General features: G+C 68.1%; 102 protein-coding genes and 1 tRNA gene (1 of these 103 running past the window's edge). 36 read left to right on the top strand and 67 right to left on the bottom strand.

Annotation, left to right across the window (positions count from 1 at the left end; all coding sequences use genetic code 11):
• The 5 genes from tolQ to yghU form a co-directional block, all read right to left on the bottom strand.
• Nucleotides 1–365, bottom strand: partial view of a protein TolQ gene (tolQ, locus tag GGR89_RS15255; protein ID WP_125972243.1) — the 5' portion only. 322 nt of this gene lie to the left of the window's left edge; 365 of the gene's 687 nt are visible here — the first part of the coding sequence; the start codon lies at nt 363–365; its stop codon lies beyond the left edge, outside the window.
• Between the two features lie 6 nt (nt 366–371).
• On the bottom strand, nt 372–824 hold the full coding sequence (locus tag GGR89_RS15250; protein WP_125972241.1) for a YbgC/FadM family acyl-CoA thioesterase: 453 nt from the start codon (nt 822–824) through the stop codon (nt 372–374).
• 129 nt (nt 825–953) lie between these two features.
• Nucleotides 954–1718, bottom strand: coding sequence for an exonuclease domain-containing protein (locus GGR89_RS15245; RefSeq protein WP_125972239.1), 765 nt, complete (start codon nt 1716–1718; stop codon nt 954–956).
• 194 nt (nt 1719–1912) lie between these two features.
• The gene (gene topA / locus GGR89_RS15240) at nt 1913–4489 is read right to left on the bottom strand and encodes a type I DNA topoisomerase (protein WP_125972236.1); all 2577 of its coding nucleotides are present in this window, start codon (nt 4487–4489) and stop codon (nt 1913–1915) included.
• 121 nt (nt 4490–4610) lie between these two features.
• Nucleotides 4611–5510, bottom strand: coding sequence for a glutathione-dependent disulfide-bond oxidoreductase (gene yghU, locus GGR89_RS15235; RefSeq protein WP_125972234.1), 900 nt, complete (start codon nt 5508–5510; stop codon nt 4611–4613).
• Between the two features lie 130 nt (nt 5511–5640).
• Between yghU and GGR89_RS15230 the strand changes: the two genes are divergently transcribed.
• Nucleotides 5641–7014: a hypothetical protein gene (locus GGR89_RS15230; protein ID WP_125972232.1), complete on the top strand. Its 1374-nt coding sequence runs from the start codon at nt 5641–5643 to the stop codon at nt 7012–7014.
• A 4-nt stretch (nt 7015–7018) separates the two neighbouring features.
• Here the strand turns inward: GGR89_RS15230 and dprA are convergent, their stop codons facing one another.
• Nucleotides 7019–8098: a DNA-processing protein DprA gene (gene dprA, locus GGR89_RS15225; RefSeq protein WP_125972230.1), complete on the bottom strand. Its 1080-nt coding sequence runs from the start codon at nt 8096–8098 to the stop codon at nt 7019–7021.
• Nucleotides 8091–8675 (bottom strand): glycerol-3-phosphate 1-O-acyltransferase PlsY, encoded by a 585-nt coding sequence (plsY, locus tag GGR89_RS15220; protein WP_125972228.1) that lies wholly within the window; start codon nt 8673–8675, stop codon nt 8091–8093. Before plsY ends, dprA begins: the two co-directional genes overlap by 8 nt.
• A gap of 140 nt (nt 8676–8815) precedes the next feature.
• Between plsY and murI the strand changes: the two genes are divergently transcribed.
• Nucleotides 8816–9613, top strand: a complete 798-nt coding sequence (murI, locus tag GGR89_RS15215; protein WP_125972226.1) for a glutamate racemase — start codon at nt 8816–8818, stop codon at nt 9611–9613.
• A 3-nt stretch (nt 9614–9616) separates the two neighbouring features.
• On the opposite strand, the gene GGR89_RS15210 is transcribed toward murI, so the two are convergent.
• Nucleotides 9617–9787, bottom strand: coding sequence for a hypothetical protein (locus GGR89_RS15210; RefSeq protein WP_164521706.1), 171 nt, complete (start codon nt 9785–9787; stop codon nt 9617–9619).
• A gap of 295 nt (nt 9788–10082) precedes the next feature.
• On the opposite strand from GGR89_RS15210, the gene hemA reads away from it, so the two are divergent.
• Entirely contained in the window at nt 10083–11327 is a 1245-nt protein-coding gene (gene hemA / locus GGR89_RS15205; protein WP_125972224.1) for a 5-aminolevulinate synthase, read from the top strand.
• Between the two features lie 6 nt (nt 11328–11333).
• Here hemA and GGR89_RS15200 read toward each other — a convergent pair whose 3' ends face one another.
• From GGR89_RS15200 to GGR89_RS15190, 3 genes are read right to left on the bottom strand one after another with little or no spacing between them, the layout of a single operon-like run.
• Nucleotides 11334–11897 (bottom strand): Uma2 family endonuclease, encoded by a 564-nt coding sequence (locus GGR89_RS15200; protein ID WP_125972222.1) that lies wholly within the window; start codon nt 11895–11897, stop codon nt 11334–11336.
• Nucleotides 11898–11936: 39 nt separating this feature from the next.
• Entirely contained in the window at nt 11937–12602 is a 666-nt protein-coding gene (locus GGR89_RS15195; RefSeq protein WP_125972220.1) for a class I SAM-dependent methyltransferase, read from the bottom strand.
• On the bottom strand, nt 12599–13843 hold the full coding sequence (locus tag GGR89_RS15190; RefSeq protein ID WP_167713001.1) for a BtaA family protein: 1245 nt from the start codon (nt 13841–13843) through the stop codon (nt 12599–12601). The genes GGR89_RS15195 and GGR89_RS15190 overlap by 4 nt, the downstream gene beginning before the upstream one ends.
• Before the next feature lie 227 nt (nt 13844–14070).
• Between GGR89_RS15190 and msrB the strand changes: the two genes are divergently transcribed.
• Entirely contained in the window at nt 14071–14562 is a 492-nt protein-coding gene (msrB, locus tag GGR89_RS15185) for a peptide-methionine (R)-S-oxide reductase MsrB (RefSeq protein WP_125972216.1), read from the top strand.
• Here msrB and GGR89_RS15180 read toward each other — a convergent pair whose 3' ends face one another.
• Nucleotides 14563–15045: a CHAP domain-containing protein gene (locus GGR89_RS15180; protein WP_241213227.1), complete on the bottom strand. Its 483-nt coding sequence runs from the start codon at nt 15043–15045 to the stop codon at nt 14563–14565.
• 467 nt (nt 15046–15512) lie between these two features.
• On the opposite strand from GGR89_RS15180, the gene GGR89_RS15175 reads away from it, so the two are divergent.
• A complete protein-coding gene (locus GGR89_RS15175; protein WP_125972211.1) occupies nt 15513–16064 on the top strand; it encodes a hypothetical protein in 552 nt (183 codons plus the stop codon).
• A 4-nt stretch (nt 16065–16068) separates the two neighbouring features.
• Here the strand turns inward: GGR89_RS15175 and GGR89_RS15170 are convergent, their stop codons facing one another.
• The 10 genes from GGR89_RS15170 to GGR89_RS15125 all read right to left on the bottom strand — a co-directional run bounded on the left by GGR89_RS15170 (nt 16069) and on the right by GGR89_RS15125 (nt 27347).
• Nucleotides 16069–16800: an extensin-like domain-containing protein gene (locus tag GGR89_RS15170; RefSeq protein WP_125972209.1), complete on the bottom strand. Its 732-nt coding sequence runs from the start codon at nt 16798–16800 to the stop codon at nt 16069–16071.
• On the bottom strand, nt 16797–17531 hold the full coding sequence (locus GGR89_RS15165; protein ID WP_125972208.1) for an NUDIX hydrolase: 735 nt from the start codon (nt 17529–17531) through the stop codon (nt 16797–16799). Before GGR89_RS15165 ends, GGR89_RS15170 begins: the two co-directional genes overlap by 4 nt.
• Nucleotides 17532–17561: 30 nt before the next feature.
• The gene (locus tag GGR89_RS15160; RefSeq protein ID WP_125972206.1) at nt 17562–18620 is read right to left on the bottom strand and encodes an SMP-30/gluconolactonase/LRE family protein; all 1059 of its coding nucleotides are present in this window, start codon (nt 18618–18620) and stop codon (nt 17562–17564) included.
• An 11-nt stretch (nt 18621–18631) separates the two neighbouring features.
• On the bottom strand, nt 18632–19975 hold the full coding sequence (locus GGR89_RS15155) for a GntT/GntP/DsdX family permease (RefSeq protein ID WP_125972204.1): 1344 nt from the start codon (nt 19973–19975) through the stop codon (nt 18632–18634).
• On the bottom strand, nt 19975–22209 hold the full coding sequence (locus GGR89_RS15150; RefSeq protein WP_125972202.1) for a glycoside hydrolase family 3 N-terminal domain-containing protein: 2235 nt from the start codon (nt 22207–22209) through the stop codon (nt 19975–19977). Before GGR89_RS15150 ends, GGR89_RS15155 begins: the two co-directional genes overlap by 1 nt.
• 11 nt (nt 22210–22220) lie before the next feature.
• Entirely contained in the window at nt 22221–23315 is a 1095-nt protein-coding gene (locus GGR89_RS15145) for a Gfo/Idh/MocA family protein (protein ID WP_125972200.1), read from the bottom strand.
• Nucleotides 23316–23424: 109 nt separating this feature from the next.
• Nucleotides 23425–24759 (bottom strand): ATP-binding protein, encoded by a 1335-nt coding sequence (locus tag GGR89_RS15140; protein ID WP_125972198.1) that lies wholly within the window; start codon nt 24757–24759, stop codon nt 23425–23427.
• Nucleotides 24756–25481: a response regulator gene (locus GGR89_RS15135; RefSeq protein ID WP_125972196.1), complete on the bottom strand. Its 726-nt coding sequence runs from the start codon at nt 25479–25481 to the stop codon at nt 24756–24758. Before GGR89_RS15135 ends, GGR89_RS15140 begins: the two co-directional genes overlap by 4 nt.
• A 68-nt stretch (nt 25482–25549) precedes the next feature.
• On the bottom strand, nt 25550–26851 hold the full coding sequence (locus GGR89_RS15130) for a M28 family metallopeptidase (RefSeq protein WP_125972194.1): 1302 nt from the start codon (nt 26849–26851) through the stop codon (nt 25550–25552).
• A 40-nt stretch (nt 26852–26891) separates the two neighbouring features.
• A complete protein-coding gene (locus GGR89_RS15125) occupies nt 26892–27347 on the bottom strand; it encodes a universal stress protein (protein WP_125972192.1) in 456 nt (151 codons plus the stop codon).
• Between the two features lie 130 nt (nt 27348–27477).
• Between GGR89_RS15125 and GGR89_RS15120 the strand changes: the two genes are divergently transcribed.
• From GGR89_RS15120 to lpdA, 4 genes are all read left to right on the top strand, one after another.
• Entirely contained in the window at nt 27478–28773 is a 1296-nt protein-coding gene (locus tag GGR89_RS15120) for a pyruvate dehydrogenase complex dihydrolipoamide acetyltransferase (RefSeq protein WP_126000976.1), read from the top strand.
• A gap of 13 nt (nt 28774–28786) precedes the next feature.
• Nucleotides 28787–29014, top strand: coding sequence for a hypothetical protein (locus tag GGR89_RS15115; protein WP_121073802.1), 228 nt, complete (start codon nt 28787–28789; stop codon nt 29012–29014).
• Nucleotides 29007–29402 carry an acyl-CoA thioesterase gene (locus GGR89_RS15110; RefSeq protein WP_125976356.1) on the top strand — a complete coding sequence of 132 codons (396 nt, stop codon included), beginning with the start codon at nt 29007–29009 and terminating at the stop codon, nt 29400–29402. Before GGR89_RS15115 ends, GGR89_RS15110 begins: the two co-directional genes overlap by 8 nt.
• 102 nt (nt 29403–29504) lie before the next feature.
• Nucleotides 29505–30902 (top strand): dihydrolipoyl dehydrogenase, encoded by a 1398-nt coding sequence (gene lpdA / locus GGR89_RS15105; protein WP_125976354.1) that lies wholly within the window; start codon nt 29505–29507, stop codon nt 30900–30902.
• A 165-nt stretch (nt 30903–31067) separates the two neighbouring features.
• Here lpdA and GGR89_RS15100 read toward each other — a convergent pair whose 3' ends face one another.
• Nucleotides 31068–31889, bottom strand: a complete 822-nt coding sequence (locus tag GGR89_RS15100) for a lectin OAA family protein (RefSeq protein ID WP_125976352.1) — start codon at nt 31887–31889, stop codon at nt 31068–31070.
• A gap of 437 nt (nt 31890–32326) precedes the next feature.
• Here GGR89_RS15100 and GGR89_RS15095 point away from each other — a divergent pair, with 437 nt between their 5' ends.
• Nucleotides 32327–33748 (top strand): hypothetical protein, encoded by a 1422-nt coding sequence (locus GGR89_RS15095; protein WP_241213228.1) that lies wholly within the window; start codon nt 32327–32329, stop codon nt 33746–33748.
• A gap of 67 nt (nt 33749–33815) precedes the next feature.
• Nucleotides 33816–35393: an alpha-N-arabinofuranosidase gene (locus tag GGR89_RS15090; protein ID WP_125976350.1), complete on the top strand. Its 1578-nt coding sequence runs from the start codon at nt 33816–33818 to the stop codon at nt 35391–35393.
• 174 nt (nt 35394–35567) lie between these two features.
• Here GGR89_RS15090 and araD1 read toward each other — a convergent pair whose 3' ends face one another.
• Nucleotides 35568–36563, bottom strand: coding sequence for an AraD1 family protein (gene araD1, locus GGR89_RS15085; protein WP_125976348.1), 996 nt, complete (start codon nt 36561–36563; stop codon nt 35568–35570).
• Between the two features lie 123 nt (nt 36564–36686).
• On the opposite strand from araD1, the gene GGR89_RS15080 reads away from it, so the two are divergent.
• The gene (locus GGR89_RS15080; RefSeq protein ID WP_125976346.1) at nt 36687–37445 is read left to right on the top strand and encodes a FadR/GntR family transcriptional regulator; all 759 of its coding nucleotides are present in this window, start codon (nt 36687–36689) and stop codon (nt 37443–37445) included.
• A gap of 243 nt (nt 37446–37688) precedes the next feature.
• On the opposite strand, the gene GGR89_RS15075 is transcribed toward GGR89_RS15080, so the two are convergent.
• A complete protein-coding gene (locus GGR89_RS15075) occupies nt 37689–38987 on the bottom strand; it encodes a sugar MFS transporter (protein WP_125976344.1) in 1299 nt (432 codons plus the stop codon).
• A 145-nt stretch (nt 38988–39132) separates the two neighbouring features.
• On the opposite strand from GGR89_RS15075, the gene GGR89_RS15070 reads away from it, so the two are divergent.
• The 5 genes from GGR89_RS15070 to GGR89_RS15050 all read left to right on the top strand — a co-directional run bounded on the left by GGR89_RS15070 (nt 39133) and on the right by GGR89_RS15050 (nt 45597).
• Nucleotides 39133–40266, top strand: a complete 1134-nt coding sequence (locus tag GGR89_RS15070) for an aldose epimerase family protein (RefSeq protein ID WP_125976342.1) — start codon at nt 39133–39135, stop codon at nt 40264–40266.
• A 27-nt stretch (nt 40267–40293) separates the two neighbouring features.
• Nucleotides 40294–42087, top strand: a complete 1794-nt coding sequence (locus GGR89_RS15065; protein ID WP_125976340.1) for an IlvD/Edd family dehydratase — start codon at nt 40294–40296, stop codon at nt 42085–42087.
• Between the two features lie 165 nt (nt 42088–42252).
• On the top strand, nt 42253–42825 hold the full coding sequence (locus tag GGR89_RS15060) for a GNAT family N-acetyltransferase (RefSeq protein ID WP_125976337.1): 573 nt from the start codon (nt 42253–42255) through the stop codon (nt 42823–42825).
• Nucleotides 42826–43098: 273 nt separating this feature from the next.
• Nucleotides 43099–44601, top strand: coding sequence for an OprO/OprP family phosphate-selective porin (locus tag GGR89_RS15055; RefSeq protein WP_125976335.1), 1503 nt, complete (start codon nt 43099–43101; stop codon nt 44599–44601).
• Between the two features lie 138 nt (nt 44602–44739).
• Nucleotides 44740–45597: a PhzF family phenazine biosynthesis protein gene (locus tag GGR89_RS15050; protein ID WP_125976333.1), complete on the top strand. Its 858-nt coding sequence runs from the start codon at nt 44740–44742 to the stop codon at nt 45595–45597.
• On the opposite strand, the gene GGR89_RS15045 is transcribed toward GGR89_RS15050, so the two are convergent.
• The 5 genes from GGR89_RS15045 to cpdR form a co-directional block, all read right to left on the bottom strand.
• Complete coding sequence (locus tag GGR89_RS15045) at nt 45581–46801, bottom strand: dicarboxylate/amino acid:cation symporter (protein WP_125976331.1); 1221 nt, start codon at nt 46799–46801, stop codon at nt 45581–45583. The two genes, GGR89_RS15050 and GGR89_RS15045, sit on opposite strands and share 17 nt — an antisense overlap.
• A gap of 77 nt (nt 46802–46878) precedes the next feature.
• Nucleotides 46879–47793: a hypothetical protein gene (locus tag GGR89_RS15040; protein WP_125976329.1), complete on the bottom strand. Its 915-nt coding sequence runs from the start codon at nt 47791–47793 to the stop codon at nt 46879–46881.
• Entirely contained in the window at nt 47790–48947 is a 1158-nt protein-coding gene (locus GGR89_RS15035) for a glycosyltransferase (protein ID WP_209092276.1), read from the bottom strand. The genes GGR89_RS15040 and GGR89_RS15035 overlap by 4 nt, the downstream gene beginning before the upstream one ends.
• 365 nt (nt 48948–49312) lie before the next feature.
• Nucleotides 49313–49387: transfer RNA gene (locus GGR89_RS15030), tRNA-Val, on the bottom strand.
• A gap of 56 nt (nt 49388–49443) precedes the next feature.
• The gene (gene cpdR / locus GGR89_RS15025) at nt 49444–49818 is read right to left on the bottom strand and encodes a cell cycle two-component system response regulator CpdR (RefSeq protein WP_066726103.1); all 375 of its coding nucleotides are present in this window, start codon (nt 49816–49818) and stop codon (nt 49444–49446) included.
• 114 nt (nt 49819–49932) lie between these two features.
• Between cpdR and GGR89_RS15020 the strand changes: the two genes are divergently transcribed.
• On the top strand, nt 49933–50778 hold the full coding sequence (locus GGR89_RS15020) for an N-formylglutamate amidohydrolase (protein ID WP_125976328.1): 846 nt from the start codon (nt 49933–49935) through the stop codon (nt 50776–50778).
• Between the two features lie 407 nt (nt 50779–51185).
• Here GGR89_RS15020 and GGR89_RS15015 read toward each other — a convergent pair whose 3' ends face one another.
• Both GGR89_RS15015 and GGR89_RS15010 read right to left on the bottom strand, forming a co-directional pair.
• Complete coding sequence (locus GGR89_RS15015; RefSeq protein ID WP_125976326.1) at nt 51186–51959, bottom strand: SapC family protein; 774 nt, start codon at nt 51957–51959, stop codon at nt 51186–51188.
• 53 nt (nt 51960–52012) lie between these two features.
• The gene (locus GGR89_RS15010; RefSeq protein WP_125976374.1) at nt 52013–53461 is read right to left on the bottom strand and encodes an FAD-binding oxidoreductase; all 1449 of its coding nucleotides are present in this window, start codon (nt 53459–53461) and stop codon (nt 52013–52015) included.
• Nucleotides 53462–53515: 54 nt separating this feature from the next.
• On the opposite strand from GGR89_RS15010, the gene GGR89_RS15005 reads away from it, so the two are divergent.
• Both GGR89_RS15005 and GGR89_RS15000 read left to right on the top strand, forming a co-directional pair.
• On the top strand, nt 53516–53989 hold the full coding sequence (locus tag GGR89_RS15005; RefSeq protein WP_245201699.1) for a hypothetical protein: 474 nt from the start codon (nt 53516–53518) through the stop codon (nt 53987–53989).
• 82 nt (nt 53990–54071) lie between these two features.
• Nucleotides 54072–55526 carry a DEAD/DEAH box helicase gene (locus tag GGR89_RS15000; protein WP_167712999.1) on the top strand — a complete coding sequence of 485 codons (1455 nt, stop codon included), beginning with the start codon at nt 54072–54074 and terminating at the stop codon, nt 55524–55526.
• A gap of 329 nt (nt 55527–55855) precedes the next feature.
• Here the strand turns inward: GGR89_RS15000 and GGR89_RS14995 are convergent, their stop codons facing one another.
• The 8 genes from GGR89_RS14995 to GGR89_RS14960 form a co-directional block, all read right to left on the bottom strand.
• Nucleotides 55856–56206 carry a GFA family protein gene (locus GGR89_RS14995; protein ID WP_125976322.1) on the bottom strand — a complete coding sequence of 117 codons (351 nt, stop codon included), beginning with the start codon at nt 56204–56206 and terminating at the stop codon, nt 55856–55858.
• A 141-nt stretch (nt 56207–56347) separates the two neighbouring features.
• On the bottom strand, nt 56348–56980 hold the full coding sequence (locus GGR89_RS14990; RefSeq protein WP_125976321.1) for a glutathione S-transferase family protein: 633 nt from the start codon (nt 56978–56980) through the stop codon (nt 56348–56350).
• 89 nt (nt 56981–57069) lie between these two features.
• The gene (locus GGR89_RS14985) at nt 57070–57933 is read right to left on the bottom strand and encodes a dienelactone hydrolase family protein (RefSeq protein WP_125976319.1); all 864 of its coding nucleotides are present in this window, start codon (nt 57931–57933) and stop codon (nt 57070–57072) included.
• A gap of 256 nt (nt 57934–58189) precedes the next feature.
• Nucleotides 58190–58840, bottom strand: a complete 651-nt coding sequence (locus tag GGR89_RS14980) for a DUF1013 domain-containing protein (protein ID WP_125976370.1) — start codon at nt 58838–58840, stop codon at nt 58190–58192.
• A gap of 119 nt (nt 58841–58959) precedes the next feature.
• The gene (locus tag GGR89_RS14975; RefSeq protein WP_125976317.1) at nt 58960–59982 is read right to left on the bottom strand and encodes a glycosyltransferase family 4 protein; all 1023 of its coding nucleotides are present in this window, start codon (nt 59980–59982) and stop codon (nt 58960–58962) included.
• Between the two features lie 23 nt (nt 59983–60005).
• Complete coding sequence (locus tag GGR89_RS14970) at nt 60006–60884, bottom strand: UDP-2,3-diacylglucosamine diphosphatase (protein WP_125976315.1); 879 nt, start codon at nt 60882–60884, stop codon at nt 60006–60008.
• Nucleotides 60885–61016: 132 nt separating this feature from the next.
• Nucleotides 61017–62708 (bottom strand): flotillin family protein, encoded by a 1692-nt coding sequence (locus GGR89_RS14965; RefSeq protein WP_125976313.1) that lies wholly within the window; start codon nt 62706–62708, stop codon nt 61017–61019.
• Nucleotides 62709–62713: 5 nt separating this feature from the next.
• Nucleotides 62714–63340: an OB-fold-containig protein gene (locus tag GGR89_RS14960; RefSeq protein WP_125976311.1), complete on the bottom strand. Its 627-nt coding sequence runs from the start codon at nt 63338–63340 to the stop codon at nt 62714–62716.
• Between the two features lie 218 nt (nt 63341–63558).
• Here GGR89_RS14960 and GGR89_RS14955 point away from each other — a divergent pair, with 218 nt between their 5' ends.
• A complete protein-coding gene (locus tag GGR89_RS14955; protein WP_125976309.1) occupies nt 63559–63981 on the top strand; it encodes a hypothetical protein in 423 nt (140 codons plus the stop codon).
• Here GGR89_RS14955 and GGR89_RS14950 read toward each other — a convergent pair whose 3' ends face one another.
• Nucleotides 63982–64992, bottom strand: coding sequence for an NAD(P)H-quinone oxidoreductase (locus GGR89_RS14950; protein ID WP_206431080.1), 1011 nt, complete (start codon nt 64990–64992; stop codon nt 63982–63984).
• A 79-nt stretch (nt 64993–65071) separates the two neighbouring features.
• Between GGR89_RS14950 and GGR89_RS14945 the strand changes: the two genes are divergently transcribed.
• From GGR89_RS14945 to GGR89_RS22810, 3 genes are all read left to right on the top strand, one after another.
• Nucleotides 65072–65269 (top strand): DUF1192 domain-containing protein, encoded by a 198-nt coding sequence (locus tag GGR89_RS14945; RefSeq protein WP_125976307.1) that lies wholly within the window; start codon nt 65072–65074, stop codon nt 65267–65269.
• Nucleotides 65270–65407: 138 nt separating this feature from the next.
• Nucleotides 65408–67729 carry an ATP-dependent Clp protease ATP-binding subunit ClpA gene (gene clpA / locus GGR89_RS14940; protein ID WP_125976304.1) on the top strand — a complete coding sequence of 774 codons (2322 nt, stop codon included), beginning with the start codon at nt 65408–65410 and terminating at the stop codon, nt 67727–67729.
• 334 nt (nt 67730–68063) lie between these two features.
• Nucleotides 68064–68333 carry a hypothetical protein gene (locus tag GGR89_RS22810; RefSeq protein WP_342449848.1) on the top strand — a complete coding sequence of 90 codons (270 nt, stop codon included), beginning with the start codon at nt 68064–68066 and terminating at the stop codon, nt 68331–68333.
• Nucleotides 68334–68352: 19 nt separating this feature from the next.
• Here the strand turns inward: GGR89_RS22810 and galE are convergent, their stop codons facing one another.
• Complete coding sequence (gene galE, locus GGR89_RS14930; protein WP_125976302.1) at nt 68353–69351, bottom strand: UDP-glucose 4-epimerase GalE; 999 nt, start codon at nt 69349–69351, stop codon at nt 68353–68355.
• A gap of 68 nt (nt 69352–69419) precedes the next feature.
• Here galE and msrA point away from each other — a divergent pair, with 68 nt between their 5' ends.
• Nucleotides 69420–69965: a peptide-methionine (S)-S-oxide reductase MsrA gene (gene msrA / locus GGR89_RS14925; protein ID WP_125976300.1), complete on the top strand. Its 546-nt coding sequence runs from the start codon at nt 69420–69422 to the stop codon at nt 69963–69965.
• 496 nt (nt 69966–70461) lie between these two features.
• On the opposite strand, the gene GGR89_RS14920 is transcribed toward msrA, so the two are convergent.
• A complete protein-coding gene (locus GGR89_RS14920) occupies nt 70462–71394 on the bottom strand; it encodes an L-threonylcarbamoyladenylate synthase (protein WP_125976298.1) in 933 nt (310 codons plus the stop codon).
• Between the two features lie 48 nt (nt 71395–71442).
• Here GGR89_RS14920 and GGR89_RS14915 point away from each other — a divergent pair, with 48 nt between their 5' ends.
• On the top strand, nt 71443–73137 hold the full coding sequence (locus tag GGR89_RS14915; protein WP_125976296.1) for an acyl-CoA dehydrogenase family protein: 1695 nt from the start codon (nt 71443–71445) through the stop codon (nt 73135–73137).
• Nucleotides 73138–73204: 67 nt separating this feature from the next.
• Here GGR89_RS14915 and GGR89_RS14910 read toward each other — a convergent pair whose 3' ends face one another.
• Genes GGR89_RS14910 through GGR89_RS14875 form a run of 8 tightly spaced genes read right to left on the bottom strand, consistent with a single transcriptional unit; the run spans nt 73205 to nt 79717 of the window.
• The gene (locus tag GGR89_RS14910) at nt 73205–73687 is read right to left on the bottom strand and encodes a lyase (protein ID WP_126000987.1); all 483 of its coding nucleotides are present in this window, start codon (nt 73685–73687) and stop codon (nt 73205–73207) included.
• A 54-nt stretch (nt 73688–73741) separates the two neighbouring features.
• Nucleotides 73742–74965 (bottom strand): threonine synthase, encoded by a 1224-nt coding sequence (locus GGR89_RS14905; RefSeq protein ID WP_125976292.1) that lies wholly within the window; start codon nt 74963–74965, stop codon nt 73742–73744.
• 43 nt (nt 74966–75008) lie between these two features.
• Nucleotides 75009–76034, bottom strand: coding sequence for an alcohol dehydrogenase AdhP (gene adhP / locus GGR89_RS14900; protein WP_125976290.1), 1026 nt, complete (start codon nt 76032–76034; stop codon nt 75009–75011).
• A gap of 18 nt (nt 76035–76052) precedes the next feature.
• Nucleotides 76053–77573, bottom strand: a complete 1521-nt coding sequence (locus GGR89_RS14895) for an aldehyde dehydrogenase family protein (protein ID WP_125976288.1) — start codon at nt 77571–77573, stop codon at nt 76053–76055.
• A gap of 58 nt (nt 77574–77631) precedes the next feature.
• The gene (locus tag GGR89_RS14890; protein ID WP_125976286.1) at nt 77632–77892 is read right to left on the bottom strand and encodes a hypothetical protein; all 261 of its coding nucleotides are present in this window, start codon (nt 77890–77892) and stop codon (nt 77632–77634) included.
• Nucleotides 77889–78731 carry a signal peptidase I gene (lepB, locus tag GGR89_RS14885; RefSeq protein WP_125976366.1) on the bottom strand — a complete coding sequence of 281 codons (843 nt, stop codon included), beginning with the start codon at nt 78729–78731 and terminating at the stop codon, nt 77889–77891. Before lepB ends, GGR89_RS14890 begins: the two co-directional genes overlap by 4 nt.
• A 4-nt stretch (nt 78732–78735) precedes the next feature.
• Nucleotides 78736–79098, bottom strand: a complete 363-nt coding sequence (locus GGR89_RS14880; protein ID WP_125976284.1) for a GntR family transcriptional regulator — start codon at nt 79096–79098, stop codon at nt 78736–78738.
• A gap of 37 nt (nt 79099–79135) precedes the next feature.
• Nucleotides 79136–79717, bottom strand: a complete 582-nt coding sequence (locus tag GGR89_RS14875; RefSeq protein ID WP_125976364.1) for a nitroreductase family protein — start codon at nt 79715–79717, stop codon at nt 79136–79138.
• Nucleotides 79718–79847: 130 nt separating this feature from the next.
• On the opposite strand from GGR89_RS14875, the gene GGR89_RS14870 reads away from it, so the two are divergent.
• The gene (locus GGR89_RS14870; RefSeq protein ID WP_125976283.1) at nt 79848–81641 is read left to right on the top strand and encodes a peptide MFS transporter; all 1794 of its coding nucleotides are present in this window, start codon (nt 79848–79850) and stop codon (nt 81639–81641) included.
• A gap of 98 nt (nt 81642–81739) precedes the next feature.
• Here the strand turns inward: GGR89_RS14870 and GGR89_RS22705 are convergent, their stop codons facing one another.
• From GGR89_RS22705 to acs, 3 genes are all read right to left on the bottom strand, one after another.
• Nucleotides 81740–81874, bottom strand: coding sequence for a hypothetical protein (locus tag GGR89_RS22705; RefSeq protein ID WP_277600108.1), 135 nt, complete (start codon nt 81872–81874; stop codon nt 81740–81742).
• Between the two features lie 188 nt (nt 81875–82062).
• A complete protein-coding gene (locus tag GGR89_RS14865; protein ID WP_206431082.1) occupies nt 82063–84093 on the bottom strand; it encodes a M13 family metallopeptidase in 2031 nt (676 codons plus the stop codon).
• Between the two features lie 138 nt (nt 84094–84231).
• The gene (acs, locus tag GGR89_RS14860; protein ID WP_125976281.1) at nt 84232–86169 is read right to left on the bottom strand and encodes an acetate--CoA ligase; all 1938 of its coding nucleotides are present in this window, start codon (nt 86167–86169) and stop codon (nt 84232–84234) included.
• A gap of 135 nt (nt 86170–86304) precedes the next feature.
• Between acs and GGR89_RS14855 the strand changes: the two genes are divergently transcribed.
• The 4 genes from GGR89_RS14855 to GGR89_RS14840 are packed head-to-tail and all read left to right on the top strand — an operon-like array spanning nt 86305 to nt 91014.
• Entirely contained in the window at nt 86305–87786 is a 1482-nt protein-coding gene (locus GGR89_RS14855; protein WP_125976279.1) for an efflux transporter outer membrane subunit, read from the top strand.
• Nucleotides 87776–89104 (top strand): efflux RND transporter periplasmic adaptor subunit, encoded by a 1329-nt coding sequence (locus tag GGR89_RS14850; RefSeq protein WP_125976277.1) that lies wholly within the window; start codon nt 87776–87778, stop codon nt 89102–89104. The genes GGR89_RS14855 and GGR89_RS14850 overlap by 11 nt, the downstream gene beginning before the upstream one ends.
• A 1-nt stretch (nt 89105) precedes the next feature.
• The gene (locus tag GGR89_RS14845; protein WP_125976275.1) at nt 89106–89810 is read left to right on the top strand and encodes an ABC transporter ATP-binding protein; all 705 of its coding nucleotides are present in this window, start codon (nt 89106–89108) and stop codon (nt 89808–89810) included.
• 4 nt (nt 89811–89814) lie between these two features.
• On the top strand, nt 89815–91014 hold the full coding sequence (locus GGR89_RS14840) for an ABC transporter permease (protein ID WP_125976273.1): 1200 nt from the start codon (nt 89815–89817) through the stop codon (nt 91012–91014).
• On the opposite strand, the gene GGR89_RS14835 is transcribed toward GGR89_RS14840, so the two are convergent.
• Together GGR89_RS14835 and GGR89_RS14830 are read right to left on the bottom strand one after the other, a co-directional pair.
• On the bottom strand, nt 90983–91597 hold the full coding sequence (locus GGR89_RS14835; RefSeq protein WP_125976271.1) for a nucleotidyltransferase family protein: 615 nt from the start codon (nt 91595–91597) through the stop codon (nt 90983–90985). The two genes, GGR89_RS14840 and GGR89_RS14835, sit on opposite strands and share 32 nt — an antisense overlap.
• Complete coding sequence (locus tag GGR89_RS14830) at nt 91584–92495, bottom strand: XdhC family protein (protein ID WP_125976269.1); 912 nt, start codon at nt 92493–92495, stop codon at nt 91584–91586. Before GGR89_RS14830 ends, GGR89_RS14835 begins: the two co-directional genes overlap by 14 nt.
• A 123-nt stretch (nt 92496–92618) precedes the next feature.
• Between GGR89_RS14830 and GGR89_RS14825 the strand changes: the two genes are divergently transcribed.
• Nucleotides 92619–93620 carry a glycerophosphodiester phosphodiesterase gene (locus tag GGR89_RS14825; RefSeq protein ID WP_241213232.1) on the top strand — a complete coding sequence of 334 codons (1002 nt, stop codon included), beginning with the start codon at nt 92619–92621 and terminating at the stop codon, nt 93618–93620.
• A gap of 10 nt (nt 93621–93630) precedes the next feature.
• Complete coding sequence (locus GGR89_RS14820) at nt 93631–93855, top strand: hypothetical protein (protein ID WP_125976267.1); 225 nt, start codon at nt 93631–93633, stop codon at nt 93853–93855.
• Between the two features lie 6 nt (nt 93856–93861).
• Here GGR89_RS14820 and GGR89_RS14815 read toward each other — a convergent pair whose 3' ends face one another.
• Nucleotides 93862–94848 carry an SGNH/GDSL hydrolase family protein gene (locus tag GGR89_RS14815; protein ID WP_125976265.1) on the bottom strand — a complete coding sequence of 329 codons (987 nt, stop codon included), beginning with the start codon at nt 94846–94848 and terminating at the stop codon, nt 93862–93864.
• Between the two features lie 31 nt (nt 94849–94879).
• Nucleotides 94880–95776 carry an iron-containing redox enzyme family protein gene (locus GGR89_RS14810; protein ID WP_167712995.1) on the bottom strand — a complete coding sequence of 299 codons (897 nt, stop codon included), beginning with the start codon at nt 95774–95776 and terminating at the stop codon, nt 94880–94882.
• A 247-nt stretch (nt 95777–96023) separates the two neighbouring features.
• Here GGR89_RS14810 and scpC point away from each other — a divergent pair, with 247 nt between their 5' ends.
• The 3 genes from scpC to GGR89_RS14795 all read left to right on the top strand — a co-directional run bounded on the left by scpC (nt 96024) and on the right by GGR89_RS14795 (nt 101260).
• Entirely contained in the window at nt 96024–97532 is a 1509-nt protein-coding gene (gene scpC / locus GGR89_RS14805; protein ID WP_125976261.1) for a succinyl-CoA:acetate CoA-transferase ScpC, read from the top strand.
• Between the two features lie 141 nt (nt 97533–97673).
• On the top strand, nt 97674–98897 hold the full coding sequence (locus GGR89_RS14800) for a GGDEF domain-containing protein (RefSeq protein ID WP_167712993.1): 1224 nt from the start codon (nt 97674–97676) through the stop codon (nt 98895–98897).
• A gap of 47 nt (nt 98898–98944) precedes the next feature.
• Entirely contained in the window at nt 98945–101260 is a 2316-nt protein-coding gene (locus GGR89_RS14795; RefSeq protein ID WP_125976256.1) for a GH92 family glycosyl hydrolase, read from the top strand.
• A gap of 203 nt (nt 101261–101463) precedes the next feature.
• On the opposite strand, the gene cobA is transcribed toward GGR89_RS14795, so the two are convergent.
• The 9 genes from cobA to GGR89_RS14750 form a co-directional block, all read right to left on the bottom strand.
• Complete coding sequence (gene cobA, locus GGR89_RS14790) at nt 101464–102273, bottom strand: uroporphyrinogen-III C-methyltransferase (RefSeq protein ID WP_125976254.1); 810 nt, start codon at nt 102271–102273, stop codon at nt 101464–101466.
• Nucleotides 102266–104851 (bottom strand): nitrate reductase, encoded by a 2586-nt coding sequence (locus GGR89_RS14785; RefSeq protein WP_125976252.1) that lies wholly within the window; start codon nt 104849–104851, stop codon nt 102266–102268. Before GGR89_RS14785 ends, cobA begins: the two co-directional genes overlap by 8 nt.
• Nucleotides 104848–105174: a nitrite reductase small subunit NirD gene (nirD, locus tag GGR89_RS14780; protein ID WP_125976250.1), complete on the bottom strand. Its 327-nt coding sequence runs from the start codon at nt 105172–105174 to the stop codon at nt 104848–104850. The genes GGR89_RS14785 and nirD overlap by 4 nt, the downstream gene beginning before the upstream one ends.
• A gap of 5 nt (nt 105175–105179) precedes the next feature.
• Entirely contained in the window at nt 105180–107681 is a 2502-nt protein-coding gene (gene nirB / locus GGR89_RS14775; RefSeq protein WP_125976248.1) for a nitrite reductase large subunit NirB, read from the bottom strand.
• A gap of 192 nt (nt 107682–107873) precedes the next feature.
• The gene (locus GGR89_RS14770) at nt 107874–109079 is read right to left on the bottom strand and encodes an alginate export family protein (RefSeq protein ID WP_125976246.1); all 1206 of its coding nucleotides are present in this window, start codon (nt 109077–109079) and stop codon (nt 107874–107876) included.
• Between the two features lie 56 nt (nt 109080–109135).
• Nucleotides 109136–110383 carry a nitrate/nitrite transporter gene (locus GGR89_RS14765; RefSeq protein WP_125976245.1) on the bottom strand — a complete coding sequence of 416 codons (1248 nt, stop codon included), beginning with the start codon at nt 110381–110383 and terminating at the stop codon, nt 109136–109138.
• A gap of 259 nt (nt 110384–110642) precedes the next feature.
• A complete protein-coding gene (locus GGR89_RS14760) occupies nt 110643–111854 on the bottom strand; it encodes a CmpA/NrtA family ABC transporter substrate-binding protein (protein ID WP_125976243.1) in 1212 nt (403 codons plus the stop codon).
• On the bottom strand, nt 111851–112435 hold the full coding sequence (locus GGR89_RS14755) for an ANTAR domain-containing response regulator (RefSeq protein WP_125976241.1): 585 nt from the start codon (nt 112433–112435) through the stop codon (nt 111851–111853). The genes GGR89_RS14760 and GGR89_RS14755 overlap by 4 nt, the downstream gene beginning before the upstream one ends.
• A 562-nt stretch (nt 112436–112997) precedes the next feature.
• Nucleotides 112998–113543: a hypothetical protein gene (locus GGR89_RS14750; protein WP_125976239.1), complete on the bottom strand. Its 546-nt coding sequence runs from the start codon at nt 113541–113543 to the stop codon at nt 112998–113000.
• Nucleotides 113544–113609: the final 66 nt, after the last annotated feature.

Below are 113609 nucleotides of genomic sequence, written 5' to 3'. Positions count from 1 at the left end.
TCCATCGCGACCGTCGCGCCCATCGCGGTGGCGAGGCGCTCGCGCGTGCCTTCGCGGTCGATCGTCTTGCCCGCGGTCGAGCGGCGCCATTCGCTCACCCCCGCGGCGAACACGCGCGCGATCGGCTGGTCGCGGCCGGCGGCGCGGCGGTGGAATTCGTCGAAGTCATCGGCCTCGCGATACTCGGTCTCGAAGCGCTGCATCTCCTTGCGCAGCCCGCTGACCTTCAGCGCGAAGCCGATAATGATCGTCCAGGTCCACAGGCTGGCGAGCAGCAGGCCGATCATGACCAGCTTCACGACGATGTCGGCTTCCAGGAACAGATGGATCGGCGACAGGACGGCACCGGTTGAGACGGACGGCATGGACGCTTAACTCTCCTTCCACACGAGCGGTTCGAACGCAGCCAGCCACTCGGCCGGCTGTCGCCGCGGGCGACCGCCGGGGGCGACGAACGCCACCTCCACGGTTGCCTCGGCGACTATGGTTTCGTCCCGCATGACTCGTTGCTGAATAGTGACGACGGCGGCACGCAGGCGGGTCAATCTGCTGACAACCACCAGCGTGTCGCCGAGTTTCGCCGGGGCGCGATAGCGAATGTCGAGCCCGGCGACCGCATAGGCGCCGCCACCCGCTTCGAACACCGCGCGCTGGTCGATGCCCGCGCGATCGAGCATGTCCGATCGGGCACGTTCCATGTAGCGCAGGTAATTGGCATGATAGACGACACCGGTAAGATCGGTGTCCTCGAAATAGACGCGCAGCGCGAAGCGGTGCTCACGGCCGTCGAGCCGGCCGGCAGGGGCTTGGTCGCTGCTGGTCATCGCCTGGCCTCCTAGCGGAGGGGATGCCCCAGCGGAACCCCAAAGGGCCTAACCTTTCGCAGGTGGAAGGACTTTGCACATCCTCCCGACTCGCGGCCCTTGCAGATCCTCCCCGGCACGGGGAGGATCTTAGAACAGCAACCGCTGCGTCGAGCTCCCCCGCCCCACCGGCGCGCCGCCACGCCTGCGCGCCAGCTCGGTCTCGGCGGTGAAGCGCACATCCTCGTCGCGATCGGTGAGGAAGCCTTCCAGCGAATCCTCGGAGATCTCGCTCCATTCCTTGCCGCGATCGGGGCCGTAGCGGACCCGCGGCAGCAGGCCCGGCTGGCTCGACCATTCGATCAGCTGCGCGACGCTCGCTTCGTTGAGCATGTCGCGCAGGTGGAACGCGGTCACATAGGCGTCCGGGAAAGCGCGGTGTGCCGGCAGCCCGCGTTCATGCTCCATCCCTTCGGGCCGGCGCCAGTAGCGCAGCATCTGGTTGGAGAAGCCCGGGCTGTCCGGCCACAGCCGCAGCGCGCATTTCCAGGTGCAGATCCAGTCGGCGCCGCGGGTGAGCGCAGGGGTGCAGAACTGCTCCTCGAAGCTCGCGCGGTGCGCGGCGAGCGCGACGCGGCGCGGCCAGGGATCGAGAATCGGCCGCGCGACGTCGTGCCAATAGGGCGCGTCGGCGACGTCCTCGTCGCGGATATGGTGGATCGCCATGGTCAGCGGCGGGATGCCCCGACCCGGATTGACGAGGCGATTGCCGCCCTCGCCCTGCAGTTCCCAGCGGCCGTCGGGCCCGAGTGCCACGTCCTGCCAGCCGATCTCGCACACGGCGTGCACGGGCGGCTTGTCGCCGGTGGTCTCTAGGTCGATGACGCGGATGATCGAGGGAGGTGGCGGAGCCATGGCCGCGATGTGGGGGTTTTCGGGGCGAATTGCCAGCCGAAAGCGCGGTGTCCTTCAGCGGAGACGTTACGCTCCCCAGCTCCGTCATCCCGGCGGAAGCCGGGATCCATTGCCTTCAACGTCCCAGCTCCCGCCTAGACGTCGTGGCGAATGGATCCCGACTTTCGTCGGGATGACGGCTAACAGGCCGCCCCTTACTCCGCCGCCTTCTTCTTCGCCGGCGCCTTCTTCGTGGCCGGCTTCTTCGCCGCAGCCTTGGCCGCCGGCTTCTTCGCCGCCGCCTTCTTGGCCGGGGCCTTCTTCTTCGCCTTGCCCTTCGCCGGCCCCTGCGCCGCCTTGGCGTCGATCAGCTGGGCGGCTTCTTCCAGGGTCAGCGCGTCCTTGTCGATCGTCTTGGGCAGCGTGGCGTTGGTCTCGCCGTCGGTGAGATAGGGGCCGTAGCGGCCTTCCATCAGCTTGATCTCGGCATCGGTGCGCGGATGCTTGCCGAACACCTTGAGCGGCTCGCGCGCCGCCCCCCGCGCAGGCCTGCCACCGCCCGCCGCCGCCTCGGCCAGCTTGACCACCGCCGCGTTCATGCCGGTCTCGAACACCTCGGCGGTCGACTGGAGCCGGGCGTACTTCCCGTCATGCGCCAGATAGGGCCCATAGCGGCCGATCGAGGCGGTGATCGGATTGCCCGTCTCCGGATGGTTGCCGATGGTGCGCGGCAGCTTGAGCAGCTTGAGCGCCCATTCGAGATCGAGATCGACGTCCTTCGGGATCGACGCGCGCGCCGCATCCTTGCCCTCGCCGAGCTGGATATAGGGCCCGAACCGACCCGACTTGCGCTCGACATTGAGCCCGGTCTCCGGGTCCTGGCCCAGCACTTCCGGCCCGGTGTCCTCAGATCCCTCGCCGCCCGGCTGGCCGAAGCGACGGGTATATTTGCACTCGGGATAGTTGGAGCACGCCACGAACGCGCCGAACCGGCCGCCGCGCAGCGCCAGCTTGCCGACGCCGCAATTCGGGCACAGCCGCGGATCGCTGCCGTCCGCCTTGGCGGGGAACAGATAGGGCTCGAGGAACTGGTCGAGCGCCGCGGTGATGTCAGAGGGCTTCTGCTCCATCACCTCGGTGGTGCGCGGCTTGAAGTCGCGCCAGAAGGCCTCCAGCACCGCCTGCCAGGCGGCGCGGCCGCCCGAGACGTCGTCCAGCTCTTCCTCCAGATCGGCGGTGAAGTCGAACGAGACGTACTTCTCGAAGAAGCGCTCGAGGAACGCGGTCAGCAGGCGGCCGCTCTCCTCGGCGAAGAAGCGGTTCTTCTCCACCCGCACATAGGCGCGGTCCTTGAGCACCTGGATGATCGAGGCATAGGTGGAAGGCCGGCCGATGCCGAGCTCCTCCAGCCGCTTGACCAGCGAGGCTTCGGAGAAGCGCGGCGGCGGCTGGGTGAAGTGCTGCTCGGCGTTGACCGCCTTCTTGGCGGGCGACGCGCCTTCGGACATGCGCGGCAGGCGGCGGCTGTCCTCGTCGCCCTCGTCGTCCTTGCCCTCTTCGTAGAGCGCGAGATAGCCGGGGAAGAGCACCACCTGGCCGGTGGCGCGCAGCCCGTGCTGGCCGGTGCCGTCCGCCAGGTCGACCGTCGTGCGCTCCATCCTCGCGGAAGCCATCTGGCTGGCGAGCGCGCGCTTCCAGATCAGGTCGTACAGGCGGGCATGGTCGCCCGAGCCCGCGCGATCCTTGCTGAAGTCGGTCGGGCGGATCGCCTCATGCGCTTCCTGGGCGTTCTTCGCCTTGGTCTGGTACTGGCGCGGCTTGTCCGGCACGTAGCTGCCGTCATAGCGATCGACCACCGCCTTGCGCGCCGCCTGGATCGCCGAGGGGTCCATCTGGACGCCGTCGGTACGCATATAGGTGATCGCGCCGTCCTCGTAGAGCGCCTGCGCGATCCGCATCGTGTGGCTGGCCGAGAAGCCGAGCTTGCGCGCGGCTTCCTGCTGCAGCGTGGACGTCGTGAACGGCGGCGGCGGATTGCGCATCGCCGGCTTGGTCTCGACCGCGACGACGGTGAAACGGCCTTCCTCGACCGCCTTCTTGGCGGCCTCGGCGCTGCCCTGGTCGCCGATCGAGAGCCGGTCGAGCTTCTCGCCCTTCCACTTGACGAGACGGGCCTGGAACGGGGTGCCGTCCGATTCCATCTCGGCGATGACCGACCAATATTCCTGCGCGACGAAGCTTTCGATCTCGCGCTCGCGCCCGACGATCAGCCGCAGCGCGACCGACTGGACGCGGCCCGCCGACTTGGCGCCCGGCAGCTTGCGCCACAGCACCGGCGAAAGCGTGAAGCCGACGAGATAATCGAGCGCGCGGCGGGCGCGATAGGCGTCGATCAGATCGGTATCCAGCTCGCGGGGGCGCTGCATCGCCTCGAGGATCGCCGGCTTGGTGATCGCGTTGAAGGTGACGCGCTCGACCTCCTTGGGGAGCGCCTTCTTGTTGCGCAGCACTTCCTGCACGTGCCAGCTGATCGCCTCGCCTTCGCGATCGGGGTCGGTCGCGAGGATCAGGCGGTCCGCCTTCTTCGCCTCGTCGGCGATCGCCTTCAGCTGCTTCGACTTGTCGGCATAGGTCTCCCACTCCATCGCGAACGAGTCGTCGGGGTTCACCGACCCGTCGCGCGCCGGCAGATCGCGGACATGGCCGTAGCTGGCGAGGACCCGATAGTCCTTGCCGAGATACTTCTCGATGGTTTTCGCCTTGGCGGGCGACTCGACGATGACAAGCTGCATGAAGTGGTTAGACCGATCCCTACGTGTACGCGTGTAAGGTGGGGGGCGACGCTGCGGCGCGTCAAGCCGCTCGTTTGCGGCGCGCTTGCCCCTCCCGCGACCGGGAGGGGCAAGCGCGCAGTCACGCGGAGGCCCGCATCCGCTCCAGCACCACGTCGATGTCCGTGGCGTCGTGGCGTTCGGGAACGCGCTGGTCCTCGGGCCCCACGCCGCGATTGACCAGCCGCCCGCGCTGCACTGGCTCGCGCGCGGCGATCTCGGCGGCCCAGCGCAGCAGGTTCGGATATTCGCGGGCGTTGAGGAACATGTCGGCGCCCGCATAGGTCTCGCCGCGCACCACCGCGCCGTACCAGGGGAAGATCGCCATGTCGGCGATCGTGTAGGTGTCACCCACCATGTAGCGGTTGCTCGCCAGATGCGTGTCGAGCACGTGGAGCTGGCGCTTGGCCTCCATCGCGTAGCGATCGATGGCGTACTGGATCTTGATCGGCGCATAGGCGAAGAAATGGCCGAAGCCGCCGCCGAGGAACGGCGCCGAGCCCATCTGCCACATCAGCCAGCTCAGCGTCTGCGCGCGCTTGGCGGTGTCCGTCGGCAGAAACGCGCCGAACTTCTCGGCGAGGTGGATCATCATCGCGCCGCTCTCGAAGATCGGCAGCGCCGGGCTGATCGAATGGTCGACCATCGCCGGGATCTTCGAGTTCGGGTTGATCGCGACGAAGCCGCTGCCGAACTGGTCGCCTTCGCCGATATTGATCAGCCATGCGTCATAGTCGGCACCCGCGTGACCGGCAGCGAGCAGCTCCTCGAGCAGGATCGTCACCTTCTGGCCGTTGGGCGTGCCGAGCGAGTAGAGCTGGATCGGGTGCTTGCCGACGGGCAGGTCCTTGTCGTGGGTCGCGCCCGACGTCGGCCGGTTGATGTTGGCGAACTTGCCGCCATTGCCCGGCGCCCATTCCCACACCTGGGGCGGGACATAGCCGGCGGGAAGGTTGTTCGCGGGATCGGGGGCGTCGGCCATGCTGGTGTCTCCTCGGAGGATCTTGCCAGCGGCATGTAGGGCGCGGACCGCGACTTGCCAGTGGCCTCGGCGGGATCGATCCAACTTCCGACGCTTGCGGCCACCCGCATCCGCGGGCAAAGGCGCCGCGATGACGGCAGCCCCTCGCCTCCTCCGCATCGCCGGGCTCGCGCTGGTCGCGATCCTCGGCACCTATGCGATCGCGCTGATCCCGCGCGAGGTGCATCCGTTGGAACTGACGTTCAACTCGATGCTCGACCATCTGCTGCGCGGCCGGTTCGACGTCTATCCGGGGACGGTGGGCCGCGAGGGGTTCACCCTCCACGGCCAGGTCATGGCCTATTGGGGGCCGCTGCCTGCGCTGCTGCGGCTGCCGATGATGGTGTTTCCCGGCTGGCACATGCTCGATTTCACCATCGGCTCGTGCCTCGTCGCGCTGGCCGGCATGATCGCGACCAAGCTGTGGACGCTGCGGCTGATCCGGCGCGAACTGCCCGGCCTGCCCGCCTGGCTCGGCCGCGCGATGGCGGTGGTGCTGGTGCTCGCGGGCGCGCAGACCTGCTTCCTGCGGTTCAGCCTCTACCAGGAGGTGTGCCTGTGGGCGGCGCTGTGGGGCGCGCTGTTCGTCGCGGCGGCAATCCATGCCCAGCTGCGCGGGCTGGGTCGCGGGGCGCTGCTGGTGATGGCGCTCGTCGCCGGACTCGCGATGCTGACCCGCGTATCGCTCGGCATCGGGCTGGTCGCGGCGTTCGGCGGCGTGCTGCTGGTCGAGGCGGTGCGGCGCCGCGCGGATCTGCGCGGCTGGCTTGCCGCTGCCGGGCTGCCGGTGCTGCTGCTGGCGCTGTTCGGGCTGGTTACCGCCGGGGTGAATATCGGGCGCTGGGGCAATCCCTTCACCTTCGCCGACTACCACCATTACAACTACAACGCCTGGTATCCGGACCGGATGGTGCGGATGGCCGAACAGGGGCTGTTCAACCTCCAGCGGGTGCCGTTCGGACTGGTCTATTATTTCGCGCCGATCTGGGTGCTGCGCGGCGCCGACGGGCAGCTGTTGCTGGAGGCCACCCGCAGCAAATGGATCGACGCCGCCGAGCTGCCGCCGAGCAGCTTCCTGCTGACCGATCCGCTGCTGCTGGTGCTGGGGGCGCTCGCGATCCTCGGCTGGGCCCGCCATGCAAGCGCCGACCGCGCCCGGGGCATCGCGGTCGCGCTCGGCCTCGCCATCCCCGCCGGGCTGATGCTGTGCGCGGTGAGCATGAACTTCCGCTACCGGCTCGACTTCTACCCGCTGTTCGAGTTCCTCGCCTTTTCGGGGCTGATCCTGGCCGGCCGCGGCGGCGCCACGATCGGTCCGCGCTGGACGGGGGCACTGGCGACGGTCTCGGTCCTCGCCTCGCTGCTGGTCGGCGCCGCCTATCTGGTCGGGCGGCTGGGGCCCGGGCAGCTGCTGATCGGCGACGGCATCGGCGCCTACTACCTTCAGGCGTTCGGACTGCGCTGAGCGGCTAGCGCAAGGACACGCGCGCGCCGGCGTGGCGATCGAGCCGGCCTGCCAGTTCGAGCTCGAGCAGCACCGTCTGCACCACCGCGGGCGCGCAGCCCGACTGGCGGATCAGTTCGTCCACCCCCACCGGCACCGGGCCGAGCAGCCCGGTCACGCGCCGGCGATCGGCATCGCTGGCGTCTTCCGGGGGCGCCGCGCCGAAGCGGTCGCCGGGCGACCGCACCACGCGCGAGTCGATCGGACGCACCTGCTCCCAGATGTCGTCCGCCGACTGCACCAGGATCGCGCCCTCGCGGATCAGCAGATTGCACCCCTGTGCGCGCGGATCGAGCGGCGAGCCCGGCACCGCCATCACCTCGCGCCCCGCCTCGGCCGCGATTCGCGCGGTAATCAGGCTGCCCGAGCGCGGCGCTGCCTCGACCACCACCGTGCCCAGCGACAGCCCGGCGATGATGCGGTTGCGCGCGGGGAAGAAGCGCGCCAGCGGCTCGGTGCCCGGCGGCTGTTCGGTGACAAGCAGGCCCTGGCGCGCGACCCGCTCCTGCAGCTCGGCATTTTCGGGCGGGAAGACGATGTCGATGCCGCTGGCGATCACCCCCACCGTGCCGCCGGCGAGCGCGCCCTGGTGCGCGGCGGTGTCGATGCCCCGCGCCAGGCCGGAAACCACCGTGACGCCCTGCTCGACCAGCCCGATGGCGAGCTGGCGGGCGAAGCGACACGCCGCCGCCGAGGCGTTGCGCGCGCCGACCATTGCGACGGAGGGCCGCTCCAGCAGCGCCATGTTGCCGCGCAGGATCAGTGCGGGCGGCGCATTGTCCAGCTCGGCGAGCAGCGGCGGATAGGCAAGGTCGTCAAGGAACAGGTAGCGGGCACCGAGCCGCTCGACCGCGGCGATCTCGCGCCGCACCGCGCCGGCATCGGCGATCTGCGGCGCCCGCCCGCCGCCGCGCGCGGCGAGCATCGGCAGCGCATCGAGCGCCGCCTCGGCGGTGCCGAAGCGGGCGATCAGCTGGGCATAGGTGACGGGACCGACATTGGCGGAGCGCAGCAGCCTCAGCCGCGGCTCCCGCCCGTCAGCCACGCTTGCTGCCGACCCTGGGTTCGGCGCCGCTGAGCAGCCGGTCGATATTCTCGCGATGCTTCCACAGCACGATCAGCGCGAGCGCGAGCAGCATCAGCACCAGGTCGAGCCGGCCGAAAAAGGCCGCGCTCACCGGCGCGCTGACCGCTGCCGCCATGCCCGATACCGAGGAGATCCGCACCGTCGCCAGCAGGCCGAGCCACACCGCGGCATAGACGAGGCCGGAGGGCCAGTAGAGCGCGAGCACCACGCCCATCAGCGTCGCCACGCCCTTGCCGCCGCGAAACTTGAGCCAGACGGGATAGCAATGGCCGAGGAACGCCGCCGTCGCCGCCAGCACCGCCGTGCCGGGCAGGAAGGCGGCGGCGAGCAGCACCGCCACCGCGCCCTTGGCCATGTCGAGCAGCAGCGTCGCCGCCGCGAGGCCCTTGCGGCCGGTACGCAGCACGTTGGTCGCGCCGATATTGCCCGATCCGATCTGGCGCAGGTCCCCCGCCCCCGCGGCGCGCGTGAGCAGCACCCCGAATGGGATCGAACCGAGCAGATAACCGAGCAACAGGGCCCCGGCCGGGGCCATCCATGGAACTTCCGTGGGCAATGCGGCCCCCTTTCGTTCTTCCGTTTAGCCGCATCCCTTACCCGAACGCAATGATTTGCATCAGCGTGCAGGCAGGGCCCAGGTTGACGCTGGCGTCGCGCGTCGGCCATGGCGGGGGCATGGCCGATCGTCGTCCCGTGCTGTTCTTCGATTCCGGTGTCGGCGGCTTGTCGGTGCTCGGACCCACCACCGCGCTGCTGCCCCAGGCGCCTTTGGTCTATGTCGCCGATTCGGCGGGCTTTCCCTATGGCACCAAGAGCGAGGCGGAGATCGCCGCGCGCGTGCCGGCGCTGCTCGGGCGGCTGGCGGAGCGCTACGACCCGCGGCTGATCGTGATCGCCTGCAACACCGCCTCGACGATCGCGCTCCAGCATGTCCGCGCCGCGCTCGACCTGCCGATCGTCGGCACCGTGCCCGCGATCAAGCCGGCGGCGGAGACCAGCCGCACCCGCACCATCGGCGTGCTCGGCACAGCGGCGACGGTGCGCCAGCCCTATGTCGACGATCTCGCCGCGCGCTTCGCCGGGGACTGCACCGTGCTGCGCCACGGCTCGGCCGCGCTGGTCGAGCTGGCCGAGGCCAAGCTGGCGGGCGAGACGATCGCGCCGGAGGTGATCGCCAACGAACTCGACGGCCTGTTCCACCAACCGGGTGGCGACCGCATCGACGTGATCGTCAATGCCTGCACGCATTTTCCGCTGCTGGAGCCAGAGATGCGGGCCGTTGCGCCGGAAGGCGTGCAGTTCGTCGACGGGGGCCCCGGCATCGCACGCCGAGTCGCGTACCTCACCCGCGCGCAGAGCTGGCCCGCCGATCTGCCTCCCGGTCGCGCCGTGTTCACCGCGCGCGATCAGCGCGCCGATGCGCTTGCGCCGACGCTCGCCCGCTATGGGCTCAGCCGAATCGAGACGCTGTAAGGCTCAGGCAAAGTCGCCGAGCACGGCCTGCGGATCGCGCACTGCGATCTTGGCGGTGTAGCGATCCGCCATCTCCTCGTGCGCGCGTCGCGCGCTGCTGTCGTCGCACTTGCCCGCGCGCTCGCGCTCCTGCCGCGCGCGTCGTTCAAAATATTCGATGTCGTTCTTCGCCATGGGCCGCTCTCCGATGCCTAGGGAGACCGAACGTCTCTCGGCCGCGGACATGCGGTTGCCCCGAGTCGTCCGCGATACGCCTTGTTTACCACAAGCGAAGCTTCACATCCCTGATCTTGCGCAAGAGTCGATCACTGAGGGCGAAAATCTTCATTGGGCGGCAGGACGCACCTGCGCCACATCTCGCCCATGGAGCGAGCGGAGACCGGTCGGTCCTGCCCCGGGAGCAATCCCAAACCTATACGGTAGTTCACGTGCTAGAATTGCTGGAAATTAAGGCGTAGAGATCACGTCCATGCAGCGCCAAGACGCCTCCGCACCCGCGATCGATTACACGCGGGTCTTCACCCAGGCCATCGACCGCCTCCATGCCGAGGGGCGCTACCGGGTCTTCATCGACATCCTGCGCAACAAGGGGATGTTCCCCAATGCGCGCTGCTTCGCCGGGCATAACGGGCCGAAGCCGATCACGGTGTGGTGCTCGAACGACTATCTGGCGATGGGCCAGCACCCCAAGGTGATCGCGGCGATGGAAGAGGCGCTGCACGATGTCGGCGCCGGTTCGGGCGGCACCCGCAACATCGGCGGCAACACGCATTACCACATCGATCTCGAGCGCGAGCTGGCCGATCTGCACGGCAAGGAAAACGCGCTGCTGTTCACCTCGGGCTATGTCTCGAACGAGGCGACGCTGGCCACGCTCGCCAAGGTGATGCCGGGCTGCATCATCTATTCGGACGAGCTCAACCACGCCTCGATGATCGCCGGGATCCGCAATTCGGGCTGCAAGAAGCGCGTGTGGCGCCACAACGACGTCGCGCATCTCGAGGAACTGCTCGCCGCCGACGATCCCTCGGCGCCGAAGCTGATCGCGTTCGAGAGCGTCTATTCGATGGACGCCGACATCGCGCCGATCGCCGAAATCTGCGACCTGGCCGACAAGTACAATGCCCTTACCTATCTCGACGAGGTCCATGCCGTCGGCATGTACGGCCCGCGCGGCGGCGGCATCTCGGATCGCGAAGGCCTCGCCGATCGGCTGACGATCATCGAGGGCACGCTGGGCAAGGCGTTCGGCGTGATGGGCGGCTATATCGCCGCCGACCAGGTGATCATCGACGTGATCCGCAGCTATGCGCCGGGCTTCATCTTCACCACGTCGCTGTCGCCGGTGCTGGTCGCCGGCGCGCTGGCGAGCGTGCGCCACCTGAAGGCCTCCAGCATCGAGCGCGAGGGCCAGCAGGCCGCCGCCGCGATGCTCAAGCAGCTGATGCACGATGCCGGGCTGCCGGTGCTGCCGTCGACCACCCACATCGTGCCGCTGATGGTGGGCGATCCGGTCAAGGCCAAGAAGATCAGCGACGTGCTGCTCGCCGAATACGGCGTGTACGTCCAGCCGATCAACTACCCGACGGTACCGCGCGGCACCGAGCGGCTGCGCTTCACGCCCGGCCCGTCGCACGACGAGGCGATGATGCGCGAACTGGTGGATGCGCTGGTCGAGATCTGGGGCCGGCTGGAGCTGCGACTGGCGGCGTAGTCGCCGTCAGTCGAGGATAACGGGAACGTCAGACCAAGGCACCGGGACGGGATCGCCAAAGCGCACAACCTGGCGGTCGGCATAGCCGCCATCGGCCTTGGGGGACGCCATGACATGCACCACCCGCGCCGCAGCGTCGACGACCCAATAATGGGGGACGCCGGCCCTGCCATAATCCGCGACCTTCTCGCCCAGGTCACGGGCGAGCGTGGTGTCGGCGATCTCAACGACCAGCAGGATGTCTGCACCATCCGGCACCGCGTCTGCTGGCAATGTATCCGAATAAACGGCGATGTCGGCCGCCCGCGCGGTGAGATCGTCGATCCGTATCGCAAGATCGGTAGCGATCGCGAGCGGCTGCCCATTGGTCGTTGCGTGCAGCCGCAAGACAAGCGTGGCGTTCCGCTCGCCATGCCCTGGCAGTGCCGGCATCATCTTTACGAGCGCTCCCCCCACCAGCTCGGCGCGCATGTCCGCAAACGCACCCAGCTTCAGCATTCGCTCGAAATCGGCGGCCGTGAAGGCAACGCGCGGTTCCTGAAGCTCCGTCAGTCGGAAGGGGTGGTTCATGATGCAAGAGATATCATCGAACCACCCCGCAGACCAGCGTCAGGCCGGTCGCGTGAGCCCCGCGCTCCAGGTATAGCCGCGCAGCGCGGGGCGGAACGATGCCGTCAGCCCCTGCTCGGCGGCGATCGCTTCCACCACCGCGCGCAGATCGGCGCGGGGATAGACGTGGAAGGCGTTGAGCTCCTTGAAGTGGAAGCGCTTGGCGAAGCCGGGCAGACGTTCATACTGGCCGAAATCGACGATGTGCAGGCTGCCGCCCGGCGCGAGCGCCTTGGCGCCCAGCGCGATCGCTTCCTTCCAGGGCGGGATCATCGACAGCGTATAGCTCATGAACACGCGGTCGACTTGGTTAAGCCCGAACAGCGTGCTTACATCGAACGCCCCGGCATCGCCCTGCGCCAGCGTGATCTTGTCGCTGAGGCCGTGCTTCGCCACCGACTTGCGCGCGGTGTCCAGCATCGCCTCGCTGATGTCGAAGCCGTGAAAGCGCGCGTTCGGCCAGCGCTTGGCGGCGACGATCAGGTTGCGCGCCGTCCCGCAGCCGACCTCCAGCACGGTGCCGCCCGGCGGCGGCGCCAGCTCGCGGATCAGCCGGTCGCGGCCGAGCAGATAGAATTTGCGCGTGAGATCGTAGAAGTGGCGATGGAGCGCATAGGTCGCATCCATCAGCCCCTTCTGATCGGCCGCCCCGGCATGCCCGCTCATGCGTGCGGCTTCAGCATCCAGACATGGGTCGCGCCGTACACCGACGAGCGGTCGCGGCGGGTCCAGTCGTCGAGCTTGGCCTGGTCCTCATATTCCCACTGGTTCATCAGTTCGTCGGGGATATGGCCGCGGACCACGTCCGGCACGGCGGCCGTACGATAGAGCACGCGCGCGCCGGGCTTGGCGGTGCGGGTGATCTCGGTCCAGATGCGGGTCAGCTGCTCGTCGGTCATCCAGTCCTGCGCATCGAGCAGGATGTAGCGATCGAGCGACTGGGCCGGCATCGACTCGAGATAATCGGCATAGTTGGTGTGGCGGATCTCGACGCGGTCGGCGCGGTCGCGGACCAGCTCGTAATTCTTGCGCTCGAGATAGGGCGGCAGCGGCGCGCCCTCATGCTCGCCATAGCCGCGGCCGAATGCCTGCCAGGCGTAGAAATTGTCCTTCAGGTCGAAGTCGCAGGCAAGCTTGCGCAGGCGGCTGCGCAGCGCGCCGGTGATGCCCTCCTGGTCGTCGACCTTGAGCAGGTCGTACTGCGCCGGCGGGATGCCGAAGCCGAACAAGGCGGCGGGCTGGTCGACCATCCAGCGCAGCAGCTTCTTGTCGAAGAACGGCGCGAAGCGCGTCTCGAAGATGTGGCGCTGCTCCTCGATGGTCTTCGCCTGCAGGATCTCCTTGGGATCGATGCCGTAGCGATGCCCCAGCCAGTGGACGAAGCCGATGAGCCGGCCGAGCAGGCCCTGGCGATAGAAGCCGGTCTTGAAGCCGTTGATCCGGCGCACGCCGTTGGGCGCGCGGCCGTCCCAATAGGCGCGCGAGCTCTCGTCGAGCGCGCCGCGCAGGTACGTCTTGTAGGCGTCGATATTCTCGGGCCGGTTGGCCAGGCCGAAGAAGCGGTGGAACGACTCATAGTCCGGCAGCCGCAGCGCCGCCTGCTGCTTGAGCTTGTTGAGCGCGATATGCGCCGGATTGAGGTCCACTGCGGTGATCTTGGCGGGGTTCGCCGTCAGATAGGAGAAGACGTTGCAGCCGCCCGACGCGATCGTGACGATGTGGCTTTCGGGGGTGATCTGCAGCGCTTCCATGTCGATCACGGGATCTTCCCAGATCTGGGCATAGACCAGACCCCGGAAGGCGAAGGTGAAGGCGCGCTCGAGGATGCCTTCCTTGGAAAGATGCTCGTGGCGGTGCACCGCACCCCGGACCGCATCGTTCTTCGGCGACTTGGCGATAGATGGCATTCGAAACGACTCCCGGCGAACCAGCCCGTCCGGCGCCCCGCCGAACAAGCTCCCCACACCCCCTGTGACAAAAGCTTTGCAGCCTTGTGACAGCAACCCCGGGAAATCAATCCTTCACCATGCGACCTGCCGCAGTCTGGCGGCGGGAAGAAAATGCCGAAGGCGCTGCAACCTTTCGGCCGCGCGCACCGAACCTATATCGAGACCATCATCCCGAAAGGTTCGCCATGCCGATCGATCGCCGCCAGTTGCTCGCCGCCGCCGGGGCGGGCGCCATCGCCCTGCCGCTGTTCGCCTGCAGCACCGCGCCTGCCGCACCGCTCCCCGACTTTCCGTTCAAGCTGACCGACGCCGAATGGAAGAAGAGGCTGGGCCCGGCGGCCTATAACGTGCTGCGCAACGGCGGGACCGAGTATCCCTTCACCAGCCCGCTCAACAAGGAGCATCGCAAGGGCGTGTTCGGCTGCGCGGGCTGCGCGTTGCCCTTGTTCGATTCCGCCACCAAGTTCGACAGCGGCACCGGCTGGCCGAGCTTCTATCAGCCGCTGGCGAATGCGGTGGTGACGCGGAGCGATCGCAGCCTGGGCATGGCGCGCACCGAAGTGCTGTGCCGCCGCTGCGGCGGCCATCTCGGCCATGTCTTCGACGACGGGCCGAAGCCGACCGGCAAACGCTATTGCATGAACGGGGTGGCGCTGCGCTTCACCCCGCGCGCCTGATCAGTTGGAGGCGATCTGGGTCAGCGTCGGCAGGCTGAGCGCCGCGACCTGGACATTGGCCCAGTCGCTCGCCGGCGCCGCGTCCGGATAGATGAAGCCGTTCACCGGATAGGCCGAGAGGCCGAGGCTGCCGATGCGGCCATACCACACGCGCACTTCGCTCCAGTCGCCGGCGGCCGAAACGTCCACCGCGCGGACATCGTGCTCGACGGCGCCGGGGGTCGACCAGTTGGCGTGGGTGAGCAGGACTTCGCGCGGGCTGACGACCTGCGAGACCATCGCGACATGGCCCATCGGCATGCGGGCGGTACGCCGGAACGACATCACCGCGCCGACCTTGGGGGTCTCGCCGCGCTCGTAGCGGCCGGCGGCCTGGTCCCACCAGGTCCAGGCATTGCCGCGGAGCTCGACGCCCGAGGCCTGGCGCGCGAAGGTAACGCACTGCCAGAAGGTGCCCTTCGCCTGAGCCGGAACGACAGTCATCAGGGCGCACGCCGCCATCAGCGCAAAACGCGCTGCGAAACGAGTGAACATCTTTGGACCCCCCGGTCAGGAAAGGAAGTGGTTGAGGGTTGCTAGCCAAACTATAGGACGGCCGTATACCCCTGCGGCGCGCCGATCCGACGAACCGTTGGAATGCGCCGACGAGGTGCGCTGAACGGTTTCTGAACGGCGGAACCGGCCCGAAAACCCATCGTGCCGCGCGGTGCGCAACCGATTGCCCAATCTGAGATACGGGCGAGACCATAAGGGAAAATACGGCGTGAATTCAGAAGCCTAAGGAAGTTCCCTTAGCGTCATCGCTTCGTCGCAAACCAATGTTGCGTCGCAGCACATTTTAGGGTCCAATGCTCGTGGGGATACGGAGGGGGTCATTAAGCTCTGCGTTAACCAGTGCGGAGCATGATCCTCTCTACCGGGCAGAAGGAACCCGAGCGGGAGACGTTACGATGGCTGCACGAGCAAAACCGGCCGAAGGTGCGATGACGCTGGCAGAAATGAAGGAGTTCGCGGGCTTTGCCGCCGGCACCCAGCGCTATGTGCGCCGGTCGCTCGACGTGGGCCTGGAGCGCGACGACGCGCTTTCGCGCTGGTCGCGCGACGTGGTCGAAGCCGCCAGCATCCGCGCCCAGGCGCGCATCTACGAGCGCCTCAAGGACATCCGCGCAATGATGCCGAGCGACAGCGACCTGGGCGGGATCGAGCCGTTCATGGCACCGCTGGTGACGCTCTCGGCGTTCGACCTCGGCCAGGGCCGGCTGACCAGCTTCTCCTCCTATCGCTTCCTCTACGAGCGGCTGCTCGGCGCGGAAGTGCGGCCGTGGCTGCCGGCGGCCTTCTGCTCGGCCTCGGCGCTGCCGCACCTCCACCCGGACCTGCGCCGCAAGCTGCTCCAGTCGATCAGCGAAGCCGCGGCGACCGCCTCGGGCTGGTCGAACCGCCAGCCGAGCTTCTTCCCGCAATGGGTCGAGAAGATCGACACCAACGCCCTGCCGAACTGATCGGCTAGCGACACGCCCGCCACCCCATCTCGCCGCGTGCAGCCTGGTCGAGATGGAGGTGGTCGCGGTGGGCGGCATTATAGTCGGGCGACAGCACCGTCGCGAACAGCCGGCAGGCGCCGTCGCGCACCGCACGCAGGAAGGCAGGCTTGTCGCCTTCCCCCTTCCAGTCACCCAGCACGCTCACCCGCCGCCCGTCGGCGAGGACGAAGGCCGCGATGTCGACCGCATTCGCCTTGGCGTGCTCGCTCCAGTCGCCGGTGGTGCGGCCGTACATGCGGCGACACGAATAGCTGCCGAAATGCTCGATCCGCACGACGCGCGAGCCGAAATGCTTCTGCGCCTCCGGCTGGACGATGTTCCATTCCCACAGCGCCAGCCCCACCGCCACCGGACAGGCGGTGCCGAGCGACGCCGGGCTGAACGCGATCGTCCGCGCGCCACCTGACGTGAAGCGCACGCCGTTGGCATAGCCGCATTCGCCCCGCCGCGGCACCGGCGCCAGCTTCTCGTAGCGCACGCCCGCCCGGGTGAGCAGCGCCCGGCACTGGCCGTCATCGCTTCCCAGCCCCGCCAGCTTGCGCCCGGTAAAGGCGCCGATCGGCTGCGACAGGTCGAGCGGGGTCCAGGGCACGTCCTGCGGCCGGCTGCGCGTCCACATCAGCAGGAGCAGCGCCCCGCCGGCGATCAGCGCGAAGACCAGCAGCACCCAGACGGTCTGCTTGAGCGCCCTCACGCCCGCACCGCGCGGTCCATCCGCTCGGCCGTGACGGGATAGCCGAGCCCCTCCGGGATGCACAGCCAGTCGACGCCGCCCCGCGACTCGACGAAGGGGGTGATCGGCTCGATCGGAAAGCGGCGGGCATGGGCCATGGCCGAGTCGAAACCGTCGAAGAGCGCCAGCCGTTCCAGATTGCGCCGGGTGGGATAGATCACCATCGCCTCGCCGCGATCGGCGAGGTCCAGCGCGCCCCGCGCAGTGATCCAGCACAGCCGGACATTCTCGCTGCCGTCGACCTCCGGCGCGACCCCCTCGGGCGCGCGGGCGAGATAAAAGCGGGTGTCGAACACCCGGTGCGGCAGGCCGTAGGGGAGCCAGCGGGCGAAGGGCACCAGCGCGTCCAGATCCAGCGCCAGCCCGGCCTCCGTCAGCAGTTGCGCAAAGGGTTCACCGGCATGGAGCGCGGCGCGGATCGTTGCCAGCGTACCAGGGGCACAGCGGAGCCCCAGCGCCAGCCCCGCCTCCTCGATCGTCTCGCGGATCGCCGCGACTCGGGCCGCGGCATCGTCATGGCAGTCGGTCAGCAGATGATCGCCGGGATCGATCCGGCCGCCGGGAAACACCAGCGCGCCGCCCGCGAACGCCATCGCCCGCGAGCGCTCGACCATCAGCAGCTCGGGCGGCCCGCCCGCCACCTCGCGCATCACGATCACGGTGGCGGCGGGGATGGCTTCGGCTTGCGACATCGCCCCGGCTCTACGCCGGGCGGTCGCCGCTTACCAGCCGGAGGCGCGCAGGCGGAGGCGGAACACCTCGTCGCTGGAAGTGATGAACAGCGTCTTGCCGTCCTCGCCGAAGCAGCAATTCGCCGCCTTCTTGCCCGTCGAGATCAGCCCCAGCCGCCGCCCGTCCGGCGCCACGACATGGATGCCGCCGGGCCCGCTGGCATAGAGATGCCCGCTCGCCGCCACCTTCATCCCGTCGGCATGGCCCTGGAGCCCCGCCGCGGTGCCGGCGCGGTGATCGAGGAAGATCTTCCGGCCCGTCACCAGACCATCCTCGCCCAGCGAATAGGCCCAGGTGTAGGGCGCGGCATCGTCCGACACCGAGACGTAGAGCGTCCGCTGGTCGGGCGAGAGGCCGATGCCGTTGGGCCGGGTGAGCTTCGATTCGATCAGGTGCACCGTGCCGTTGGTGTCGAGCCGGTACACGCCGTTGAACGGCAGCTCCTTCAGCGGCGACTGGTCGCCCTCGGTGAAGCCATAGGGCGGATCGGTGAAGTAAATCGCGCCGTTCTTCGCCTGGACCAGGTCGTTGCAGCTGTTGAACCGCTTGCCGTCATATTTGCCGGCAAGGATCGTCTTTTCCTTGGTCTCCAGGTCCACCGCCGCGATCGCGCGGGTCCCGCTGTCCGCGATCAGCAGTTCGCCCTTGCGCCCCTGGATCATGCCGTTCGATCCTGCCTCGCGCACGCCCTTGGGGATCGGCCCGGCGAGCCCCGAGGGCACGAGGAACGGCTTGGTCTCCTTGCCGTCCCAGCGATAGGCGATGTTCGCCGGCACGTCGGAGAAGAGCAGATAGCTGCGATCGAACGCGCTCGCCCCGCCCGATGCGCCGCCGGTCACCGCGCCGTCGCGGATCCATACCGGCCCCTCGGCCCATTGGATGCCGCTGGCAATCACCTCGAGCGGCGACTCGACGTCGAGCAGGGCATCCAGCTCGGGATCGAGCCGCGTGATCGTCCCCGCCCCCGCCCCCGCCGCGCGGGCGATGCCCGGCAGCAGCGGCAGCGCGGCAAGGCCGCCCAACAGGGTGCGGCGGGTGGTGGCGAGCATCGAAATCCCCCTCAGACGAACGGCCATAGCAGCAGCGCCATGGCGAAACTGGTCAGTCCCGCGATGGTGGCACCGATGGTCCAGCTGCGAAAGGTCTGCGCTTCGGTGAGGCCAAGATACTGCTTCACCAGCCAGAAGCCGGTGTCGTTGACATGGCTCGCGATGGTCGCGCCCGATCCGATCGCGACGGTGACCAGCGCGATCCGGTCCGGCCCCAGCCCCGCCGCGCCGATCAGCGGGGCGGCCAAGCCAGCGGCGGTGACCATCGCGACCGTCGCCGAGCCCTGCGCCACCCGGACGAAGGCGGAGAGCAGGAAGGCGAAGACCGGGATCGAAACCTGCGCCGCCTGCACCGCCATGGTGATCTGCTTGCCCGCGCCCGAGTCGATCAGCACTTCCTTGTACGCCGCACCCGCGCCGATGATCAGCACCATCAGGCCTGCCGGCTCCAGCGCGCGGGTGCTGATCTTGGACAGCGTCTCGAACCCCGCGCCCGCGACGAAGCGCAGCCACGCCATCGCGCCCAGCACCGCCAGGATCAGCGCCGTGAAGGGATGGCCGAGAAAGACGAGCGTGGAGCGCGCCAGCCCCGGCGCCATCGCCTCGCTCGCCACCGTGCCGATCAGGATCAGCGCCAGCGGCAGCAGCATCGCGGCGAGCGCGGGGCCGAAGCCGACCGCATTGGTCTGCGGCGCGCCTTCGTCGAGCATCGGCGGCGCGCCGATCGCGCCATAGCCCGGCGCACCATGCGCCAGCTTGGCGAAGACGGGGCCCGCAAGGATCGCCGAGGGGATGCCGCAGATCAGGCCATAGAGCGCCATCCGCCCATAGTCGGTGTGGAGCAGCTCGGCGACCGCGACCGGCCCCGGATGCGGCGGCAGCAGCGCGTGCATCGTCATCAGGCCCGCGAGCAGCGGCAGCGCGAAATAGGTGACGCGCCGCTCGGCCCGCACCGCCAGCGTGGTGAGCAGCGGCGCGAGGATGATGAAGGCGACGTCGAAGAACAGCGGCACGCCGATGATGATACCGATCGCGGTGAGCGCCCAGGGGACGCGCTTCTGCCCGAACAGGTCGAGCAGCCGCCGCGCGATCGCCTGCACGCCGCCCGAGGCTTCGAGCATGCCGCCCAGCACTGCGCCGAGCCCGATTACCACCGCGACCGAACCGAGCGCCTCGCCCGTGCCCTTGCGGATCGCGGCGATCACCGCCTGGGGATCGTTGCCGAAGACGAGGCCGGTCGCCAGCGCCACCAGCAGCAGCGCGACGAAGGGCTGGAGCTTGAGGCGCAGCACCAAGAGGATGACGGTCGCGATGCTGCCCGCGACGATGAGCAGCGTATGCCAGGGCTCGCCCATCACGCGATCTCCACCTTGGTTGCGAGCGAGGCGGCAGGCACCTGCCCCTCCGCGCCGGCGGTGATGCGGAACCTGGCTTCGCTCTTCAGATCGACCGAGGAGGCACCGGCCATCAGCCGGATGTCGCCCGCCTCGACGATCCACTTGCCGTCGCGCCAGAAGGCGAATTGCTCGGGGCTCAGGGTGAAGCGGACGGTGCGGCTCTGGCCCGGCTTGAGCGGCACGCGCGCGAAACCGCGCAGCTCCGCCACCGGCCGCGAGACCGCGGCGACGGGATCGTTGGCGTAGAGCTGCACCACCTCGTCCACCGCCATCGTGCCGCGATTGGTGACCTGCACCGATGCCGTGATGCGGCCGCCGGGGGCGACGGTTTCGGCGCTGAGGCTCAGCGGGCCATAGGCGATCTCGCCATAGGTAAGGCCATGCCCGAAGGCGAAGAGCGGGCCGATCTCGGTGTCGTGATAGCGCGCGCTGTCCACCGCCAAGTCCGGATTGGCCGGGCGGCCGGTGGGCAGATGGGCGTAGCTCTGCGGCGACTGGCCCGTCCGGCGCGGCATGCCGATCGGCAGGCGACCGCCGGGCGCGGCCTTGCCGGTAAGGATCTCCGCGATCGCGGGGCCGCTCTCGATACCGAGCAGCCAGGTCTGCAGCACGGCAGGCACCCCGGTCAGCTCGCGCTCGAGCGCCAGCGGGCGGCCCCCCATGAGGATCGCGACGATCGGCTTGCCGGTGGCTTTCAGCGCCTCCAGCAGCGCCGCCTGACCCTCGGGGAGACCGATCTCCGCATAGCTGCGCGCCTCGCCGGTGCGGTTGAAATCCTCGCCAAGCGCCACGAGCACGATGTCGGCGCGCTTGGCCGCCTCGACCGCCGCCGCGACATCGGTGCCCGGCTGATAGTCGGCCCCCGCCAGCGCAGCCTTGAGCGTCACCGCGTCGGTCGCCTGTCCGCGTGCGCGCCACGAACCGATCGCCGAGGAGGCATCGTCCGCCAGCGCGCCGATCAGCGCGAGCCTGGCGCCCGGCTTGAGCGGCAGCACCGCGCCGTCGTTGCGCAGCAGCACCAACGAGCGCTTGGCGAGATCGCGCGCCTCGGTCCGCCGCAGCGGCGCCTTGTCGCGCGCGGGATCGCCGAAGCCATAGGGATCGTCGAACAGCCCCAGCCGCGCCTTGGCGGCGAGGATGCGGCCGACCGACTCGTCGATGAGCGGCACGAGGCTCGCATCGGCGGTCGCGGCTTCGGCGAGGTAGGTGGCGTAGCTGCCGCTCGCCATGTCCATGTCGACGCCCGCCTTGAGCGCCAGCACCGCGGCTTCGCGCGCATCGGCGGCGATGCCGTGGTTGACCAGCTCGCGGATCGCGTTCCAGTCGCTCACCACCAGCCCCTGATAGTGCCACTGGGCGCGCAGGAAGCCGCGCACCAGCTCGGCATTGGCGGTCATCGGTACGCCGTCGAGCGCGTTGAACGCGGTCATGAAACTGCCCGCGCCTGCCCGTGCGGCAGCATGGAAGGGCGGCAGATAGACTTCGTTGAGCGTTCGCGGCCCCACCTCGGCGCTGTCATAGTCGCGACCGCCCTCGGCCGCGCCATAGCCGACGAAATGCTTGGCGCAGGCCATCATCCGCCTGCCCTCGCCCAGATCGGCGCCCTGGAAGCCGGCGACCTGCGCCTCGGCGATGCGGCTGCCGAGATAGGCGTCCTCGCCCGCACCCTCGACCACCCGGCCCCAGCGGGGGTCGCGCGCGACGTCGACCATCGGGGTGAAGGTCCAGTGCAGCCCCGCCGCCCAGGCCTCTTCCGCCGCGATCCGCGCGGCCTGTTCGGCGACCTTGGGGTCCCAGCTGGCTGCCAGCGCCAGCGGCACCGGCAGGATCGTCCGATAGCCATGGATCACGTCCATCGCGAACAGCAGCGGAATCTTGAGCCGCGATTCCTCCACCGCGACGCGCTGCAGGTCGCGCAGCGGCTCGGCCCCGGCGACATGGAGGAACGAGCCCATCTCGCCCTTGCGCACCCGGTCGAGCATCGCCGCGTCGAGCTTCGAGTTGAGCGACTTCTGCCGCCCGCCGGCGATCTGGTTCATCTGCCCGACCTTCTCGGCGAGCGTCATCTGGCCGAGCAGCGCCTGGATGCGGGCGCGGTGGTCGGCGCCCAGCGGCCGGGCGGCGCGGGCCAGCGGGGTCCAGGCGGAAGCGGCGAGCATTGCGCCCGCCGCCAGAACGTTCCGACGATTCATGGGTACGTGCTTCATGCCAGCGTGATCGCCCGGTGTTCGCGCGCCGCGCGGTAGATCGCCTCGATCAACCGCATGTCGCGCAGCCCTTCCTCGCCCGAGACGATCGGCTCGCGCCCGCTCATGATGCATTCGGGCAGGTGATCGAGCTGGCGGACGAACTGGTTCTTGGCCGGCTTGGGCAGCACCACCTGCTCGCGCTTGCCCTCCAGCCGGGTCCACATCTCCTGGCCCTCATAGTTGGTGGCGGGCTCGAGCTCGACCCAGCCCTTCCGGCCGGTGACGCGATAGTGATTGTGGTTCGAGCTGTAGCTCGACACGCAATCGGCGATCAGCCCGCTGGGGAAGCGCAACTGCCAGTCGATGCGGTCCTCCACCGTCTTGAAGCGCGGATCGCTGCGATCGGTGTACTCCATCGCGCTGACCTCGACCGGCTCCTCGCCGGAAAGATAGCGCGCCGCATTGAGGCTGTAGATGCCGATGTCCATCATCGATCCGCCGCCGGACAGCGCCTTGTCGAGCCGCCACTGGTTGGGCCCCGCATAGAAGCCGTGCTCGGCGAAGATCAGCGTCGGCTTGCCGAGCGCGCCCGACTTCACCGTCTCGATCGCCTTGAGATTGTACGGCTCGAAATGGCAGCGATAGCCGATCATCAGCTTCTTGCCGGCCTTCTTGGCGGCGGCGATCATCGCCTGGCATTCGGCGACCGAGACCGCCATCGGCTTTTCGCACATCACATGCTTGCCGGCCTGGTGCGCGCGGATCGTGTATTCGGCGTGCATCGAGTTGGGCAGCACGACATAGACGATGTCAATGTCCGGATTGTCGCGGATCCGGTCGTACGTCTCGTAGCTGTATTGGTGGGTCTTGGGGATGCCGTATTCGGCGCCGTATTTCTCCAGCTTGGCAGGCGTGCCGCTCACCAGCGCCTTGAGTTCGGCGAACTCGCAGTCCTTGAGGTTGGGCATGATCTGCCTGGTGGCGTAATAGCCCAGGCCGACCACCGCATAGCCGAGCTTGCGCTTGGGCGCGGCCTGTGCCGATCCGCCGAGCGCACTGGCGAAGACCCCGGCGCCGATCCCGCCGAGCACGTCGCGTCGCGTTCCCATGATCCTCCTCCTCGTCCCCGGCGGCGTTGCGTGCCGCACGGCCGACAGCGGTATCAACAATGGAAGGGGCGGGCCAGCGTCTCGGGGTCGTAGATGGAAACGATTGAAATCAAAGCGGAAGCGTGACGGTGGCGCACAGCCCGCCGCCGCTGCGCCGGTGCAGCGTGATGTCGCCGCCATGCGCCCGCGCGGTCGCCCGGGCGCTGGCGAGGCCCAGCCCCATGCCGCCGGTATCGCGGTTGCGCGAACGCTCGCCGCGGAAGAAGGGGTCGAACACGCGCTCCATGTCCTCGTCGGCGATGCCCGGCCCACGATCGCGCACCGCGATCACCGCCTCGTGGTCGCGCGCCGACAGCAGCAGTTCCGCACCGCCGGCATATTTGACCGCGTTGCCGACGAGATTGGCGAGCATCGCCTTGAGCGCCACCGGGTCCGCCTCGATCACGACGGGATCGCCCAGTTCCAGGCTGACATCCGCGCCGCGGTCCGCCGCGTCGTCGACCACCGTTTCGGCCAGCGAGCGCAGGTCGAGCGGGCGGCGCACGCCGATGCGGCTGCTGTCGCGGACATAGGCCATCACGGCGGAGATCATCGCCTGCATCTCGCGGATGTCGCCCTCGCACGCGGCGCGGATCGCCGGATCGGCATCCTCGACGCGCAGTCCCAGCCGCATCAACGGGGTGCGCAGATCATGCGCCACCGCCGCGATCATCGTCGCGCGATCGTCGACATAACGATTCAGCCGCGCCTGCATGTCGTTGAACGCGCGGGCGGCCTCGGCGATCTCGGCGGGGCCATCGAGCTCGATCGGGGGCGCGCGCGGGTCGCGGCCCAGCCGCTCGGCGGCACGGGCAAAGGCGCCGATCGGCCGGGCGAAGCGCTGCGCCATCGCCCAGGCGAAGATCGCGGCAGCCAGTGCCGACAAGACCAGCCAGGCGATGACGAAGAGCCGCCAGGGCTCCAGCCCCTCGCCGGGCGTCACCGTCCGCCAGCTGCCATCGGGCAGCTTGAGCGAGGCTTCGAACCTCCCTGCCACGATCACGTCCTGCGCAGCGGCGGCGCTGGCCGGGGCCGGCGCGGGCGGCACGCCGGCGCGGTTATAGACCTGCGGACGTTGCAGAAAGCCGACGGGGAAGCGCAGGATCACCCGATCGCGGGGCACGCCGAGCGCAGTCGCCAGCGCGACTTCGGTCCGCTCGGCCCGGGGATTCCAGGGCTGGGGCTCCACCGCGGGTGCCCGCAGCACTTCGAATCCCTCCGGCACCGCCATGGGGTTGCGCATGGCCTGGGCGATCTGGCCGACCGTATGGAGCTTCGGATTGGGCGTCTGGATCGCGAACAGCAACCCGAAATTGAGCAGCTGGACCACCGCGACGCACGCCAGCATCCGCACGAAGATGCGCAGGAACAGCGGCGAGCGGGATGCCGCCGTTCCCTTGCTCATGCGCGCGTCACGCGGGGGACGAACAGATAGCCTTCGTTGCGCACCGTGCGGATGATCTCGTCGGCACCCGAGCGGAGCTTGCGCCGCAGCCGGCTGACCTGCACGTCGATCGCGCGGTCATAGGCGTCCGAATCGGGACCGCGTGCGGCGGCGAGCAGCGCCTCGCGGGTCAGCACACGGCGCGGACGCTCGATGAACACGCGCAGCACCGCGAACTCGCCGTCGGTGAGGCCGACCAGCACGCCGTCCGGATCGAACAGCTCGTGGCTGCCCAGGTCGATCCGCCAGCCCTCGAAGGTGTAGACGTCGCCCGCCGGCGGCGTCGCGGCGGTGGTGCCGCGCTTGCGCAGCGCCGCACGCACGGTGGCAAGGATCTCGCGCGGGCTGCACGGCTTGGGCAGATAATGGCCCGCGCCGACCTCGAGTCCGAGGATCCGGTCCTGCTCCTCGCCCAGCGCGCTCAGCAGGATCACGTCGGGGCCGTCGGCGGTAGCGATGCGGCGGCAAGCGGAAAGCCCGTCCTCGCCCGGCATCATCACGTCGAGGATCACCACGTCGACCGGCATCTTCTCGAGGATCACGTCCATGTCGCGTGCGCTCGACGCCGTCTCGACGCGGTAGCCGCGCGCGCCGAGGCTGTTGGCGAGGAGCAGGCGGATGTCGCGGTCGTCGTCGACCACCAGCAGCGTGGCGGGATCGTCGGAAGCGGGATGGGTTGCCATGCTCAAACTCGACTCTTCAACAAATGGACCCCCGCTGGCGGCCCCTATGAACCCTTGTGATCGAAGGTTCAACGTTCGCGCACCGGCCGCGCGCCGAAGCTGACTAGGCTCTCCGCCCCGTCGGCGGCAACGGCCGCGACGCCAACGAAGCTGTCGTCGACGATGATGCCCCCGAGCACGGTCTCGGTCTTGTCCCCGGCAACATCGACATGGTTGGTCCACGCGTCACTGTCTGCGGCCCGCCAATAGACGCGGTACTTGGCCGCCCCGGCGACCGCCGGCCATTTTACCGTGGTATCGGTGGCGAGCGCGCCGCTGAGGATCACCGGCTCGGGCGCGGCGGGGGCGCTGGCGAGGCGGCGCAGCGTCGCGACGTTGAGCGCGGTGACCTTGGCGAGATAGGGGAAGTCCATCCGGTCGACGGTGTCGCCATAGACCTTCCCGCCATCGGTACGCAGATCCTGGTGCTGCGCATCGTAATTCTCAACGCCGACCGAGAAGCGCACCGCCGGATAGCCGAGCGTCAGGAAGGGCGAATGGTCGCCGCCGCGCCCGAAACGGTCCGGACGGCGCACCATCAGTACCTTGAGGCCCTGGGGATCCGCCGCCGCGACCCCGCGGATCGCCTTGGCGAGTGCGCGGCTGGGGCCGTCATCCTCGCCGCCATCGGCACGGCGCGCCTTGCCCTCCGCCACGCTTTCGGAGTCGCGCGCACCTTCGGAAAACACGCGGACCCGGTCCGCCACGCGGCGCCCGTCTTGGCCGATCGTGTTGCCGACAATGTCGTTGTTGAGCACCGCCGAGACGGTCCAGCCGCGTTCCTTGGCCGTCTCCGCCAGCAACTGCCCGCCATAGAGCCCCTGTTCCTCGCCCGACAGCGCGGCATAGACGATGGTTGCCTTGAACTTCTGCTTCGAGAGCAGCCGCGCCGATTCGAGCACCAGCGCGACGCCCGAGGCATCGTCATTGGCGCCGGGGGCATCGGCGGTGGCGTTCATCACGTCGGTGACGCGACTGTCGATATGGCCCATCACGATCACGACACGGCCCGGCTCGCTGCCGCGCTGGATGCCGAGGACGTCGACGATCCGGACCCCGTTCGGCGCCCGGGGGCCCTTGAACTCCCGCGCGATCTCGCTGGTCTCGATGCAACCGCCGCAGGCCGCACCGATCTTCGTGAGTTCAGCGCCGAACCAGCGCCGGGCTGCGCCGATCCCGCGCATGGGATGGTCCGGATCGGAAAGCGTGTGGCGCGTGCCGAAGCTGACCAGTTTCTCGACGGCGGCCTTCAGCCGCTGCGGATCGGGGCGGTCCTGCGCGGCGGCAGGCGTGGCGAGCAGGGCGAGCGACAAAAGAGCGAGGATGCGCATGGGCTTATGCTGACGTGCCCGGCCGCGCCGGTCAATCGACTCAGCTCAGTCGGTCGATCGCATCCATGTCGAGCGAGCCCGGGATGATCATCACCGGCACGGTGAGCTTGCCCGAATCCGCGCCGGTAAAGTGCGCGACCAGCTTGCCCGGCGGCCCGCTCGGCGCCGCGCCCAGCACCAAAGCGGCGATGTCGCCATTGGCCGCCAGCATCTCGCGCACCACCTTCGGCCCGTCGCCCTCGCGCACCGTGATCGAGGGCGTCAGGCCGGATTCGGCGAACAGCGTGCCCGCCGCCCGCATCACCAGCGCCTCGGCGCGTTCGCGGGCTTCCTCCTCGATCGTCGCCATCACACCGCCCCATTGAACGAACTCGGCGGGCGGGATCAGCGCCAGGATTTCGACGGTTCCGCCGGTCTTGCTGGCACGCCTGGCGGCGAAGCGCAGCGCGATTTCGGCCTCGGGCGAATCGTCGATCACCACAAGATAGGTGCGCATGGGGGCCTTCCTCGAAGTCTCCCGTTCAGTGGACCGGCACGGGCCGCAGCGCAAGAGCGGGGCTTGACCCTAGGGACTGCGGCGGCAAAGGAGGGGCCAGCCACCCCCAGGACCAACGACGGGAACCTTCATGGGAATCGAAATCAAGATGCCGGCACTTTCTCCCACCATGGAGGAGGGCACGCTTGCCAAGTGGCTCGTCAAGGAAGGCGACACGGTGAAATCCGGCGACCTGCTTGCCGAGATCGAAACCGACAAGGCGACGATGGAATTCGAAGCGGTCGACGAAGGCGTGATCGGGAAGATCCTGGTCGCCGAAGGGACCGATAACGTAAAGGTGGGTACCGTGATCGCGGTGATCGCCGGCGAGGGCGAGGACGTGTCGTCCGCCAGCGCCGCCCCCGCGCCGAGCCCGACCCCGGCGCCTGCCGCGAGCGCGCCTGCGCCCACCCCGACTCCGGCCCCCGCCCCGGCGGCGCAGCCCGCCGCCGCTTCGGGTTCGCGCGTCAAGGCGAGCCCGCTCGCGCGCCGCATCGCCGCCGACAAGGGCGTCGATCTCGCCGGCGTGACCGGATCGGGCCCGAACGGCCGCATCGTCAAGGCCGACGTCGAGGGCGCCAAGCCCGGCGCCGCCCCGGCTGCCGCCCCCACCACTGCCGCTCCGACCGCCAGCGCAGCGCCGGCTGCCGCGCCCGCCGCACCCGCCGAGACCAAGGCCGTCTGGTTCGACGACTCGATCCCGCACGAGGAAGAGAAGCTCTCGAACATCCGCAAGACGATCGCGCGTCGCCTCACCGAGTCGAAGCAGACCGTCCCGCACATCTACCTCACGGTCGACATCCGCCTCGATGCACTGCTCAAGCTGCGCGGTGAGCTCAACAAGGCGCTCGAAGCGCGCGGCGTGAAATTGTCGGTCAACGATCTGCTGATCAAGGCGCTCGGTGTCGCGCTGGCGCGTACGCCCAAGTGCAACGTCACCTTCACCGGCGACAAGCTGATCAAGTACAGCCGCGCCGACGTCTCGGTCGCGGTCTCGACCCCGACCGGGCTGATCACCCCGATCGTCAAGGACGCGGCGAACAAGAGCGTCTCGGCGATCGCGACCGAGATGAAGGACCTCGCCGCCCGCGCCCGCGAGGGCAAGCTGCAGCCGCACGAATATCAGGGCGGCACCGCCAGCCTGTCCAACATGGGCATGTACGGCATCAAGCAGTTCGAGGCGGTGATCAACCCGCCGCAGGGCATGATCATGGCGATCGGCGCGGGCGAGAAGCGCCCGTACATCATCGACGACGCGCTCGGCGTGGCGACGGTGATGAGCGCCACCGGCAGCTTCGACCACCGCGCTATCGACGGGGCCGACGGGGCCGAGATGATGAAGATCTTCAAGGAACTCGTCGAAGCCCCGATGGGCATGATCGCCTGATCGGAGCCGGGCGGTGCGCGTTCTCATCGAGGTGCTTCACATCGTCGCGGGCCTGATCGCGGCGTGGATCATCGCGTCGCTCGCCGCCTGGTCCTACCGCCGCGCCACCCACGACATCTGGCTGGTCGCCTATGTCGCGATGGTGGCGGTGGTGGCGATGGGCATCGGTCCGCTGCGGCGGGCCTATGCCGAAGATCGTGCCAGACTGAACGGACACAAGGAGGCCGCTCGCGATGATTGATCAACAGGGCGGCCCGCCCGACCGCCAGCCGGCGATCCGGGTCACGACGATGCCGGCCGACACCAACCCCTATGGCGACATCTTCGGCGGCTGGCTGATGAGCCAGATGGACATGGCGGCGGGGCTGTTCGCCTCGCGCTATTCGCGCGGCCGGGCGGTCACGGTGGCGGTGGAGGGGATGAAGTTCCACTCCCCCGTCGCGGTCGGCGACGAGGTCTCGGTCTATGCCGAGCTGGTCAAGGTCGGCCGCACCTCGATGACCATCGAGGTCCAGGCCTGGCGCCGCGGCCGGCATGTCGAGGAAAGCTGCCTCGTCACCCAGGCGCATTTCGTGTTCGTCGCGATCGACGCCGAGAAGCGCCCGCGGCCGGTGGAACAGATCGCGTAACCTACCCGCGGACGCCGGGCGGCCCATGCAATCCGCCGGCCCCGCATTATGTACTCCCCAGCCCTCCCCTGCCGATGGGAAGGGAGCAGAAGGAAGCAAGTCTTGGCTGAATCCTACGACGTCATCGTTCTCGGCTCGGGCCCCGGCGGCTATGTCGCGGCGATCCGGGCGGCCCAGCTGGGCCTGAAGACCGCCATCGTCGAGCGCGAGCTGCTCGGCGGCATCTGCCTCAACTGGGGCTGCATCCCCACCAAGGCACTGCTGCGCTCGGCGGAGATCTTCCATTACATGCAGCACGCCAAGGACTACGGCCTGATCGCCAACCAGATCAGCGCCGATCTGGACGCGGTGGTGAAGCGCTCGCGCGGCGTCGCCAAGCAGCTGAATCAGGGCGTCACGCACCTGATGAAGAAGAACAAGATTGCCGTCCACATGGGCACCGGCGTGCTCACCGCGAAGGGCAAGCTGACCGTCACCGCGGCGGACGGCAAGAAGACCGACCTGGAGGCGAAGAACATCATCGTCGCGACCGGCGCCCGCGCCCGCGACCTGCCCTTCGCCAAGGCCGACGGCAAGCGCATCTGGACCTATCGCCACGCGATGACCCCGTCCGAGATGCCAACCAAGCTGCTGGTCATCGGCTCGGGCGCGATCGGCGTGGAGTTCGCCAGCTTCTACAACGACATGGGCTCGCAGGTGACGATCGTCGAGATGCTCGACCGGATCGTGCCGGTGGAAGACAAGGATATCTCCGCGCATCTGGAGAAGGCGTTCAAGAAGCAGGGGATGACCATCCTCACCCAGACCGGCGTCGAGAAGCTCGACGTGACGGCGAGCGGCGTGAAGGCGTCGATCAAGGGCAAGGACGGCAAGGTCACCGTCGAGGAATTCAGCCACGTCATCGTCGCGATCGGCATCGTGCCGAACACCGAGAATATCGGCCTCGAGACGCTGGGCGTGAAGACCGAGCGCGGCCATATCGTCACCGACGCAGCCTGCCGCACCAATGTCGACGGTCTCTGGGCGATCGGCGACGTCACCGCGCCGCCGTGGCTCGCACACAAGGCCAGCCATGAGGGCGTGATCGCGGTGGAAGCGATCAACGGCGGCCATCCGCACGCGATGGACGTCCGCAACATCCCGGGCTGCACCTATTGCCACCCGCAGATCGCCAGCGTCGGCCTCACCGAGGCCAAGGCCAAGGAAGCGGGCTACCAGGTCAAGGTCGGCAATTTCCCGTTCATCGGCAACGGCAAGGCGATCGCGCTCGGCGAGCCGGAAGGCTTCGTGAAGACCGTGTTCGACGCCAAGACCGGCGAGCTGCTCGGCGCCCACATGATCGGCGCGGAAGTGACCGAGATGATCCAGGGCTACACGATCGGCAAGACCGGCGAGCTGACCGAGGCCGAGCTGATGGAAACGGTGTTCCCGCACCCGACGATCAGCGAGGCAATGCACGAGTCGGTGCTCGGCGCCTACGGCCGCGCATTGCACATCTGACCTGGCGGCGGCGCCCCTTGCGCCGCCCGCCTTCCAAAAAACAAGCCCCGGCCCGGGCACTCACCGGGCCGGAGCCGTTCCAGGCCGCGCCGTCGCGCCGCCCTGCTGGCCTCGATGCGGGGGATCACACCGAGACAAGCCCGACTTGAAAGCCGGGCGCGGCCCTCAGGCCTCGGCGAGCGCCTGCTGCGACGCGCGCTCCAACTCCAGCCCGATCGGGCCCTCGCCCTGATAGGTCATGGTGCCGTCGATCTCGACGCCGTTGCCCTTGGCGTTGATCGCCACCACGCCCTGGTTGGTGCGGCAGCCCAGCACCCAGGTGCCGCCCGGATGCCAGGGCTGGTCGTTGCCGCCCCATTGGTTCACCACGCTATAGGTGTTGGCCATGATCAGCGTGCCGCGGAAGCCGATCGGGCCCTCGCCCTTGTAGGTAATCGTGCCTGCCAGCGTCTTGCCGGCATCGCCGCTCGACAGGTCGAGCGCGACGACCGGCTGGTCCGGCCGGCAACCGAGCACCCATTGGCCGCCCGGATGCAGCGGCGCCTGGTCGCCACCCCACTGGTTCTGCGCATCATAGGCGACGCCGTCGGACACGGCCGCCTTGACGCCGATATCGCCCTCGCCCTGGTAGCGCATCGTGCCGCTGAGCGTCTGCCCCTGGTCGTTCGAGTGGAGATCGAAGGCGACCGCGTTCTGGCCGTTGCGCGCACCGAGCAGGAACAGGCCGGCATCGTGCCAGGGTGCATTGGGCCCGCCCCACTGGTTCTCGACGCGATAGCTGTTGGTCGTCACCAGCGTCGCGCGGACACCGATCGGGCCCTCGCCCTGATAGGTCATCGTGCCGGTGAAGCTTTGCCCGCCGTCGCCCGACTGGATCTTCAGCGCGATCGGGCGCTGATCGGTGCGGTTGCCGATGTTGAAGATGCCGCCTTCATGCCAGGGCGCGCCGCTGCCGCCCCATTGATTCTGGATCGCATAGACCGTCATTGTTCCTCTCCTGCCAGATTATACATTTCCCCAGCGCTTGCCGCGCATTGACGGGACGAAATGCAAACGAATGCAAACAGACTGGCGAATATCGCCAAACCTGCTCCTAACGGTTGTTATATCGTTGTTATGCCACCTCGCGGAACCGACGACTCGCTTCCGCATATTCATTGTACGCTACTTGCATTACTTCGCAACAAGCACGTTGCGCACTTCGCATCACAGGGAAACATCTATCGGTATACTCTGGGCAATGTACTTGCTCGACCGACGAACTGCCCTCGTTGCGCGAGCGGGTGCGCTGGCGTCGCACGGCGTTCGCTCCTAGAGTCGCGCCGCACTCCGCCCTTGCCCGCCAGGAAAACCGCTCGATGACCATGTACCGCTCGCGTTCCCAGGCCTTTGGCGGATCGCCGCGTGGCCGGGGCGGGCGAGCGTTGCAGCGCAGGCCGGTCGGCACCCGGCGCAAGGCATTGTCGGCGGTGATCGTCGCGGTGCTGCTGGCGGGCGTGACCCTCGCCTTCTTCTGGCCCGGCGTCGCCAGCTATGACAGCGTGGTGCAATATCAGCAGGTGCTGCGCGGCCAGTATGACGACTGGCACCCGCCGGCGATGGCGCGGCTCTGGGCGATCTTCCACGGGCTGGGCTGGCGCGGGCAGGCGCCGTTGTTCGTGGTGCAGGTCCTGCTCTACTGGAGCGGCCTGGCGCTGTTCGCCGGGGCGCTCGCCCGGCGCAGGCAATCGATCGCGGCGCTGGTCGTGCTGCTGCTGGGCATCTGGCCGCCGGTGCTCGGCTGGCAGATCGCGGTGCTCAAGGACGGGCAGATGGCGGGCGCGATCCTCGCCGCGGTGGGGCTGGCGAGCTGGTGGCGGCTCGACGACCGGCGGCTGCCGCTCTGGGCGGCAGCGCTGGTGCTGGTGCTGCTCGGCTATGCCACGCTGGTGCGCTTCAACGCCGCCTTCGCCACCGTGCCGCTCGCCTTCGGGCTGCTCGGCGGCTGGCGCTGGGATCGGCCGCGCTTCCAGCTGGTGCTGGTCATCGCCGCGACCGGCGCCGTGATCGCCGTGCTGGCGCCGATCAACCAGCGCCTGCTCCAAGCCGCGCCTAGCGGCGTCGAGCGCTCGCTGCCGCTGTTCGATCTCGCCGGCATCGCCCACCATGCCGGCCCGCAGGCGGTACCCCAGGTGCCCGCAAAGCTGTGGCGCCGCGCCGAGGCCAAGGGCTGCCTCACCCCGATCCTGTGGGATCCGCTCGGCGACGACAAGGCGTGCGGCTATATCGTCGACACCCTCCAGCGCGCCGCGCCCGGCGCCAGGCTGCGCAACGTCTGGATCGAGACCATCGCCACCCATCCGATCGCCTATGCCCGGCACCGGATCGCGCATTGGAACAGCGAAATGCGGCTGTGGATGCCCGCCACCATGCCCGGCACCGGGCCGCTCGCGCGCTCCGAGCCCAACACGCTCGGCCTCGGCTCGCCCGACAAACGAGTCAACGGGTTCCAGAAGCTGGGCTATACGCTGGCGAGCAGCGCGGCGGGGGCGCCGATCCTGTGGTTCGCAGCGGCGTTCGGCGTGCTGTTCTGCAGCTGGCCGGCACGCGACGGCGCGGGCGGCGTCGCGGTGACGCTGGCGCTCTCCGCGATCCTCACCGAGCTGGCGTTCGGCGTGGTCGGCGTCGCCTCGGACTATCGCTACCATGTCTGGGGCATGCTCGCCGCCGGGCTGGCGCTGCTCGCCGCCAGCGGCACCCGGCCGTCGCCGAATCGCGTGCTGGTCGCGGTGCTCGGCGTCGCGGCGGTCGCAGCGGTGGTGATTATCGCCCGCTGGGTCCTGCCGCCGGCGCTGCCACCGCTCTGAACGCTGCCTCTTTAGTCGGAGTAGAATTCGTGGCATGGCACACCTGAGAAAAGATCAGGGAGGATCCATGCTTCGAAAGACACTGCTTGGCAGCGCGGCACTGCTGCTCGCGCCCGCCCCCGTCCTTGCACAGGACGTGACCGTCACCGTCGACGCCGCCGCCAAGCCGGGGCCGGTGATCGACCGCCATATCTTCGGCCAGTTCGCCGAGCATCTCGGCAGCGGCATCTATGGCGGCATCTGGGTGGGGAAGGAGTCGCCGATCCCCAACACCCGCGGCATCCGCAAGGACGTCGTCGCGGCACTCCGCGCGATCAAGGTGCCGGTGGTGCGCTGGCCGGGCGGCTGCTTCGCCGACGAATATCACTGGCGCGACGGCATCGGCCCGCAGGCGCAGCGCCGCAGCAGCGTCAACACCAACTGGGGCGGATCGGGCGAGCCCAACAGCTTCGGCACCGACGAGTTCATGGACTTTGCCGACCAGGTGGGCGCCGAGGCCTATGTCTCGGTCAATGTCGGCTCGGGCACGATCCAGGAAGCCGCCGACTGGCTTGCGTACATGACCGCCGCCCCCTCCACCACCGCCGGCAAGGAACGCGCGGCCAACGGCCATGTCGCGCCGTACAAGGTCAAGTGGCTCGGCCTGGGCAACGAAAGCTGGGGCTGCGGCGGATCGATGCGGCCGGACGCCTATATCGACCTGATGAAGCGCTTCGCCCGCTTCACCCACAATCTCGATCCGGTGCAGGGCGAGAAGGGCGCCGAGCCGATGCAGCGCATCGCGGTGGGCCCCAACGACAGCGACACGACCTATACCGAAGCGGTGATGGCGGCGTGGAAGGGCCATGACTGGGCGTGGAACATCGAAGGCCTGTCCATGCACGCCTATACCACCGGCGGCTGGCCGCCCTCCTATCCGAGCGTCGGCTTCGACGAGACCGGCTATGCCAAGCTGGTCAAGGCCGCGCTGGCGATGGACGGGATGATCGCCAAGCATGCGGCGATCATGGACAAGTACGACCCCGACAAGAAGGTGCCGCTGATCGTCGACGAATGGGGCGTGTGGCTGGCGCCGCTGCCGGGCACCAACCCGGGCTTCCTCTACCAGCAGAACTCGCTCCGCGACGCGATCATCGCCGCGCTGCACCTCAACATCTTCGCGCGCCATGCCGACCGGGTGCGGATGACCAACATCGCGCAGATGATCAACGTGCTCCAGGCGATGATCCTCACCGACAAGGAGAAGATGGTCCTCACGCCCACCTATCACGTGTTCCGCATGTACGTGCCGTTTCAGGATGCGCAGGCGGTGCCGGTGGCGTTCGATGCGGGGACCTACACCCAGGGCGGCGTGACGATGCCGCGCGTCGACGCGATCGCGGCGCGGGGCAAGGACGGCAAGCTGTGGCTGGCGGTGACCAACCTCGATGCCGGCAAGCCGGCGCGGGTGGCGGTGACGTTCGCCGGGATCACGGCGAAGCGCGCGTCCGGCGAGGTGCTGACCGCGGCGAAGGTGGATGCGGTCAACAGCTTCGAGGCGCCGAATGCGGTGGTGCCGAAGCCGATCCGCGGCAGCGTTGCCAAGGGTGCGGTGACGCTGGAGCTTCCGGCCAAGTCGGTCGCGGTGGTGGCGATAGAGGGCTGAAGATCCTCCCCGGCACGGGGAGGGGGACCACGCCGCGACAGCGGCGTCGTGGAGGGGCCGCCGCGCGAGCGGCGGTTGCCCTTCATCACTTGGACAGGACAACCGCGCCTGCGGCGCGGCCCCTCCACCATGCTGCGCATGGTCCCCCTCCCCGTGCCGGGGAGGATTTTCAGGTCAAAGTAGCTTCACCGCCGCGATCCCAGCGTCTTCCACCTGCGCCAGCGGATTCCGCAGCGGCAGGGTGAACGGCGCCGCCGCGATCTCGAACGTGTCGCCCACTTCCGTCTTCACCCCGTCGCTGAACGACAGCGTCGCGGTGCCGAAGAAATGGACATGGACGTCGCCCGGCTGGCGGAACAGGCCGTATTTGAAATGGTGATGCTCGAGATTGGCGAGGCTGTGCGACATGTTCCTCTCGCCCGAGAGGAACGGCTTTTCCCACAGCGTGGCGCCGTCGCGCACGATCCGGCTGGTGCCGCGGACGTCGCTCGGCGCCTCGCCGACGAGCAGCTCGGGCCCGAGTGCCGCCTGGCGCAGCTTGGAATGCGCGAGCCAGAGGTAATTGTGCCGCTCGGTCACATGGTCGCTGAACTCGTTGGCAAGGCACAGGCCGAGGCGGAACGGCGTGCCGTCAGGGCCGATCAGATAGATACCGGCCAGCTCGGGCTCCTCGCCGCCGTCCTGCGCGAAGCCGGGCATTGCCAGCGTCTCGCCCGGACCGACGAGATGATGGCCATTGCCCTTGTAGAACCATTCCGGCTGCTGGCCGATCGCGCCCGCGCCCGGCTTGCCGCCCTCGACGCCTTCCAGGAACATCCGCATCGAATCGGTCTTGTGCTCGGCCGCCGCGGCATCGCGGTGCATCTTGTCGCGCCCCTCGGCCGAGCCGAGATGGGTGAGGCCGGTGCCGGTCAGCACCAGATGCGCGGCATCGGGATGGTCGATCGGCGCGAGCAGATGGCCCGCCGCCAGCGCCGCCGCCGGATCGGCGTCCCCGTCGCTGCCCGCCGCCGCCACCGCCTCGGCCAGCGACTGGCCCGCTTGAATCGCGTGCAGCGCCAGGCTGCGGACATCGGCGAAGCCGCGGACGAAGCGCGCGCCGCTGTCGTCGGCGGCGATCACCCGCCGCTGCCCGTCCGCCCCTCGATACTGCATCAGCCGCAACGCCATCAACCCACTCCTTGTCTCGGTTTAGTCCGACTTATTCGCGTCTGTCCCGCTTGGCAATCGCGCATCGTTTGCGGGACGGCACGGCTTCGCGCTACATGGGAAAATATGCAGGAGAGCGAGCGGATGGCATTGGACGATCAGGCGGACGGCGTGGACGAGGCAGGCGTGCAGCCGATTACCCGCACGCCCAAGGGCTCGGGCCGCCGCCTGCGCGGGGCGATCGCGCATTATCTCGGCACCCAGATCGTTTCCGGCGCGATCGCGCCCGGCGAGAAGCTGACCGGCGAGGTGGCCAATGCCGAGGCGCTCGACGTGTCGCGCAGCGCCTATCGCGAGGCAGTGCAGGTGCTCACCGCCAAGGGGCTGGTCGAGAGCCGCCCCAAGGCCGGCACCCGCGTGCTGCCGCGCAGCCGCTGGAACATGCTCGATCCGCAGGTGCTCGCCTGGGCCTTTTCGGGCGAGCCCGACACCGATTTCGTCCGCGACCTGTTCGAGCTGCGCGCCGTGGTCGAGCCCGCCGCCGCCCGCCTTGCGGCCGAACGCCGCGACCGCGACGACGTGAAGGCGATGCGCGACGCGCTCACCCAGATGCGCCGGCACACGCTCGCCACTGATGCCGGCCGGGCGGCGGACCGCGACTTCCACGATGCGCTGCTGGAAGCCACGCACAACAACGCACTGGTCGCGCTGAGCGCCAGCATCGGCGCGGCGGTGAGCTGGACGACCAAGTACAAGCAGCGCGCCCGCGCTTTGCCGCGCGATCCGGTGCCCGATCACATCAAGGTATTCGATGCGATCGCGGCCGGCGATCCGGATGCGGCGGCGGCAGCGATGCGCACGCTGGTCGACCTGGCGCTGGAAGACACCCGCCTCTCGATGTGAGGGCAAAGCGTCGGCTTCCGTCGAGCCGCGCGTCCTGCCGCGACGAAAGCTGCTTTCCTACACATCTTGTTTATGATTTGTTCCACTTCGGTCGATCGCGAATCGTCACGGAGGATCGGGTTTGTGTCGCCTTCCCGGAACTTTCGGAACTTTCGGGCATCGATCTCGCCCTCGATGCGGGGGGCTGCCGCGTGGATCAGCGCCGCCTCCCCCGAGCCGAGCCCGGAGGAGGCGGGCACCGGATCAGTCCTCGATCGCGTTGGTCGGCTTGGAGCCCCACAGCGCATAGAACAGGATGTACAGCTCGCAGATCGCGGTCAGCAGGAACGAGTGCTGCAGGCCGTACTGGTCGGCCAGCCAGCCCTGCACCGCCACCAGCGCGCCGCCGGCGATCGCCATGATCAGCAGGCCCGAGCCCTCTTCGGTCAGCGGGCCGAGGCCCTTGATGCCGAGGGTGAAGATCGTCGGGAACATGATCGAGTGGAACAGGCCCACCAGGATCAGCGACCACATCGCCACTTCGCCCTGGGTGAACACGGTGACCATCATCACGATGAACGCGGCGATCGAGAAGGCGGCGAGCACGATCCCCGCATCCACCTTCTGCATGATCGCCGAACCGACGAAGCGGCCGACCATCATCCCGCCCCAGAGCAGGGTGAGGTAGCGGCCCGCCTGCTCGGTCGTCATGTTGCCGATCTCGGGACGGCTGACGAAATTCACGAACAGGTTGCCGACGCCGATCTCGGCGATCAGGTAGATGAAGATCGCGCCGATGCCGAACACCAGGTTGCGGTGGTTCCACAAGGAATGGTGCTTGCGCTCCTCCTTGGCGACGCGGCTCGTCGCAGAGCCCATCGCCGGCAGCGGGAAGCGCGCGATCACGATCGCCAGCACCAGCAGCACGACGGCGACCAGCACGTACGGCAGGATCACCGCATGCGCGTCGGCCAGGCGCTCGGCCTGGGTGAGCGTCGCGCCCGCCTCCGCCGTGCCGCCCTTCGAGCGGCCGAGGATCAGATAGGCACCGAACAGCGGCGCGAGCATCGTGCCGGCCGAGTTCATCGCCTGCACGAGGTTGAGCCGCGACGAGGCGGTCTCCGACGGGCCGATCACCGCGACATAGGGGTTGGCCGCGACCTGCAGCAGCGTGATGCCGCTGGCGATCACGAACAGCATGAACAGCGTCACGCCGTAGGAGGGCAGGCTCGCCGCCAGCGTCATGCCCAGCGCGCCCGCCGCCATGATCAGCAGCCCGACGACCAGCGACTTCTGGTAGCCGATCCGCTCGATCAGCTTGGCCGAGGGAATCGAGGCGAAGAAATAGGCGATGAACCAGACGCTCTCGATCAGCGCCGCCTGGAAATAGCTGAGCTCGAACACGCTGCGCAGATGCGGCAGCAGCGTGCCGTTGATCACGGTGATGAAGCCCCACATGAAGAACAGCGTGGCCAGCAGGGCCAATGCGCGTCCATATTGCGTTGGGGGAGAGGCTTGCCCGGCCCCCGCCGGAGCAGCCTTTGACGTTGGCATGACCGCCATGCTGGTATGATCCTCTCGTTTTTTGCCACGGGCAGGCGCGGCGGGGTTGCTCTTCGCTTTCTAGTCGGAGTATTCAACCCGATGTCCAGCGTCAACGGCCGCGTCGCCGCTTGCAGCAGCGATAACCGATAGGGAGAGGCATTGCATGAATTATCTTATCAAGGGCGCGCTGCTCGCCACCGCGATGATTCCGCTGTCCGCACAGGCCGGCGAAGCCACGCGTGCCGCCTTCGGCACCACCGCCGACGGCCAGAAGGTAGAGGCCATCACCCTCACCAACGGCCATGGCATGCGCGCCACGATTATCAGCTACGGCGCGATCCTCCAGTCGCTCTCGGCGCCCGACCGCAACGGCAAGTCCGAGGACGTGACGCTCGGCTATACCGACATGCAGGGCTATCTGGTCGCCCCGAACTATTTCGGCGCCACCGTCGGCCGCTACGCCAACCGCATCAAGGGCGGCACCTTCAGCATCGACGGCCAGACCTATACGCTTGCCAAGAACAACGGCCCGAACGCGCTCCACGGCGGCCCGAAGGGCTTCGACAAGCGGCTATGGACCGTCGAGAAGGTGACCAGCGGCGAGAATGCCAGCGTCACCCTGCGCTACGTCTCCGCCGATGGCGAGGAAGGCTATCCGGGCCAGCTCACCGTCACCGCCACCTATGCGCTGAACGAGAAGAACGAGCTGTCGGTCGAATATACCGCAACCACGACCAAGCCGACGATCGTCAACATCACCAACCACAGCTTCTTCAACCTGGCCGGCGAAGCCTCGCAGCGCTCGATCTACGACCATGTCGTGACGATCCCCGCCGAGACCACGACGCCGGTCGACAAGACGCTGATCCCCACCGGCCAGCTCCGCCCGGTCGAGGGCACCCCGTTCGACTTCCGCAAGCCGACCCCGATTGGCACCCGCATCCGCGACGGTCGCGACCCGCAGATCGTGTTCGGCCAGGGCTATGACGAGAATTTCGTGATCGCCAAGACCGTGTCGGCCCAGCCGGTGCTCCATGCCCGCGTCGAGGATCCGTCGAGCGGCCGGGTGATGGAGATCCTCTCCAACCAGCCGGGCGTGCAATTCTATACCGGCAACTTCCTCGACGGCACCGCGATCGGCAAGTCCAACCACGCCTATCGCCAGGGCGACGCCCTCGCGCTCGAACCCCAGGTTTTCCCGGACACGCCCAACCAGCCGGCGCTCGGCTCGGCGCGGCTCAATCCGGGGCAGACGTACCGCAACCTGATCGTCTATCGCTTCTCGACGACCAACTGACCTTACCCCTCCCGCAAGGCTTTTCCGATGACCGACTCTGCCCCCAAGCTGCGCAGCCGCGCCTGGTTCGATAACCCTGACAACGTTGATATGACGGCGCTCTATCTCGAGCGCTATCTCAACTATGGGCTGAGCCTGGAGGAACTGCGCTCGGGCAAGCCGATCATCGGGATCGCCCAAACCGGCTCGGACCTGAGCCCGTGCAACCGCCACCACCTGGTGCTGGCCGAGCGCATCCGCGAAGGCATTCGCGAGGCCGGCGGCATCGCGATCGAGTTCCCGGTCCATCCGATCCAGGAAACCGGCAAGCGCCCCACCGCGGGACTCGATCGCAACCTCGCCTATCTCGGCCTGGTCGAGCTGCTCTACGGCTATCCGATCGACGGCGTGGTGCTGACCACCGGCTGCGACAAGACCACCCCGGCCTGCCTGATGGCGGCGGCCACCGTCAACATCCCGGCGATCGCGCTATCGGTCGGGCCGATGCTCAACGGCTGGCACCGCGGCGAGCGCACTGGCTCCGGCACGATCGTGTGGAAGGCACGCGAGCTGCTCGCCGCCGGCGAGATCGATGACGAAGGCTTTATCCGTCTGGTCAGCTCCTCGGCGCCGTCGACTGGCTATTGCAACACCATGGGCACCGCGACGACGATGAACAGCCTCGCCGAGGCGCTGGGCATGATGCTGCCGGGTTCGGCGGCGATCCCCGCGCCGTACCGTGACCGCCAGGAAGTCGCCTATCGCACCGGCAAGCGCATCGTCGACATGGTGGCGGAAGACCTCAAGCCCTCCGACATCCTGACGCGCGAGGCATTCCTCAACGCGATCGTCGTCAACTCGGCGATCGGCGGCTCGACCAACGCCCCGATCCACTTGGCCGCGATTGCACGCCATGTCGGCGCCGAGCTCGCGCTCGACGATTGGCAGACCCACGGCCACAAGGTGCCGCTGCTGGTCAACCTGCAGCCTGCGGGCGAGTATCTCGGCGAGGATTATTACCGCGCCGGCGGTGTGCCCGCGGTGGTCGCCCAGCTGATGAAGCAGGGCCTGATCCACGAGAATGCGATCACCGCCAACGGCAAGACCATCGGCGAGAATTGCCGCCATGCGACGATCGAGGACGAGAAGGTCATCCGCCGCTTCGAGGAGCCGCTGGTCGAGGAAGCCGGCTTTATCGTGCTGCGCGGCAACCTGTTCGACGCGGCGATCATGAAGACCAGCGTGATCGGCCCCGAATTCCGCGACCGCTACCTTTCCAACCCGAACGACCCGGAGGCGTTCGAAGGCCCGGTCGTGGTGTTCGACGGCCCCGAGGATTACCACCACCGCATCGACGACCCCGCCGTCGGCATCACCACCGACACGCTGCTGGTGATGCGCGGCGCCGGCCCGATCGGCTATCCGGGCGCGGCCGAGGTCGTGAACATGCGCGCGCCGGCCTATCTGATCCGCGAGGGCGTGCATGCGCTGCCGTGCATCGGCGACGGCCGCCAGTCGGGCACCTCGGCCTCGCCCTCGATCCTCAACGCCTCGCCCGAGGCGGCGGCGATGGGCGGCCTGGCGCTGCTCAAGACCGGCGACCGGGTGCGCATCGACCTCAAGCGCGGCACCGCCGACGTGCTGATCCCGGCCGACGAGCTCGCCGAGCGCCGCCGCGTGCTGGCCGAGGCGGGCGGCTATGCCTATCCGGCCTCGCAGACGCCGTGGCAGGCGATCCAGCGCGCCGTGGTCGGCCAGATGAACACCGGCGCGATCCTGGAGGGCGCCGAGCAGTTCCAGCGCATCGCCCAGACGCACGGCATCCCGCGCGACAACCACTAAGAATGGCAACACCCCTCCCCGTGCCGGGAGGGCAATCGCATATGGCCAAGGACTCCCGTCATCCCGGCGGAAGCCGGGATAACGATGGTTTTCGATGCGCCGATATCCTTCGGGTTCAAATGCGATAGCCCTGCGGAACGGGGAGGAATGCGCCGGAACTCGCCGATGCCCGACTTCCCCGACCGCCTCGCCCAGCCAGACGACCTGGAGGCGCTGCGGGCGGTGATGGCCCGCGCGATCGCGCAGCTCCAACACGACTTCCTCACCCCCGAGCAGGTCGCCGCCAGCCACCAGGTGATGGGCCTCGACACCCAGCTGATCGCCGACCAGACCTATTTCCTTGTCGAGGACGGCGCGGGCACGATCGCCGGTTGCGGCGGCTGGTCGTTCCGCGCGACGCTCTATGGCGGCGACGCGAGCATCGTCGCCCGCGCGCCGCAAAGGCTCGATCCCGCCCACGACGCCGCCAAGATCCGGGCGATGTACACCAATCCCGATTTCACCCGCCGTGGCATCGGTCGCCGCATACTCGGCCTATGCGAGGAGGCCGCCCGCGCCGCCGGTTTCACGCGCGCCGAAATGATGGCGACCATGGCCGGCGTGCCGCTCTACGAAGCCTGCGGCTATGCCCGGGTGGAGCCGATCCTGTCCGCCGCGATCGACGGCGTGTGCGTGCCGCTGGTGCGAATGGAAAAGCCCCTGAGACGATCACATCGAGGCTCTCGGGAAAACACCTAGGCCAGGCGCAACATCTGAGTAATCAAATTGGATATAGCGCACTTGCAGATCATCAGGAACGACGAACAAGTGCAAACACAATAACAGAAAATACGTTCATTTTCACGCACCGATAACCGAAACACGGTCGGCTTATTCGCCTCACACGCCACTATTGCATTTCTACGTAAACCCGAATCTTTCATTTCATTGCCAGATCATCGCGATAGTCCCGTCCTATACTGGTACTCAGTTGCCCTTGGCGACACAGGACCAACAAACGGGGTTGTCACGATGAAGACGAAGTTCCTGGCGGGCGCGGCGCTTTCGGCGCTGCTCTTCGCCACGCCGGCGCTCGCCCAGAACACGCCGGGAGATCAGGCCGAGCTGATAAACCTGCTCAAGGCGCAGGCCGAAGAGATCGCCGCGCTGCGCGCCCGTCTCGACAAGATCGAAAGCGCCCGGCCCGTTACGCCCGCCGCCAGCGCCTCCGCTGCCGCGCCGACGCAGCAGCAGGCAGCGCCGAAACGGCGCGTCAGCGTCGCCAATGACGAGACGGTCGCCGATTCCTTCGCGCCGCAGCTCGCGGCTGCCGATCTCGCCGATCAGACCGTCGCCCAGGCGCGTGCGCTGGAGAACGTCTCGAACGTCAACACCGAATGGCGCGGGGGCCTGCCGATCTTCCGCTCCGCCGACGGCAAGTTCCTGTTCAAGATGCGCGGCCGTATCATCAACCATGCCAGCTCGACCTTCGGCTCGAACTACGACACCCGCAACATCACGACCACCGGCGCGCGCGCGCTGCGTATCGGTATCGAAGGCGCGGTCGGCCCGCACTTCTTCTACCAGTTCGAAAACGACTTCGCCGACAACACCTCGGACGTCGGCACGATGTTCGTCGGCTGGCGCAACGACATCGGCAAGGTTTCCTACGACGTCCGCTTCGGCAACATGTTCAACGATCGCGGGTTCGAAGGTTCGGGCGGGTCGGATGCGCCGCCCTTCCTGGAACGCAACGTCGTCGGCACCTCGATCATTCCGCAGCGCGGTTTCTATGGCATCGCGCTGATGTCGCGCCTGTTCTGGAATACCGGCCACGCCTCGATCACGCTCAGCGGCGACAGCGTCGATGCCACCCAGGCCACCAATGACAGCCGCACCGTGATGGCCCGCGCGCACTGGAATCCCTACAAGACCGGTCGCTCGCTCGTCCATGTCGGCCTGTGGGGCTTCGACGAGGCGCTGTCGTCGCGCGGACCCGGCACGCTGACCCGCAACACCGTGATCGGCGGCCGCTTCAACGGCAATCTGCGCGTGCAGACCGGCACGCTGGTCGGCGGCACCGGCACCACCGGCTATGGCGCCGAACTGGGCGGCTATGCCGGCCCGTTCTGGGTGATGGGCGAGGCCGGCAAGCGCGTCGCGCATCTCAACGCCGGCCGCCCGGACTTCGAGAGCAAGGCCTGGAGCCTGTCGACCGGCTTCTTCGTCACCGGCGACCTGCCGCCGTACAACCCGCGCCTCGGCACCTTCGCCCAGCCGCGCGTGCTGCGGCCGGTGTTCGACGGCGGCCCGGGCGCGATCGAGATCCTCGCCCGGTACGAGAATCTCGAATATTCGGGCATCCCGAACGCCACCAAGGGCGAGGCCGCGACGATCGGCACCAACTGGTATCTGGACAGCATCATCCGCGTTCAGCTGAACCTGATCCACTGGAAGACCAACAACCGCACCGGCTCATTCACCGGCAAGGACAGCGGCGAGACGATCAGCGCCGGCTTCGGCATCACCTTCTGATCCGATCGAACCAGGCTGCACGGCCGTCGCTCCCAGGGGAGCGGCGGCCGCAAGGCCGTTCGGCATCCGCTTGCCATGCGCGCGACAATCGGCAATCTCCCGCCGCGTGCCGCACGCGCGGCGGGGGAGATGCAGCAGATGACGACGCCCTTTTCGCTGGTCGACGTGTTCCATGACGGCCCGTTCACCGGCAATCCGCTGGCGGTGGTGCAGGGCGGCGGCGATCTCGACACCGAGACGATGCAGGCGATCACCCGCTGGTTCAACCTGAGCGAGACGGTGTTCCTGCTGCCCCCGAGCGTGCCGGGCGCCGACTATCACGCCCGCATCTTCACCCTCGATCGCGAACTGCCCTTTGCCGGCCATCCGACGCTGGGCGCCTGCCACGCCTGGCTGGCGGCGGGCGGCGCGGCGGCGGCAGCGGACCGGATCGTCCAGCAATGCGGCGCCGGGCTGATCCCGATCCGCCCCGAGGGCGACCGCCTCGCCTTCGCGGCGCCGCCGCTGCTGCGGAGCGGGCCCGTGGATGCGGAGACCCGCGCAACGCTCGCGGCGGCGCTGCGGATCGCTCCGGAAGCGATCGTCGATGCTGCCTGGGCGGACAACGGGCCCGGCTGGGTTGCGGTACTGCTCGACTCGGCGGAAGCCGTCCTCGCCGTAGAGCCGGTGCGGCACTCCGACGACCGGATCGAGATCGGCCTGATCGGCGCGCACCCGGCGGGGAGACCCGTGGATTGGGAAATCCGCACCATCTTCAGCGGCGCGTTCGGCACGGTGATCGAGGATCCGGTGACCGGCAGCTTCAACGCCTCGGCGGCGCAGTGGTTGTACGACAGCGGCCGCGTGACCGGCAGCTATGTCGCCGCACAAGGCACAAGGCTGGATCGGCGCGGGCGCATCTTCGTCGATTACGATGCAGACGGCGAGGCCTGGATCGGCGGTCGCAGCATGACGATCGCCGCAGGCACCCTGCCCGGTCTCAGCTCCCTCGCCTGACCAGCCGCGCGACCAGGGTCGTCGCGGTCACCTGGCCGGTGACGCTGGCGGTGGTGATGAACATGTCCGGGATCGCCGATACCGCGATGTAGAGCGGGATCATCGCCAGCGGCGCGCCGAGGATCTGCATGCCCGGCGCGTCGCAGGCATAGAGGATCGCCGCCCCCGGCAGCCCCGGCGTGGCGATGCCCGCGATCACCGCCGACAGCCCCGCCAGCACCCATTGCACCGGCGAGGCGTGTACGCCCGCCGCATGCGCCGCCAGGAATACCTCGATCACGGTGACCCCCGTCGTCGCCAATCGGAACGTGGAGATGGCAAGCGGCAGCGTGGTGCCCGCCACTTCCCGCGGCAATTGCAGCCCGTTGAGCGCCACGTCCATCGAGACCGGCGCGGTCGCCATCGACGAGCAGGTCCCCGCCGCGGTCGCCTGCGCGGGCACGATGCCGCGCGCGAACCGCCCGAGCGGCATCGCCCGTAGCCCGAAGACGAGCAGATAGCACATCCCGATCGCGAGCAGGCAGAACAGGATCTCCGCCGCCACGTCGCGCGCCAGCACGCCGGCGACGCTCGCCCCCGCCGCCTTGCCCGCCCCCATCGCCAGCACGAAGATGCCGATCGGCGCGGCGAGCAGGATCCAGTCGACGATCCGCGTCATCGCCTTGGCCAGTTCGTCGATCACCCCCGCCAGGCCGTTGCCCTCGGTGCGGGCGATCGCCACGCCCAGCAGCATCGCAAACACCACCAAGGGCAGCATCGCGCCGCTGGCCGCCGCCGCGATCGGGTTTTCGGGCAGGATGGCGAGGATCTGTTCGGAGGCGCTCGGCACGTGCGGCACCGCCGGCGGGCCCGCGGTGAGGAGCCCGGCGAGCGGGTCCGGCCCCAACGGGAACAGCCACAGCACGATCTCCAGCGCCCCCCAGGCAAGCAGCGCGGCAAGCACCAGCATCGGCAGGAATACCGCGAAGCTGGTCGCAAGCAGCCGCCCGCCCTGGCCGTGGCGCACCGCGTTGACCACGCCGCTCACCACCAGCGCGAACACCAGCGGCACCAGGGTCATGGTCAGCGCGCGGATCCAGAAGGCGCCGATCGGCGCGACCAGGTCGATCCACGGCACCAGGAACGCGCCCGCGGGCCAGCGCGCGGCAAAGCCGAGCAGCACCCCCGCCAGCAGCGCGCCGATCACCAGCGCCGTCTTCGCCATCACCCGTCCCTCATCCTTGATACCGGCGCGGCTGATGGCGGCTGCGGCACGCGGGCGCCAGCGTCTTTTTGCGCGACTCAGGCCAGGCGCGGCCGGGGACGCGCGACGAAGTCGGCGAGCGCCGAAACGCCGCCGACCACGACATGCGCCGCCAGCATCAGCGTGGCGACGAACAGCACCGCGCCCGCCAGCCCGGCAGCGTCGCCGAGCAGCGCAACGATCAGCGGTGCGAGCAGCGCCTCGCGGGCAGGCACGAAGGGCAGCCGCGACATCATCATCCGCAGCGTGCCGACCAGAAACAGCGCCGCCACCGACACCGAGGGCAGCAGCAGCTTCCACAGTAATGCGGTGAGCACCAGGCTGAGCAGGATCCGGGCGGTATGGATGCCGATCGTCACCGCCAGCTGCCGCGGCGGCAGCGCGAAGACGAAGCGGCGGAAGAAGAAGATCGCCAGCGACGAGAGCACGATCGTCGCGGTCGAGATCAGCAGCGTAGTGAACAGCGCGCCCTTGGCGAGCCCATGGACGATCGGCGCATTGAGCACCAGCATCGCCAAGGTGACGAGATTGCCCGCCAGCGCCGAGGTGACCGCCACGTCCCGCAGCGTCTCGAACGGCCGACCCTCGGGGCCCAGCGTCCGCCGCGCCCAGACATAGAGCTGCGCGTCGCCCGAATAGCCGAGCACGACTTCATTGGCCGCCTGCTTGCGCAGCAGCGCGGGAAAGGCAGCGGCGCCCAGCCCCCAGATCCGGCGCAGGATCAGCCAGTCCATGAACGGCGACAGCACATAGGTCGCGACGAAGCACAGCCAGAACAACGGATTGGTCGGCGTCTGGGTAAGTACGGAGAAATCGATCCCGTCGAGCTGCCAGAACACCGCGACTAGGATGGCCGCCGAGAAGGCGAGGCCGATGATCGCGAGCAGCCGTTCCCGGGTGGTCGTCGAAAGCGATGCATAGGCGGTGCGGACCGCCTGCACGGGAGACTTCATGCAGGAACCTCTTGCTCCACCGGCATCGGCCGGCGGGCGGCATGCGCTTCCGCTGCCGCGACGAACAGCGCAAGATAATCCTGCGCCGAACGTTCGATGGTGAAACGCCGCAGCGAGGCGAGCAGCGCCGGCCGATCCGGAGTCGCACAGGGTGCGGTACGGATCGCCTCGGCGAGCAGCGCTTCGTTCTGCGGCACGATCATGCCGAAACGGCCCTGGCTGAGCAGGCTGCGCAGGCCCGCCCCGCAATCGGTGGAAACGACGGCGAGGCCCGCGGCCAGCGCCTCGATCACCACCGCCGGCACGCCCTCGTAGCGCGAGGACATCAGCAGCACGTCATAGTCGTGCAGATGCGCGGGCGCATCGGCGACATGGCCGGCGAAGCGGACGCGATCGGCGATGCCCAGCGATGCGGCGAGCGCTTCCAGCATGGGCCGTTCGGCGCCGTCGCCGAAGATCGTCAGCGTCTCGCCCGGCTGCACCGCGCGGGCGAAGGCGCGCAGCATCAACGCGAAATGCTTCTGCGGCGCCAGCCGGCCGATCGCCACGAAGCGGCGCGGCCCGGCGGGGCGCTGGGCGCGCTCGGGCAGCAACTGCATCGCGCAGATCGCCGGATCGTGAACGACATGGCCGCGCTGCGCCATCACCGGCGGCAGTTCGGGGAGCATCGCCTCGTCCATCACCACCCAGCTGCGCGCGCACCGCGCCTGGATTCGCAGCCATGCGCGCCAGAAAAAGCGACCAAGCGGATTGAGGTCGCGCCGCGCGAGATCGTTGCTGACCTTGACGACGATTGGCGGGCAGCGCCGCCCGAGCAGCAGCGTCATCGCCACTGCGACGATCGTGTAGGTGGAACCGGCGACGAACAGCACGTCGGGCCGCAGCCGCCGAATCGCAGCGGGCAGCGTGAGGATCATCCACAGCGTTTCCCAGCCGCCCTGGTGCCTGCGCGGCTGGCGCGGCATTTCATAGGCGACATCGGCGAACTCGTCGCGCATCGCCCCGTCCTCGCGGCCGAGGAACAGCGGCGCGTCCACGCCCATCGCGCGCCAGTGCCGGACCAGCCGCAGCGCCACACGCTCCACGCCGCCCGGCGCGAAGCTGTGGAGGAAGGTGAGAACGCGGATTCGTCCGCTGCTATAATGTGGCGACAATCGCGGATCCCCTTGTCATCATTGCGATCGTCCCGCCAACTTGCCAGCTTTTGTTCGACCCGGACACTCCGGAGCACCCCGCATGCTCCGAAACGTTGGCCTCCGCCGGCGACACGTTGCGCAACAACAATCCACGCCCTTCGACGACGCGGACCTGCGGGATCCGCACCACAAGCGGAAAAAATTCTGCGGGCGCCACGGTCGGCATCGGGGCCGATACGCCGGAACACCCGCCACGCCAAGCTGCAAGCGCGGTCAGGATGCCAGCACACCAGCCGCGAATCGCCGGCTTGCGTCGAGACGCGAATCAAAACCGCCACAAAATCAAAAACCCCGCCAAGCCGGTGGCTTGGCGGGGTTTTTGATGGTGGGCGCGGCAAGGATTGAACTTGCGACCCCTGCGATGTCAACACAGTGCTCTACCACTGAGCTACGCGCCCGAAACTCGGGAAGCGCGCCTCTAGCGGGGGTCTGCCCCCCGCGCAAGCGCTAATTTTCAGTTCAGCCCCACATTTTCCGATTCGAACATCCGATCGACCTCCAGCACCAAGTCCCGCAGGTGGAACGGCTTGGACAGCACGCGCGCCTGCGGCACCTGCTTGCCGGCGCGCAGCGTCACCGCGGCGAAGCCGGTGATGAACATCACCCGCATCTCCGGCGCGATCTCGGCGGCACGCTGGGCGAGCTCGATCCCGTCCATTTCGGGCATCACGATGTCGGTGAGGAGCAGGTCGAATCGCTCGGTCTCGAGCAGCGGCACTGCCGCCGTGCCGCGATCGACAGCGCTGACCGCATAGCCCGAGCGCTCCAGCGCGCGGGTGAGGTATTCGCGCATCACGCGGTCGTCCTCGGCCAGCAGAATCCGGATCATCTTCACCCCATTAGGTACCAACCGCCCGCTCCTTATGCGGCAAGGCCTTAAGATTTTCCAGCCGCCGCCACCCTATCATTTGCCCGTACGCGCGCGCGCGCCTAGGCTACCCGGGTGACTAGCGCCGCCAGCTTCGATCGCTACGGGCCGGTACCGCCGGAAAGCCCCGTGCTGCTCTCCGCCCCCCATGGCGGGCGCGACTATCCGGAGTCGCTGCTTGCAGCCCTGCGCGTTTCCCCCGCCGTGCTGCGCGCGCTGGAGGACCGGCATGTCGATTCGCTGGCGCTGGGCGCACGGCGCGACGAGACCTTGTTCGTCGCCACCCGCGCCCGTGCCTGGATCGACCTCAACCGCGCCGAGCACGAACGCGACCCCCAGATCGACGAGGGCGCGCATCTGCTCGGGCGCCCCTTGTCGGCCAAGGTGCGCAGCGGGCTGGGGCTGGTGCCGCGGCGGGTGGGCACGCTCGGCCAGCTGTGGCGCGGGCGCTTCGCCGCCGAGGACGTGACCGCGCGCATCCATGCCGACCACCGCCCCTATCATCTCGCGCTCGCCGAGGCGCTGGCGGCGGCGCGGGCGCGCTTCGGCATCGCGCTGCTGCTCGACATCCACTCGATGCCGCCGCTGGGGTCGCCCGAAAGCGCGCCGCGGCTGGTGATCGGCGATCGCTTCGGCCGCGCCGCCGCCGCGCGCTTCGGGGCGCGGGTGGAGGCCGTCGCGCGGCAGCACGGCATCGCGGTCGCCGCCAACACGCCCTATGCCGGCGGCCATATCCTCGAGCGGCACGGCGACCCGCGCCGCGGCGTGCATGCGCTGCAGCTCGAAATCGATCGGTCGCTCTATCTGGATGCGCAGCTGGACCAACTCGGCCCCGGTGCCGAGACAGTGGCGGCGCTGCTGCGCGCGATCATCGACGCGCTCGCCGACGAGACCCTGCCCGGCGCGCTCGCCGCCGAGTAATCGCCACGTAAAAAAAACCACCCCGTGGTTACCCACGAGGTGGCCAAGGTTCAGGGAGGAGACACGCCCGAAGGCGCGTCGCACGGCATCGCGAAAGGGGGGACACGAGCCGTACCTATAAGATATAGAGAGCAGGCGACCGAGTTCAAGGCAACTCATCGCAGAAGTTCTTCGATTGAACGGCGGGGTGGTTTTTTGGGGGCCGCCAGGCGGCCGGAGATGCCGGATCATCGCAGCATCTAAGAGACCGTTTGGAAATTCGCGAAAGAGCAAATTTTCAAACAGGCTCTAAGCCCCTCCCCTCAAGGGGAGGGGTTGGGGTGGGCAGGGTCTCACCGAGACCGACTTCTGGTCTGAAATCCTTCCGCCCCAATCCCCTCCTCCAAGGAGGAGAGGATTAAGTAGTATCAGCCGACCAGCTGGACCTCGGGCTGCCAGCCTGCGCGCATCTGGCGGGCGAACAGCTCGCGCATCTGCGCCAGCGAGAAGAGGTGGGCGTAGATCAGCGGCAGCATGCCGTTCTGGACGATCTTGCGCAGCTGGTCGCCGCGCATCTCGTTCAGCTTGTTCTCGTCGACCATCATGAAGCCGCGGTAGATGAAGGGCTGCGCCGCGCCGTCCGGCTGGATCGAGACTTCGCCGTCGATCAGCAGGTTCATGTCCTTCAGCTCGCGCATGAACTGGCTGGTGCGGGCACCGGCGGTTTCGAACTGCTCGTTGAACTGCAGGATGTTCTTGGTGATCTCGCTCGGCTCGCCATTCTCGAACAGGGCCTCGCCCTCCTCGAACTTGCCGATCACGTCCGAGGTCGGATCGAAGCACAGCGACAGCTCGTCGCTCTCCGGGCGCAGGCGCGCGAGCAGGAACGGATAGCGGCGGATATAGGCCGGCACGTAGAAGTTCGGGTCGACCAGCTTGCCTTCGGCGTCGAAGAAGGTGTTCACGCCTTCGTTCAGGCCCATCAGCGCCAGCGGCACGGGATCCTCGCCCACCGAGAAGACGATCGGCATGAAGCGCTGCACCAGCGGGAATTCCTCGACGGTCACCGGCACCGCGTGCTGGTTGGCGAGGAAGGCAGCGCGGTCGGTCGAACGCGTGCGGAAATCGGCATGGACCTGGCTCGAAAGCGGTTCGAGCTGATTGTAGAACAAGGGAAGCGACTGCTGCGGCGCGCTGGCCATGAGGATCTCCTGAGAACTTTATTCGTCGAAAGGCGTTTCAACCGCGCCGGGGTCTATTTGCTCAATGTTTCAGGCGCAAGCGCGACCAGCTTTCCCGGATTGAGAATCAGCTTGGGATCGAGCGCGGTCTTGATAGCGCGCAGTGCCGCCATCCGCGCCGGCGTAGACAGGCGCGCGAGTTCGTCCCGCTTCATCTGCCCGATGCCGTGCTCGGCCGAAATCGACCCGCCGGCGGCGACCACCATGTCGTGCACCAGACGGGTGATGTGCGGCGCGTCCTCGGCATACCAGCGGTTGCGGTCCACCCCCTTGGGCGCGCGGACGTGGAAATGGACATTGCCGTCGCCGAGATGGCCATAGGCGATCGCATGCGTTCCGGGGAAGCGCGCCTCGGCCTCGGCGCCCCCTTCGACCATGAAGCGCGGCATGTCCTCCACCGGCACCGAGATGTCGTGCTGCACCGCTGGCCCGGCCGAGCGCTCGGCCTCGGAAATCGCGTGCCGAATACGCCAAAAGCTTTCGGCCTGCGCTTCGCTTGCCGCGATCACGGCGTCCTCGGCCAGCCCCGCCTCGAAGGCCTCGGCCAACATCCGCTCCAGCACCGTCGCCGGCGCCTCGGCAGCCGGATCGCTCGTCACCGCTTCGATCAACACATGCCAGCGATGCGTACCGGCGAGCGGCAGCCGCGTGCCCGGCACATGCGCGAGCACCAGCGCGACGGTGTCGTCGGGCATGATCTCGAAGCTCTCGACCATGTCGGTCGCGGCCTGCAGCCGGCGCAGCAGGCTGAGCGCCTTGGCCGGGCTCTCCAGCCCCACCCAGGCGACCGCCCGCGCCGCCGCCGCCGGCACCAGCCGCAGCGTCGCGGCGGTGACGATGCCCAGCGTACCCTCGGCGCCGACCAGCAACTGGTTGAGATCGTAGCCGCGATTGTCCTTCTTAAGCGCCGACAGCCCGTCATGCACCGACCCGTCGGGCAGCACCGCCTCGACGCCCGCGACCAGCGCGCGCATCGTGCCGAAGCGCAGCACCTGCACGCCGCCGGCATTGGTGGAGACGAGACCGCCGATCGTGGCACTCCCCCGCGCGCCGAGATCGAGCGGAAAGCGGCGCCCCGCCGCCTCGGCCGCCTCGCGAAAGGTGCCGAGGATCACGCCGGCCTCGGCCACGGCCAGATTGGCATCGGCATCCATGCGGCGAATGCGGTGCATCCGGCGCGTCGAGACCAGCAGCGCCGATCCGTCCGCTGGCGGGATCGCCCCGCCGACCATACCGGTATTGCCGCCCTGCGGCACCAGCGCGACGCCGAGATCATTGGCCAGCGCCACCAGCGCGCTCACCTCCTCGGTCGAGCCGGGCGAGAGAATCGCGGGCGCCGCGCCCTGGTAGCGCCGACGCCAGTCGATAAGCCAGGGCTCGATATCGTGCGGATCGGTGGTGACCGCCTTGGGGCCGAAGCGTTCGGCGGCAAAGGCGGTGATGCGCTGCTGCTCGGGAGTCATCATGATGGTTGCGCACTAGCATGGCGTGCGGCAGTTCATCCACCGTTCAAGCCGATGCATCTACCGTCCGATCCCACCATGTTGAAACTGCCGATCGCCGCTGCCGGCCTTGCGCTGCTGCTCGCCGCCCCTGCGGCGCGCCCGGCCATGGCCGTCGATGCCGCCATCGCGCCGTCCTTCCAGCAGCATGTCTCGATCCACGTGCCCCGCATGACGGTGACGACCACCACGATCGTCGTCCGCGAATCGCCGGCGGTGGTGGAGCGCCGCGCGAAGAGCTGCGTCGCAGTCGGCCGCATCCAGGGCTTCACCGTCAACGCCGCCGACAGCGTCGACCTGATCCTGGAGGACGGATCGCTGCTCCGCGCCAAGCTCGGCGCCGAATGCCCGGCGCTCGGCTTCTACTCGGGCGCCTATCTGAAGCCGACCAAGGACGCCAAGTTCTGCGCCGGGCGCGACGCGCTGCGTTCCAGATCGGGTAGGACCTGCCCCGTTCAGGCGTTCAAGAACCTCGTTCGCGCACGCTGAGCTTGACTTTTGCGGCTGAATCCGCAAGCGCCATGCCTTCTGTAAAGGTGCCTAGCAACGCGCCCTATTTCCGGACATTTGCATGAGCTTTGCCGATCTCGGCCTTTCTGACGACCTTCTCCGCGCGGTGACCGACGCCGGCTATACCGAGCCGACTCCGATCCAGCGCCAGGCGATCCCGTCGGTGCTGATGGGCAAGGACCTGATCGGCATCGCCCAGACGGGCACCGGCAAGACCGCCGCTTTCGTGCTGCCGATGATCGACGTGCTCGGCGAAGGACGCACCCGCGCGCTGATGCCGCGCTCGCTGATCCTCGAGCCGACGCGCGAACTGGCGGCGCAGGTCGCGGAGAATTTCGAAAAGTACGGCGTCAACCACAAGCTCTCGATGGCGCTGCTGATCGGCGGCGTGCAGATGGGCGATCAGGTCAAGGCGCTGGAAAAGGGCGTCGACGTGCTCATCGCCACGCCGGGCCGGCTGATGGACCTCTACGGCCGCGGCAAGATCCTGCTCACCGGCTGCAGCCTGCTGGTGATCGACGAGGCGGACCGGATGCTCGACATGGGGTTCATCCCCGATATCGAGGAAATCTGCACCAAGCTGCCCAAGGTGCGCCAGACGCTGCTGTTCTCGGCGACGATGCCGCCGCCGATCAAGAAACTGGCGGATCGCTTCCTCTCCGATCCCAAGACGATCGAAGTGGCGCGTCCCGCCAGCACCAACACCAACATCACCCAGCGCATCGTCCAGGTGTCGGCGACCGCGCATGTGAAGCGCGACGTGCTGCGCCGCCTGCTGCAGCAGGATGAAGTGTCCAACGCGATCATCTTCTGCAACCGCAAGACGACCGTGCGCGACCTGAACAAGAGCCTGAAGAAGCACGGCTTCCGCTCAGCCGAGATCCATGGCGACATGGACCAGTCGGCCCGCATCGCCGAGCTGGACCGGTTCAAGAACGGCGACGTCAACATCCTCGTCGCCTCGGACGTCGCGGCGCGCGGCATCGACGTGAAGGGCGTGAGCCACGTCTTCAACTTCGATGCGCCCTGGCACCCGGACGATTATGTCCACCGGATCGGCCGCACCGGCCGCGGCGGCGCCACCGGCACCGCCTACACGCTGGTGACCCCCGAGGATGCCGAGAACATCGCCGAGATCGAGAAGCTGACCGGCCACAAGATCGAGCGCGTACCGAGCCCGGTCGCGGTCGACGGCGCCGAGGACGCGCCGGCACCGAAGCGTACGCGCGGCGGCAAGCGCGACACCAAGAAGGCCGCGCCGCGCCGCGAGGAAGCCGCAGCAGAAGCCCCGGCCAAGCCCAGGTCGCGTCGCGCGGCCCCGGCGCGCGAGGAAGCGCCTGCGGCCCCCGCACCGCGCGAGGAAAGCCGCGCCCGCCCGCAGCGCGACGAGCGCCCGGTCCGTGAGGAGCGCCCGGTCCGGGACGACCGCCGCCGCCGCCGCGACCAGGACGACGGCCCGGACGAGGGCTGGAACGGCCCGATCCCGGACTTCCTCAACTACGTGATCGAGGGCTGAACCCGCACCGATAGCCGGATCGCGGCTTCGAGCAGCGCCGTCCCCGGCACCGACCAACCCATGTGGAAGGGCGTGCCGGGGCTGCAACGCCGGGACGAAGAGCGAGCGACATGGTCCGCGCCTTGCTCGGTGCCGCACACCGGAGCTGGGTGCACCCGGAACTCACCCAATTGGCGCCGGCACGCCCCCCGCTTCATCGTAACCGCGCGGCCGACATCGCAGCAGCAGCGCGACGCCCCGACGCTGGCGGCACCCAGGCGCGCGGCACTCGCGCCGAAGGCTTCCGCACCCGCCCAAAACGCGCGCCATCGCCGCCACCGCGGCAGCGCTCAGAAGCTGGCGCCGTCTACCTTCTGGATGGCAAGGTCGTCCGGATCGATCGTAGGTACGCAGCGCAGATTGATCGCCGCCATCGCGGCGCCCCCCGGCCCCTTGCCCATGCCGAAGGGTTGGCACCCACAGACCGAACAGAAGCGATGGGCGATATTGTGCTGGTTGAAGCGATAGTCGGTGAGCGCCGCTTCGCCCTGCACGATCGACAGCGCATCGCCTGGCACGAACGACAGCAGGAAGCCCTTGCGTCGGCAATGCGAGCAATTGCAACTCATCGCTTCCTTCGGCGCCTCCGCCGCGATCTCGAAGACGACTGCACCACAGTGGCAACTACCCCCAAAGGCCATATCCATCTCCCGTACCCGGCTGCGAAGCCGTGATCCCCGCCCGTGGATCGCGCAATGCGCCGGGCTTCGTCCCGGGCGGCAAGGACGGATCTGCAGCCCCGCCCTGCGCCCGGCCAGCGCGCAACCCCGCCGCTATGCCGATCAGGCCGGCTCGGCCGCCTTCTGCGCCTCCGCGTCCGCGTCGTCGAGCGCCCAGGCGCGCTTGTACGCCTCGCGGCTCTGCACGCGTTCGAGATAGGCCAGGAACGAGTCGCGCTTGGGCAGCATGCCGAACAGCGTCGTCCAGCCGATCTGCGAGCCGAGATACACGTCCGCCGCGGTGAAGCGGTCGCCGGTCACATAGGCGCGCGACGAGAGCAATCCGTCGAGCACGTCGACCACCAGATCATAGTTGCCATAGCCGAACATGCGCGACTGCTCGCCCGACTCGAACTTGGCGAAATTGTTGGTCGTCGCCTGTTCCACCGGGCCTGCCGCATAGAACAGCCAGCGATAATAGTCGGCGCGCTCTTGCGGCAGCGGCGCGAGGCCCGCATCGGGAAAGGCTTCCGCCAGATAGGCGCAGATCGCCGCGCATTCGGTGACGACCTTGCCGCCATGGACGATCGCCGGCACCTTCCCCATCGGGTTGATCGCCAGATAGGTGTCGCCCTTCATCGTCGAGGCATAGTCGAGCACCTCGACCCGGTAGGTCGCGCCGACTTCCTCGAGCATCCAGCGCGCGATCCGGCCCCGCGACTGCGGGTTGGTATAGAGAATCAGTTCATCTGCCATGGCCGTCCACCCCTGTTGTTCCCGACTCGCCTCGCCGGGAACAAGAAGGGAACACGAAACGACCGGCCGGTCAACCGATCAGAAGCCGATCAGAGGCTGGCGAAGATCGCGAGCAGACGGTCCCAGGCACGGTCGGCCTGGGCGGCGTTGTAGACGCGGCTGTCCGGCGGGCACCAGCCATGCATCGTGCCGGCATAGACCTCGATCTCGGCCGGCACCTTGGCGGCGGCGAAGGCGGTACGCAGCGCTTCCTTGTCCCCCGGCGCACGCGCGTCATCATTCTCGGCGATGGCGAACAGGTAGCGGCCCTGCAGCTGCGGCACCAGCTTGTGCGGGCTGTCGGCCGCCTCGGTCACCAGCGGCGTGCCGTGGAAGCTGCCCCCGGCCTTCACCCGGCCCGGCAGCGCGGCGGCGGTGCGCACGACGAACGGGCCGCCCATGCAATAGCCGGTGCTGCCCATGCCACGCTTGCCGTCCACCTCGGGCTGGCCATCGAGGAAGGCAGCGAAGGTCTTCGCGTCGGCGGTGATCGCGGCGGGAGTGAGCGGTTCGCGCCACGGCATGATCATTGCCCGCACCTCGGGCTGGTCAAACGACTGGCCGGGCTTGAGGAAGGGCGCCTTGGTCGAGCGGTAGAACTGGTTGACCGTCAGCACCGCATAGCCCGATTGCGCCAGCCGATCGGCCATCTGCCGGAAGGCGGGGCGCAGGCCCATGATGTCGGGCCAGACCAGCACGGCGGGGTGCTTGCCGCTGGTCGGCGCGACAAAATAGGCGTCGGCGGTGCCGCCCGCCGTCTTGATCGTGACGTCGCGGCCCTGCACGGTCGCGGCGTTGGCGGGGCTGGGCAGAATCGCCAGCATGCCGGTCGCGGCGGCGGCGGCGGTGAAGCCGCGGCGGGTGAGGCCGCCCAGGGCGCGGTCGTTGTCGGCTGCGGTATGTTCGTCACACATGGCGATCCTCCTCCGTTCGGGCGTTCTCCGACACCACTCACCCTCCCCACCACCTTCGGCGGCGGGCCCCCTCCCTCTCCCGCAGGCGGGAAAAGGAAGGAGGCGCGGAGCGCCGGAAGGGTGAAGGTGGCACAGGTCCACCACCCAAACGCTTGATACCGCACCCGATCGCCCCCGCAAAGCTGCCCCTGGATGCAGAACGGGCCCCGGCGCTGGATGCGCCGAGGCCCGCTCGTTTACGCCCGGGAAGGCGAAATCAGTGCTTGAACAGGCTTTCCGCGGTGTGCTCGATCGGGCCCTGCTCGTCCTCCTGGACGTGGCTCGCGGCATAGCGCTCGGCGCGGAGCTGCTCGATCAGCGCCTCGCGGTCGCCTTCGAGGCGGGTGTCGGTCGGCGCCTCGATGCCGGCGGCCTTGGCGGCCTTGGCCACCAGCGCGTCGAGCTCGCGCTGCGAGCACAGGCCCAGCGTCACCGGATCCTTCGGCACGATGTTGCCGATGTTCCAGTGGGTGCGGTCGCGAATCGCGGCGATGGTGGTGCGGGTGGTGCCGATCAGCTTGCCGATCGCGCCGTCCGAAACCTCGGGATGATGGCGCAGGATCCAGGCGATGCCGTCCGGCTTGTCCTGCCGCTTCGAGACCGGCGTGTAGCGCGGGCCCTTGGTGCGGCGGACCTGCTCGGGGCCCTTCTGCATCTTGAGCACGTAATTGGGGTTCGCCTGCCCCTTCTCGATCTCGTCCATCGTCAGTTCGTGCGCCCGCACCGGATCGCGACCGGTGAGCTTGGTCGCGGCGGTATCGTCGGCGATCGCCTGCACTTCGAGGATGTGGAGACCGCAGAACTCGGCGATCTGCTCGAACGACAGCGACGTGTTGTCGACCAGCCAGGAAGCGGTCGCGTGCGGCATCAGCGGCTGGGCCACGGTGGATCTCCGGAACTTGAAACAATAAGGGCCGCCCATCACGGGCGGCCACACATGGTCTTGATGTAGGGGAGCTTGCCCGTGGGAGCAAGCGTTTCCGCGATTCAGGCGGCCGCCTTCTCGCAACCGATCGGCACCAGCGCGGTGAGGAACTGCCGGGCACTCGCCTCCCAGGTGAAGCTGCGACCATAGGCGGCGCAGGCGGCGCGGTCGAGCGTGAGCGCCTTGTCGATCGCCGCGCCCAGGTCCTCGTCCATCGCGCCGGTCTCCGGCGTCAGCACGTCGACCGGCCCGGTGACCGGATAGGCGGCGACCGGGGTGCCGCAGGCCAGCGCCTCGATCATCACCAGCCCGAAGGTATCGGTGCGGCTGGGGAAGACGAACACGTCCGCCGCGGCATAGGCGCTCGCCAGATCGGTGCCGAACTGCGCGCCGAGGAACACCGCGTCGGGATATTTGGCCTCCAGCATCGCCCGCGCCGGGCCGTCGCCCACCACCACCTTGGTGCCGGGCCGATCGACGCTGAGGAACGCCTCGAGATTCTTCTCAACCGCGACCCGGCCGACATAGAGCAGCACCGGCCCGGGCAGGTCCGCCATGCGCGGGTGCGGCGGCAGGTCCGGATGGAAATTGGCGAGGTCGACGCCCCGCCCCCAATGCCGCACCTGGGGCAGGCCGTGATCGACCAGCGACTGGCGGATCGACGCGGTGGAGGCGAGGATCGTCGCGCTCGGCGTGTGGAACCAGCGGATATAGCGCCAGATCCACTCGGCCGGCACGCCCGAGCGCGCCGAGACATAGTCGGGGAACTGGGTGTGATAGGCGGTGGTGAACGGCCGCTTCTGGCGCAGGCACCAGCGGCGTGCAGCGACGCACAGCGGCCCCTCGGTCGCGAGGTGAATCGCGTTGGGGGCGAATTCCTCGAGCATCGCGCCCACCGCCGCCACGCTGGTGATCGCCAGCCGGATCTCCGGATAGGTCGGGCAGGGCAGCGAGTAGAATTTGTCCGGCGAGACCACCAGCACCTGGTGCCCCTGGCTCTCCAGCACCCGCCGCACCGATTGGAGCGTGCGGACGACCCCGTTCACCTGGGGCTCCCAGGCGTCGGTCACGATTGCGATACGCACGGCGTCAGTCTCCCCTGCCGCCGTCACGCCGCCGCCAGTCTGGCCTCGGACTCCGGCTGCGACTCGCGCGCTGCCATCTCGTCGGCCCAGTGGAGAATTTCCATGGACCCGTCGTACTGCTCCACCAGCGCCGTGCAACCCTCTACCCAATCGCCGTCGTTATAATATTCGATCCCGTCGATCGGCCGGATCTCGGCCTTGTGGATGTGCCCGGCGATCACGCCGTCGACACCCCGCGCGCCGGCTTCGCGCGCGACGATTTCCTCGAACTTGGAGATGAAGGACACCGCGTTCTTCACCTTCTGCTTGGCGTATTTGGACAGCGACCAATAGGGCAGCCCCATCCAGCGGCGCACCGCGTTCAACCAGCGGTTGAGCGTCATCATCATCTCGTAGGCTGCGTCGCCCAGATGGGCGAGCCAGCGGTGCGACATGGTGATCGCGTCGAACTCGTCGCCGTGCAGCACCAGCAGGCGACGCCCGTCGGCGGTGGTGTGGATCGCCTGGCGCTTGATCTTCACGCCGCCGAAGTCGAGCCCGGTGAACTGGCGGAACATCTCGTCATGATTGCCGGGAATATAGACGATCTCGGTGCCGCGCTTCGCCCGCTTGAGCACGCGCCAGACGATGTCGTTGTGCGTCGCCGGCCAGTACAGCCGCTTCTTCATCGCCCAGCCGTCGATGATGTCGCCCACCAGATACATGATGTCGCTGTCGACATGATCGAGAAAGTCGATCAGCATTTCTGCATTGCAGCCGCGCGTACCGAGATGGACGTCGGAGATCCAGATCGCCCGATACTTGCGTCGCTTGTCGATCGGTCGTTCCGGAATCGTGGGAGTCGTCGCATGGAAGTCCGCGAGACCCGCGACGTCAAACGAAAGCCTGGTGATCGTGGCCATGCCCAAGTTCCCGTGCAGCTGCCTGTACCGGGACTCGCCTATGGCGCGGCATTGTTACAAATCGAATCCCTGGGATTTCACCGGACTGTCATAGTCGACCGGCGACGGCAGCCGCCGCCGGCCCGTTCAATGTCATTCCGCCGCTGCGGGCCGCGCCGGCTGCTCGGCCGCGCCCGCTGCGGCGCCCGACACCAGTGCGTCGAGCGTCCCGCCCTCGAAGCCGAGTTCGCGCATCAGCCCATCGATCACCGGCGCCTGCGCGCGGTAGCGCAGCGCCGCCGAAACCGCGGCGTTGGCGAGATTGCGATCCCCGCCGCCGTCGTTAGCGACGCCCCCCGCGGCCCCGGCCCCGCCGCCCGAAAGCCCGTCGACCTGGACGATCCGGATCGAATCGATCGCCTCCATCGGCTTGGCCGCCTCGCGCACCAGTTCCGGCAGCACCTTGAGCAATGCGAGCTTGGTCTGCAGCGAAACCTGGTCGGACGAGAGCAGGTTCGCCGCTTCGTTGACAGCGCGCTGCCCGGCCGCCTCCACCTCGAACCGCACGCGATCGGCGTCGGCGCGCAACTTGGCCGCTTCCGCCTCGCCTTCGGCCGCGAGCCGAGCGGCTTCGGCGCGATCGGCCGCGGCAGCCTTCTCGGCCTCGGCCTGGGTCTTGATGGCAATGGCGGCGCGTTCCGCCTCGCGCGCCGCGTCGATCAGCTCGATCCGCTTCTGGCGCTCGGCGACCTCGGCATCGCGGGCGGTGCGCACCGCTTCCTCGGCCACGACGGCCTGGGCACGCGCCTGATCGGCGACCGCCTTGGCCTGGCTCTCTTCGCGGCTCTTGTTCTGCACCGCGATCTGCTGCTCCTGCCGGGCGAGCTCGAGCGCCTGGGCCTGCGCGATCTTCGCTTCCTGGATCGCGCGATCGGCCTCGATCTGCTGCGCGTCGATCTGGCGCTTGGCCTCGATCCGCGCCTGCTCGGCCTCGCGCTGCCGCGCCGCCTGCTCGCGCGCGACCTCGGAGGCCTGTTCGGCGCGGCGCACTTCCAGCTCCCGCTCCTGCTCCAGCCGGGCGAACTCGGTGTCGCGTCCGATCAGGAAGGACTGGCGCTGCGCCTCGAGATTCTTGGTCTCGATCTGCACCCGCGTATCCTGCTCGATGTCGTTGCGCGCCTTCTTGCGCAGCTCGATCTGCTCGGTAAGCTTGGTAAGGCCCTCGGCATCGAAAGCGTTGTTGGCGTTGAAATGCTCGATCGAGGTCTGGTCGAGACCGGTCAGCGAGACGCTCTCCAGCTCCAGCCCGTTCATCGCCAGATCGGCGGAGCTGACCTGCTGCACCTTCTGCACGAAATCGCTGCGCTGCTCATGCAGCTGCGCCATCGTCATGCCCGCGGCGACCGAGCGGAGCGCATCGACGAACTTGCCCTCGACCAACTCCTTCAGCGCCTCCGGGTTCATCGTCCGCAGGCCCAGCGTCTGCGCGGCGATCGCGATCGACTGCGCGTCGGGCTTTACCCGCACGTAGAATTCGGCCTTCACATCGATCCGCAGGCGATCCAGCGTAATCAGCGCATCCGAATTCTTGCGCTCGACGGCGAGGCGGACGGTGTTGAGATTGACCGGCATGGTCTCGTGGAACACCGGCAGCACCAGCGCGCCGCCGTTGATTACCACCTTCTCGCCGCCCGCGCCGGTGCGCACGAAGCCGACCTCCTTGGAAGCGCGCTTGTAGAGCTTCGCGAAGGTGATGCCGATCACCAGCAGTGCGACCAGCACGATGCCGGCATAGACGAGATAGGGCAGCACCGAGGTAGCGCCCTGGGGAACGATGGCTTGCATGGGTTTCACCCCTCCAGACGGGGCAGACGATGGTCGCCCCAGGAAATGGCACGAAAGCCGTCGCCCTCGCGCCGAATCAGGAGGACGCGTTCGCCCTCCTCGAATTGCTGGCCGGACCCGTCGGGCTCGACCATCACATAATGGACCTGGCCATGGGCATCCTGCGTGCGGGCGCGTGCGGGGGACCCGGCCACCGCCCGGCCGATCACGATCTGGGCGGTGGCGCCGACCAGGCTCTCGATCGGCACCGCCGTGCTGTGATCGCGCGGCAGGATCCGCACCACCCCGCGCGCCGCCAAGGCGGACAGCGGCAGTGCCGCCAGCGCCGCGGCGGGCGCCGCGATCCAGCCGCTCAGCGCCGCGCCGCTCCAGTCATGCGCAAGTTGCTGGCCCAGCAGGCCTAGGAGCCCGAAGCTGGCGAGATACAGGATCAGCGAGACCAGCAGCGGCACACGCCCGACGCCCAGCCAGGCGAGCGCGTCGAACGACGCGTCGGCATCGACGTCCAGCTCCGGCGACAGCTCGGCCCATTCGCCGCCCAGCCCCAGAAGCTGGACGATGCCGATCAGCAGCATCAGCACGATCGCCGTGACGAAGGCAACGCTGCCCGGCGCAGTAATGACCTCGAGCACTTCCCCCTCCCGATCCCTCGCAAAGGCTAGCCGCGCCGGACGGTGGAATGAAGCGAAATCGGAAGCGACGCGCCGTAATCCCCTGGCCGCAATGGGAGGGGGCAAGAAGGACTGCGTACTGATAGCGGCGCAGATCGAATCGGCGACCCCACCGCGCTCGCCAGACTCATTTCGTCGCTAAAACGATCAAGCGCCTGAAACGCCGCTAGAATGGCGTCATGCCATTCCAATCGCTGTTCGCCGCCACCCAGGATCTCACCGAAGCCGCCAAGGCGCTTTCTCAGCTAGACCCCCGCCCGACCGCCGCCGCGCTCAACGCCGCGCGCGAGCGCCTGCTCGATGCGATGCGCGTCCACACCCTCACCAAGGACCGCCTGTTGCTCGCCACGCTCCGCGAGAGCGACGATTGCGCGCATCAGGCAATGGCCCGCCGCACCACCGAGCAGGACCTGGAGTGGCGGCAGCGCACGCTCGACCATTGCGCGGCGTGGACGCTGCGCAAGATCCTCGCCGACCCCCACGGCCACCGCGCCGCCGCCCAGCGCCTGCTGCGGCTGTGCGAGCGCCGCGCCGCGCACCAGGAGCAACTGCTGCTGCCGATGGCCGAGGAAGCGCTGCAGCAGCGCCCTCTCGCCGCCTGATCAGGCGGGCTGGTCGGGAATCGTCAGCACGATCTTGCCGACATGCTCGCCCGCTTCCATCCGCCGGTGCGCCTCGGGCGCCTCGTCGAGAGGATAGGTTCGGTCGATGATCGGCCTGAGCTTGCCCTCGGCGACCAGCGGCCAGACATGGCGGCGCAGCTCATCCGCGAGCAGCGACTTGAACTCCACCGAGCGCGGCCGCAGCGTCGAGCCGGTCAGCGTCAGCCGCCGGCGCATCACGTCCCAGACGGGAATCGTCGCGGTCGCCCCGCCCTGCACCGCGATCGAGACGTGGCGGCCATCCTCGGCCAGGCACTGGAGGTTGCGCGCGACATAGTCGCCGCCGACCATGTCGATCACGATCTGCACGCCCTTGCCGTCGGTGAAGGTCTTTACCGCCTCGACGAAATCCTGGGTCTTGTAGTTGATCGCGAGGTCGGCGCCGAGTTTGCGGGCTGCCGCGCACTTCTCATCCGATCCGGCGGTAACTAGGATCGTCAGCCCGAACAGCTTGGCGAGCGCGATCGCCATCGTGCCGATGCCGCTGGTGCCGCCATGGACGAGCACGGTCTCGCCCGGCTGCGCCCAGCCGCGATCGAACAGGTTCGACCAGACGGTGAACAGCGTCTCGGGCAGCGCCGCCGCCTCGACGAGGCTCAGCCCCTCGGGCACGTCGAGGCACTGGCCAGCCGGCGCGACCGCGTATTCGGCATAGGCCCCGCCGGCGATCAGCGCGCACACCTGTTTGCCCAGCAGCGAGTCGTCGACACTCTCCCCCAGCGCGATCACCGTGCCGGCGATCTCCATACCGAGGATCGAGGGCGCACCCGGCGGGGGCGGATATTTCCCCTGTCGCTGCAGCACTTCCGGCCGGTTCACGCCCGCCGCCGCGACTCGCACCAGCACCTCGCCGGGGCCAGGCTTGGGGATCGGTCGTGCCACGGGGACAAGGACTTCGGGGCCGCCCGGCGCATCGGGGTCGATGGCCAGCATCATTTCGGCTGCGATCATTCGGTTCGTCGCTTTTTGGCCTAAGGGGAACTTCGAGGCCTTATTGACATCGACCTCCCCAGGGTCAACGTTTCGTCGCATGGACGCCGACGAAAATCTTCCGCGTCGATCCGACGATCTCGCGGTGCAGCTGGCCAGCCAGGACCTCGACCCCTTTTCGGTGGCCGAACTAGAGGCGCGAATCCTGGTGCTCGAAGCCGAGATCGTCCGATGTCGCGAAAAGATTCAACGCGCCGTTCACCATCGTGCAAGCGCTGACGCTCTATTTAAGAGATGAGCGTCAAGGCACCGGAACTCGGGCGATACGCCACGATCCTCCGGTGCGGGGCCGCAGCGCTTGATGCGGGGCCTGCCACTCCCGACATAGGGGAAGACGGGCTCAGCACCCTTTCGGCCCGACTGGAGTTGTATCCGAATGCCTAGTTTCGCCTCCGCTCTCGAAGCCACCCTCCACAAGGCGCTCGAGGCTGCGTCCTCGCGCCGGCACGAATATGCGACGCTCGAGCATCTCCTGCTCGCGCTGATCGACGACGAACATGCGTCGAAGGTGATGGGCGCGTGCGGGGTGGACCTGGGCGAACTGAAGACCACCGTCGCGCATTATCTCGATACCGAGCTGGAAGCGCTGAAGGTGGACAACGCCACCGATCCCTCCCCCACCAGCGGGTTTCAGCGCGTCGTCCAGCGCGCTATCCTCCACGTCCAGTCCTCGGGCCGCGACGAAGTGACCGGCGCCAACGTGCTGGTCGCGCTGTTCAGCGAGCGCGAGAGCTATGCGGTCTATTTCCTGCAGCAGCAGGACATGAGCCGGCTCGATGCCGTCAGCTTCATCAGCCACGGCGTCGGCAAGGGCGGCACCACGCCCACCGAGGCGAGCACCCCCAAGGGCGCTGCCGAGGAAGAGAAGTCGAACAAGCAGGAGGCGAAGACGGGCAAGGGTGAGAGCGCGCTCAAGCAATTCACCGTCGATCTCAACGAGAAGGCGAAGATCGGCAAGGTCGATCCGCTGATCGGCCGCGCCGCCGAAGTCGACCGCACCGTCCAGATTCTCTGCCGGCGCAGCAAGAACAACCCGCTCTATGTGGGCGATCCCGGCGTCGGCAAGACCGCCATCGCCGAAGGCCTCGCCCGCAAGATCGTCGAGGGCGAAGTGCCCGACGTGCTGAAGGAAGCGGTGATCTACTCGCTCGACATGGGCGCGCTGCTCGCCGGCACGCGATATCGCGGCGATTTCGAAGAACGCCTGAAGCAGGTCGTCTCGGAGCTCGAGAAGCTGCCGCACGCGGTGCTGTTCATCGACGAGATCCACACCGTGATCGGCGCCGGCGCCACCAGCGGCGGCGCGATGGATGCGTCGAACCTGCTGAAACCCGCACTGTCCGGCGGTTCGATCCGCTGCATCGGCTCGACCACCTACAAGGAGTTCCGCAACCATTTCGAGAAGGACCGCGCGCTGCTCCGCCGCTTCCAGAAGATCGACGTCAACGAGCCGTCGGTCGAGGACACGGTAAAGATCCTCGCGGGCCTGCGCTCGGCGTTCGAGCAGCACCATTCGGTGAAGTACACCCCCGACGCGATCAAGTCGGCGGTGGAGCTGTCGGCGCGCTACATCAATGACCGCAAGCTGCCCGACAAGGCGATCGACGTGATCGACGAGGTTGGCGCAATGCAGATGCTGGTGGCGCCGTCCAAGCGCAAGAAGGTGATCACCCCCAAGGAGATCGAGCAGGTCATCGCGACCATGGCGCGGATCCCGGCCAAGACCGTCTCGTCCGACGACACCCGCGTGCTCGCCAATATCGAGCAGGATCTGAAGCGCGTCGTGTTCGGCCAGGACAAGGCGATCGAGGTGCTGTCCTCGGCGATCAAACTGAGCCGTGCGGGCCTGCGCGATCCGGACAAGCCGATCGGCAACTATCTGTTCTCGGGGCCCACGGGCGTCGGCAAGACCGAGGTGGCGAAGCAGCTCGCGACGCTGCTCGGTATCCCGCTCCAGCGCTTCGACATGTCCGAGTACATGGAACGCCACTCGGTCAGCCGGCTGATCGGCGCCCCTCCGGGCTATGTCGGCTATGACCAGGGCGGCCTGCTGACCGACGCGGTCGACCAGAACCCGCATTCGGTGCTGCTGCTCGACGAAATCGAAAAGGCGCATCCGGATCTGTTCAACATCCTGTTGCAGGTGATGGACAATGGCAAGCTGACCGACCACCACGGCAAGACCGTCGACTTCCGCAACACCATCCTCATCATGACCACCAATGCCGGTGCGTCGGACATGGCGAAGGAAAGCGTGGGCTTCGGCGACCTCAGCCGCGAGGACGTGCAGGAAGAGGCGGTGAAGAATCTCTTCACGCCGGAATTCCGCAACCGCCTCGATGCGATCGTGCCGTTCGGCTATCTGCCGACCGAAGTGGTCGCCCGCGTGGTCGACAAGTTCATCCTCCAGCTCGAGCTGCAGCTCACCGATCGCGGCGTGCACATCCAGCTCGACGAGGAGGCCAAGGCCTGGATGACCAAGCGCGGCTACGACAAGCTGTACGGTGCCCGCCCGATGGGCCGCCTGATCCAGGAGAAGATCAAGCAGCCGCTCGCCGAGGAGCTGCTGTTCGGCAAGCTCGTCCATGGCGGCGAGGTGAACGTGAAGCTGAAGGACAATGCGCTGGCGTTCGAGATCACGCCGGCCGCACCGAAGAAGCCCAAAAAGGGCAAGAAGGAAGCGCCGGCGGACGTCTGAGCCTTCCCCGCTTCGGGAAACAGTATCGGCCCGGGGGAGCGATCCCCCGGGCCAATTGCGTTGTTTGTGTGCGGAACGACAGGGGCTAGGCTCCCGCCACGCGCGCGTCAGGCGTGCATCGGGGGAAACGCATGACCGCCATCGCACTGATCGCCGTGCTGCTCGCGGCAACGGACCCATCCGCTGCCGATGCACTGACGGCGGAAATCAGCGCGCTCGATACAAGGGTCTTCGACGCGTACAACCGCTGCGACCTGCCCGCTTTCTCCAGCTATTTCGATCCCAAGGTCGCCTTCTACCACGACAATGGCGGGCGACCTTCGGCCGCGAGGCGATGGTCGACGGCGTGCGCAACTATATCTGCGGCAAGGTGCGGCGCGAGCGGATCGACACCTCGTTCCGCGTACATCCGATCAAGGACTATGGTGCGATCGAGGAAGGCGAGCATCGCTTCTGCGAACTGGCGACAGGCCGCTGCGAAGGCATCGCCAAGTTCGTGATGGTCTGGGCCAAGCAAGACGGCGCTTGGCGGATCACGACCGTGCTCAGCTACGGCCACCGCGCGGCGACACCGGACGAGCAGCGGGGCGTCGCCGGCAAATAGCAGCCGCGAAGGCCGCTGCCTATCGCCCCCGTTCGGCGAGCTTCCGCTCCCAGGCGAGCGCATCGCGGACGATCTCGCCCAGATCAGCGTGCTTGGGCCGCCAGGGCAGCGCCGCGAGGATCGCGCTGTTGTCCGCCACCAGCGCGTCGGGATCGCCGGCGCGGCGTCCTTCCAGCTTGCGCTCGATATGAAGGTTGGTCACACGATCCACCGCGTCGAGCACCTCGAGCACCGAGAAGCCACGGCCATAGCCGCAGTTCATTGTGTGGCTTTCCTGCGGCCGCGCGATCAGCAGATCGAGCGCGTCGACATGCGCGGCGGCGAGGTCGCTGACATGGATATAGTCGCGCACCCCGGTACCGTCCGCGGTCGCGAAGTCGGTGCCGAACACGCTGACATGGTCGCGCTTGCCGGTCGCCGCTTCCACCGCGACCTTGATCAGGTGGGTGGCGCCCGCGGTCGACTGGCCGCTGCGCCCCTTCGGATCGGCACCCGCGACGTTGAAATAGCGCAGCGCGCAGTAATTGAGCGGATGCGCGGCGGCGACGTCCTTGAGCATGATCTCGGTCATCAGCTTGGACATGCCGTACGGATTGATCGGCTGCTTGGGCGCATCCTCCCGGATCGGCACCTGGTCGGGGATGCCATAGGTCGCCGCGGTGGACGAGAAGATGAAGTGGCGCACGCCTTCCGCCACCACGCTTTCGAGCAGCGCACGGCTGGCAACGGTGTTGTTGCGATAATATTTGAGCGGGTCGCTCACCGATTCGGGCACCACCACCGATCCGGCGAAGTGCATCACCGCGATCACGCCATGCTCGCGGATCGCGCCGCGCACCGCCTCGGCATCGTCGATGTTCGCCACCACCAGCGCCGCGCGCGGATCCACCGCCCAGTCGAAGCCGGTCACCAGATTGTCGACCACCACCACGCGCCAGCCGGCGTCGAGCAAGGCCAGCACCGCATGGCTGCCGATATAGCCTGCCCCACCCGTCACCATCACCGCACCGTCGCGCATCACGTCATCCTCTTTGTTCCGCCCCGGCTCCACCCTATCTTGGCGGTTCAAGCAAGGAGTTCCTGGTAATGACAATCGAAACGGCGACGCTGGCCGGGGGTTGCTTCTGGTGCACGGAAGCGGTGTTCAACGACGTGATCGGCGTGCAGGGCGTCGAAAGCGGCTATATCGGCGGCACCAAGGAAAACCCGACCTACAAGGAAGTCTGCACCGGCGAGACCGGCCACGCCGAGGCGATCCGCGTCAGCTTCGATACCGATGTGGTCAGCTATGGCGAGATCCTCGACATCTTCCTCGCCACGCACGACCCGACCCAGCTCAACCGCCAGGGCAACGACATCGGCACCCAGTATCGCTCGGCGATCTTCCCGCATTCGGCCGAGCAGGAGCGCGAGGCGCTGGACGCGATCGAGCGTGCCCGTCCCGACTGGCCGCAGCCAATCGTCACGTCGATCGAGCCGCTGGGCGAATGGTGGCCGGCCGAGGCGTATCACCAGGAATATTGGCAGGGCGAAGGCCAGCGGAACCCCTATTGCCTGGCGGTGATCCCGCCCAAGCTCCGCAAGCTGCGCAAGAGCTTCGCCAACCGCACGAAAGAGGGCGCAGCCGCGTAAGGCCGCGCCCTCCCACGGGGGTGTTCGAGACCGCGGCCGGCTTGCGAGGCTGGCCGCGGAACGAAGGCGCGGTGCTGCGGGGGCAGTTCTACGCCATTCGGGTTCCGCTCTCGTCTGCTGGCCCGGCCCTCCTGCGCGCGGACCGGAACGGGCGACGGCGGCGCGGACGATCGTCCAGCAGTTGCCGCGTCGCTCGTCTTTGTTGCGCAAGCTATACGACGCGCCGGAACCTAGACGCTTCGCGGCGCCTGTAAAGGCAAGATCGTATACAGCCTACCCAAAATGAGACTTTATTGCATAATCATCCAGTTTGGATCGACAATGCCGAAGACAAACGATTGGCTGACGGGTCAGGCCGATCAGGTCAGTCCAGTCATGACCAACTTCACCTCTTGCGCCGCGCGAAAGCCCTATTTTAGCGGATGATCGTATACCGATCTGTTGAAGTTCCGTATCTTACCAGTATCTAGTCCGACAAGATGAAGTGGCGGCGGGCTTATGGTCGTGGGTGCGCCGCACGCGCCAAGCGATCCTGAATGGCCAGACCAAGACCGTGCAGCGGCACCGCCGCAATGGCGATCCGCGGCCGATTGGACGCGTCGGCGCGGTGGAGCGCATCGAACAGCCGCGCGGCCGCTTCGCGCAGGTCGCCCGTGGCGGAGAGCGTGTCGTCGCCGACGATCACGCCGAAGCCGATCAGCCATTCTCCCGCCTCGGCACGCACGGCACCCAGCCGCACCGGCTTGGACGGCGCATAGTGGCTGGCGAGTTGCCCCGGCGCGGTGATTGCCCCCGGCGTCGCGCCGCTACTATAGCCAGGGAGCTGCTCGGCAGTGACCGGCCCCGGCCGCAGGATGCGCCGCGTGGCCGGGTCGACGATGGTGGACTCGATGCCGTCCGTGGTCGCGCCGTCGTCGATCACCAGCGGGATGCGGCCGGCAAGGCTCGCCGCGACATGGGCGGCCCGCGTCGGGCTGATTCCGCCACTGGCATTGGCCGACGGCGCGGCGAGCGGGCGCCCGCTCGCGCGGATCAGCCCCTGCATCGCGCGGTGATCGGGCATGCGCAGCGCCACCGTCGCGAGCCCGGCGGTGACCAGGCTGGCGACCGGCGAGCCCTCCGCCAGCGGCAGCACCATGGTCAGCGGCCCCGGCCAGAAGCGCGCCGCCAGCGCCCGGGCTTCGTCGCCGAACCGCGCGATCGTCTCGGCCATCGCCATGTCGGCAACGTGCACGATCAGCGGGTTGAACGAGGGGCGCCCCTTGGCCGCGTAAATCCCCGCGACGGCATCCGAATCGGTCGCGTCGGCGGCGAGCCCGTAGACGGTTTCGGTCGGCACCGCGACGCATTGACGTGCGCGAATCAGCGCCGCCGCTTCGCCGAGCGCGGCCTCGCCGTAGGGTAAGATGCGCGGATTTGCTGGGGTCACCGGCAAGGCGCTATAGTGCTAGCAACAAGATCACAAGAGAGAGGCCTGATGTTCACCCCCGCCACCGCCGAGCAGCGCTTCGTGCTCGACCATATCGTCCGCCTGTCCGAGATCAGCGCAGAGGCCACGCCCGACCTGCTCGATGCCGTGCTCGACGGCGCCGGCCAGTTCGCCGCGGGCGAATGGGCACCGCTCGAACGCTTGGGCGACACGGAGGGCGCACGCTGGACCGAGCAGGGCGTGACGATGCCGGAAGGCTTCGCCGCCGCCTATCGCGCCTATGTCGAGGGTGGCTGGGGCACGATCGGCTCGCCCGCCGAGCATGGCGGCCAGGGGCTGCCGGTGAGCCTGTCGGTGGCCGTCCTCGAGACGCTGGGCACCGCGAACATGGGCTTCTGCCTCTGCCCGGTGCTGACCGTCGGGGCGGTCGAGGCGCTGCACCACCACGGCTCGCCCGAGCAGCAGGCGCAGTATCTGCCGAAACTGGCGACCGGCGAATGGACCGGCACGATGAACCTCACCGAGCCCCAAGCGGGCTCGGATGTCGGCGCAGTGAAGACCAGGGCCGAACCGGCGGGCGACGGCACATGGAAGATCAAGGGCACCAAGATCTACATTTCGTTCGGCGACCACGACATGGCCGACAATATTGTCCATCTGGTGCTGGCCCGCACCCCGGGTGCGCCGGCGGGCACCAAGGGCCTGTCACTGTTCCTGGTGCCCAAATACCGGCTCAAGGACGACGGCACGCCGGGCGATTTCAACGACATCAAGGTCGTCTCGATCGAGCACAAGATGGGCCTGCATGCCTCGCCCACCTGCGTGCTGAGCTTCGGCGACCATGACGATTGCATCGGCGAGCTGATCGGCCCCGAGCTGGGCGGGATCCGCGCGATGTTCACGATGATGAACAACGCCCGCCTCAACGTCGGCCTGCAGGGCGTCCAGGTCGCCGAGCGCGCCACCCAGCGCGCGGTCGCCTATGCCCGCGAACGGGTGCAGGGCTATCGCGGCGGTGCCCCCGCCGCGATCATCGAGCATCCCGACGTCCGCCGCATGCTGCTGCGGATGAAGGCGCAGACCCAGGCGGCGCGGGCGCTGGTCTATTACGCCTTCGGCCAGCTCGATCGCGGCCGCGCCGGGGACGCGGAGGCGGACAAGCGCGTCGAGCTGCTCACCCCGCTCGCCAAGGCGCACGCGACCGACCTCGGCAACGAGGTCGCGAGCCTCGGCGTGCAGGTGCATGGCGGGATGGGCTATATCGAGGAGACCGGCGCCGCCCAGCATTTCCGCGACGCCCGCATCACCCCGATCTACGAGGGCACCAACGGCATCCAGGCCGCCGACCTGGTCGGCCGCAAGCTGAGCATGGACAATGGCGCGACATTGCTCGGCCTGCTGGCGGACATGCGCGCCGAGGCCGAGGATGCGGGCCTGCGGTCGCTGATCGACGCCTGCGAGGACGTCGGCCGCAACCTGCTGGGCAGCGATGCCGACGACCGGCTGGCGGCGAGCTATCCGTTCCTGACGATGCTGTCGGTCGCGGTGTGCGGCTGGCTGATGGAGAAGAGCGGCCGGCTGGCGGCGCAGAGCGACGGCGAGCCCGGTTTCCTGAAGATGAAGCAGGCCGCAGCCCGCTTCTATGTCGAACAGATCGTGCCCGAGGCGCTCGGTCTGCGCGCGGCGGCGATGGCGAAGGCGGCGGTGCTGTACGCGATGGAGGCGGAGGCTTTCGCGGCTTGAGGGGCTTGGTGGAGTAATCCTCCACCGCCAGGGGGAGGTGCCGCCGCAGGCCTGACGGAGGGGGAGGTCAGAGATTCGCTCTCGGCTCAGCGCGCAGGCAGGCCGCCAATGCGTCGGCGGCAAGCTTGTCCGCGAACGCGTTGTCGGACGGTTCCGCCCAGACGCGCAGATCCTCGATCAGCGAGGGATGCGCGCAAAGCGCGGCCGCCTCCAGCATGGGTGGGGTAATGGTGTTCCCGCGCAGGGCTTCCTGCACGAACGGCAATGCGAGTCCGGGATCGCGGCTTGCCAGCCCCAGCGCGGCCTCCGCTCGGATGACTGCGTCTTCGTCTCTCGCAGCAACAAGAAGAACCGCTCGCACCGCAGGCGTATCGCCTCCCTCCTGGCTCAGGAGCATGGTGGCCCAGTCGCGGTTTGCGCGATCCGCATCCCGCGTGAGTTCGATGAGGAGATTGAGGTTGGCCTGCGCAAGGGGGCCGTCGGCAAGCGTCACCTCTTCCGCGATAATGCCCTTCAAGAAGTCTGACGGAGGCTCATAGCGTTCGTACACCTGTGCACGCTGCCATGACACTACACGCCCTTCAAGCAAAAGGGCTTCATCTCCTCACAACGCCGCCAGATCCCCCACCGCATCCTTGTCCAGCCACGTCCCCGCCTCCGGCAACGGGTATTTCAACCCGGTCGCGCAGTTGAACAGCACGGTCCGCTCCTTCGGATCGACCAGCCCGTCCCGCATCGCCTGCCGATAGGCCGCCAGCGTCGCTCCGCCCTCGGGGCAGAGCAGCAGCCCGTCCTTGCGCGCGCAGTCGTCCACCGCCTGCAGGATTGCGGGATCGCCCACCGCCAGCGCCCGCCCGCCGGACTCGCGCACCGCGCGCAGGATCAGGAAGTCACCCACCGCGCGCGGCACGCGGATGCCCGCCGCGACCGTCGCGGCATTTTCCCAGCGCTCGGCATGCTCCTCGCCCGCCTCGAAGGCGCGGACGATCGGCGCGCAGCCCGATGCCTGGACCGCATACATCCGCGGCCGCTTCGATCCGATCCAGCCGAGCCGCTCCAGCTCGTCGAACGCCTTCCACATGCCGATCAGCCCGGTGCCGCCGCCGGTGGGATAGAAGATCGCGTCGGGCAGCTCCCAGCCGCACTGCGCGGCGAGCTCCAGCCCCATCGTCTTCTTGCCCTCGATCCGGTACGGCTCCTTGAGCGTCGAGAAATCGAACCAGCGCCCCTCCGCCGCCCCGCGCCCGACGATCGCCCCGCACTCGTCGATCTGGCCGTTGACCCGGTAGACCCGCGCCCCCTGCGCGGCGATCTCGCGGACGTTCACTTCCGGCGTCTCTTCCGGGCAGAGGATCACCGTCTCGATGCCGCAGCGCGCGGCATAGGCGGCGAGTGCCGCGCCGGCATTGCCGTTGGTCGGCATCGCAATGCGCGTGACGCCCAGCTCGCGCGCCATGCTCACCGCCATCACCAGCCCGCGCGCCTTGAACGAGCCGGTCGGCAGCCGGCCTTCGTCCTTGACGATCGCACCCGGCCCCCCGGACTTGGGAATGTCGATCAGCGGCGTCTCGATCTCGCCGAGCGAGACGATGCTCTCCGCCCGCCGCACCGGCAGCAGTTCGCGCCAGCGCCACAGATCCGTCGGCCGCGCCGCCAGCGCCTCGCGAGTCAGCGCCGCGCCCACCCCCGCCAGATCATAGCGCACCAGCAGCGGCCGCCCGACGCGCGAGAGCCCGTGCAGCTGGTCCGCCGCATAGGTCTCGCCCGTCATCGAGCATTCGAGATGGGTGACGAAGCTCGGCCGCGCGGCCGTGAGATTGTCCTGCATGCGCGGCAGCTTAGGAACCGCCGCCGCCCCTGTCGATGGCGCTTCAGGCCATGTCGAGCACGATCCGCCCTTCGATCTCGCCCTTGCGCATCCGATCGAACACGCTGTTGACGTTTTCCAGGCGCTCGGTGGCGACGGTCGCATGGACCTTGCCCTGCCCGGCGAAATCGAGCGCCTCCTGCAGGTCGAGCCGGGTGCCGACGATCGAGCCGCGCACGGTGATGCCGTTGAGCACCGTGTCGAAGATCGAGAGCGGGAAGTCCCCCGGCGGCAGGCCGTTGAGCGAAACGGTGCCGCCGCGCCCGACCATGCCCAGCGCCTGCTGGAATGCCTTGGTCGAAACTGCGGTCACCAGCACGCCCCGCGCGCCGCCAATCGCCTTCTTCACGAATGCCGCCGGGTCCTCGTGCAGCGCGTTGACGGTCAGTTCGGCGCCCAGCTTCCGCGCCAGTGCCAGTTTGTCGTCGTCGATGTCGACCGCGATGACATTGAGCCCCATCGCCTTGGCATATTGCACCGCCATATGCCCCAGCCCGCCGATGCCGGAGATCGCCACCCAGTCGCCCGGTTTGGTATCCGTGACCTTGAGACCCTTGTAGACCGTCACGCCCGCGCACAGCACCGGCGCGATCTCCACGAAGCCGACAGTGTCGGGCAGGATGCCGACATAGTTGGGGTCCGCCAGCACATAGTCGGCAAACCCGCCATTCACCGAATAGCCGGTGTTCTGCTGGCTCTCGCAGAGCGTCTCCCAACCGCCCAGGCAGTGCATGCAATGGCCGCAGGCGGTGTAGAGCCAGGGCACGCCTACCCGGTCGCCTTCCTTCACATGGGTGACGCCCGCCCCCACCGCGGCGACATGGCCGACGCCTTCATGGCCGGGAATGAAGGGCGGCTTGGGCTTGACCGGCCAGTCGCCTTCCGCGGCGTGGAGATCGGTGTGGCACACGCCGCTCGCCGCGATCTTCACCAGGATCTGGCCAGGCCCCACCTGCGGCACCGGCACTTCCTCGATCACCAGCGGCTTGCCGAATTCGCGGACGACGGCGGCTTTCATGGTCTTGCGCATGGGATTCCTCTCCGCTTTTCAGAACAGGCCGCGCGCGGCGGTGTCGTAGCTGACCAGCAGGTTCTTGGTCTGCTGATAATGGTCGAGCATCATCTTGTGCGTCTCGCGGCCGAAGCCCGACTCCTTGTACCCGCCGAACGCCGCATGCGCGGGATAGACATGGTAGCAATTGGTCCAGACGCGGCCGGCCTCGATCGCGCGGCCGATCTGATAGGCCTGGATGCCGTTGCGGCTCCACACGCCGCCACCCAAGCCATAGGGGGTGTCGTTGGCGATCTCGATCGCCTCTTCCACCGTCTTGAAGGTGGTGACAGAGAGGACGGGCCCGAAGATCTCCTCCTGGAAGATCCGCATCTTGTTGTGGCCGACGAACACCGTGGGTTCGACGAAATAGCCCTGGTCGAGCGCGCCGCCCGGCAGCGCCCGCGTGCCGCCGGTCACGCACTCGGCAAGCTCGCTGCGCCCCACATCGATATAGCCGAGGATCTTGTGGAGTTGGTCCTCGGAGGCCTGCGGCCCCATCTGCGTGGTGGGGTCGAGCGGATCGCCGACCTTGATCGCGCCGACACGCTTGACGGCGCGCTCCATGAACGTCTCGAAGATCGATTCCTGCACCAGCGCGCGGCTCGGGCAGGTGCACACCTCGCCCTTGTTGAAGGCGAACAGCGCGAAGCCTTCCAGCGCCTTGTCGAGGAACGCGTCGTCCTCCTGCATCACGTCGGCCAGGAAGATGTTGGGCGACTTGCCGCCCAGTTCCATGGTCTGCGGGATCAGATGCTCGGCGGCGTACTGCATGATCTGGCGGCCGGTGGTGGTCTCGCCGGTGAAGCTCACCTTGCCGATGCGCGGATTGGCGGCGATCGCCCGGCCCACCGAGGCGCCCGGCCCGGTGACGATGTTGACCACGCCCGGCGGCAGGATGTCCGCGGTCAGCTCGGCGAAGAGCAGCAGGCTGAGCGGGGTCTGCGAGGCGGGCTTGATCACGGTGCAATTGCCCGCCGCCAGCGCCGGCGCGATCTTCCACGCCGCCATCAGTAGCGGGAAGTTCCACGGGATGATCTGGCCGACCACGCCGATCGGCTCCTTGAAGTGATAGGCGATGGTCTTCTCGTCGATCGTCGAGATCGTGCCTTCGGACGCGCGGACGCAGCCAGCGAAATAGCGGAAATGATCGATCGCCAACGGCACGTCGGCGCCGCGGGTCTCGCGGATCGGCTTGCCGTTATCCATCGTCTCGGCGAGCGCGAGCAGCTCCAGATTCGCCTCGAGCCGATCGGCGACTCGGTTGAGGATCAGCGCGCGCTCCTGCGGCGAGACGGCGGCCCAGCGCACCCGTGCGGCATGCGCGGCATCGAGTGCCGCCTCGACATCGGCGGGCGTGGACTGGGCGATCTCGGCCAGCGGCCTGGTGTTGATCGGGCTGTGATCGGTGAACCAGTGGCCCTCGATGGGATCCACCCAGCGGCCGCCGATGAAATTGCCATAGCGGGCGGGCTGGTGCCCTTGCGTCCGCACGGTCTGGATTGCCTGTTCGAACATCGCTTCCTCCATCCGAAACCCTGTCGGCGGGAGGCATGCGCCCGGACCTGCGAAACCCCTATTCGGAGAGGTGCTTAGGGGAAGTACCCAATGACGCGGCACCGGCTTCTTCGCCAGCGGCCTCGCCCTGCTCGCGGCGCTTCTGCAGCGACTCGGTGGCCTCTGCCCGGGCAGGATCGAACAGATGCCCGAAGGCGAGGCCGAGCATCAGCGCCGCGGCACCCGCCTTGCCCCGCGTGCGGCCAAGGCCCCAGCGGACCAGCAGCGGTATCGCCACCACGATCGCCGCCGCGACGACCCATTGCAGCATCGTGCTCAATCGGCGCGCTTGGGCCGCAGGCTGGTGAAGCTGCGATCCCAGCGGATCGCGGTTACATAGGCGAGCGGGTTGAACCACGACCCCTCGCCGTCGAAGCTGTGCGTCACCAGTTCGGCGCGACCGGCGATCGTCTCCAGCGGCACCGGGCCGCCCAGCCCCAGTTCATCCGAACCGAAACGGCTGTCGGCGGACTGGTCGCGATTGTCGCCCATCAGGAACACATGGCCCGCGGGTACGGTGATCGGCCCATAATTGTCGCCGGGGCTGAGAAAGCCGTTCGGCAGCATGGTGTCCCCCAGGTCGAGCACGTTATAGCTCGCCCCGTTCGGCAGCGTCTCGCGATAGAGCGGGGGTTCGCAATAGAGCTTGCCGTCCGCTTCCCGCGTACGGAACGCGGCGATCGGGCCCTCGTCGCACGGCACCGCCGCGTCGACCGGGATCCGGGCTCGCCCCTCGGCGACTCGCGGCACGGGTTTGCCGTTGAGGATCACCACGCCGTGGCGCACCGCCACCGTATCGCCGGGCAGCCCGATCACCCGCTTGATCAGATCCTCGCCGTCGCCGCGCCGGACGACGATGACGATGTCCCCGCGCGCCGGCGTGCCGCCGAACAGCCGCACGGGCGAAATGCCCTTGCCATGAACCATCAGCGAGGCCTGCGAGAAGCCATAGGGGAATTTGGTCGCGACGAGCCGATCGCCGGTGCGCAGCGCGGGCATCATCGATCCCGAGGGGATGTAATAGGGCCGCGCCACCGCGCTCTGGAACAGGAAGAAGATGCCCAGCGTCGCCGCCCAGCCGGCCAGCGTGCGCTTCCAGCCCGGCTTGGGCTCGGCCATGGCCTCAGGCGATCTCGTGGCTGCCATCGAGCAGCGCGCGCGCATCGAGGCCGAGCAGCGCGATATGGTCCCTCACCCGCGGCCAGAAGCCGGTGAGGAAGCGTTCGCGCTCCGCCGTGCGCAGCCGCTCGACCGCACCGGGCACGACGAACATGCCGACGCCGCGGCGGACCTCGACATAGCCGTCGTCCTGGAAGCTCTGATAGGCCTTGGCCACGGTCAACGGGTTCGCGCCATGCTCGGCGGCGAGCGCGCGGACCGAGGGAAGCTGGTCCCCCGCGCGGTACTGGCCGCGCAGGATCGCCGCGGCGATGATCGCGCGCAGCTTGAGGTAGACCGGGCTGTCTTCGTGCTCCAGGGCTGTCATGCTGCCATAATACAGCAGATGCCCTTCGAGTCCATACTCAGGGATTCCACCGATGGACGATCTGGGACAGTTCGCCGCGCGGGCGCTCCTCGAGCGGACGGCCGGGCGTGCCGAGGAAGACGAAGCCGGCGATGCGCTGGCCCTCGCTGCCGAACAGGTCGCGCACCGCGTCGGAATAAGCAGGCCAGCCGGTCAGCCAGCCGCCGGCAAAGCCCATCGCGTGCGCGGCATGGAGCAGGTTCATGCAGGCGGCGCCTGCCGACAGCTCCTGCTCCCACAGCGGCACCTTGTGCGGCTGGACGGGGGCGGAGAGCACCACCACCAGCGCCGGTGCCTGGGTGGCGAACTGCGCGGCAGCCTCCTCGTCGCGGGCGGTCGCGTCGGGCTTTTCGGCGCGGAGAATCTCGACGAGCTTGAGTGCCAGCGCTGGGCGCGCGTCGTCCGGCACGATCACGAAGCGCCAGGGGGCGAGCTTGCCGTGATCGGGCGTTCGCGCGGCGATCGCCGCCATCTGGTCGAGCTGCTCGTCGCTGGGCCCCGGCGCCACCAGGTCGCGCGGCTTGCCCGATCGGCGGGTCTGGAGGAGGCGGAGCGGCGTGGCGCGATCGTTGAAGGTCATGCGCGCCATCTAGGGTGCTGTCCCGCCCCCGCCAAGCCGGGCGACTTTACAGCGGCGATGCAGGCTCTAGTCTGCGCGCCCATGCACCGGGCCCATGCGCCCGGATCCCACCTTTAGGACGTAAACCTGCATGGTCGACACACCCACTGCCGATTCTCCGGCAGAACCGGATATCTCCCACGTAAACCCCGCCGACGAAAAGACCTGGTTCGGCCATCCCCGCCAGCTGGCGCGCCTCTTCTCCACCGAAATGTGGGAGCGCTTCGGCTTCTACGGCATGCGGGCGCTGCTGACGCTGTACCTCACCCAGCATTTCCTGTTCGGTGATCGCGAGGCAACCGGCCTCTATGGCGGGTACACCGCCCTAGTCTATCTCACCCCGCTGGTCGGCGGCTATCTGGCGGACCAGTTCCTCGGCTCCAAGCGCGCGGTGAAGTTCGGCGCGATCCTGATGTCGATCGGCTATTTCGTGCTGTGCTTCGGCGGCCAGACCGCGACGCCCTATGCCAAGATCGACGGGCAGCGCTATGAAGTCGCAATCGAGAAGACCGCCGCGGGCGAGCAGCGCTATGTGCTCGATGCCGGCCACAAGCAGCTGATCAAGGGCAATGACGACGGCTCGATCACCCTCAGCGAGAATGGCCAGACGGTGCGCACCATCGCCAAGGGCGGGTTCGTATCCGAAGCCGATCGCAGCCCCTTCTACGTGATGGTGATGCTGATCGCGTTGTCGATGGTCTCGGTCGGCAACGGGTTCTTCAAGCCGAATATCTCGACCATGGTGGGCGAGCTCTACCGCCCCGGCGACAGCCGGCGGGATGCCGGCTTCACCATCTTCTACATGGGCATCAACCTGGGCTCGATGCTGTCGCAGGCGCTCTGCCCATGGCTGGCCGTCGCGGTCGGCTGGTGGGCGGGCTTCGGCCTTGCCGCCATCGGCATGCTCTGCTCCTGGGCGCTGATCCAGTTGGACGGGGGCAAGCTCAACGGCATCGGCGAACCGCCCGCCAAGGCCGCCACCGGCCGCCAGCAGATCCTGATCTATATCGGCGCGCTGTGCGTCATCCCGCTCTTTTATCTGCTCTACATCAACCTGATGGCGGCAGAGCCCGCGCCGGCCGGTTCGGGCCTGCTCGGCTATGTCGCGTCGCTGTCGCTGATGGGCAAGCTGCTGTTCGGCACCTTCCTGATCGGCGTACCGGCGATCCTCGTCTGGTCGTTCTTCGCGGGCGATCGCCGCGAGTTCCAGATGATGATGGCGGCGATGGTGCTGATCGTGTTCAACGTCGTGTTCTGGACGCTGTTCGAGCAGGCGGGCTCCTCGCTCACCCTGTTCGCCGATCGCAATACCAACCTGTCGATCTTCGGCTGGTTCACCATGACCGCAGGGCAGACGCAAAGCTTCAACGCGCTGTTCATCGTGCTGCTGGCACCGCTGATGTCGATGCTGTGGGCGGGCCTCGCCAAGCGCGGGCTGGAGCCGAGCATCCCGGTGAAGTTCGGCATCGCGCTGGTCGCGGTCGGCTGCGGCTTCCTGTTCCTGGTCTGGGGCGCCAACTGGGCCGACAGCAGCTTCAAGGTCTCGGTCTGGTGGATCGCCGGGCTCTACTTCATCCACAGCTTCGCCGAGCTGTGCATCTCGCCGGTCGGCCTCAGCATGATCACCAAGCTGTCGATCGCACGGATCGTCGGCATGATGATGGGCGTGTGGTTCCTGTCGATCTCGGTCGCGCAATATGTCGCGGGCGTGATCGCGCAGTTCGCCAGCGTCGAGACGGTGGGCGGCCAGGTGACCAATCTCAAGGTCAGCCTGGAGACCTATCTCAGCGTGTTCACGCTGATCTCGGAATGGGCGATCGGGCTTGGGCTTCTGCTGCTGCTGCTCAGCTGGCCGCTCAAGCGCTGGATGCACGGCGTCAAATAAGCACCGTCACCGAAAGAGGGACGGGGCGCCGCGGAAATGGGGGGACAGCGGCGCCCCTGTCGTTCGCCCGAGGGGGAGTAGGCGAACGAGTCTCGAAGTCAGGCCGCGAGCGGCAGAACGGCCAGCGCTTCCTGCTCGTTGGCTGCCGCAAGCGCGCGGACATTCGCCGGAATCAGCTGGCCCGTAGCAGCCATACGGCGATGGGCGAAATAAAGCGCGATCAGCGAAAACATGACTACCTCGAAACAGCTTTGCTGCAATGCAGCGCGGGCGCCGCATCTGGTTGTCGTCGGCTGAGTCCGCAACTGCAAAGCCCCTCCGCCACAGTTGCAGTCGCTGCAAGTGCGAACGTTTTCTCTCGCAGAATGCAAAAAGGCCCGGCATCGCTGCCGGGCCTTTTCCGTAAAGATACGGGGTGCGCTTACCAGATGTGCACGCGCTGCTCCGGTGCGAGGTACAGCTTGTCGCCCGGCTTGATGTCGAACGCCTTGTACCAGGCATCGACGTTACGAACGATGCCGTTGACGCGCGCAGTCGCCGGCGAGTGCGGATCGGTGAGCAGCTGCTGGCGCTGCGCATCCTCGCGCACCTTCACCCGCCAGGCCTGGGCATAGGCCAGGAAAAAGCGCTGGTCGCCGGTCAGCCCGCCGACCGGCTTCGCCTTGCCGTGCTTCGCCTGATACTTCTGGTATGCACCGTACGCCGCCTCGACGCCGCCGAGATCGCCGATATTTTCGCCCAGCGTCAGCCGGCCGTTGATCTTGGTGCCCGGCACCGGCTCATAGGTGTCGTACTGGCCGGCCAGCGCTTTGGTGCGTGCGGCGAAGTCTTCCTTGGCCTTGGGCGTCCACCAGTTCTCGAACTTGCCGGTGGGGCCGAACATGCTGCCCTGATCGTCGAAGCCATGGCCCATCTCATGGCCGATCACCGCGCCGATTGCGCCGTAATTGACCGCCGGATCGGCATAGGGGTCGAAGAAGGGCGGCTGCAGGATCGCCGCCGGGAAGGTGATCTGGTTCGACAGCGGGTTATAATAGGCGTTCACCGTCTGCGGCGTCATCGCCCACAGGCTGCGATCGACCGGCTTGGGGAAGCGCGACAGCGCCAATTGATGCTCGAACTCCCCCGAGCGCATCACGTTGCCGAGCAGATCGCCCCGCTCCACCTTGAGCGCCGAATAGTCGATATACTTCTCCGGATGGCCGATGCGCGGCTCGAACGCGGCGAGCTTGGCGAGTGCGGCCTTGCGGGTCGCGTCGTCCATCCAGGTCGAAGCCTCGATCCGCTCGCGATAGGAATCGCGTAGATTCTCGATCAGCTCGGCCATCTGCTTTTCGGCTTCGGGCGGATAATATTTGGCGACATAGGCCTTGCCCACCGCCTCGCCGAGCGCGCCGTTGACGATCTGCACGCCGCGCTTCCAACGCTCGCGCTGTACCTGCACGCCGGACAGCGTCTTCGAATAGAAGTCGAACCGCGCCTGGTCGAACGCCTTGGGCAGATAGGTCGCGTGATCGCTCACGAAGCGATAGGCGAGATAGTCCTTCCACGTCTGCAAGGGCGTCGCAGCGAAGATCTTGCCCAGCGCGATCAGCGCGGTGTTCTGGGTCATCAGGATCTGCGGCGAACTGTCCAGCCCGGCAGTCTTCAGCATCAGCGCCCAGTCGAACTCGGGCGCCTTGGCGGTGAGCCCGGCGATGGTCTGCGGGTCGTTGAGCTTGGCGATGTCGCGGCTCTGCTCGGGCGACCACTGGACCTTGGCCATCGCGGTCTCGAGCGCGACGATCGCATCGGCCTTGGCGCTGGCATCGGGGATGCCCGCCAGTTCCTGGATCTTCTGCACATAGGCGCGATAGGCGGTGCGCGCCGCATCGAACTTCGCGCCCTGGTTCAGAAAATAGTCGCGCGGCATGCCCAGGCCGCCCTGGCCCACCGCCGCGGTATACTTGGTCGGATCGGCGAGGCTGGGGGTGATCTCCACCTCGACCGGCGTGGCATAGCCGACGCTGGCAAACAGCACCTGCAGCGCGCCCTTGTCCTGCACCGCCGCGATGCGGCCGAGATAGGGCTTGAGCGGCGCGGTGCCGCGCGCCTCGATGCCGGCCTCGTCCATCCAGCTGGCGTAGAAATCGCCGACCTGCTTGCCGCTCGCGCCGTAAGCGGCAGGGTTCTTGGCCATGTCGTCGAGCAGCGCGCGGACATTGTTCTCGGCGGCGAGCGCCAGATCGACGAACGGACCGGCCGAGGTGCGGTCGGCGGCGATCTCGGTGCGCGCGGCCCAGCCGCCATTGGCGAAGGTCCAGAAGTCATCGCCGGGCTTCACGCCCGCCTGCTGCGCGGTCAGGTCGACGCCGAAGCTGCCATATTTGGGCTTGCCGCCCTGGGCGAGCGCAGGCGACGCGACGAGCAGCGCAACGGCGCTGGTCAGCAACAAGGAACGACGCAATTTCATGATGTTAGGCTTCCCCACCACGGTGTGTGTTAGGCAAGTGTAACGGGGGGTGCGGGGCGTCGCAATGGAATTTTGTTACAAGCGAAACTGTACGCATGGGCATCCCCCCTCCCGCGGAGCGCGGGAGGGGGAGCCGGATCACCCAACTCGGTTGGCGACCAGATCGTCGACCACCGCGGGATCGGCCAGCGTCGAGGTGTCGCCCAGGCTACTCACATCGCCCTCGGCGATCTTGCGCAGGATGCGGCGCATGATCTTGCCCGAACGGGTCTTGGGCAGGCCGGGGGCGAACTGGAGCGCGTCGGGCGTGGCGATCGGGCCGATCTCGCCGCGCACCCAGTCGCGCAGCTCCTTGCGGAGCGCCTCGCTCGCTTCCTCGCCGGCATTGAGCGTCACATAGGCATAGATGCCCTGCCCCTTGATGTCGTGCGGCATGCCGACCACGGCCGCTTCGGCCACTTTGTCGTGGAGCACCAGCGCGCTCTCCACCTCGGCAGTACCCATGCGGTGGCCCGAGACGTTGATCACGTCGTCCACCCGGCCGGTGATCCAGTAATAGCCATCACCGTCGCGGCGGCATCCGTCGCCGGTGAAGTATTTGCCGCGATAGGTGGTGAAATAGGTCTGGAAGAAACGCTCGTGATCACCCCAGACGGTGCGCATCTGCCCCGGCCAGCTCCGCGCGATGACGAGATTGCCCTCGGTGGCACCTTCGAGCAGCGCGCCGTCGCCGTCGACCAGCTGCGGCTCGATACCGAAGAACGGCATCGACGCAGACCCCGGCTTGAGCGCGGTGGCGCCCGGCAGCGGGGTGATCATGTGACCGCCGGTCTCGGTCTGCCACCAGGTATCGACGATCGGGCAGCGCCCCTCGCCCACCACGTCATGATACCAGCGCCACGCCTCCGGGTTGATCGGCTCGCCGACCGAGCCGAGCAGCTTGAGCGACGTCCGGCTGGTCGCGGTGACGTAGCCGTCGCCTTCCTTCATCAGCGCGCGGAGCGCGGTGGGCGCGGTGTAGAGGATCTCGACCTGGTGCCGATCGACCACCTGCCACATGCGGCCGGCATCGGGCCAGGTCGGCACGCCTTCGAACATCAGCGTGATCCCGCCATTGGCCAGCGGGCCGTAGACGATATAGCTGTGCCCGGTGACCCAGCCGATGTCCGCCGCGCACCAATAGACCTGCCCCGGCCGGTAGTCGAACACCACCTCATGGGTGTACGCCGCCCACAGCAGATAGCCGCCGCTCGAATGGAGCACGCCCTTGGGCTTGCCGGTCGAACCCGAGGTGTAGAGGATGAACAGCGGGTCCTCGGCACCCATCGGCTCGGCTGGGCAGTCGGCGGAGACCTTGGCGGCCGCCTCGTGGTACCAGAGGTCGCGGCCGGGTTGCATCACGACGCCGCCGCCGGTCGCCTGCACGACGATGACCTTTTCGAGCACGGGCGCATGCTTCTGCGCAGCGTCGACATTGGCCTTGAGCGGCACGCGCTTGCCGCCGCGCCGGCCCTCGTCGGCGGTGATGACGATGCGGCTGTCGCAATCGACGATGCGGCCGGCGAGGGCCTCGGGCGAGAAGCCGCCGAACACCACCGAATGGATCGCGCCGATCCGCGCGCAGGCGAGCAGCGCCACCGCCGCCTCGGGGATCATCGGCATGTAGACGGTGACCCGGTCCCCCTTCCGCACGCCTTCCGCCTTCAGCACATTGGCGAAGCGGCAGACCTGTTCGTGGAGTTCGCGGTAGGTGATCCGGCGCGGATCTTCCCTGGGATCGTCCGGCTCCCACAGGATCGCAGTCTGGTCGCCGCGCGTCGCGAGATGGCGGTCGAGGCAGTTGGCGGCGACGTTGAGCTTGCCGTCGGCGAACCAGCGAATGCGGAAATCGGCCTCGTCGAAGGACCAGTCGCCGGCAGTGGCCGGCGGGACGATCCAGTCGAGCCGCCGGGCCTGTTCCAGCCAGAACCCGTCCGGATCGGACAGCGACTGGGCGTGGAGACGTTCATACGCTGCGGCATCGACGCGGGCGGTCTTCGCCCAGCTTTCCGGCACCGGATACAGATTCTCGCTCATCAAGACCCCTCCTGGTCGGCGGGCATCTAGGAGCGCAAGGGGTGGCTAGGCAAGGCACCCGACGTTGCAACATCGTTACATTTTGCGAACATATTTCAGTGGAAGTACGAAACCGTATCAGCCATATAAAACGCTATGGCACGACCTGCGCTTGCTCTGTTGCTCTGTGCGGCACTGCCGCTTGCAGCCTGCTCCACCGGTTCCGCCCGCCCGCAACAGAGCCCAGCGCCGATCGATCTGCCAGATCGCTTCTCGGTCGACCCGCAGCAGCAGGCGCGCGAGGATCTGGCGCGCTGGTGGGACAGGTTCGACGATCCGATGCTCGGTCAGCTGATCGGCCAGGCGCAGACCGCCAATCTCGATATTGCCCAGGCGGTGATCCGGCTGCGCCAGGCGCGCGAGTCGCTGGTCCAGTCGCGCTCGGCGCTGCTGCCGACGGTGCGCGGTTCGGCGGGGTATTCGCGCAACGAGCCGCTGCGTGGCGGCAGCATCACCACGCAGCTGCCCGACGGCACCATCGGTTCCTTCTCGCAGGGCGGCAGCAGCAACTTTTCGCTGGGTCTCGACGCGAGCTACCAGGCCGATCTGTTCGGCGGGGTGCGCAGCGGCGTCCGCAGCGCTCGGGCCAGTTTCGAGGCGGCCGGGTTCAACCGGGCGGCGGTGCTGCTGTCGGTCGAGTCCGAAACCGCGCGCAACTATGTGCAGGCACGGCTCTCCCAGGCGCAGCTCGCCAACGCGCGGGAAAGCCTCGCCATCCAGGACGAGAATCTCCAGATCGCGCAGTGGCGGGTGCAGGCGGGCCTGGTCTCCTCGCTCGATGCCGAACAGGCGCGCGCGCAGCGATCGCAGACCGCCGCCTCGATCCCGCAGCTCGAGAGCAGCTATGCCGCCAATGTCGCCCGGCTGGGCGTGCTGACCGGCCAGACGCCCGGCGCGTTGCGCGAGGCGATGGCAGCGCCCAAGCCGATCCCGCGCGGCCCCGCCAGCGTCGCCGCCGGCATTCCCGCCGATGCGCTGCGCCAGCGGCCCGATGTGCGCGCGGCCGAGCGCAACCTCGCCGCCGCCTCCGCGCAGATCGGCGTATCCCGCGCCCAGCTTTACCCCAGCCTCAGCCTCGGCGGCAGCATCAGCTCGGGCAGCAGCTCGGTGCGCTCGCTGCTCGACCTGATCACCGGCCGCGCCTTCGCCAATGTCGCCCAGACGATCTTCGATTCGGGCCGGCTGCGCAGCCAGCTCCGCTCGGCCCGCGCCGGGGCGGACGGCGCCTTCTACAGCTACAAGGCCAGCGTGCTGCAGGCGATGGAGGAGATCGAGAATGCGATCGTCGCGCTCCAGGCCGCCCGCGAGCGTGAGGCGGCGTTCCGCACTGCGCTGGAGGCCGCGACTAACCAGGCACTGCTCGCCCGCTTCCAGTATCGCTCGGGCTTGACCGACTTCACCACGCTCAACCAGTCCGAAAGCGCGCTGCTTTCGGCCAAGAACGGCCTGTCCCAGGCCGAGTCCGAACAGGCGACCGCGCTGATCCAGCTCTATGTCGCGCTTGGCGGCGGCTGGGACGAAGCCGCGCCGATCCCACCCCTCCCTCCAAGAACAGGCAGCGCCACCGATGGCCAGTGACCCGCAGGACCTCGACACCTTTCTGGGCACCAAGCCGCGCCCCTGGTGGCGGCGCAACCTGCGCTGGATCATCATCGCGCTGGTCGTGGTGGTGCTGGGGCTGCTCGTCTCGCGCTGCTTCGCGCCCAAGCCGCCGCCCAATTACATCACCGTGCCCGCCGAGAAGGGCGCGCTGGCGGTGACCGTCTCCGCCACCGGTAGGCTCGCGCCGATCCGGCAGGTGACGGTGGGCTCCGAAATCTCGGGACTGGTCCTCAAGGTGCTGGTCGACGTCAACGACCGGGTGACCGAGGGGCAGACGATCGCGATCATCGACCCCGCCCGGCTCGACGACGCGATCACCCAGAGCCGCGCGACGCTGTCCGCCAACCAGGCCGCGGTCGCGCAGACCCAGGCGACGCTGGACGAGGCGACCGCGCAGCTCCGCCGCATGGAGGAAGTCAACCGCTTGTCTGGCGGCAAGGTGCCCGCGAAAACCGAGCTCGATACCGCACGTGCCGCCGTCGCCCGCGCGCGCGCCAATCTGCGCTCCGCCCAGGCCAATGTCATTTCGGCCCAGGCCTCGCTGTCGTCGAACCAGACCCAGCGCACCCGCTCGATCATCCGCTCGCCGGTGAACGGCGTGGTGCTCGCCCGCCAGGTCGACGCCGGCCAGACCGTCGCCGCGCAGTTCAGCACGCCGAACATGTTCGTGATCGCGCAGGACCTGACCCATATGAAGCTGGAGGTCGCAATCGACGAGGCGGATGTCGGCTCGGTCAAGGTCGGGCTGCCGGCGAGTTTCACCGTCGACGCTTTTCCCGGCCGCACCTTTCCGGCGCAGATCACCCGCGTCGACCTCGGCTCGAACCTCACCGCCTCGACGGCAACGACCAGCGCCACGACCAGCACCACCACCACCGCCAACCAGGTCGTTTCCTATGCGGCGATCCTCTCGGTCGCCAATCCGGACCTGACGCTGCGCCCGGGGATGACCGCGACCGCGACGATCGGCGTCGAGAAGCTGGACAATGCGCTGCTGATCCCCAACGGCGCGCTGCGCTTCACGCCCCAGGATGCCGGTGCCAAGAACGGCGGCGGCGGAATCCAGTTCGGCCCGCGCCGCGAGGAGCAGCAAAAGGCGATCGGCCGCGGCAGCAAGCAGACCATCTATGTCGTCGGCAGCGACGGCAAACCGCAAAAGGTGGAGGTCGTCACCGGCCCCAGCGACGGCAGCCGCACCGCCGTCACCAGCACCCAGCTCAAGCCCGGCATGAAAGTGATCGTCGGCGTCCAGGCGAACGGCGCGGCCAAGCCCGCCAAGGACGACCAGAACTGACATGGCCGAGCCGCTGATCCAGCTCCAGGGCATCACCAAGACGTTCGGCGAGGGGCCGACCGCGTTCCAGGCGCTCAAGGGCGTCGATCTCACGATCGAGGCAGGCGCATTCCTGGCGGTGATGGGGGCGTCGGGATCGGGCAAGTCGACGACGATGAACATCCTCGGCTGCCTCGATGTGCCGACGGGCGGCAGCTATCGGTTCCGGGGCGTCCATGTCGAGCAGCTCGATCGCGACCAGCGCGCCTATCTACGCCGCCGCTATCTCGGCTTCGTGTTCCAGGGGTTCAACCTGCTCGCCCGCACCACCGCGCTCGAGAATGTCGAGCTGCCGCTGCTCTATCGCGGCGAGCACCGCAAGGCGCGGCGCGAGGCGGCGATGGCGGCGCTGGAGCAGGTCGGGCTCGATCGCTGGGCGGACCATACGCCGTCGGAGCTCTCCGGCGGCCAGCAGCAGCGCGTCGCCATCGCCCGGGCGATCGTGACGAAACCCGATGTGCTGCTCGCCGACGAGCCGACCGGCAACCTCGACAGCGAACGCTCGGTCGAGATCATGAAGCTTCTCCAACGGCTCAATGCCGAGCTGGGGATCACCGTGCTGATGGTGACCCACGAGCCCGAGATGGCGAGCTTCGCGCGGACGATCGTGCATTTCAAGGACGGGCTGGTCGAACGGACCGAAGTCCCCGCCGGCTTGGGGGTCTGAGGCGATGCTGTTCACCACCCTACTCCTCTCGCTGCGCGAAATCCGCCGCCACCTCCTGCGCTCGTTCCTGACGACGCTCGGCATCATCATCGGTGTCGCCGCCGTCATCACCATGGTGACGCTGGGCAACGGTGTCTCCGCTTCGGTGCAGGCGTCGATCAGCTCGCTTGGCAACAACACGCTCACGGTCTTCCCCAGCGGCGGTCGGCGCGGTGGTGGCAATGCGCCGCCCCAGTTCGAGAATGGCGACATCCAGGCGATCCGCCAGCAGGTGAGCGGGGTCAGCGCGGTGGCGCCGCAAGCCTCCGCCTCGGCGCTGGCGGTGCGTAATGCGCAGAACTGGAACGCGTCCGTCACCGGCACCAGCAACGACTATTTCACAGCGCAGAATCTCGAGTTCGCGGCCGGACGGCGGTTCACCGAAGCCGAGCAGAGCGCCGGCAAGTCGGTATGCGTGATCGGCGACACGATCCGCGCCAATCTCTTCGCCAACGACGATCCGGTCGGCGAGCGTTTCCGCCTCGGCACCGTCAGCTGCGAGGTGGTGGGCGTGCTCAAGAAGCGCGACAATGCCGGCTTTACCGACCCCAACTCCACCGTGGTGCTGCCGCTCAAGACGGTGCAGCGCCGCTTCGTCGGCAACCAGAATGTCCTCGCGATCCAGATCGCGGTGGCGCCCGGCTATGATACCGCAGCGGTAAAGCAGTCGATCGTCGGCCTGCTGCGCGAGCGCCGCCACCTGACCCCCGACCAGCCCGACAATTTCGACATCTTCGACAGCGCCGAATTCGCCTCGACGGTGAGCAACCAGATGCAGCAGATGACGCTGTTCGTCGCCGCCATCGCCGCGGTGAGCCTGCTGGTCGGTGGCATCGGCATCATGAACATCATGCTGGTATCAGTCACCGAGCGTACCCGAGAGATCGGCATCCGGCTCGCGATCGGCGCGCTCGGCAAGGAAGTGCTGCTGCAGTTCCTGGTCGAGGCGGTGGCGCTGTCGTGCCTGGGCGGACTGATCGGCGTCGGCCTCGCCTTCTTCGCCTCCTGGGGCCTGGCCAAGCTGGCCGACCTGCCCTTCACCTTCGACCTGTCGATCAACCTGATCAGCTTCGCGATCTCGGCGCTGATCGGCATCGTGTTCGGCTTCTTCCCGGCGCGCCGCGCCGCCGCGCTCAATCCGATCGACGCCTTGCGGCACGAATAGCCGCGGCCGCCTCGCGCCCGCGCAGTTCCTCGAGATCCTCGCGGGTGTCGATGTCGACCAGTTCCTCGGGCCGGGTGATGACATGGTGGCCGCGCAGGATCAGCGTCCGCGCGCCGGCATCGCCTTCGAGGCTGCACAGCTCGGCGAAGTGATCGCGGCCGATCAGCGCGGGCGGCATCGGCTGGACGCCGTCGCTGGAAGCGACCAACGTCGCGCCATTGTCCGATGCCTCGAACAGCCGGTAGCAATGCGCGATGGTGACGCGCGGCATGTCGGCCAGCGCGATCAGCACGGCTTGCGCGCCCGCCTGCTCCGCCGCCTGCACGCCGTAGCGCACCGAGCGCGCCTGGCCCTGCGACGGATCGGGGTTCTCCACCACCTGGAACCCGCGCGCGGCGAAATCGAGCGTCGTGTCCGACACCACCGCGATCCGGGCGAGGAACGGGATGTTCTCCAGCGCGGTCACGACATGGAAGGCCAGCGGGTGGCCGAGATATTCCTCGGTCAGCTTGTCGCCGTCGGCGAAGCGCTCGGACTTGCCCGCGGCGAGCAGGACGAGGGCGGTCTTTTCAGGAGTCAGCATGGAAGGTCTTTACCATGGCGGCGGCGATGGACAGGGCGATCTCGGACGGACCGATCGCCCCGATCGAAAGCCCCGCCGGCCCCTCGATCCGCGCGAGATCCTCCGCTGAGACGCCCGCCGCGCCAAGTCGTTCCAGCCGCGCCGCCTGGCTGCGCCGGGAGCCGAGCGCCGCGACATAGCCGGTGGGGTGCGCCAGCGCCGCGATCAGCGCGGCATCGTCGATCTTGGGATCGTGGCTCAGCGTCACCACTGCCGTCGCCGGATCGGGCTTGAGCGCCGTCACCGCCTCGTCCGGCCAGCGATCGTCGAGCGTCACGCCGGGGAAGCGCTCCTCGGTGAGGAAGCGCCCACGTGGGTCGATCACCGTCGTCGCGATGCCCAGCTCGCGCGCCAACCCGGCCAACGCCTGCGCGATCTGCACCGCGCCGACGATCAGCAGCCGCCGTGGCGGATCATAGCGGTTGACGAACCCCTCCGCTCGAATCGCGCTCTGCCCGGTGGCGAGATCGGTGCCGACCTCGATCGGGCGGCCCTCGGCGCGCGCCTGGCGGATCGCGTCGAACAGCTCGGGCGGAAATCCGTTCGCGGCGACCGGCTGCACCAGCACCGCAATCTGCCCACCGCAGGGCAGTCCCACTTCCCACGCCGCCGCATCGGCGACGCCATAGTCCTTCACCACCGCGGGCGCGCCGGCGATCACTTCGGCGGCGGTCTGCAGGATGTCGGTCTCGACGCACCCGCCCGAGACCGAGCCTTCGAACCGCCCGTCCTCGTGGACGAGCAGATGGCTGCCGCGCGGACGCGGGGCGGAGCCCCAGGTGGTCACCACCGTCGCCAGCGCCATCTTCGCCCCGCGCCAGGCCTCCGCGGCTGCCAGAACGCCGTCGTTATCCGCCAATTGTCGCGCTCCCGTCACATCCGCTTTCTACCCGCCTAGCCGAAGGAGACGACCGTGACGAGATGGATGCTGTTGGCGATGGCACTGCTGGTGCCCACCGTCGCTTTCGGACAAGGAAAGCCCATGCAGAAACCCATGCCCCGCATCATCGTGATCGGCCATCGCGGCGCCAGCGGCGAGCGGCCGGAACACACCCTGCTCTCCTATCAGCGCGCGATCGACCTCGGAGCCGATTTCATCGAGCCGGATCTCGTCCCCACCAAGGACGGCGAGCTGGTCGCGCGGCATGAGAATGCGATCACCGACACGACCGACGTCGCGGCGCATCCCGAATTCGCGGCCCGCAAGACCACCAAGACGATCGATGGCCAGACGATCACCGGCTGGTTCACCGAGGATTTCACCCTGGCCGAGCTCAAGACGCTCCGCGCCAAGGAACGCCTCCCCAAGCTCCGTCCGGGAAACACCGCCTATGACGGCCAGGCGACGATCCCGACGCTCGACGAGATCATCGCGCTCGCCAAGAAGGAGTCTGCACGGCTGCATCGGGTGATCGGCATCTATCCGGAGACCAAGCATCCGAGCTATTTCGCCTCGATCGGCCTGCCGCTGGAGGCGCGCCTCGTCGCCAAGCTCAAGGCCGCCGGCTGGGACCGCGCCGACGCGCCGGTGTTCATCCAGTCGTTCGAGGTGAACAACCTCAAGCAGCTCCACACGATGACCAAGGTGCCGCTGATCCAGCTGATGGCCGGCAGCGAAGGCCCGGCCGATCACGCCTATGCCAGCTACAAGGAGATGGCGACACCCGAGGGGCTGAAGGCCGTCGCGCAATACGCCGCCGGCATCGGTCCCGAGCTGACCCAGATCCTCGCCACCGACGGCACGCCGTCGACCCTGGTCGCCGATGCGCATGCGGCAGGCCTGAAGCTCCATCCCTGGACCTTCCGCGCCGAGAATTTCTTCCTGATGCCCGCCTATCGGGTCGGCACCGATCCGGCCGCGCATGGCCGGCTCGACGAAGAGATCACCGCGTTCCTGAAAGCCGGCATCGACGGCTTCTTCACCGATTTCCCTTCCATCGGCGTGCCGGCTCGGGATAGCTTCCTGACGACCAACGGCAAGTAAGGCTTATCCCATGCGCATCCTCCCCGTTCTGCTCGTGCTGCCGCTGCTGGCGGGGGGATGCGTGGTGAAGACCGCCGCCAAGGTCGTGACGCTGCCGGTCCGCGCCGGCGGCCAGGCAGTTGACTGGGCCACCACCAGCCAGGACGAAGCCGATCGCAACCGCGGCCGGGAGATGCGCAAGCGCGAGAAGGAGTGCCGCAAGCATCCCGAGCGCTGCCAGAACGCGCAGCGCTAAGGAGGTTCAGTCCGGCTTGCCCACCGCGGCCTCGACCAGGTCCGCCATGCGCTGTTGATCCGCCAGCGAGGGGTGGAAGTTGCAGCCGGTTAGCGCCAGCGTCGGCACTTCCACAGCGCTGGCCTTCGTCTCCGCGGCCACCGCGCGGACATCGGCGATGAAATTGGCGGCGCCCATCAGCAGGAAATGTGCACCCGGATTTGCCTGCTGCAAGCGGCGGACGAACGCGACATAGCTCGCCCGATAGTCGGCCCGCAGCGCCGCCTCGTCCTTCCACGCCTCGCCCGCATGCACCGGGGTCGAAAAATCGTTGGTGCCGAGGTTGAGGACGATCAGCTGCGGCTTCCAGCCGTCGCGCGCAGCCGCGGCAGGCTCGCCGGGGATCGCGCGCGGATAGAGCACCGGCAGCGTCTCGCCCGGGTTGCCCCCGGCATAGTTGCGCACCACGCCGCGGCCGGAAAAAGCGATCACCCGGTAGTCCGCGCCCCATTTCTTGGCGAGCAACGGGCCGAAGGCGAGCGCGGTGTTGGTCGTGTCGTGCACCGCTTCGGGCGTGCAGGTGCGGCTGTCCGAGGTGTCGCCATAGCCAACGCTGTGCGAGTCGCCGATGAACTCCACGCGCCGCGCCCGGACGATCGGCGACAGCGGCGTTCCGTTCGTGGTGATGCCGAGCATGCGGCTATAGCCGCTCTGCGTCTCGGTGAGCTTCTCGACGCGGATGACATGCTCGCCCTCGCCCAGCCCGTCGAAGCGGCGCTCGACGCGGCCCGGTTTCTGGAGCACGGCGCGCTCGACACCGTCGATCAGGATGGCGAGATGGTCGGTGCCGGCCTCGACCGAGACCGTCACCGCCGTTCCCTTGAACCGCCCTTCGAAATAGACGCCCGGCCAGCCGAAGCGGCCATCGGCGGTCACCCGCCCGCCAGCATGGAGCGGCACGGGGGTTTCGGCGGGCGCGAGCATCAGCGCGGCGGCAAGGGCTAGGCGAAACATAGAGCCTGCCTAGCAACCGCCATCGGCCGCGTCAGCCCCAGAGACGCTCGCGATAGGCCTCGAAGCAGCGCGCACCGCAGCGCAGACGGATCAGCGCGCCTTCGGCCATCGCGGTTGCGCGCCGGGGATCTTCCTCCACGGCCGGGCGGATCGCCTCGCGGTTCCAGTCCTCGCTGTGCTTGATGTCGAGCACCGCGTGCAGCGTGAAGTAGCGCGCTTCCTTGGGGCTCAGCCCGACGCGCTTAAGTCCCTCGGCGGTCGCCGCCGAGCGGCCCGGGGCGGTCAGCTCGATCACGCCCAGCGCGCCCACCGAATGCCAGGCATAGCGGCGGCTGCTCGCCATCGCGGTCATCGCATTGGCGAGACACAGGCTTTCCCACACGGTGTTCTCGATCACCGGCGTCACCGCCAGCGTCTCGACCAGCGCGTCGAGCATCGGGCCGTGCATGCCCTTTTCGGTGCCATGCCCCATCTCGTCCCAGTAATTGCGCGCGAGTTCGAGCTTGGGCCGGGTCGGCAGCTTGACCTGGGTCATCGCGACCAGGTCGTCGAACCCTGCCTCGCCGGCGGCCTCCTGCTCGAAGAACCATCGGAGTTGGTCTCGATCGGCCTGCTCGGCGAGCCACGGGAAGAGCGGATCACCCTGCCCCGGACCGGTCGCCTTCAGCCCCTCGAACCAGGCGATGAAGCCGTCGCCATCGGTCGGCGCCGCGGCGGCCTCGTCGATCACCTCGGCACGCAACTCTTCCAGGAACGCGCCCTGCAGCCGCTCCATGCGAACATCGCGCTCGAACAGGCGCTGCCAGTCCTCGGACGGGAAGCCGGGCTCCAGCCGCTCCCGATTCCAGTGGGCGAGGCCGCGCTGGAAGCTGTCGGTCAGAAACTGCGAACGAAGGCGTGGCGCGAAATCGCGCGCGAGGGTAGCCATGGGGAATTCTCTCTCCTGCTTGGCCGCCTAAACCCCCGGCCGAAGGGGGGAGTTCCGATCGATTCACGTAGATCAACCACTTGGCAGACGCCGATCGGTCCTGGTCACCGAGCGTCACGCGCTGCGCGCGCCCTCGCCGTCCCGCATGCGCCGCGTGCATCCACCCGTACCAAGTAGGTAATTGCAACAATTGCACGCGGCTCGGTAGGGCTGCATCGCCGCCAACGATGCAGCTCTGAGAGGATCCATGTCGCGTATTGCCCATCCCGGACTGGCCGCAAAGGTCACCACCGCCGAACACGCCGCCTCGTTCATTGCCGACGGCATGACGGTGGGGATGAGCGGCTTCACCGGCTCCGGCTATCCCAAGGCGGTGCCGATCGCGCTCGCCGCGCAGATCGAGGCCGAACATGCCGCCGGCAAGCCGATGCGGCTGAAGGTGTGGACCGGCGCCTCGACCGGCCCCGAGCTCGACGGCGCGCTCGCCCGCGTCGACGGCATTTCCGCCCGGCTGCCCTATAATTCCGATCCGATCGCGCGCGAGAAGATCAACGCCGGCGAGATGGATTATGTCGACCTCCACCTCAGCCAGGTCGCGCCGCTTGCCTGGGAAGGCTTTCTCGGCCCCCTCGACGTCGCGGTGATCGAAGTCGCCGGCATCCGCGAGGACGGATCGCTGATCCCGTCCTCCTCGGTCGGCAACAACAAGACCTGGCTCGATGTCGCCAAGCGGGTGATCCTCGAGGTCAACAGCTGGCAGAATCCCGCGCTGGAGGGGATGCACGACATCTATTACGGCACCGCGCTGCCGCCCAACCGCGTGCCCATCCCGCTCACCGCGCCCGACCAGCGCATCGGCCAGCCGACGCTCCGCTGCGATCCGCACAAGGTGATCGCGGTGGTCGAGACCAACGCCCCCGATCGCAACCTGCCCTTCGCCGCACCCGACGCCAGCGCGCTCGCCATCGCGCAGCACCTGATCGAATTCTTCCGCCATGAAGTCGGCAAGGGCCGGTTGCCGCCGTCGCTGCTGCCGCTGCAATCGGGCGTGGGCAACATCGCCAATGCGGTGCTCGCCGGGCTGCTGACCGCGCCGTTCGAAAACCTCACCGCCTATACCGAAGTGCTGCAGGACGGCATGCTCGACCTGCTGGCGGCGGGGAAGTTGCGCATGGCGAGCTGCACCGCCTTCTCGCTGAGCCCGAACGCCGCCGAGCGGCTGAACAAGGATCTCGATACGTTCCGCGACCGGATCCTGCTGCGCTCGCAGGAGATCAGCAACCACCCCGAAGTGGTTCGCCGCCTAGGCTGCCTGGCAATGAACGGGATGATCGAGGCCGACCTGTACGGCAACGTCAATTCCACCCATATCATGGGCTCGCGCATCCAGAACGGCATCGGCGGATCGGGCGACTTTGCGCGCAACGCCTATATCTCGATCTTCATGTCGCCTTCCACCGCCAAGGGCGGGGCGATCTCCGCGATCGTGCCGCACGTCAGCCATGTCGATCACATCGCGCAGGACGTGCAGATCGTGGTGACCGAGCAGGGCCTGGCCGATCTGCGCGGGCTCGCGCCGCGCAAGCGTGCCGAGCAGGTGATCGAACGCTGCGCCCATCCCAGCTACAGGCCGATGCTGCGCGACTATTACGAGCGCGCGCTGGCCGGCAGCTATGGCAAGCAGACGCCGATGCTGCCCGGCGAGGCGCTCGCCTGGCACCAGCGCTTCGTCGATACGGGGTCGATGCGAAGCTGAAACGCGGGCAGCCGGGGAACGGGATCTTCACCGCTGCGCATCTATAATGGACCAGGGCGACGTTGGCCCAGGCAGCATTTCGGATGACGACGCGTGAAGATTTTCCTTCCTTCCGGGACCCCTGACCCATTGGAGCAGCAGATGCTGCGGCGCTCGCGGTTTATCATCCTCGCGCTCCTCCCCGTCCTGCTCGCCTATCTGCTCCATCCGTTTGTGCCGCAGGGCGATATCCGATTGATCCTGCACGTCGTCGGGATCGGCGGCTGCATCCTGGCGCTGATCGCCCTGGTGACGGGCGCACCCCGCGTTCAGGCGGCGCTGCGGTCGCGCCGCGAGGAGGCGGATCGCGCCCATGCCGAGCGCAAGCAGATCAATCATCTGTTCCGCATGACGGAGATGCTGCAGAGCGCCAACGGCTATCCGGACGCCAATGCGGTGCTGGAAGCGACGATTTCCTCGCTGCTCGATGGCTTCGGCGCGGCGCTGTACGTGTTCAACAATTCGCGCGATCGCCTAGAGCTCTCGGGCGCGTGGCACTGGCCGATGGACGAGGCTCTGCGCCCGATGCTCACGCCTGCACAATGCTGGGCGCTGAAGCGGGGAAAATGGCACCTGAACGCCGATACGCGGGGCGCACTGCGCTGCGAGCACCATCTTTCCGGCATCTCGGTGCTCGAACTGCCCATGGCGGCGCATGGCGAGATCCAGGGCCTGTTGAAGATCGCCACCGGCCGCGACGATCCGGTGGCCGAGCTCAAGCGTATCCAGCCGCTGGCCGCGGTGATCGCCGATGCCATGTCGCTGGCGGTATCGAACATCGCGCTGCGCGAGAAGCTGCGCACCCAGGCGCTGCGCGATCCGCTGACCGGGCTGTACAACCGCCGCTACATGGAAGACGCGCTCAGCCGCTATGCGGGCCTTACCGAGCGCAGCGGCACCCCCTTATCGGTGATCATGATCGACCTGGACCATTTCAAGAAGCTCAACGACGAATTCGGCCACGCCGTCGGCGATGCGGTGCTCCGCGAAACCGCCAGCACCATCATGAGCGCGCTGCGCACCTCGGACGTCGCCTGCCGCTATGGCGGCGAGGAGTTGCTGGTCATCCTGCCCGAATGCGGGATAGCGGAAGCGAGCGCCAAGGCCGAGATCCTGCGCGAGCGTATCGAGGCGCTGTCGACCACCCACGACGCCAAGATCTCCGCCTCGTTCGGCGTCGCATCGATGCCCGAAAGCACCCGCTCCGTCGCCGATCTGCTTGGGCTGGCCGATGCCGCACTGTACCAGGCCAAGGGGGACGGGCGGAACCGCGTGGTCGCCGCACCCAGCCGCGAAATGCCGATGCTGCCGCTCGCCGCAGAGTGATCGCGGGCGGGCTTCCGTCCTGAGCGTTGCTCGGTTAAGCCTTGGCAATGCAGGGGACATTTCAGCGCGTCGCGCTCGCACTCGCCGCCACGTCGCTTCTCGCGGCACCGCTCGCCGCCCAGACCGGCTATGAGCATGCCGATCCGCTGGTTGGCACCGGCGGCGAGGGCCACACCTTCCCCGGTGCCGTCGCGCCCTTCGGCATGGTGCAGCTGAGCCCCGATACCGATACCGGCTGCGCGATCCGCGAATGCTATGGCCACGCCGCGGGCTATCGGCACGGTGACCCCACGATCCAGGGCTTTTCGCTGACCCACTTCTCGGGCGCCGGCCATTCCGATCTCGGCGACTTCCTGATCGCGCCGGTGGCCGGTGACACGGTGCCGCTGGAGCCGGGCGACCCCAAGAAGCCGGGCTCGGGCTATCGCTCGCGCTTCACCCATGCCGACGAAGTGGCGCGGCCGGGCTATTATGCGGTGACGCTGCAGGACCAGGGCGTGCGTGCCGAGATGACCGCGGGCACCCGCGTCGCGGTGGAGCGCTATGCCTTCCCGGCCGGCAAGGCGGCGCATCTCGTGCTCGACCTGCGCAGCTCGCTGTACAATTATCCGGGCAAGATCCTCTGGTCGTCGGTACGGGTGCGCCCCGACGGCACGATCACCGGCGCGCGCGAGACCCGCGGCTGGGCGCCGGCGCGCAAGCTGTTCTTCGCGATCCGGCCCTCCGCACCGCTGAAGACCCACGCCTTCGTCGACACCGAGGGCAAGGTGCCCTATCGCGGCTTCCAGGGGCCGGGCCGCGGCGATGACGGCGTCGCCCAGCTGCAGGGCCGCGCGATCGTCGCGCGTCTCGATTTCGGGATGCTCGACCGCCCGCTCGAACTGCGCGTCGCGCTGTCCAGCGTCGACGAGGATGCCGCGCTCGCCAACCTCGCCAGCGAGGCCGGCGACTTCGATGCCGTCCACGCCCGCACCACCGCCGCGTGGAAGCAGGCACTGGGCGCGATCGAGGCGCAGGGCAGCGACACCGCGCTGCGCAACTTCTACTCGGCCTTCTACCACACGCTGATGGCGCCCAGCGTCTTCTCCGACGCCGACGGCCGCTATCGCGGGCCCGACGACCAGGTCCACCAGGCCGAGGGCTTCACCTTCCATTCGACCTTCTCGCTCTGGGATACCTTCCGCGCCGAGCATCCGCTGCTGCTGCTCGTCCAGCCTGAGGCGCGCAACCGCGACATCATCCAGTCGCTGATCGCCAGCCAGCAGGAAAGCCCGTTCGGCATCCTGCCGGTCTGGCAGTTCCAGGGCCGCGAGACCTGGACGATGATCGGCTATCACGCCGTGCCGGTGATCGCCGACGCCTATCTCAAGGGCCTGCGCGGGTTCGACGGCAAGGCGGCGCTCGACGCGATGGTCGCCAGCGCCACCTACGGCCCCTATGGCGGGCTCGACTGGTACCAGAAGCTTGGCTACGTCCCTATCGACAAGGAGCCGGAAGCCGCCTCCAAGACCGTCGAATATGCCTATGACGACTGGACCATCGCCCGCATGGCGCGCGCGCTGGGCCGCTACGACCTCGCCGCGACGTTCGACAAGCGCGCGGCCAACTGGCGCAACAGCTTCGACGTGAAGACCGGCTTCCTGCGCGCCCGCAAGAGCGACGGCGCGTACCGCACGCCCTTCGATCCCACCGCGATCAACTATGGCTCGGACTATACCGAGGGCAATGCCTGGCAATATTCGTGGTTCGTGCCGCAGGACCAGGCCGGGCTGTTTCGCCTGATGGGCGGCGACGCGGCGGTGGTCCGCAAGCTCGACGCGATGTTCGATTTCGACAATTCCAAGCTCGACTACAGCCATGCCGAGGACATCGCCGGGCTGATCGGCCAATACATCCACGGCAACGAGCCCAGCCACCATGTCGCCTATCTGTACAGCTATGCCGGCCAGCCCTGGCGGACGCAGGAGCGGCTGAAGCAGATCGTCGACAGCCAGTACAAGCCGACGACGGACGGCCTCGCGGGCAATGACGATCTCGGCCAGATGTCGGCCTGGCTGGTGTTCACGATGCTGGGCTTCTACCCGGTCGCGCCGGGCTCCAACCAATATGTGCTCGGCCGGCCGTTCCTCGAGCGCGCCACGCTGACGCTCCCCAACGGCAAGCGCTTCACGGTGAGCGCGCCGGGGCTGTCGGAGGCGAACCGCTATGTCGGCAACGTGACGCTGAACGGCCGCAAGCTCGACCGGCAATTTGTGACGCACGAGGAGCTGATGCGCGGCGGCGAACTGCGCTTCGCGATGCAGGCGACGCCCAACCGGACGGTGGTGCCCGCGGCGGGCCGGCCGTATTCGATGTCGCGCTAATCCTCTTCCTTGAAGGCCATCGGGACGTCGCGAGATGCGGCAGTTCGAGGAGAGGTGCTGTCAGAAAAATATAGCGCCTGACCGGCTTCGGGAGATCGCCCGCGTTTATCTCCCGGGCGCTCGACCGTTGGACGGGCGTCAACGAGAGCCCCACATCCCTGGGCTCCGGTCGCACGGCAGCTTCGACCGCGAGCCGACATCGGTCAGGCCGTCACAGCCCGAATTGCGCTCATAGCGTCACTGGTTCCATTGGATCCGGAGCTGCCCATTTGCGCGCTGTTCGCCACCGCAATCGCCTCGCCCACCAGGATGAGGGTAGGCTGATCGTTGGAAAAACCGGCGACGGCGATATGCAGAAGATCGAGCCGGGTATGCAGCAACCGCTCGCTGCTGAGGCTGACATCGCAGGCGAGCAGCACCGAGGTCGCGCCGGATAGCCCCGCGGCCTGAAGGTTCCGGCTGATTTCCGCCGCTGCGCTGCGGCCCATGTAGAAGACGGTGGTGCAGTAAGGATCGGCCAGCGCCGCCCAGTCCAGATCGAGGGGCGCGTCGCCGCGCTTGTGCGCAGTGGCGAACTGCACCCGCCGCGCGAGCCCCCGCAGCGAGAGCGAAACGCCGGCGGAAGCCGCCGCAGCACTGGCGGCTGTGATGCCCGGGCAGATCCGCACCTGCACCCCGGCATGGACGAGCGCCGAGCACTCCTCCATCGATCGGCCGAAGATCGAGGGATCGCCGCCCTTCAGCCGCACCACCCGCTCGCCCGCCAGCGCTGCGGCGACGAGCAGGTCGTTGATCGTCCCCTGCTCCTTGGAATGCCGGCCGGCGCGCTTGCCCACCGGCACCTGCCGCACCGATGCGGGGATCAGCGCCAGGACGCCGTCGCCGACCAGCGCATCGTAGAAGACGATCGTCGCGGTACGCAGCAGCCGTTCGGCCTTGCGGGTGAGCAGGTCGGGATCGCCGGGGCCGGCACCAACCAGCCAGACGCTGCCGGCGGGGAATTCGTCAGCCATGCGCGACCTCCTTGGCCATGTCGTTGAGAATGCGGGCAAGCGCCGGGCGGCACGATCCGCAATTGGTGCCCGCCCCCAGGGCCGCCCCGATCGCAGCGACGTCCTGCAACTGCTGATCGCGGATCGCGGCGATGATGCTGTGCAGACCGATGTCGAAACAGGCGCAGAGTACGGGCCCGCGGTCGCTCCTGCGCCCGGGCGCGCGGCCGGCGAGCACCTGTGGGCCCTGTGGCTGGTGAAGCTGGCCGATCAGCCAATCGCGGCTCGGCAATTCCCCGTGGCGGGTGACGAACAGCACCGCGGCAAGCAGGCCGTCGCGCAGGACGCCCACGCGGAGCGTGCCGCGCGCAGGATCGCTCGCCTCGATCCGCTCTCCGCGAGGCAGCCCCCGATCGAGCGCTGCGGGCTCGCCGGTCCCGGCCAGCTCGTAGATCACGCCGCCGGGTACCGTCACGCGCGTCGCCCACAGGCAGTCCGGGGCCGGTGCGTCCCCGTGCACGATCAGGAAGCCCCGCCAGTCGACCACGACCGGCGAGATCCGAGCAGGCGAGAGCTTGAAGCCCGGCTGGCCCGAATGCGGATCGGCGAGATCGCGCGCAAGCACTCCCGTGCGACCGCCGCGCGCCTGCTGATCGGTCCAATGGATCGGCGTGAACAGCTCGCCGCGGCGCTGGCCGGGATGGTGGGCCGCGCGAAACAGACTTTCGCCCTGCGGCGTCGTCACCCGCGCGAGCGCACCGTCGACGATGCCAAGCGCAGCGGCGTCTTCCGGGTGGATTTCGACCAGCGGCTCCTCGCGGTGCCGGGCGAGCTTCGGCGAAAGGCCGGTGCGCGTCATCGTGTGCCATTGGTCGCGATAGCGGCCCGTGTTGAGCGTCATCGGCCAGTTGCGCAGCGGCGCATCGAGCGGGCGCTGCGCAACCGATACCAACCGGGCGCGACCATTGTCGGTCGGGTACCGCCGGTCGGCGAAGGGCTGCGGGTTCCACGAGAAGGGCGCCATCACGTCATAGGCTTCATTGCCGATTGCGGCCCTGGCCGTGAGGTCCAGCATGCGAGCGCCCTGGTTGCGATAGGCGGTCAGGCGGGCATGCTCGCGCCAGATCTCGGCCGGGCGATCATAAGCGAAGGCGGTGCGGAACCCCATGCGCCGGGCGACCTGGGTGACGATCCACCAGTCGGGCTTGGCCTCCCCGGGCAGCGGCAGAAAGGCGCGCTGACGGCTGATCGTGCGCTCGGAATTGGTGACGGTGCCGTCCTTCTCTCCCCAGGCGGCTGCGGGCAGGCGGACATGGGCGTGCACGCTGGTGTCGGTCTCGGCGACGACGTCCGACACGACGACGAACGGGCACGCGGCCAGCGCCTCCCGCACCCGCCCGGCATCGGGCATCGAGACGGCAGGGTTGGTCGCCATGATCCACAGCGCCTTGATCCGCCCCTCGCCCACCGCGCGGAACAGGTCGACGGCCTTGAGGCCCGGCTTGGTCGCCATGCGCTCGGCGGCCCAGAAGCGGCCGACCTCGGCAATGTCCTGATCGCCGAAGCCGCGATGGGCGGCCAGCGTCGAGGCGAGCCCGCCCACCTCGCGCCCGCCCATCGCGTTGGGCTGGCCGGTGATCGAGAAGGGCGCCGCACCGGGCGTGCCGATCCGGCCGGTGGCGAGGTGCAGATTGAGGATCGCGTTCACCTGATCGGTGCCGCGGATCGACTGGTTGATGCCCTGGCTGAACAGCGTCACGGTGCACGGATGCGCGGCAAAGAGCTGGTAGAAGCGCTGGAGATCGGCCGGCGCGAGATCGCAGGTCTGGGCAGTGGTCCACAGATCGTGCCCGTCCCCCAGGGCTTCCCAGAAACCCTCGGGCGCGTCGAGGTTCACGGCATCGGCCAGTCCTTCGGCGCGGCAGTGCGCGAGCAGGCCGTTGAACAGCGCGACGTCGCTGCCGGGGCGCAGCGGCAGATGCAGATCGGCCTCTTCGGCGGTTTCGGTACGCCGCGGATCGATCACCACCAGCTTGGTGCCGCGCTCGGCACGGGCCGCCATGATCCGTTGGTAGACGACCGGATGGCACCAGGCGGTGTTCGACCCCACCAGCACGATCAGGTCGGCAGCATCGAGGTCGGCATAGCTGCCCGACACCACATCCTCGCCGAACGCGCGCATGTGCCCGGCGACCGCGCTGGACATGCACAGCCGCGAGTTGGTGTCGATGTTCGCCGATCCGATGAAGCCCTTCATCAGCTTGTTGGCGACGTAATAATCCTCGGTCAGCAGTTGGCCGGAGACGTAGAAGGCGACGCTGTCCGGCCCATGCTCGGCAATCGCCTCTCGGAAGCGGCGGGCGACGAGGTCGAGCGCCTTGTCCCAGCTCGCACGGCGATCGCCGATCATTGGGTGGAGCAGGCGCCTCTCCAGACCGACCGTTTCTCCGAGATGCGTGCCCTTGGAGCAGAGCCTGCCGTGATTTGCGGGGTGCTCCGGATCGCCCTCGATGCGGACGGCGCGCGCGTCGGTGACGGTCGCGCGGATGCCGCAGCCGACCCCGCAATAGGCGCAGGTGGTGCGGACGGCCTCGCTCACGCCGCCGCCCGCACCGGCATCGCGAGCAGGATGCGCTCGCCCTCCACCCGCACCGGCACCACCGGCGTGCAGCCGGCATCCTCTCCCAGGGCAGCCCCCGTCGCGAGCGAAATGCGCATATTGTGGAGCGGACACGCCACCGCGTGTCCGTGGACGATCCCGGCGCTCAGCGGTCCGCCCTTGTGCGGACAACGGTCTACCAGCGCAAAGACCTGGTCGTCATGGGTGCGGAACACCGCGACCGGCTCCCCGCCCAGCGTGAGCGTGCGGCTGCCCCGCAGCGGCAGGTCGGCGAGCGTGCCGATATCGATCCAGTCGGTCATGGGCATCACTCCGCGGCGGCGAGCAGGGGCTGGTGGAGACCGGCATCGGCGCCGGCGACGCGATCGGCCCAGGGGTCGTCCTGGCTGAAGGATTGCGAGTGCCAGAAGCGCGCGGCGAGGGCGTCGCGACCTACTTCGTCTTCGACGACGCGGGCCTTCACATAGCCGAGCCCGATGCGCTCGATCCACGGCGCGGTCCGCTCCAGATAGCGCGCTTCCTCGCGATAGAGCTGCACGAAGGCGGCGGCGAAGTGCATCGCCTCCTCCTCCGTCGCCACCTTTACCAGCAGGTCGGTGGCGCGGACATGGATGCCGCCATTGCCGCCGACATGCAGTTCGTAGCCCGAGTCGACGCACACCACGCCGAAATCCTTGATTGTCGCCTCGGCGCAGTTCCGCGGGCAGCCGGAGACCGCCATCTTGAACTTGTGCGGCATCCAGCTGCCCCAGAAGCCCCGCTCCAGCTTGATGCCGAGCCCGGTCGAATCCTGGGTGCCGAAGCGGCACCATTCGGAGCCGACGCACGTCTTCACCGTCCGCAGCGCCTTGGCATAGGCGTGCCCCGAGACCATCCCCGCCGCGTTCAGATCCGCCCAGACGGAGGGCAGGTCCTCCTTGCGGATGCCGAAGATGTCGAGCCGCTGGCCGCCGGTGACCTTGACCATCGGCGCGTTGTACTTCTCCACCACATCCGCGATCGCGCGCAACTCGGCGGGCGTGGTCACCCCGCCCCACATCCGCGGCACCACCGAATAGGTGCCGTCCTTCTGGATGTTGGCATGGAGCCGCTCGTTGACATAGCGGCTCTGCTGGTCGTCGACATATTCGCCCGGAAGCGCGCAGAGCAGATAATAGTTGAGCGCCGGGCGGCACGAGGAACAGCCGTCCGGCGTCGACCAGTGCAGCGTCTGCATCACTTCGGGAATGGCGCGCATGCCCTGCTCGACGATCGCACGGCGCACCTCGTCATGGCCGTAGCTGGTGCATTTGCACATCGTCTTCGGGCCGGCCTGGACGCCGTCCTCGCCCAGCGTCAGCGCGAGCAACTGCTCGACGACGCCGGTGCACGATCCGCAGCTCGCCGAGGCCTTGCACCCGGCCCGCACCGCATCGAGGCTGCACGCGCCGCCGGCGATCGTCGCGACCACCTGCCCCTTGGAAACGCCGTTGCAGCCGCAGATCTCGGCATCGTCCGAGAGCGCCGCAACGGCCGCCTTAGGGTCCGCCAGCCCCCCTCCCGAGGCGAAGGCCTGGCCGTAGATCAGCACGTCGCGGATGGGGGCAACGTCCTCGCCCTTCTTGAGCAGATCGAAATACCAGCCGCCGTCGCCCGTGTCGCCGAACAGCACCGCGCCGATGATGCGATCGTCCTTCAGCACCACGCGCTTGTAGATGCCGCGCGCCGCGTCGCGCAGGACGATGTCCTCGCAGCCTTCGCCGCCGGAGAAGTCGCCCGCCGAGAACACGTCGAGCCCGGCGACCTTCAGCTTGGTCGAGGTGACCGAGCCGCGATAGGGATTGGCGCGCGCGACCAACCCGTCGGCGAGGCTGCGGCACATGTCCCACAAGGGCGCCACCAGCCCATAGCATTGGCCGTCATGCTCGACGCACTCGCCCACCGCGAGCACGTCGGCATCGCTGGTCACCATATGGTCGTCGACCTGGATGCCGCGCCCCACCGCCAGCCCTGCCTCGCGCGCCAGCTTCACCGAGGGCCGGATGCCGACCGCCATCACCACCAGCTTGGCCGGAATGACGCGACCGTCCTTGAGCTGCACGCCCTCGACCTTGTCCTCGCCGAGGATCGCGGCGGTGTCCGCGCCGGTGAGGATCGTCTGCCCGCGCGCCTCCAGCGCCGACTTGAGCAGCCAGCCGGCCGCCTCGTCGAGCTGGCGTTCCATCAGAGTCGGCATCAGGTGGAGCACGGTGACCTTCATCCCGCGCAGGGTGAGGCCGTGCGCCGCCTCCAGCCCGAGCAGCCCGCCGCCGATCACCACCGCGTCGCCGCCCCCGCCCGCCGCCGCGAGCATCGCGTCGACATCGGCCATGTCGCGGAAGCTGATCACGCCGGCCAGCCCGTGCCCCGGCACCGGGATGATGAACGGATCGGAGCCGGTGGCGATCAGCAGCTTGTCATAGCCGGTGACGCGGCCCGAACGCGCGGTGACGGTGCGCGCGACGCGATCGATCGCCACCACCGGATCGCCGGCGACCAGCTCGATGCCGTGCTGCGCATACCAGGCATGATCGTTGATCACGATCTCCTGGAACGTCTTCTCGCCCGCCAGCACCGGCGACAGCATGATCCGGTTGTAGTTCACATGCGGCTCGGCGCCGAAGATGGTGACGCGAAAGCGCGTGCCGTCGCGTGCCAGCAGTTCCTCCACCGCGCGGCATCCGGCCATGCCGTTGCCGATGACGACGAGATGCTCGCGGGCTTCGGCGGGCGCCGTCGCCTGTGCGGGGCCGTCATCGGCCAGGGTCGTGCCGGGGTCGAGAAACTCCATCCGCTTCGCTCCAAAACGAAAAAAGCCGCCATCCGGCGCCCGGATCTTGCGAACCGAGCGCTGGATGGCGGCTTTGCCATCAACAGGACCACGTTTGCCCATCTTCGGGCGGACGTGGCTATGTGCGAAGGACAGCCTTGTCCTTCGCGTTGCAACATAAACCGATTCGCGGAACCGCTCAAGCGATTCCGCTCAATAGGTCCAATCCAGCTGCAGCCAGAACTTTCTGGTATCCGTAGCCAGGCGATCGGCGTCATACCAAGCATAGCGCGCCGACAGCAGCGTCTTCTTCACCTTCACCGTCGCGAGCAGGTCGATCTCGTCGCCATAATGCTGGCCCAGCCGGTCGCTCTCGAAGCGGTGCCAGGTCGCCTGCAGCGTCAGCGCGTCCACCCTGCCCAGCTTCTTCCAGCCATAGCCGCTGCCGGCATAGAGGTCGCGCACGCCATTGGCCGGGGTGGTCAGGAACTTGTCGGCCCAGCCCTGGAACTTGAAGTTGGTGCCGAGCGGCGTCTGGAAGCTGGTGAGCGCAGCGCCCTTATCTGCGCCCAGCACCTCATAGCCGGTGTTCAGCTTCCAGCCGCGCACGTCCAGCGTGGCGTCCACCAGCCAATAGTCTGCGGTGTAGCGGTTGGGGTTGCGGTGATAGTCCGACTGGGTCGCCCAACTGAGCTGGTAACCCAGCTTCACCTTCGGCCCCAGCGCGCGGCTGCCCGCCAACCGCGCGCCATAGGTCTGGCTGGCGAGGCGATAGCCCTGCACCTCCGCCTCGTCCTGGTCGACCAGATAGGCAAAGCCGGTCAGCGTGCCGATCGGCGTTGCCGCCGAGAGATTGGCGAACACATTGTCACCGCCCACGCCCCGCTGGCGCGCGCCGCGCCCGTCGGTGCCCCAGATGGTCCGCACGTCCCAGGCATAGGTGAGGTCGAGCTTCACGCCCTTCAGCGGCGCCAGCTCCGCGCGCACCGCGTCGAAGGTCTGAGCGTTGTTGCGAAAGGCGACATTGCCGACGAAGCGCTCGTCATCGAGCGCGATGCGCTGGCGTCCCGCGGTCACCGTCAGCGGCTTGGTGCGATATTGCAGCTGCGCGCGGTAGATCGCGACGTCCTGCGGATCGGCGACCAGCGGCCGGGTCGCGGCCCCGTGCAGCCCGTCATGATAGTCGCCGACCAGCGCGAGATTGCCCTGCGCCTCGCCCAGCGCCGCCCAGGGGCCCTGGCTGAGTTCGGCACCGGCGCGCACGCGCAACGTCCAGGCATCGGCCGACGGGTCGAGCCCGTCCTGGTCGACATGCTCGTAGCGCGAGCGCGCCTCGATCAGTGGCTTCACCGCGATGTCTTGCGCGCAAGCGGGCCCGGCGGCAGCCAGCGCGGCCGCCGTGTAGAAGATGGTTCGCATGAAAGTTCCCCCGAAACCGAGCGGCGCGGCTGGTACCGCGCCGCCCTCCTCTCCGATCAGATTCGCGCGCCGCTGGTCCAGCGGGCCCGCCACGAGGCCTTGACCAGCATCAGGCCCAGCAGTGCCAGCAGCGCCAGCCCGGCAAAGATCAGGAAGCCCGGCGCAAAGCTGCCCGCCAGCTGCTTGGCGAGGCCCAGCGAGGAAGCGAGGTAGAAGCCGCCGATGCCCCCGGCCATGCCGACCAGCCCGGTCATCACGCCGATCTCCGCCTGGAAGCGCTGCGGCACCAGCTGGAACACCGATCCGTTGCCGGTGCCCAGCGCCAGCATCGCGACGACGAAGCAGCCGAGCGCCATCGGCAGCGTGGGCGCGACGCTCACCCCCGCCAGCGCGGCGGCGGCAACCAGGAACACGCCCGTCAGCGCCTTCACGCCGCCGATCCTGTCCGCCAGCGCGCCGCCCAGCGGCCGCACCAGCGACCCGGCGAACACGCAGGCCGCGGTGCAATAGCCCGCGACGATCGTGCTCAGCTTGAACTGGTCGGTGAAATAGATCGGCAGCGATGCCGCCAGCCCGACGAACCCGCCGAAGGTGACGGCGTAGAAGCCCATCAGCCACCAGGCGTCCGCCGACTTCAACGGGTGGAGATATTCGACCAGCGTCTTCGGCGCGGGTGCGTTGGGTGCGTCCTTGGCCATCGCCAGGTAGAGCAGGAAGACGATGGCGAGCGGGATGCAGGCCAGCCCCAGCACCGCATTCCAGCCGAACAGCTTGGCGAGCGCGGGCGCGAACAGTGCGGCGAGCACGGTACCCGAATTGCCCATGCCCGCCAGCCCCATCGCCTTGCCCTGATGCTCGGCGGGGTACCAGCGGCTGGCGAGCGGGAGCGCGATCGCGAAGCTCGCGCCGGCAAAGCCCAGGATGACGCCCAGCGCGAGCGTGCCGCCGAAGCTGTTCACGCCCAGCAGGTACGCCGAGAGCAGCCCACCGATGACGATGATCTGGCTGATCGCACCCGAGCGCTTCGGCCCGATCCGGTCCACCAGCAGGCCGTTGACGACCCGGAGGAAGGCGCCGGCAAGCGTCGGCGTCGCTACCATCAGACCTTTCTGCGCGGCGGTGAGATGCAGCGTCTTGGCGATGTCGGGCGCGAGCGGCCCGAGCAGCACCCACACCATGAAGGCGAAGTCGAAATAGAGGAACGCGGCGACCAGAGTCGGCCAATGCCCGCTGCGCCAGAAGCTGCCGTCGCTTGCCTTGATGGCCCGTTTACCCACGCTTCGATCCAGAAATGCCGTTGCCATGATGACTTCCCCAATGCCGATCTGAAAAGGACAAGAAAAAAGCCGCTCGCCGGACGTTCGCATGGAAGCGAAATCCGGTCAGCGGCTTTGCTGCGTTCAGAGGGGGAGGCAGTCCCCGGCGTTGGGGTGCCCTCCCGATGGGCGCGCATCCTTGCGCGACTCCGGGATCATCGCGCGGATTGCGGCGTGCTGCAAGTGCGAAGTTTCACGCGCGAGGCTGCTAAAGAGCCTCTCCTCCAACGAGGAGGGGCTAAGCTGTTCAGCGTGTTCCGGAGAACCCCGCCAGATACTCGTTCAGCCGCTCCGGATCGAACACGCGGCCGTCGAAAAAGCGGTCGGGCCCAAGCGTCAGCGCCCCGCGATGCGCGCCGACGCCGATCGGCGACGTCACCGCGCCTTCCAGCTTCATGCTCGCCCCCGGCATCGCTTCGCCGCTCGCGCCCAGCGCGCGGCGGTAGATGTCGGGCCGGAACACCGCGCCGGCCGCCACCTCGGCTTCGGCGCTGGGCTCCGCCTGATGCCAGCGGACGAGCTGCGAATAGATCCACAACGCCTGGCTGCGCCAGGGGAAGGCCGTCGCCTCGCGGTGGAACAGGAGGAAGTCCGCCTGCGCGACCGGCGGCGCATCCGCGCGCGGGATCACCTGCCCCGCCAGCCCCGCCTCGATCAGCTCGGCCGGTTCGCCGACATAGGCGTCGCGGGCGAGCAGCGCCGCCAGCTCGCCACGGTTCGCGGGATCGTCGCACCAGCGCGCCGCCGCCGCCAGCGCCACGAGCAGCCGGTCGACCGTCTCGGCGTGCGCCTCCATCCAGTCGGTGCGCAGCGCCAGCACCTTCTCCACGCCGCGTTGCCAGATCCGCGCGCCGATCGCCACGGCCTCGGCCAAGCCTTGCGCGATCGCCGCCGCCGGCCAAGGATCGCCGGCGATGAACCCGTCGATCTCGCCCAGCCGCATCGCCTCGACGGTGAGCGAGGGCGGCAGCACCCGCAGCACCACATCGCGCTCGGGATCGATGCCGACGCTGCCCAGCCAATAGCGCAGCATCAGCGCGTGGCCGGAGAAACGGTGGACGATGCCGATGATCGGCTTGCGCCTGAACAGCCCGATCGCCGCGGCGAAATCATGCCCTGTGCCCAGCGGATCGGCGAGTCGCGCCGGCAAGTCCTGCTCCAGCGCGGCCGCGAACTCGCCGGACATCACCAGCATGTTCCCGTTGCTGTTGAGCTTGAACGGCGCCGACAGCGCCGCGGGCTGCTGGCTGAGCCCGAGCGTCACTGCCACGGCCAGCGGGGCCAGCATCTGCGCCGCCTGCACCTGGCCATAGACGAGCCGGTCGCGCAGGGTCGCCCAGCTGGTCGTCCTTACGAGTTCGAGATCGATCCCCTGCGCCTCGGCGAACCCCTTTTCGCGCGCGGCGACCAGCACCGCGCTGTCGGTGAGCGGCAGGAAGGCAGCGCGAACGGGCGTCATGCCGCACCTCCGCCCAGCAGGCTGCTGGCGGTGATCAGCGCCTCGGCGACGTCGACCAGCCGGCGGCCCTGGTTCATCGCGGTTGAGCGCAGCAGCGCATAGGCATCGGCTTCGTTCAGTCCGCGTTGAGCCATCAGGATCGCCTTGGCCTTGTCGATCGTCTTGCGATTGGCGAGCGCGGTGCGGGCCTCGTCCAGCTCGCTCTGCATCCGGGAAAAGGCGGTGAACCGCCGCACCGCCAGCTCGAGGATCGGCTTCACGCGATCCTTGCGCAGCCCGTCCACCACATAGGCGGAGACGCCCGCATCGATCGCTGCGCCGATCATTGTGTCGTCGGACTGGTCGACGAACATCGCGATGGGCTTGGCGAGCGCACGGCTGACGAGCAGCATTTCCTCCAGCGTGTCGCGACTGGGACTACCCAGGTCCATCAGCACGACGTCGGGCGCCATCCGCTCGATCCGGGCGACAAACGCCCCGCGCGGCGGCACGAAATGGATGTCGTCATAGCCCGCCTCGCGCAGGCCCTCTTCAAGAACCGACGCCCGCGCTCCGCTGTCATCAACAATGACGATCCGCACCCCGTCGCCTTTCGCAGTCGCAGAACGGACTGACAGCAAAGCGCAGACGCGTCAAACCGGCGGCTAAAGCCGGTGGCGCGGAAGTGGCCTGCCGATCGGCGCAAACCGGGGTTGGCGGCACCAGCCATGGCGAACAGGCACAGAAAAACCGCCTCAGGGGTTCCTGAAGCGGTTTGGCATGTGTGGAATTGGTTGCGGGGGCAGGAACCATTTTCAACCCAAGATCGACATAAGTACCGGAATTTATGGAATAATGTTGCTCATTCCATGCACTGCACCCCGATAAATACCCCTCCAAGCAGCAAGTGCGCCAAAACGGCCGCAACCCGGGTTCAACTGAGTGTGGCAGGCGGTTGCCGAGCAACGTGCCCAGCAGCTTCCGCATAGCCGCTGGGTAGCTGAGATTAGCTGGTCCAGCATTAGAGACGGCGCTCGTGGTGTCATCCGAAGCGTTCGTGATCGTGCCGTTCGCGATTGCCGACTGCGTGGCGCCGGACCGCTTGCCGTTCGAGAGATTGCCCGAGACCGAAACCGCGCCCGTGCCCCGGTGCCGGGCGAGGTGCTAGACGAACACCGGACGCGTGACGTCGGGCATGTCGTCATAGGCGCGCAGGATGCACTGGCGCGGATCGGCTTCGCCGCCGAGCTGATGATGGACGATCTTGAGCCAGGTGGCCGCACGGATATACTGTCCGCTGCCGAGCCACCGCTCTTGGAGATGGGCGCGCAGCATCTTGCGCCCCGCCGCGACCAGCGCGTCTTCGTCGAAGGACTGGAGGGCGGTATAGTGTCGGCACAACGCATAGCCGAAGTCGCGCGGCTTGAGGGTGCCGCCAAGCTTCACCGGCCCGGACGTGCCGGTCCATCGCTCGTACATCTCGATGCCGGCCCTGTAGATGTCGTTCTCGGGCCCGAACTCAACCTTGGCACGCGGCCCCGCCCCGAGCGTGAACGCGAGATAGTCGTCCAGCCCTTCGCGGACGATCTCGTTGGTCGGCCAAGGGCGCTCGGGGAAGCGCCACCGCGCTTCTTCGAAGCAGCGGGCCAGATCCCATTCATAGCTGCTGTCGTTCCCGGAGTGAACCGCGCCGGGTTTGCCGGAGGCCATTAGATGTGAGTCACGCCGCCATAACGATCTGCTCAGCGGCAGCATAGTAGTTCGCTTCGGCTTCGG

The organism is Sphingomonas trueperi, from assembly GCF_011927635.1.
Taxonomy (GTDB): Bacteria; Pseudomonadota; Alphaproteobacteria; order Sphingomonadales; family Sphingomonadaceae; genus Sphingomonas; species Sphingomonas trueperi.
The sequence above is the reverse complement of the archived record's forward strand: the minus strand, read 5'-3'. Positions and strand labels throughout refer to the sequence as shown.

What these genes read in the sequence shown, in the direction of transcription:
- GGR89_RS15250 (WP_125972241.1), bottom strand. Translation starts at nt 824, where the DNA reads ATGACCAGCAGCGACCAAGCCCCTGCCGGCCGGCTCGACGGCCGTGAG.
- GGR89_RS15245 (WP_125972239.1), bottom strand. Translation starts at nt 1,718, where the DNA reads ATGGCTCCGCCACCTCCCTCGATCATCCGCGTCATCGACCTAGAGACC.
- topA (WP_125972236.1), bottom strand. Translation starts at nt 4,489, where the DNA reads ATGCAGCTTGTCATCGTCGAGTCGCCCGCCAAGGCGAAAACCATCGAG.
- yghU (WP_125972234.1), bottom strand. Translation starts at nt 5,510, where the DNA reads ATGGCCGACGCCCCCGATCCCGCGAACAACCTTCCCGCCGGCTATGTC.
- GGR89_RS15230 (WP_125972232.1), top strand. Translation starts at nt 5,641, where the DNA reads ATGACGGCAGCCCCTCGCCTCCTCCGCATCGCCGGGCTCGCGCTGGTC.
- plsY (WP_125972228.1), bottom strand. Translation starts at nt 8,675, where the DNA reads ATGGCCCCGGCCGGGGCCCTGTTGCTCGGTTATCTGCTCGGTTCGATC.
- murI (WP_125972226.1), top strand. Translation starts at nt 8,816, where the DNA reads ATGGCCGATCGTCGTCCCGTGCTGTTCTTCGATTCCGGTGTCGGCGGC.
- GGR89_RS15210 (WP_164521706.1), bottom strand. Translation starts at nt 9,787, where the DNA reads ATGGCGAAGAACGACATCGAATATTTTGAACGACGCGCGCGGCAGGAG.
- hemA (WP_125972224.1), top strand. Translation starts at nt 10,083, where the DNA reads ATGCAGCGCCAAGACGCCTCCGCACCCGCGATCGATTACACGCGGGTC.
- GGR89_RS15200 (WP_125972222.1), bottom strand. Translation starts at nt 11,897, where the DNA reads ATGAACCACCCCTTCCGACTGACGGAGCTTCAGGAACCGCGCGTTGCC.
- GGR89_RS15195 (WP_125972220.1), bottom strand. Translation starts at nt 12,602, where the DNA reads ATGAGCGGGCATGCCGGGGCGGCCGATCAGAAGGGGCTGATGGATGCG.
- GGR89_RS15190 (WP_167713001.1), bottom strand. Translation starts at nt 13,843, where the DNA reads ATGCCATCTATCGCCAAGTCGCCGAAGAACGATGCGGTCCGGGGTGCG.
- msrB (WP_125972216.1), top strand. Translation starts at nt 14,071, where the DNA reads ATGCCGATCGATCGCCGCCAGTTGCTCGCCGCCGCCGGGGCGGGCGCC.
- GGR89_RS15180 (WP_241213227.1), bottom strand. Translation starts at nt 15,045, where the DNA reads ATGACTGTCGTTCCGGCTCAGGCGAAGGGCACCTTCTGGCAGTGCGTT.
- GGR89_RS15175 (WP_125972211.1), top strand. Translation starts at nt 15,513, where the DNA reads ATGGCTGCACGAGCAAAACCGGCCGAAGGTGCGATGACGCTGGCAGAA.
- GGR89_RS15165 (WP_125972208.1), bottom strand. Translation starts at nt 17,531, where the DNA reads ATGTCGCAAGCCGAAGCCATCCCCGCCGCCACCGTGATCGTGATGCGC.
- GGR89_RS15160 (WP_125972206.1), bottom strand. Translation starts at nt 18,620, where the DNA reads ATGCTCGCCACCACCCGCCGCACCCTGTTGGGCGGCCTTGCCGCGCTG.
- GGR89_RS15155 (WP_125972204.1), bottom strand. Translation starts at nt 19,975, where the DNA reads ATGGGCGAGCCCTGGCATACGCTGCTCATCGTCGCGGGCAGCATCGCG.
- GGR89_RS15150 (WP_125972202.1), bottom strand. Translation starts at nt 22,209, where the DNA reads ATGAATCGTCGGAACGTTCTGGCGGCGGGCGCAATGCTCGCCGCTTCC.
- GGR89_RS15145 (WP_125972200.1), bottom strand. Translation starts at nt 23,315, where the DNA reads ATGGGAACGCGACGCGACGTGCTCGGCGGGATCGGCGCCGGGGTCTTC.
- GGR89_RS15140 (WP_125972198.1), bottom strand. Translation starts at nt 24,759, where the DNA reads ATGAGCAAGGGAACGGCGGCATCCCGCTCGCCGCTGTTCCTGCGCATC.
- GGR89_RS15135 (WP_125972196.1), bottom strand. Translation starts at nt 25,481, where the DNA reads ATGGCAACCCATCCCGCTTCCGACGATCCCGCCACGCTGCTGGTGGTC.
- GGR89_RS15130 (WP_125972194.1), bottom strand. Translation starts at nt 26,851, where the DNA reads ATGCGCATCCTCGCTCTTTTGTCGCTCGCCCTGCTCGCCACGCCTGCC.
- GGR89_RS15125 (WP_125972192.1), bottom strand. Translation starts at nt 27,347, where the DNA reads ATGCGCACCTATCTTGTGGTGATCGACGATTCGCCCGAGGCCGAAATC.
- GGR89_RS15120 (WP_126000976.1), top strand. Translation starts at nt 27,478, where the DNA reads ATGGGAATCGAAATCAAGATGCCGGCACTTTCTCCCACCATGGAGGAG.
- GGR89_RS15110 (WP_125976356.1), top strand. Translation starts at nt 29,007, where the DNA reads ATGATTGATCAACAGGGCGGCCCGCCCGACCGCCAGCCGGCGATCCGG.
- GGR89_RS15100 (WP_125976352.1), bottom strand. Translation starts at nt 31,889, where the DNA reads ATGACGGTCTATGCGATCCAGAATCAATGGGGCGGCAGCGGCGCGCCC.
- GGR89_RS15090 (WP_125976350.1), top strand. Translation starts at nt 33,816, where the DNA reads ATGCTTCGAAAGACACTGCTTGGCAGCGCGGCACTGCTGCTCGCGCCC.
- araD1 (WP_125976348.1), bottom strand. Translation starts at nt 36,563, where the DNA reads ATGGCGTTGCGGCTGATGCAGTATCGAGGGGCGGACGGGCAGCGGCGG.
- GGR89_RS15080 (WP_125976346.1), top strand. Translation starts at nt 36,687, where the DNA reads ATGGCATTGGACGATCAGGCGGACGGCGTGGACGAGGCAGGCGTGCAG.
- GGR89_RS15075 (WP_125976344.1), bottom strand. Translation starts at nt 38,987, where the DNA reads ATGGCGGTCATGCCAACGTCAAAGGCTGCTCCGGCGGGGGCCGGGCAA.
- GGR89_RS15070 (WP_125976342.1), top strand. Translation starts at nt 39,133, where the DNA reads ATGAATTATCTTATCAAGGGCGCGCTGCTCGCCACCGCGATGATTCCG.
- GGR89_RS15065 (WP_125976340.1), top strand. Translation starts at nt 40,294, where the DNA reads ATGACCGACTCTGCCCCCAAGCTGCGCAGCCGCGCCTGGTTCGATAAC.
- GGR89_RS15060 (WP_125976337.1), top strand. Translation starts at nt 42,253, where the DNA reads ATGCCCGACTTCCCCGACCGCCTCGCCCAGCCAGACGACCTGGAGGCG.
- GGR89_RS15055 (WP_125976335.1), top strand. Translation starts at nt 43,099, where the DNA reads ATGAAGACGAAGTTCCTGGCGGGCGCGGCGCTTTCGGCGCTGCTCTTC.
- GGR89_RS15050 (WP_125976333.1), top strand. Translation starts at nt 44,740, where the DNA reads ATGACGACGCCCTTTTCGCTGGTCGACGTGTTCCATGACGGCCCGTTC.
- GGR89_RS15045 (WP_125976331.1), bottom strand. Translation starts at nt 46,801, where the DNA reads ATGGCGAAGACGGCGCTGGTGATCGGCGCGCTGCTGGCGGGGGTGCTG.
- GGR89_RS15040 (WP_125976329.1), bottom strand. Translation starts at nt 47,793, where the DNA reads ATGAAGTCTCCCGTGCAGGCGGTCCGCACCGCCTATGCATCGCTTTCG.
- cpdR (WP_066726103.1), bottom strand. Translation starts at nt 49,818, where the DNA reads ATGATCCGGATTCTGCTGGCCGAGGACGACCGCGTGATGCGCGAATAC.
- GGR89_RS15015 (WP_125976326.1), bottom strand. Translation starts at nt 51,959, where the DNA reads ATGGCCAGCGCGCCGCAGCAGTCGCTTCCCTTGTTCTACAATCAGCTC.
- GGR89_RS15010 (WP_125976374.1), bottom strand. Translation starts at nt 53,461, where the DNA reads ATGACTCCCGAGCAGCAGCGCATCACCGCCTTTGCCGCCGAACGCTTC.
- GGR89_RS15005 (WP_245201699.1), top strand. Translation starts at nt 53,516, where the DNA reads ATGCATCTACCGTCCGATCCCACCATGTTGAAACTGCCGATCGCCGCT.
- GGR89_RS15000 (WP_167712999.1), top strand. Translation starts at nt 54,072, where the DNA reads ATGAGCTTTGCCGATCTCGGCCTTTCTGACGACCTTCTCCGCGCGGTG.
- GGR89_RS14995 (WP_125976322.1), bottom strand. Translation starts at nt 56,206, where the DNA reads ATGGCCTTTGGGGGTAGTTGCCACTGTGGTGCAGTCGTCTTCGAGATC.
- GGR89_RS14990 (WP_125976321.1), bottom strand. Translation starts at nt 56,980, where the DNA reads ATGGCAGATGAACTGATTCTCTATACCAACCCGCAGTCGCGGGGCCGG.
- GGR89_RS14985 (WP_125976319.1), bottom strand. Translation starts at nt 57,933, where the DNA reads ATGTGTGACGAACATACCGCAGCCGACAACGACCGCGCCCTGGGCGGC.
- GGR89_RS14980 (WP_125976370.1), bottom strand. Translation starts at nt 58,840, where the DNA reads ATGCCGCACGCGACCGCTTCCTGGCTGGTCGACAACACGTCGCTGTCG.
- GGR89_RS14970 (WP_125976315.1), bottom strand. Translation starts at nt 60,884, where the DNA reads ATGGCCACGATCACCAGGCTTTCGTTTGACGTCGCGGGTCTCGCGGAC.
- GGR89_RS14965 (WP_125976313.1), bottom strand. Translation starts at nt 62,708, where the DNA reads ATGCAAGCCATCGTTCCCCAGGGCGCTACCTCGGTGCTGCCCTATCTC.
- GGR89_RS14955 (WP_125976309.1), top strand. Translation starts at nt 63,559, where the DNA reads ATGCCATTCCAATCGCTGTTCGCCGCCACCCAGGATCTCACCGAAGCC.
- GGR89_RS14950 (WP_206431080.1), bottom strand. Translation starts at nt 64,992, where the DNA reads ATGATCGCAGCCGAAATGATGCTGGCCATCGACCCCGATGCGCCGGGC.
- GGR89_RS14945 (WP_125976307.1), top strand. Translation starts at nt 65,072, where the DNA reads ATGGACGCCGACGAAAATCTTCCGCGTCGATCCGACGATCTCGCGGTG.
- clpA (WP_125976304.1), top strand. Translation starts at nt 65,408, where the DNA reads ATGCCTAGTTTCGCCTCCGCTCTCGAAGCCACCCTCCACAAGGCGCTC.
- GGR89_RS22810 (WP_342449848.1), top strand. Translation starts at nt 68,064, where the DNA reads ATGGTCGACGGCGTGCGCAACTATATCTGCGGCAAGGTGCGGCGCGAG.
- galE (WP_125976302.1), bottom strand. Translation starts at nt 69,351, where the DNA reads ATGCGCGACGGTGCGGTGATGGTGACGGGTGGGGCAGGCTATATCGGC.
- msrA (WP_125976300.1), top strand. Translation starts at nt 69,420, where the DNA reads ATGACAATCGAAACGGCGACGCTGGCCGGGGGTTGCTTCTGGTGCACG.
- GGR89_RS14915 (WP_125976296.1), top strand. Translation starts at nt 71,443, where the DNA reads ATGTTCACCCCCGCCACCGCCGAGCAGCGCTTCGTGCTCGACCATATC.
- GGR89_RS14905 (WP_125976292.1), bottom strand. Translation starts at nt 74,965, where the DNA reads ATGCAGGACAATCTCACGGCCGCGCGGCCGAGCTTCGTCACCCATCTC.
- adhP (WP_125976290.1), bottom strand. Translation starts at nt 76,034, where the DNA reads ATGCGCAAGACCATGAAAGCCGCCGTCGTCCGCGAATTCGGCAAGCCG.
- GGR89_RS14895 (WP_125976288.1), bottom strand. Translation starts at nt 77,573, where the DNA reads ATGTTCGAACAGGCAATCCAGACCGTGCGGACGCAAGGGCACCAGCCC.
- lepB (WP_125976366.1), bottom strand. Translation starts at nt 78,731, where the DNA reads ATGGCCGAGCCCAAGCCGGGCTGGAAGCGCACGCTGGCCGGCTGGGCG.
- GGR89_RS14880 (WP_125976284.1), bottom strand. Translation starts at nt 79,098, where the DNA reads ATGACAGCCCTGGAGCACGAAGACAGCCCGGTCTACCTCAAGCTGCGC.
- GGR89_RS14875 (WP_125976364.1), bottom strand. Translation starts at nt 79,717, where the DNA reads ATGACCTTCAACGATCGCGCCACGCCGCTCCGCCTCCTCCAGACCCGC.
- GGR89_RS14870 (WP_125976283.1), top strand. Translation starts at nt 79,848, where the DNA reads ATGGTCGACACACCCACTGCCGATTCTCCGGCAGAACCGGATATCTCC.
- GGR89_RS22705 (WP_277600108.1), bottom strand. Translation starts at nt 81,874, where the DNA reads ATGTTTTCGCTGATCGCGCTTTATTTCGCCCATCGCCGTATGGCTGCT.
- GGR89_RS14865 (WP_206431082.1), bottom strand. Translation starts at nt 84,093, where the DNA reads ATGAAATTGCGTCGTTCCTTGTTGCTGACCAGCGCCGTTGCGCTGCTC.
- acs (WP_125976281.1), bottom strand. Translation starts at nt 86,169, where the DNA reads ATGAGCGAGAATCTGTATCCGGTGCCGGAAAGCTGGGCGAAGACCGCC.
- GGR89_RS14855 (WP_125976279.1), top strand. Translation starts at nt 86,305, where the DNA reads ATGGCACGACCTGCGCTTGCTCTGTTGCTCTGTGCGGCACTGCCGCTT.
- GGR89_RS14850 (WP_125976277.1), top strand. Translation starts at nt 87,776, where the DNA reads ATGGCCAGTGACCCGCAGGACCTCGACACCTTTCTGGGCACCAAGCCG.
- GGR89_RS14845 (WP_125976275.1), top strand. Translation starts at nt 89,106, where the DNA reads ATGGCCGAGCCGCTGATCCAGCTCCAGGGCATCACCAAGACGTTCGGC.
- GGR89_RS14840 (WP_125976273.1), top strand. Translation starts at nt 89,815, where the DNA reads ATGCTGTTCACCACCCTACTCCTCTCGCTGCGCGAAATCCGCCGCCAC.
- GGR89_RS14835 (WP_125976271.1), bottom strand. Translation starts at nt 91,597, where the DNA reads ATGCTGACTCCTGAAAAGACCGCCCTCGTCCTGCTCGCCGCGGGCAAG.
- GGR89_RS14825 (WP_241213232.1), top strand. Translation starts at nt 92,619, where the DNA reads ATGCAGAAACCCATGCCCCGCATCATCGTGATCGGCCATCGCGGCGCC.
- GGR89_RS14820 (WP_125976267.1), top strand. Translation starts at nt 93,631, where the DNA reads ATGCGCATCCTCCCCGTTCTGCTCGTGCTGCCGCTGCTGGCGGGGGGA.
- GGR89_RS14815 (WP_125976265.1), bottom strand. Translation starts at nt 94,848, where the DNA reads ATGTTTCGCCTAGCCCTTGCCGCCGCGCTGATGCTCGCGCCCGCCGAA.
- GGR89_RS14810 (WP_167712995.1), bottom strand. Translation starts at nt 95,776, where the DNA reads ATGGCTACCCTCGCGCGCGATTTCGCGCCACGCCTTCGTTCGCAGTTT.
- scpC (WP_125976261.1), top strand. Translation starts at nt 96,024, where the DNA reads ATGTCGCGTATTGCCCATCCCGGACTGGCCGCAAAGGTCACCACCGCC.
- GGR89_RS14800 (WP_167712993.1), top strand. Translation starts at nt 97,674, where the DNA reads ATGCTGCGGCGCTCGCGGTTTATCATCCTCGCGCTCCTCCCCGTCCTG.
- GGR89_RS14795 (WP_125976256.1), top strand. Translation starts at nt 98,945, where the DNA reads ATGCAGGGGACATTTCAGCGCGTCGCGCTCGCACTCGCCGCCACGTCG.
- cobA (WP_125976254.1), bottom strand. Translation starts at nt 102,273, where the DNA reads ATGGCTGACGAATTCCCCGCCGGCAGCGTCTGGCTGGTTGGTGCCGGC.
- nirD (WP_125976250.1), bottom strand. Translation starts at nt 105,174, where the DNA reads ATGACCGACTGGATCGATATCGGCACGCTCGCCGACCTGCCGCTGCGG.
- nirB (WP_125976248.1), bottom strand. Translation starts at nt 107,681, where the DNA reads ATGGAGTTTCTCGACCCCGGCACGACCCTGGCCGATGACGGCCCCGCA.
- GGR89_RS14770 (WP_125976246.1), bottom strand. Translation starts at nt 109,079, where the DNA reads ATGCGAACCATCTTCTACACGGCGGCCGCGCTGGCTGCCGCCGGGCCC.
- GGR89_RS14765 (WP_125976245.1), bottom strand. Translation starts at nt 110,383, where the DNA reads ATGGCAACGGCATTTCTGGATCGAAGCGTGGGTAAACGGGCCATCAAG.
- GGR89_RS14760 (WP_125976243.1), bottom strand. Translation starts at nt 111,854, where the DNA reads ATGACGCCCGTTCGCGCTGCCTTCCTGCCGCTCACCGACAGCGCGGTG.
- GGR89_RS14750 (WP_125976239.1), bottom strand. Translation starts at nt 113,543, where the DNA reads ATGGCCTCCGGCAAACCCGGCGCGGTTCACTCCGGGAACGACAGCAGC.